Origin of the sequence: Micropruina sp. (genome assembly GCF_047602385.1) — a bacterium.
Classification (GTDB): domain Bacteria; phylum Actinomycetota; class Actinomycetes; order Propionibacteriales; family Propionibacteriaceae; genus Micropruina.
In genome coordinates this window covers 286524-401866 of record NZ_JASGHL010000001.1, presented here as the reverse complement: position 1 = coordinate 401866, position 115343 = coordinate 286524, and the positions used below count along the sequence as shown (strand labels likewise).

Genomic DNA, 115343 nt, shown 5'->3' with positions numbered 1-115343 from the left:
CCTGATCGCGTACCGCCGGTTGGTACCGATAAAGCCCGGCACCGAGCAACTGCAGCCGGGTCAGCCACAGCTCGCGCCGGCTCTGCCTACGTCCACCCGGGATGCGCAACTCGGGGGCAGATTCGCCGTCGAGCCGGGCCAGCCGTCCGGGCAGCAGGGTGTCGAGCAGCACAGTGAGCGCCACGTCGTAGCCGCGTTCGCGCAACAGCTGCGCGGTTTCGACCGCGAACAGGCCACCCAGCGAGTGCCCGATCAGCACCACCCGTCCCGGCTGCTGGCCCCGCCCGATCAACCCCGCGTAGCGCTGTGCCGCCCGCCGCACCGACCAGTCCGGAATCGCCCGGCGCTCCAGCCCGCGCACCTGAAAGGCGTGCACGGGGTGGCTCGGGTCGAGCTTGCGGGCCAGATCGGCGAACAGGTAGGCCGGGCCACCGGCGCCGGAGAAGCAGTACACCGGCACCCCGTCGCCTTCGCGCAGGGTGACCATCACGCCGTCGTCGAGGGTGGGCTGCCGCACCGACTTCTGCCGGACGCGGGCGGCGAACGCGGCCAACGTGGGAGCCGCCGCCAGGTCGGAGCCACGCAGGTCGATGCCGTCCTCGGCGAGCACCGCCAGCATCTCCTCCACCGCCAGCGAGTCGCCGCCCAGTTCGGCGAAGCTCTCGTCGCGTCCCACCGTCTCCAGCTTCAGCACGTCGCACCAGACCGCCGAGACCAGGGCCTCCCATTGATCGGTCGGCACGGTCAGATTCGACCGGACGGCGGGCGCCGGCAGCGCGGACCGGTCGACCTTGCCGCGTTCGGTGCGAGGCAACGCGTCCAGCAGCACGATCGCCTGCGGCACCATCCAGTCCGGCAGTCGCTGCGCCAAGCCCGCCCTGAGCTGGGCGAGCGACGGCGGACGCCGGGCCGGGTCGGGCACCACGTAGCCGATCAGCCGGCCCGCGGCGGCGTCGGCGATCACCACGGCGTCCAGTACCTCGTCGATGGTGCGCAGTGCCGCCTCGACCTCGGCCGGTTCCACCAGGTAGCCGCGGATCTTGACCGCGTCGTCCTTGCGGCCGGCGAGCCGCAACTGACCGTCGACGACGCTGCCCCGGTCGCCGGTGCGGAACACCCGCGTCCCATCCCGGTCGGCGAAGGCCGCCGCGGTGCGGTCCGGCTCGCCCCAGTAGCCCGACGACAGGAACGGCGAACTGACCTCGAGGACTCCGGTCTCACCCGCCGGCAACGGACGCCCGTCGTCCGCGACCGCCACGATGGACTTGTTCAGCGCCACCCGGCCGGCCGGAATCTGCCCTTCAGGCAATGGGCCGCCGGCGCTGACGGTGAAGAAGCTGAGGTGTCCGGTCTCCGACGAGCCGACGTAATTGGCGTAGTCAGCATGGGTTAGGTAGTTTCGCGCCGCCGAGACATCTCTGCTGTGCACGGGCTCGCCGCAGGTGGTCAGCAGCCGGATCGCCGGGAAGCGCTCCAGGCTGAGACTGCCGTTGAGGTGCCGCAGCATGGACGGGGTGCAGTGCAGGGTGGTGATCCCGCGTCCGGTCAGCCAGTCGGCGACCTCGCGCACCGGACGTTCCCTCGGGTCGAAGCTCTCCACCAGGCAACCGTTGAGCACCGCCATGAACAGCACTTCCTGACCGGCGGCGTAGGCCGGGGGCAGCAGCATCGCGCAGACATCGCCGGGAGCCAGGGCGAACTCCTCGCGGCTGGTTGCCGCGCCGTTGACCACCGCGGCGTGACTGAGCACCACACCCTTGGGCGCCCCGGTCGAACCGGACGTGTACACCAGCGTCGCCGGGTGATCGCGGTCGGGTCGGGTCGGTCGCCCGGTAGCAGGGAGACCGTCCAGCCAGGCGCGCTCGGCGTCCACGATCCCGGACGCGCCGGCCTGGTCGGCCAGTCCCCGCAGATCGTTGTCGACGAGCGCGCACTCGGCCCCCGAGCTGGCCAGGATGTGCCGGAGCCGGGCGACCGGCAGCTGCGGATCGAGCAGCACCAGCGGGGTTCCGGCATAGACCACGGCAACGGCCAGGGCCAGCGCACGGGCCGATCCGCCGAACACGGCAATCGGCGTCGGGCTGGCGCCACGGGCCGCGGAGTCACCGCAGAGCCGTCCGAGCTCGCCGTAGCTGACCATGCCACCGGAGGCGTCCCTGATCGCCGCCGAGGCCGGATCGACGGCCGCCACCACCGCGTCCAACTGGTCGCGGAAGGGCCTCTCCGAGAACGGATCCGGCGTAGTCAGAACCGCTTTGGACGGCTCGTCTCGAGCCAACATGAACACCTGAAGTCACCACACTCTGAGAACGATCGGATGATGGTTAGGTAATGCTAACCTAAGCCGCCTCGGCGTCCGCGGGAGGTTCGGACGGCGGACGAAGCCAACCAGCAGGAGGAGAAGCAGTGCGCACGGAAATCCAACGAACACCCGGGGACGGCCAGCGCCAGACCCTCGGCGTCCTGGGAGGTGTGGTCGCGCTCGGGCTGCTGATCGGCACCTTCGCCGCGGCCCCGCTCGCCCAGGCCGCCCCGGTCAGCGTCGGCAACCGGACGTTCGAGGTGCAGAGCGCCACGGTCGGCCAGGACCACTACCAGGCCGCCTACTCAGCCCGGAACAACGTCGTCTGGGTCACCGCCACCACCCACAACTGGGACGGTGGCTCGCCCCGCGCCGCGGTGTCCACGATCAGCAAGCTGAACCCGGCCACCATGCAGGTACTGAGCACGATCACTCCGCGCACCCTGAGCGCCGGCACGGCGACGGCGCGTCCGGAGGCCGCCTACGGGATCGCCGTGGACGACGAGAACAACCGGATCTGGACCAGCGCCACCCGTGAGGACGCCGTGGTCGTCTACGACCAGACCACCGGCGCCCGGGTCGCCACCATCGGCAACACCGGCCACAGCCGTGACATCGCCATCGACCCCTACCGCGACATCGCCTACGTGAGCGATCCCAACGGCGGGGCGATCACCAAGATCGACACCAACACGCTGCAGGTTGTTGAGACGATCAAAGGTCTGGGTACGGGTTTCTCGCCGATGTCGCTGGAGTTGGTGGCGGACGCGAACACCGCGCTGCTCTACACGGTCAATCTGAACAACGGCGCACTGCTCGAACTCGACTCGCTCAAGAAGAGCTTCCGCGTCGTCGCGAACACCGGCGGCGGCCGGGCGTCCGGGGTCGCGGTCGATCGCGCCCGGGGTCTGGCCTACGTGTCCAGCCAGGACACCGCCGACGTCCGCACGGTGAGCCTGACCACCGGTGCGATCGTCAACACGGTGAAGGGCTCGGCCGGACTGCTGAACTCGGCCGTCGACGCGACAGCCGGACTGGTCTACTCGACCGTGTTCTACGGCTCCAGCGTGCTGGTCACCGACGCCACCACCGGCGCGTCGATCGGCGAGATCCCGGTCGGCAGTTCGCCCAACCACGTGATCGTGGCCGGCGGCTCCGCTTGGGCCGTTGACCGCGGCGCCGGCGGCTCGAAGGTGTGGAAGATCACCCCGAACGGCACCGGTGAACCCAACCCGACACCCACCCCGACGCCGACTACCACCACGCCGGCCGGTGCCACCGCGACGATCGAGGGCAACCCGACCGTGGGCGGCACCGTCACTCTGCGCGGCACGGGCTGGAAGACCCAGGACGGCAGCAGCGGCTCGCGGATCGCCGTCAAGCTCGATGACGGCCAGATCAAGAAGACTGACGGCACCGACGTCTGGCAGGTGATCGACGCCAACGCCGACGGCACCTTCACCGCGCAGGTCACCCTGCCGGACGGCAAGACGACCGGTGCCGGCGGATCGACTCCCGCCTACACCACCGGCGCGCATTGGCTGCGTCTGCTGACCGGCTCGCTGAAGACCGGTGACCAACCGCGTAGCCAGAAGGTCGAGTTCACCGTCGGCACGCCGTCCACCCCGACACCAACCCCCACCACCCCGACACCAACCCCCACCACCCCGACACCAACCCCCACCACCCCGACACCAACCCCCACCACCCCGACGCCGACGCCAACCACCCCGACACCAACCCCCACCACCCCGACGCCCACGCCGACACCCACCACTCCGACGCCCACACCGACCATCCCGGGCGGAGCATCGGTGAGCGTGAAGGGCGATCCGACCGTGGGCGGGAAGATCACCCTCGTCGGCAAGGGCTGGACGACCGAGGACGGCAAGAGCGGCTCGATCATCGGGATCAAGCTCGATGACGGCGCGACCACGAAGACCGACGGCACCGATGTCTGGCAGGTCATCGAGGCGAAGGCGGACGGCACGTTCTCAGCCACCGTCGTCCTGCCGAACGGCAGCACCACCGGCAGCTACGGGTCGAAACCGGCCTACCAGCCGGGCGCGCATTCGTTGCGGCTGCTCACCGGGGTGCTGAAGACCGGTGATGTCCGGCGCAGCGTGAAGGTCGATCTCACCGTGGGCAAGGCACTGCCCAAACCCAAGGCGAAGACGGCGCCAAGCATCTCCGGCAAGGCCAAGGGCACCGAGGTGCTCACCGCGAAGCCGGGCAGCTGGAAGAACGCCGGCAAGGCGACCTTCGCCTACCAGTGGTACCGCGACGGCAAGCGGGTTCCGGGTGCGACCGCCCGGACCTACCGGCTGAGCGGCGCGGACGCCGGGGCGGCACTCCGGGTACGGGTCGAGGCAACCACCTCCAAGGGTGCCTGGGGAGTCGCGTACTCGCGGACGAAGCAGGTCGACCGGGCGCACACCCGGCTGACGGTGGTCTCGGTGCGGCCTCAGGGCGACAAGCCGGCCCGGATCCGGGTGGAGATCGGCACCAAGGCATGGATCCAGCCCGACGGCGGCCGGTTGACGATCAGCGCCAGTGGCAAGTCGACCACGGTGAAGGCGTCCGGCTTCTACGTCTCGGCAGATCTGCCGTGGCTGCGTCCGGGGACGGCCCACAAGGTCACGATCCGGTTCAGCGGGGACAGCGCACTACAGGGTTCGACGACCAGCTTCACCATCAAGGTGGGCTGACCGCCGTAGTAGTCGAATCAACGGGGTGGCGGCGTCATTGACGCCGCCACCCTTTGCGTTTGCTTCTCGATGGTTGAGCGTGTCGAAACCCGTTGTCAGAGAGGTCTCGACAAGCTCGACCAACGAGGATGTCCGCTCAAGGACGGCGACCCGTCGGGACCGCGGGCGTCGCGTAGCCCTCGGTCGACCGCCGCCCGGTGCTGCCCGTCGAACGCGTCCAGTAGCGGACGTAGTCCACCTGCATGGTGGCCGGCAGCTGCGCCGAGCCGTCCGGCGTCCCCGGATAGGCCCCGCCCATCGCCATATTGAGGATCAGGTAGTAGCGCCGGTCGGGGACGTCGAACGGCCAGCGTCCGCCGGCCGGCATCCCCTTCGGAGTGACCGTGTGGACCAGGACGCCGTCGTGGTAGAAGTCCAGGCGTTGCGGGCCGATCAGGACGCCGAAACGGTGCCACTCGCCGTCGTTCACCGCACCGGTCGAGTGCCACTTGTACTGCTGCCAATGCACCGGTCCGCCGTGGATATTGCTGGAGTAGCCCCAGGTGCCGTTGACGGTCTCCATCACGTCGATCTCACCGCCGTCCGGCCAGGGCTCGCCCTGGGAACGCAGCCAGAAGGCCGGCCACAGCCCGGACGCCGGCCGGACCGGCAACTTCAGCCGCGCCTCGACGTACCCGTAGCCCACCGTCACCCGGTCTCGGCTGACCAGTCGCGCCGAGGTGTAGCCGGCGCCCGAACCGGTCCGGCTACGTGCGACGATCCGCAGGATTCCGTCACTGCCGATGGCCGAGTTGGCTCGCGAGTCGGTGTACTCCTGCAGTTCCCTATTTCCCCAGCCCGTCGCGCCCAGGTCGAAACCCCAGTGCGTCGGGTTGGGTGCACCAGCCGAGCTCGGTTCGAACTCGTCGCGCCAGGTCAGCGTCCCGCACTCGGGTCCGATCGGGCATTCGCTGCCTGCCGGGATCAGCCGCCCACTCGCCGAAGGCGCCTTGGCGGCGTCGGCCACGTTGCAGAGCAACACCGATCCGACGGCGGTCGCCACCGCAGCCGCGACTATCCGTCGTCGGCGAGACTTCTTCGCAGCCCTTGTCAACGCGCAGTTTCCGGATCGAGAGGGGCAGTTCGACAAGAACCGGATCGAGACGATTGATCGATCTGGGCGAGGTCGATGAGACCGGTCACCAGGGCGTGCATGGATGCCTCCAGGAAGGACGTTCGGGGGGTGGTCGAGCGTTGGCAATCAGCATACTTAGGTTAGTCTTACCTAAATGAATCAGCCCATTCGGGAGCGGTCAGCCATCGCTGTCGTGATCTGTGCCTACGACGAAGGCCGATGGCCGAGCCTCGAGCAGGCGGCCTCCGCCACTCTCGGGCAGTTCGAGGCTGACGACGAGCTGGTGGTGGTGATCGATCACAATCCCGACCTGCTCGCGAAGGCCCGAGATTCCTGGGCGGCCCTCCGGCAGGTGCAGGTGGTGCCGAACGCCGGCGGCCGCGGACTATCGGGGGGACGCAACACCGGCATCGAAGTGAGTTCGGCACCGGTGATCGCCTTCCTCGACGACGATGCCGTGCCCCGCGCCGGCTGGCTGGACGCGCTGGGCGCCCGCTTCGCCGATGGTCGAGTGGCCGCGGTGGGCGGTGCCGTCGAGCCGCGCTGGGCGGCAGGCGGTCCCCCGGTCTGGCTACCGGACGAGTTCGGCTGGGTGGTGGGCTGCGATTATCGCGGCCTGCCCGGCGACGGCGCGCCGATCCGCAACCCGATCGGTGCCAGCATGGCGGTCACCCGCGACGCCTTCGACGCCGTCGGTGGCTTCTCCGAACGGCTGGGCCGCACCGGCGAACTGCCCACCGGCTGCGAGGAGACCGAGTTGGGCATCCGGATCCGGACCGGCCTGCCCGGACGCCTCATCCTTCGGGACACCACCGCGATCGTCGACCACCTGGTCCCGGCCGCGCGGGGCACACTGCGGTACTTCGTCCGGCGGTGCTGGAACGAGGGCCGCTCCAAGGCGGCACTCAGCGCTCTGGTGGGTAGCGGTCCAGCGCTGGCCAGCGAGCGGGGGCACGCGCTGCGGCTGCTCACCGAAGCGCCCGCGCGCTACCTGCGGCAGGCCGTCGCCGGTGATCGAGGAGGGCTGGCCCGGGCATTGTGCTGCGCGCTCGGCCTGGCTGTCACGGCCGCCGGGTACGCGTCCAGCCGGCTACAAGGAGTCGCCAGGGTGACCGGTGAGGACGCCGCGGACAGCGATACACAGGACTCGGTGGCGTCCGAATTCGAGGCGATACCTGTTGTCGATGTCGAACTGACTAGCCCTGATGGGTTGATGTCTCAACCTGCAGTTGAGGTTCAGGCCCTGGTCCTCAACCGTGGTTGGCCACTCGGTCAGGTGCGGCTGCGCGTCGATTCGTCTCTTTGGTCGGGTGCCGACTGGCGCACAGCGCTCGCGACCGCCGACCCGACCCTGATCACGTCCGCTGATGAGTGTTCGGCTTCGCTCGCTCCCCCATCGGCTCCTGCCGAGACGGTGAGTGTCATTGTCTGCACGCTGGGCCGGAACCCGTTGCTCACCGACACGGTGCGGGCGGTGCTCGGCCAACGCGGCGCGATGGACGAACTGCTGGTGGTCGACAACGATCCCGGATCGGGCCGGGTCGCCAGCCTGCTCTCCGGAACCGACGACGCCCGGCTGCGGGTCGTGGACGAGCCGCGGCGTGGCGCGTCCAACGCTCGGAACACCGGCGCTCGCCACGCGACCGGGGCACTGCTGGCCTTCACCGACGACGATGCGGTTCCCGATCCAGGCTGGACGCTGCAACTGACCGCAGCCCTGACCGCTCATCCGGGAATCGGCTGCGCCACCGGACTGGTGGTGCCGGCCGGCTTCGAGTCAGCCGAGCAACTCCGGTTCGAGGAGTACGGCGGGTTCGCCAAGGGCTACACCACCACGCATTGGGACCCCGCCGACGATCCCGCCCTGGCTGACGCGCTTACCGCGCTCGCCCGGTCTTCCGGTTCGCCCACCGACGCGACAGCCGGACGCCGTGGCGCCGCCTTTCCCTACACCGCCGGCGAGTTCGGCTCAGGGGTGGTGGCACTGCGCGCCAGCACGTTCGCGCAGCTGTACGGCTTCGACCCCGCACTCGGCCCGGGCACGCTCACCCATGCCGGTGAGGACCTCGACCTGTGCCGCCGCGTCTACCTGTCCGGCGCGGCCGTCGTCTATCACCCGGCCGCGATCGTCCGGCACCATCACCGAGCCGGTGATGCCCAGCTGCGTGAACAGATCTTCGGGTACGGGGTCGGGTTGACAGCCGCACTGGCCAAGCTGCTGCTCACCCAACCACGGCACCTGGCCGGCTTCGCCGCCCGTATTCCGGCGGCTGCTCGCATGCTGTTCGCGTCCGACTCGAAGAAGAACGCCGCGCTGCCGCCCGATTTCCCGGCCGACCTGCTGCGGGCTGAGCGGGTCGGCATGCTGCTCGGGCCGCTGCGCTATCTCCGGTCGCGATGGACGAGCCGATGAGCGTCACCATCGGCGTCGTCGTCCCGGTCTACCGCGTCGAACGCTACGTCGCCGGCTGCATCGCGTCGATCGGCGCGCAGACGCTCGCCCCCGACCGGGTGATCCTGGTCGACGACCGCGGCGGGGACGCCTCGATGCAGCGCGCCCTGGCCGCCGCCAAGGCTGCCGGGCTGCCGGTCGAGACACTCACCCAGCCGGAGAACCGAGGCCTCTCGGCGGCTCGCAATGCCGGCCTGGCCAGGCTGGACACCGACCTGGTCTGGTTCTGCGACTCCGACGACACGGTCGAGCCGGAGTTCCTGCAGGCGATGCGGGACGCACTGCTGGCCGCCGATGCGCAGCTGGCGATGTGCCGGACGGCCCGCGTCGATGAAGCGGGAGCGACCCTCAGCATCGACGAGGACGCCTTCGACCGAGCCACGATGAGCGGTGCCGAACTGGCCCGACGACTGCTGCTCAGCGAAGCTCGAGGGTATGCCTGCAACAAGCTGTTCCGCCGCGAATTGCTCGGCGACGCACCGTTCCCCGAGGGCCACGTCTACGAGGACGTAGCACCGATGCTACGGATCGCCCTCGCTACCGAGCGGGTGGCGCTGGTGGACGCCCCGCTGTACCGCTACCTGATCAACGAGAACGTCCATCTCCCGATGCTTCGGTCCGCACACCCGCGACCTCTTCGTTCAGGACGGCCATGTCGAGCGGCTGCTGGCGGATGCCGGCGTCTTCGAGGGCGCCGAGGCGGAGGCTTGGCGCTGGGCGCACCTCCGCTTCCGCTACGACGGGGTGATCTTCCCGGCGGCCAACATGGCGCTGCGGGCCAGGCTGGCCGGCGACAAGGCACCGGACGTGGCGGATGTCGTATCCGCGGCGCGTGCCCTGATCCAATGGTCGGCACTCCCCCGGCTGTGGCGAGGCGGCGCGCGTCGGCAGGCGATCGCCGCCGCCGTCCTGACCGTCAATCCGTGGCTGTACGCCCAGATCCTGCGTTGGCGCTGACCGTGCCAGACACACCTGACGGCTGACCCAATCGGCCGCCTACCAGATGCCGGCTCTCAGCCGCGCACCAGAGCCCGCAGACGTTCGCGCCCGACAATCAGCGCCTGAGCTACACCCGCGAGACGATCACCGCGCCAGCCCAGCAGCAGCAGTTCCGGAAGCCGGCCGACGGCGTAACCAAGCGTCGCCCGCCACCCACCAGGGGTTGGGTACAGCAGCCGTCCCAGTCGCTCAGTCGACATCACCAGACCCAGGCCGGCAAGGTTCTCGGCGCAGATGCGCAGGTGCGTCTCCCGCTGCGGACCGGCCTCGACGTGACTGACCTGGCCGGGATGGACCCGGTACCTCAAACCCGGCTCGGCCAGGTTCTCCAGGGTCCCCACCGCCGCCAGTTCGCTGAAGAGTTTGAAGTCCTCCGCATGCGGGTAATCCGTTCGATACCGGACGCCGCAGGCACGCAAGGCGCTCGCCCGCAGCATTGCCGCGGGGTGGGCGATCGGCGAGCCGAACACCAGATGGGCGCGACAGTCCTGATCGCGGCGCGGCGTCCGGACCAGGCCTTCGGACGCGCCGAAGAGTTCGTAGTCGGTGCCGCAGGCCACCAGTCGCGAATCGCGCCGGAACCGCGCCACCTGGCGGGTCAGCCGTCCCGGCAGCATCTCGTCGTCGGAGTCCAGCCGCGCGATCAGGTCTCCGCGGGCCTCGTCCAGGCCGCGGTTGAGCGCACCGATCAGGCCGGTGCGCTCCAGCCGCAGCACCCGTAGCCGCGGATCGTCACAGTTCGCCAGCACCGCCGGGGTGGCGTCGGTTGACCCGTCGTCGACCACCAGCACCTCGAAGTCGTCGAAGTCCTGCGCGAACACGCTGGCCAGGGCGTCGCCGAGATGCTCGGCCCCGTTGTGCACGGGGATCAGCACGGTGACAGCCGGGGAGCTCACGTCAGTTTCCGGATCAGCCGCCAGGCCGGAACCAGCAGGATCACCGTGGTCACCGCCTCGATCACCAGGTAGCTGTAGCCGATCGCGTCCAGGCCGAACCTGTCGATGGTCAGCGCCGTTCCAGTCACGGCCACCACCGCGGTGAGCACCTGCATCGCCATCGCCAGCCGCAGTCGGCGCGCCACTCGGGCGACTCCGGCGTACAGCATGCCGACCAGCGACAGCGGCAGGCTCAGCGCCATCAGCCGCACCAGCGACTCGGTCTCGACGGCGTACCGCTCCCCCAGCAGGCCGAGCAGCAGCGGGGCGCCGAACCACAGGAACACCGCCCCGGCCACCGCCAGCGCAACCAGGATGGCCGCGAACCGGGCGGTCAGGCGGCGCACATCGGCGCCGGGCGTGGAGGCCTGCGCGATGTACGGGCCGACCACCGTGCCGAGCAGCAGCGCCAGCGCCGAGAACAGCGTCCAGGCCATCGTGAAGCAGGCGTTCAGTTCTGGCCCCAGCCGGTCCACCACGATCAGCGGAATGACCAGCGGCGCGAGTGCGGCGACCACCATGATCCCGACGCTGCTGCCGAAGAACGACCAGAGTTCGCGCCGGGGCGGCAGCACCGGCTCAAGCGTCTGCACCGGCTCGCTGCCGCACACCCGACGGACGAACGGCAGATAGAGAAGCACCAGAACAGCGGCCGGCACCGCCCAGGCCAGCACCAGCGACTCGCCGCCGACCATCGCCAGCACCACCGCCGCGGCGACCAAGGCAAGCTTGACCACGGCGTGGACGATGTTCTTGCCGGCCGCCCAGCGCGCCCGGCGCAGCCCGACCAGGGTGTTGTCGAGCAGCGCGAACTGGGCGAGGGTGAGCACCAGGAACGGGAAGCCGACCCACTCCCAGTCGTGCACGAACAGCCGCCGGGACGGCCCCAACAGCAGAAATACCGAACCCAGCAGCAGTGCCAGCCCGGCCGTCGCCAGCCCTCCGCGCACCAGGTAGTGCCGGGTGTCGCGTCCGGTCACCGGCAGGAACCGCTCGTACATGCCGCCCAGGCTCAGGTTCGACACGGTGGCCAGTGCGGTGGCCGCCGAGACGATCGCGGACGCCCGGCCGACCTCAGCGATCGGGAAGCCGCGGGCGGCGATCGTCCAGTAAGCCAGCCCGAGCAGTGCGGTGATCGCGGTGGACGCCGTCAGCGCCAGTGCGTCCAGCTCGAGAGTGGCGCGACTCAGCAGCACCCGCCAGGCCGGCGGCGCCGCGGTGGTCGGCGCGCTCATCCTGCGGCCTTCGCGATCGCCGGCCCGGCAACCCCGGCGATGAAGGCATGCCCGGCATCGGTCAGGTGAATCCGGTCGGTCGCGTACAGCTGCGGGGCGGCGGACGCCCCCGGCATCAGGTCGGCCAGGTCGCTGACCGGCACCCCCAGTTCGGCGGCGTAGTCGCGGGTGACCTGCTGGAAGCGCAGCCATTCCCGCGCCGGGCTGCTGTCCGGGACCGGCTGGGTGCCCAGCACCCAGCTGGCGGACGGCACCGCCGCGGCGACCTGGTCGTGCAGCCGGCGCAGGTGGGCGCCGAACCGATCCCGGTCCCCGCTTTGCCAGAAGTCGTTGCCGCCCAGCGACAGCACGATCACGTCCGGGCGGATCTGACTCAGCAGCGGCAACAACCCCGGCCGCTCCAGCCAGCCCAACCAGTCGCCGGTGGTGCTGCCCGACCAGGACAGGTTGTAGATGTCGGTGCCGCCGCTGCCGGTCCGGGCGAGCACGCCGACCACCACCCCGTCGCCGCGCACGGTCAGGGTCTCGGCCAGGCCGTCCACCTCGAAGCTGTGCAGTCCGCCGTCCGGGCTGGTGAAGCCGACCTGTCGCTCGCCGGTGGACGCCGTGAACAACTCACCGGCACGCTCGGCGAACACCTGGACGACGGCTCGATCGAACCCGTCGACCGGCCAGCTGACCGCACCGCTGGCCACCGCCCCGGGAATGCCGACCTTCTCGGTCGCCGCCCAACTGCCGGGAGCCAGCTGGGCGGGGGCGAAGCCGAACATCTGTCCATGCACCGAGGCCGGCAGCCAGGTGCCGCCGTCGGACGGGCCCTCGCCGCGGGCGGTGCGCCGGTCAGCCCCGACCAGGTGTGGCCAGGTCTTGGTCACTCCGGTGACCTGCCCCATCCCTTCCGCCAGCGAATCGGAGAGCACCACGATCTTCAGCGGTCGGGGCTGGCCCGGACGCGTCCAGGCCAGCAGAGCGGCGACCAGTGCCACGCCGAGCACGAGCGCCAGTACCAGTCGCGGCCGCCTGAGGGCGGTCATCGCGCCGCCCCGGCTCGGCGCAGCCCGCGCCGTGCTCGCAGGTAGGCGGCCGGGCCGATCAGGTACCCGCGCCGCTCGGCGCGGGTGGCGTCAGCCGGGAACTGCGCCGATTTGCCCTCGTTCTTGGCCGAGCGGGCGTCCAGCAGCAGCCGCAGGCCGCCGGGCAGCCGGCGCAGCACGCCCGCCGCGGTCGCCGGCGAACTGAAGAATCGCTTGGTGACCACTGCCGCCATGCCCACACCGTAGCCATGCAGTTGATCGACCAGGCCGTCGTGGTCGGACCGGTGATGGTGCCGGACCAGCGCCGCCGGCCAGTAGACCAGCGTGCCACCGGCGAGGTAGACGGACTGGAAGGCGTCCAGATCCTCACCGCCACGGGTCGGCGAGCCGGCGCCGAGCGCCTCGTCGAAGCCACCCCGGGCGCGCAGCCCCGCGACCCGGAAAGCCATGTTGTTGCCCGAACCGAAGCCGCCGTCGAACGGGAACGCCAGTCCTTCGAGGCCGGGCGCGGTGCCCAGGAGCGTGCCCGCGCCGTCGCGATGCCAATGCACCGCGGACAGACCCTTGTCAAAGCCGCCGGCCTCTTCGAAGAACAACTGCGCCCTGGTCGCCACTTCGGTCGGCAGCACCAGTCCGGTGACGCATTCCACGGCGGGATCGGCGTCGAAGACGCTCGCCAGGGCCGCGACCCAGTCGGCCGCCGGGACGGCGTCGTCGTCGGTGAACGCGACCACCTGGTGCCGGACGGCGGCGAGCCCAGCGTTGCGGGCCGCGGACAGTCCGCGCCTCGGCTCGTCGATCACCCGCAGCCGCGGATCGTCCAACCCGGCCAGCAGTGCCGGGACCCGCCCGGACGCCGGGTCGTTGTCGACCACGACCAGTTCGAGTTCGGCGTGAGTCTGCCCGAGCAGCGCCGCGACGGTGTCGACCAGCCGAGGTTCACGGCCCAGGGTGCACACCACCACGCTCACCGGCGTCCGAGCGGCACCCCCGGCGACGAAGCCGGACGGCGGCCGCACCGTGCTCGCCGTCACCGCGGCACGGACCAGTTCCTCGGCCTGCTCGGCGGAACCGGCCCGGACGTCGACCACCGCCCGCGGCCAGCCGTCGGCGGTGGCCAGCACGAGCAGCCGCCCCTCGGCGTTGGGGCGCAGGACCTCGGTGTCGACCGATTCGACCGCCCAGGTCCGGCAGCGGATCGGAACGAACGCGTCGCCGCCGGGCTCGGTCAGGGTCGCCATCTGGCCGCCTCCTGACCACGGGTCTGCACCGGCACGTAGCGGAACACGGTCACCCCGTCGGCATCCAGGACGACATCCCAGCCCGGCCGGTTGCGCAGGGTGTCGCGCAGGGCGTCCAGGGTGCCGAGCGGGGCGATGCCGCGATACGCCGCGTAGGCGTCCATCCGAGGGCCGTAGAGCGCGAACGTCGGAGCGCTGCGGTTCTCCAGGTGCGCCTCCAACGCCAGCAGGTAGTCGCCGGAGCGCAGTCCGTCGCCCTCGTTCTGCAGCGGACGGTCGTACTCCCAGTCGTCGGTGAGCCGCCAGGCGTACGCCTCGCTGGCCCGTACCGGCCAGAACGCCGACCCCGGACTCAGGTAGGCCCGTCCCGGCACCTGCCGTTCGAGCAGCGCCTGCGCCTGGTACTCGGCCCTGGTCACCGCGTAGTGGTAGAAGGTGGCGAAGTAGGCCTGCGCCGCCCCGCCGGCCAGGATCAGCAGCACCGCGCCTCCGGTCAGCCGGGCGCGCAGATCGCCGCCGACCGCGCGGGCCAGCCACGGCCCGATCAGCAGCGCACAGCCGGGGATCGAGTAGAGCATCACCCGCAGCAGCGCCTCGCCGCCGTAGCTCTGCGCAAACAGGATCGCGAACGGCGAGAAGGCGAGCACAGCGGTCACCAGGCCGGGCCCGCGACGCCACCGCGCCCAGCGCTGCCGACGCAGCCCGGTGACTGCCAGCACGGCCGCGAGCGCCCACAGGCCGAGGGTGGCGATCCGGTTGCTGATCCCGTGCACGGTCAGTGCCAGGCTGCCGAGGTCGGCGGCGGCGCCGGTCTGGGCATTGCGCAACACGTCCACGCCGGTGAACAGGCCGTAAGCCGCGGCGATCTGGAAGTTCGCCGCCAACTGACCCAGCGCGACCGCCGCCAAGATGGCCGCCAGCCGCCAGGACACCCGGCCGAACACCATCAGCACCGCGATCGCGCCGAGCAGCCAGAACGGGGTCAGCTGGTGGCTGACCACCAGCGCAGCAAACACCAGCACTGCCAGGGCGGCGGCGGACCGGCTGGTCCGCGCCCTGATCACCAGTGCCGCAGTGACGATGGCCAGCACGAAGCCGAGGGCCTGCGGTGAGAAGTAGTCCTGGGCAACCCAGTTCACCACCAGCGCCACCATGGACGCCGCCAGCGCGGCCGGAACCGGCAGCCGCAGCGCCCGGGCCAGCGCGTACATGGCGAACACCCCGGCGAACGTCACCGCCAGGGTGAACCAGGACGCGATCGCGAACGGTGACACGCCGCTGGCCACGCTGACCCAGCCGATCGCGGCGAAGAAGCCTGGCCAACCCTGATAGATGTCCAGGCCGCGGTGCAACGCGCCGGTGCTGGTGATCAGGTCGATCACGCCAAGGTGCTTGTAGGCCCAGTCCACGGACGGGGCGTCCAGGGTGAGCGGCGCGGTGCCGCGCTGGATCACAGCGGTGAGCATCAGCATCGTCCACAGCAGTCCGGTGTGCCGCAGCCGCAGGGCGCACAGGAACCCGATGACGGCGAGCAGCAGCGCGGCGGCGAAGACCGGGCTGCCGGCCAGCGGCCCGAAGGTGGCCGAGCGGCCGGCGGCGACGCCGGGCAGCGAGACCAGCCACAGCACCAGCGCGGCCGCGCCGATACCGAGAGTGATCCGCGGCCAGCGTCCGGACGGCAGTGCGAGCCTCGGCAGGGACGGCCGGGTGAGCGCCATCGCGGCATAACCGGTGGCCAGTCCGGCGGCGATCGCCGTCACCAGGCGAGGCGGCCAGAGTCCGATCCAGAGCGAGACCGTGGCCAGCAGTACCGTCACCGAGGCGCTCAGCGCCGGCACCAGTCCGGCCCGCGGCAATCGGGTGGACGGCACCAGCCGGACCAACAACAGGCCGGGCACGAGCGCCCAGAACGCGATCGCCGCCCCGCCCAGGGTGGGGATCGCCTGTCCGGCCAGCGTCGCGGCGGAGATCAGCAGCGTGGTCCAACTGCTCCACGCGCCTGACCGCGGCGGCACCGAAGTGCCGCCGCGGGCAGGGCGCAGCGCAAGAGAGGTCAAAGTCATGGGAACCTTTACTTAGGTGAGGCTAACCTACCTCGGATGATTGCAACGGTTGGCATCGGTCCAGCGCCCGGACTGCCGGCCAAACCCTCCCTAACTACCTGCCCTCCCACATGAGGGAGGGCACAGGTAGTTAGGCAGGGGGCTGCGGGTCGGCGCGCGGCGCAGCAGGACCCTCAGTCGGACCAGGCAACCGCACCGGTCTGGACGGCCCACAGCGCGGCGTAGTTGCCGCCGGCGGCGACCAGTTCGTCGTGGGTCCCCGACTCGACCACGCGTCCCGCGTCCAGCACCCAGATCCGGTGTGCGTGCCGGACGGTCGAGAGCCGGTGGGCCACCACGAGTGCCGTCCGGTTCCTGGTGGCTTCGCCCAGCGAGCGCTGGATGGCCGCCTCTGTCTCGTTGTCCACCGCACTGGTCGCCTCGTCGAGGACTAGGACGGCCGGGTCGCGCAGCAGCGCCCGAGCCAGCGCCAGCCGCTGCCGTTGTCCCCCCGACAAGGTGATTCCTCGCTCCCCCACCCAGCTGTCCAGGCCGTCCGGCAGCGCATCGATGAAGTCGACCGCGGCGGCTGCCTCGGCGGCGGCGCGGATCGCGTCGCGGCCGGCGTCCGGACGTCCATAGGCGATGTTGTCGGCGATCGTGCCCGAGAACAGGTAGACGTCCTGGGCGACGTAGCCCATCGACCCGCGCAGCGAATCCCAGTCGAGATCGCGGACGTCGGTGCCGTCCAGTAGCACGGCACCGGACCGCGGGTCGTCGAAGCGCAGCACCAGCCGCAGCAGCGACGACTTGCCGGCGCCGGTGGAACCGACGATGGCGTGGGTCTCCCCGGCCGGCACCACCAGGTCGATGCCGTGCAGCACGTCCGGACCGTCGGCGTAGCCGGCCCGGACGCCGGACAGCTCGATCCGGCCGCGGACCGGCTGCGGCAACGAACCGCGTCCGGCCGGCACGGTGATCGGGACGTCGAGCAGCGCCAGGATGCGGCTCGCCGAGGCGCGGCCGCGCTGGTACAGGTCGAGCACCTCGGCCACTTCGGTCAGCGGCCACAGCAGCCGCTGGGTCATGAACACCAGCACCGAATAGACGCCCACCTCGAGCTGGCCGTTCAGCGTCGCCCAGCCGCCGAGCAGCAGGGTGCAGGTGAAGCCGGCCAGGATGGCCATCCGGACCAGCGGGACGAACGCCGCCGACGAGCGGATCGCCGCCACGTTCGCCTGCCGGTAGGCGCTGGAGACCTCGGCAACCCGGTTCCGCTCGCGGTCCTCGGCGGTGAACGCCTTGATCGTGGTGATCCCGGCCAGGTTGGCGGCCAGCACTCCGGACAGGTCGGCGACCGCCGTCCGGACCCGGTCGTACAGCGGCTCGAGGCGGCGCTGGAACAGCAGCGAGCCCACCACGATCACCGGGATCGGCAGGAAGGCGAGCAGCAGCAGCTGCCAGGACGCCGCGGCGAAGACGGCGCCGACCAGCACCACGTTGAGCGCGGTCTGCAGCATCGCCGGCGCCCCGACGTCGAGGAACCGTTCCAGCTGATTGACGTCGTCGTTGAGGGTGGCCAGCGTCGCGCCCTGCGGCCGTGACTCATGCCACCCGACATCGAGATGCTGGACGTGGTCGTAGGCTTCGACCCGGAGTTCGTGCTCGACGCCCTGGGCTAGTCCGCGCCACAGCACATTCGCGATGTACTCCGAGACGGATTCGATCACCCAGACCACCGCGTTGATCACCGCCAGCCAGGCGAGCTGCTCGACCCTGGATTCGACCCCGAGCACGGCGCCGACGAAGGACGCCTGGCCGCGCACCACGACGTCCACCGCCGCACCGATCAGCAGCTCGGGAAAGACGTCGGCGACCTTGTTGACCGTGGACGCGATCACCGCCCCGACGAAACGCGGCCGGAACCGGCGTTGACGGTCCCACAACGCCCTCAGTGGCGTGTCAGCGGTGCGATTCATCGGCGTCCCCTCGGTCGAGCAGCCCACCAACTTACCGACCCACCCGAACCCGCCGGCCGGCCGTCCGCCGCTCCGCCCGGCCGGCAAGGGCCCTCCCTAACTACCTGCGCCCTCCCGCAGGTGGGAGGGCACAGGTAGTTAGGGAGGGGTTTGCCAGCGGGCCGAGCCTCAGCGACCCATCAGCTTCAACGCTTCGGCCAGTGCCGCCTTCGCCTCGTTCACCTTCGCCTGGTAGGTCGCCAGATCGCCCTTGCGCAGCGCGGCGTCCGCGGCGACGAAGGCCTGCTGGGCCTTCTCCAGTTGAGCGGCCGCGGCCGGGTTGTTCGGCTGGGCCGTCCCGGATGGAGTGGCGGACGGGGAGGCTGTCCCGGACGGGGTCGGCGACGGCGTGCCGGTGGGCCTCTCACCGGTGTCGGCGCCGGCACTCCCGGCGAACACCTCGTCCAGCGCCTGCTGGAGGGTGTTGCCGATCCCGACGTGGGCACCGAACCGGACCACCACGAACGCCAGCGCCGGATACGACCCGGTGTTGCCCTGGCGCATGGTGTAGATCGGTGCCACGTACAGCAGCCCGTTGCCCATCGGCAGCGTCAGCAGGTTGCCGTAGGTAGCCGAGGCCGCACCCTGGTTGAGGAACGGCCGCAGCCTCTCGGCCACCTTCGGGTCGGTGTTGATCGCGTTGAAGGTCTGCCCCGGGCCGTCGATCTGGTGGGTGTCGGACATCCGCAGCACCCGCAGCTTGCCGTAGTCGGGGCTGGTCGCCTCGGCGACCACCGACAGGTAGCTGGCCAGGTTCGAGCGCCCCTTCGGGACGAACACCGTGGTCTGGCTGAACACCGGACTCTTGTCCTTCGGCCACTTGATGCTCAGGTAGTACGGCGGTTCCTTGGCGTCGGTGTTGGCCTTGACCGGATCGTTGGGCACCTGCCACAGGTCGGACTGGGCGTACCAGGTGTACGGATTGGTCATGTGGTAGCGGCCGAGGATCTCGCGCTGCACCTTGAACAGGTCCTCCGGGTAGCGCAGATGGTTGAGCAGGTCGGGGGTGATCGCGCTCTTCGGCTGCACGGTTCCGGGGAACGCCCGGGCATAGGCCTGCAGGATCGGGTCGGCCTCGTCCCAGGCGTACAGCGTCACCGAGCCGTCGTAGGCGTCCACCACGGCCTTGACCGAGTTGCGGATGTAGTTGATGTTCGCGTCCACCTGGGCGCCGACCGCGCGGGACTGGGTGTCCGCCGCCGAGTTGCGCAGGTTAACCAACTGGCTGTTGGGGTAGCTGCTCGAGGTGGTGTAGGCGTCGACGATCCACACCGTCCGGCCGTCGACCACGGCCGGGTAGATGTTGGAATCGACGGTCAGCCAGGGGGCGACCTCCTGCACCCGCTCCTTGGGCGTCCGGTTGTACAGGATTCGGGACTGACTGTTCACCCGGTCCGACAACAACAGGTTGACGTCCATGAACTTGGACGCGTACAGCGCCCGGGTGAACGGGTCGCCGATCGGCACCCCACCCTTGCCGGCGTACACGTTCGAGCGGCCGTTCGGGGTGTCCAACTCGATCGGGTCCTGGCCTTGCTCGCGACCGACGATCGCGTACTGGGTGGACTGTTCGCCGAAGTAGATCCGCGATTCGTGGTCGGGCAGCTTGCCCACCGGGGGAATATCGCGGACGATCCACTCCGGCTGGCCATCGGTCTGGCGACGGTTGCCGTAGGCGATCACCAGGCCGTAGCCGTGGGTGTACACGGTGTGGATGTTGTTCCAGTTCTGGTCGGGCAGGCCGCTGAGGTTCATCTCCCGGGCCGCCACCACGACGTCGGTTTCCTTGCCGTCGATCATGTAGCGGTCGACGTCCAGCGCCTCGGGGAAGGTGTAGTAGCCGCGCACCTGCTGCAGCTGCTCGTAGGTCGGCCCGATCACCGCCGGGTCCATCAGCCGGATGCCGGGCAGCGCTTCGGCGTCGGCCTTCAGCTGGCCGGCCTGGACCTGGGTGACCGCCTCGTAGTCGGTCAACTCGGTGTCGTCGATCCCGAAGGCCTGCCGGGTCATGTCGATGTGCCGTTGCATGTACGGGTTCTCTTTGTCCGGCTGGTTCGGCGCGACGACGAACGACTGCACCACCGCCGGGTAGATCAGGGTGAGGATCAGCCCCGAGACCACCATCAGCACCAGTGCGGCCGCCGGGTAGATGCCCCGCTTGAGGATCGGGTTGGCGAAGAACAGGCCGGCCACCAGGAACGAGATCACCGCCATCACCAGCTTGGCGCCGATCCGGGAGTGGTCGTCGGTGTAGTGGATGCCGGTGAACAGGGTGCCCTGGCTGAGCAGCATCGCGTACCGGTCGAGCAAGCTCTGCAATCCGTACAGCACCAGCAGGACGCCGGCCAGGATGGACAGGTGGACGCGGGCCGCCTGGCTCAGCTGGGGGCGTCCGGTGGCCCGCACCGCCCGCAGTCCACCGGTGGCGAAATGCACCACGACCGCGCCAATCAGGCTGAACACCAGCGAGGTCATCAGGAAGGAAAGGAAGCTCTGCCAGATCGGCAGCTCGAAGACATAGAACTTGTAGTCGAGGCCGAAGGTCGGGTCGACCTGCCCGAACGGGACGGCGTTGATCCAGGCCAGCACCGGCAGCGTCTCACCGACCGCCGACATGCCGGCCAGCACGCCGAGCGCCAGGGCCGGGATCGCCACGGCGAATTTGCCGTTGTGCTCCAGCATCCGCCGGTAGGCCTCCAGGACGGCGCTCTCGCCGCCACTGCGGGCCGGCGGGGCCAGCCGGATCGCCAGCCACATATTGCCGCCGACCAGCACCGCCATCAGCGCCCCGATGCCGGCGAACAGGACCAGCCGGGTGAGGAGTTCGGTGGAGAACACCTGCCCGAACCCGATCGAGTCGAACCAGAGCTTGTCGGTCCAGACCTGAGTGAAGACGGCGAACACGATCAGCAGCACGGCGGCGATGCCGAAGGTCAGCAGCAGCGGGGATCGTCGGTGGACACTTGCAGGCAGGCTCACGCGGGGTCTCCTTGTTCGGTGTCAGTCCAATGTACGTGCCAGCGCGGACGCCAGCCCGGGCACCAGGTCGGTGCCCGACAACAGTTCGTCCGGATGACTGCGGATCCGGGCGACGCCGTAGGAATCTCCCGCTCGGCTCGCGCCGACGACCACCCGGATCTCTTCGCGTCCGGGATGGCTCCGGACGTGGTCGGACGCCGCCGCCCCGCCGGGCAGGTCGTCGCCTGCGTCACCGGGCAGGAAGAATCGTTCGAGGCTCAGCGCCACGCCGGCCACGGTCGCCGGCCAGGCGATCCTGGCCAGCGCCTCACCGAGGTCGGCACCGGCCGCGAAGCCCTCCTGCTCGATGGCCGACAGCTGGTCCGGCTGCGGTTCGGTGCCGCCGCTGAGGTGCGCGGCCAGGTGCGGCTCGGCGGCGATCAGGTCGGCGGTGGGCACCAGGGCGAACAGCCGCGCCGGTTGGTCCCAGCCGACTCCACCGACGTGCCGCTCGATCTCCAGCAGGGCCGCGACCAGCGCATCGGAGGCCATCAGCCGCAGCCCTGGACGCGGCCGGCCCGGGCCGGGTCCTTCAGGTCTTCCAGGGTCGCGATCGCCTCCGAAAGCGTCCCCACCCGGACCAGCCGGACCGGTGTGTTCAGCCCCCGCACGTCCGGGCAGTTCGCGGTGGGCACCAGGAAGATGGACGCCCCGGCCGCCTCCGCACCGGCGATCTTCTCCTGGATGCCGCCGATCCCGCCGACCACGCCGTCCCCGGTGATCGTCCCGGTGCCGGCCACCGACCGGCCGGCGATCAGGTCGTCGGGCGAGATCAGGTCGTAGACGGCCAGCGCGAAGATCAGGCCGGCGCTGGGGCCGCCGATGTCGGGGCTGATCCGGAACGTCACCTCAGGCGCGTAGGAGTAGCCGACGGCCAGGTTGATGCCGACCACCGGCTGCGATGCGTTGGCGTTCGAGCCCACCGACCGCACCGTCGGGCTCAACTGCTGACGGTCGCGCAGGATGGTGAACAGGATCGGATCGCCCACGTTGTGCTTGTTGATCGCGGCGCGAACATCGGCGACGCTGCCGACCGGCCGATTGTCGATCTTGAGGATGAAGTCCCCCGGCCTGAGGTTGCCGTCCGCCGGGCTGCCGTTGGACACCCCGATCACCATCGGGTACTCGACCACCTTCTGGCCGGCCGCGCGCAGCGCCGCGGCCACCGCCGACGACTGCGAGTTGTCCATCATCTGAACCTCGCGGGCACGAATCTCGTCCACGCTGACGCCCGCGGGGTAGACCACGTCCCTGGGCAGCACCTCGCGGGCCGAGAGCCAATAGGAGAGCAGCGCCTCGGGCAGCGTCAGCTGACTGTCCGCCCTGGTCACCGAGACCGTGGTGAGCCGCAACTGACCGGTGGTCGGATGGGTCACCGCACCCTGGACGTCCACCCGGGCCTGACCGTCGACGGGTTCGAAGAGATTGACCGTCGAGCCGGCGGACCAGCTCACGTACGGCACCGGCGTCAGCGAAACGACCGCCGCGAGAGCCACGAACAGCAGCGCCGAGACGGCGGCCGTCCAGGTCTGCTTGGTCACCCCACGACCCTAGCGGACTCACCCGGACCGGCCGCTGCGCATCCCTTGGCGGGTGCGGGACAATGGCGGGGTGTGCCGGCGCCACCGGCCCGACGATCAACCCTCGACCACAGGAGCCCGCCATGGCTACCGAACCGGAACTCCCCGACGACGCCGATCGGCCGAACGAGGAGAACCCGCTCGCCCAGTTCCTCGCCCAGTTCGGCATCACGCCCGGCCCGGACGGCGAGTTCGACATGGCGGCCCTGACCCAGCGCCTCCAGTCGGTGATGGCCCAGTTCCAGACCCAGATGGCCGGCTTCGGGCCGACCGACTCCAGCAGCGGGATGAACTGGACGTTCACCAAGGACATCGCCCGCCGGGTGACCTCTTCGCTGGGTGCGGATCCGACGCCTTCGGCGTCCCAGGCCGGGCAGGTCCGGGACGCGTCCGGGCTGGCCGACCTCTGGCTGGACGAGGCGATCGCCTTCCCGCGGGTGACCGCGCCAGTGGCGGCCTGGAGCCGGGCGGACTGGGTGGAGGGCACCTTCGAGACCTGGCAGAAGCTCGGCAACCCGATCGTCACCAGCCTGTCGACGGCACTCGGCGCCCTGATGGCCCGCGAGGCGGGACCGGGCGAGGAGTTCATGAAGCCGATGGTGCGCGCCGCGGCGTCCGGCATGTTCGCCGCCCAGGTCGGCCAGTCGCTGGGCAGCCTATCCGCCGAGGTGCTGAGCGTCAGCGACATCGGGCTCCCGCTCGGCGCGCGTCCGCAGGTCGCGCTGCTGCCGGCCAATATCGAGGCGTTCGGGGCCGAACTGGAGTCGGTCACCCCCGCCGACGTCCTGCTCTTCCTGGCTCTGCGCGAGACGGCCCGGCAGCGACTTTTCGCGGCGGTCGGCTGGCTCGGCCCGCAGCTGCATGCGCTGGTCGAGCACTACGCCCGCGACATCACCATCGACACCGCCGCCCTGGAGCAGGCGATCGAACAGCACCTGAGCGCAGCGATGAGCGCCGACGACCTGGAGCGGGCCGGGCAGACCCTGGCCGGCAAGCTGTTCGAGCCGGCGGTCACCCCCGAGCAGGCGGAGGTGCTGGAGCGCCTGGAGACCCTGCTCGCCCTGGTCGAGGGCTGGGTGGACGAGGTGGTCGGCCACACCATGGCCAAATGGATGCCGAACGGAGCCGCCCTGACCGAGATCGTCCGACGCCGGCGGGCGGCGGGCGGGCCGGCCGAGACGGCGCTGAAGTCCCTGGTCGGGCTGGAGTTGCGGCCGCGGCGGACCCGCGACGCCGCGAATCTGTGGGCCGCCGTCCGAGCGACCCGTGGTGCCGAGGCCCGGGATGCCGCCTGGGACCACCCCGACCTGATTCCGACCGCGGCCGATCTGGACGATCCGCTCGGCTACGCCGAGCACGGTCACGTCAGTGCCCCCGACGACCTGGACGCCGAACTGCAGAAGCTGCTGGACCAGGAGGGCGGGCGGTAACCGCTGGTCGAGTTGCCCGCCGTCCGGGGCGTTGATCGAGCGGTGTCGAAATCCCTGCCAGTCCCGGGTTCGACGCGCTCGACCAGCGGCGAATCAGCTCCCTTCGAACGGCCGGCCCTGCGCGCTGCTCCAGCCCTCCAGGAAACCCTTGGCTCGCTCGGCCTCGGGGTAGCGGGCGACGAGCGCGTGGAACCGGGCCGAATGGGTCCGCTCCAGCAGATGGGCCAGTTCGTGGATCAGCACATAGTCGGCCACCCAGTCCGGCATCTGCTGCAACCGGTCCGAAGCCGGATCTCGCCGGTCGCCGTGGTACAGGACCCCCAGCGCTGGCGTTGGCGCGCCGACCAGGTGACGGTCAGCTGCGGCACCGTGGCGCCGGGTTCGGCGAGATAGCGGGTGAACAACTCGGTCGCGCGAGCGGTGAGCGCGGCGTCCGCCGCCGGCGGCCGCCGGTTGGACTCCTGCTCGAGGAACCGGGACACGAAGCCCGGAATCAGCTCCCGCTCCTGCCGGGCAGTCAGTCGATCGGGCACCAGCACGACGAGCCGGCCCGCCTCTCGGACGATCCCCATCGTCGTCCGGCGGCGTCCGCTGCGCCGGATCTCGTACTTCTCCGATGACATGGCCGGAAGCCTAATCGGATGCTCGGACAGTTTGATCCGCCCCCGCCGGGCGTCGTGTTGACCTGCCACCCAGCCCCCTACTACGGTCTGTCCAGACGGGGCTCACCGGTCGGTCCGCTCGCAGGGGAAGGCAAGCGGATACGGCAGTGGGCCTCGTCTTCGCCTGTGGGCATGTCCGCCGCGGGTGCCGTATGCTGAACCGGCAAAGCGCGCTGTGAGCATTGCCAGCGCACACATCTATAGGAGGAATGACGTGGCCGACGACACCTACAGCGGTTCGTTCTACTGCGTGAAGTGCAAGGACCACCGCGACGCCACCGGCGACGTGACGGTCAACGCAAAGGGAACGCGAATCGCCAAGGCCAAGTGCCCCGTTTGCGGGACCAACCTCACCCGGTTCCTGCCCAAGGCTTGACGTACCCGCGAAGGCGCCGCACCTGGTGTGCGGCGCCTTTGCACGTCCGGACCCGGTTTCCGGCTGTCCTCCCCCGCGGCGGCGCTCAGCGGGAGTCGAGGTAGGCCAGCACGGCGAGCACCCGGCGGTTCGTGCCTTCGTCGGGCAGGCCGAGCTTGAGGAACACCGACCGGATATGCGCCTCCACGGTCCGTTCCGACACCACCAGCCGGTCGGCGACCGCGGTGTTGGACAGCCCCTCGGCCACCAGCCGCAGGACGACCAGCTCACGCTCGGACAACTCGCCCAGTCCAGAGCCGGCGTGCGTCTTGACCAGCGCCCGGACGACAGTGGGGTCCAGTGCGCTGCCGCCGTCGGCGACCCGCTCCGCAGCGGCGACGAACTCGGCGACGTCCAGCACCCGGTCCTTCAGCAGGTAGCCGAAGCCGGGCGAGCCGATCAGTCGCACGGTGTGCCGCAGGTCGATGTGCTGGCTGAGCAGCAACAGCCCCAGGTCGGGATGCGATTGGCGCAGCGCTGCCGCGGCCTCCGCTCCGTCGGACTCCATCCGCGGCGGCATCCGCACGTCGACGACTGCCAGCGCGGGCGTCAACTCGCCGACGGCCGCGACCAGCGCGGGAGCGTCCCCCACGGCGGCGACGACCTCGTGGCCCTTTTCCGCGAGCAGCCGGACGAGGCCCTCGCGGAACAGGACGGAATCCTCGGCGACCACGATCCGCATCACAGCACCGCGCGGATCGTCGTGCCGCCGCCGGGCGTCGCCGAGACACTCACGGTGCCGCCGACGGAGTGAACTCGGTCACGCAGCGAGGTCAATGGGGCCGCGTCGTCCAGGCCACCCACGCCGTCGTCGCGCACTTCGATCGAGAGCCGGTCTGTCAGCGCGGTGACCGATACGGCGATGCTCGATGCCCGCGCGTGCTTGAGCGCGTTGGTGACGGCCTCGCTGACGAACAGGTAGGCGGTCAGCGCCCGGGTGTCGCCCACGTCCGGAAGATCGTCCACGTGCAGGGCGAGCGGCAGCGGAGTGGCCTCCCGGACCGCCACCAGCGCGGCGGCGAGTCCTTCGTCCAGGAGGCTCGGCCGGACGCCCTGGGCGATGCGTCGGAGCTCTTCGACGGTGCCGGCCAGTTCGGCCACGGCAATGTCCACCTCGGCTGCCTGGTCGGCCGGCACCGCTCCTGGAGCAGGCGCAGCCGCATACCCGTCGCCACGATCCGCTGCTGAGCGCCGTCATGCAGGTTGCGCTCCAGCCGTCGGCGTTCGGCGGCCGACGCCTCGACGAGCCGGCGACGGCTCGCCTGAGTCTCGGCCAGCATCTCCTTGAGCCCCAGCCGCAGCCGGCTCATCTCGATCGGGACCCAGGCCAGCCGGGCGAGATCGGTGAGCCGTCGACGCGCCCGCACCGAATCGGTGCCGAGAGTGACCCGTGCGATCGTGTCGCCACCCGCTTCGATGGCGAGCCCCGAAGGCTCGGCGACGGGGGCACCGGCCACCGCAGCCCATCCCCCGGTGGGCCGGGCGACGTGCACCACCAGCCCCGGGTCGTCCATCGCGACGCGCAGGACCGCCTCCACGTCCTCGGGTGGCCGGCGGCCGGCGCGCACGTCGGACGCGAACCGCTCGACCGCGGCCAGGGCGAGGAACCGGTCGCGGTCCACGACGCTGCCCACCCACCGGGCCAGCTGCCGCTGGACGGGAAGCAGCACCAGTGCGGTGACGAACGCGGCGACACCCGTGGTCAGCCCGGTCCCGAGCGAGACGGCATGGCTCACGCCGTAGACCACCACACCGAACACGGCCGCCGAGAACAGCAGGGTCAACAGCCACGCGGTGGTCTGGCTGATCACCCGATCCACGTCGAGCAGGTCGTAGCGGACGATCGCGACGCCCACGGCGGCCGGCACCAGGACCACGATCGCGAGCAGGAAGGGCGTGTAGGCGGCGCCGAGAGATGCGCCGAGCAGCTCGGCCACCCAACCGCCCACGAGCAGCACCAACACGAGGATCCCGGTCAGCAGCAGCCAGCGGATCTGCCCCCGAGTACGCCGGTCGCCGCGACGGTACCGGGTGCCGAGCGAGGCTGCCGCCAGCAGAATCGAGGCGGCGATCGCGACGAACGAGGTCAGGCCGACCGGCGGCACCCACGGGCCTTCGGGTCCCCCGACCACGTCGCCGGCGGCCTGCCGGGCACCCCACTGGGCGGCCACGCTCGCGACCGTCGCCACCGCGAAGAGCGCCACGGCTGCGCGCGGCACCGGGCCGCGGGTGCTTCCGGCCGGGAACACCAGCATCAGCGCGAGCAGTCCGGCGAGGTTGAGCGGCCAGATGCCGCTCGACCACGGCAGCGCCGCCAGCGGGCCCACGTGAGCCGCCACCAGCGCGATCGAGGCGGTGCTCCAGGCCAGCGCGGGCCCCACCGGCGAGGTGCGGTCGTGACGCACCACGACCCAGGCCACGGCAACGGCGAACCCGCAGGCCAGGCAGGCGACGAACCCCTCCCAGTCCGAGATCGCCACGGCATAGCCACCGGCAACCACGACAGTTGCCGTCGCGAGGCCGGTGAGCAGCCTGGGGACGCGCACCATGCCCTCATCGTGCCAGCGTTCCGCCTCCCCTTCCTCAGTGCTGGCACTGCCTGGCAATGCCGTGCTCGCCCGCATGTGCCCGACGGGCGCGGTGGTGAGACTTGATCTCATCACCGGCAATCAACAGGAGCAGTCATGAACCTCATCTTCACGATTCTTTTCGCCTTCGGCATCGGGTACGCCGTCAAGCAGCGCTGGACCGCAGTCGTCCTCTATCTCGCCCTCGACGCGATCCTGTTCAGCTACCAGACCGTCGGGGTCCTGCTCAGCTGGATGGCCGACCGGCCGCCGATCGCCTTCGGTCCCGCCCCGTCCCGCTTTCCGATCGAGTACGACCAAAGTGAGGTGTGGGGCTACGGCGTGGTCAATCTGATCATCATCGTGGCGGGAGTCGGCCTCGTCGTCCTCGGCAACCGGGTGGCCGCCCGCCGCGCGAGCCGACGCGCGTCGGTCGCCGTCTCCTGAATCACCGCCGGGTCGCGCGCTGGAACAGCACCGGTCCGGCGCGCGGCCCGGGTGTTGTCCGTGGGCGACCAGGTGTTGTCAGGAGCCGTCTCGGTGTTGTCCGTTCGCTCGGCGCGGGTGACTCAGGACCCGGATCCGGACACGATGGCGAGGTGACCTCGCGGCCGTTCGAATGGCAGCTCACCGCTGCACTGCCCGTCCTGCACAGGCCCGACGGCGGCCTGCAACTCGGTCTCGAAGCCCCGGCCGGTCTCGTCCTGGCGTCGCTGCCCGCTGCCGCGTCCAGGGTGCTCGAAGCCCTGAGCCGACCGTGCACCAGCGAGCGGCTCGAACAGATCGCCGGGTCGTCGTCCGGTCGCTGGCTACCGGGTTTGCTGGCGGCCCTGGCGGAAGCCGGGCTGGTCGCCGAACCCGCGCCGGCGTCCCAACCGATCACGGTGGTGGGCTCCGGGCGGTTGACCGAGCTGGTCACCCAACTACTCCTGGACGCGGTTCCGGCACCGATCCGGGTGCTTGGTCTGGGAGCACTCGGCGTACCGAGGGCGATCGAGCGGCTGCGGCACCGCCATCCCGACCGGCTCAGTTTCGCGGCGGCGCCCGACACCCACGACCAGACCGGGCTGGTGCTGTGCTGCGCTGCGTCCATGGAGGCCGATCGGGTGCTGCTCAGCGAACTCGGCGGACGGCCGCAGCTGGTGGTCAGCGGCAGCGATCTGGGGGTCAGCGTCGGACCGTTGATCGTTCCCGGCCGGACGCCGTGCCTGCACTGCGAGGACCTGCACCGCACCCAATGCGACCCGGCCTGGCCGGAACTGCTGGCGCAGCTGTGCCGGCAGCGGCCGGCGCCCGTCCGCGCGGCAGAGCTGCACTGGGCGGCCAGCACGGCCGTGCTGCATGCCCGCTCCTGGTTGGCCGGACGGCTGCCGGACTCGGTGGCCGCCACCGTGATCCTGGACGCCGACGGCTCGCTGCGCGTCCGCCGGCTGCGGGCCCACCCCGGCTGCGGCTGCGGGGCGGCGAGGTAGCTCGGCAGCCTTTCCCGCGTTGGCACAATGGCGCCATGACCAGCCCCGACCGGCCCGGCGACGAGCGGGAACTGCCGACCTCGTCGCTGGCCCGGGCCTCGAAGATGCTCTCGCTGCCGCTCGGGGCGGCGGGTCGTCAGGCGGTCGGCCTGGGCAGGCGGCTGCTCGGCGCGGACGCCGACAGGGTGGACGCCGAACTGCGGGCGGCGGCGGCGGAGCAGCTGTTCGCCGTCCTGGGTGAGCTCAAGGGCGGGGCGATGAAGTTCGGCCAGGCGTTGAGCATGTTCGAAGCCTTCCTGCCCGAGGAGGTGGCCAAGCCCTACCGGCAGCACCTGGCCAAGCTGCAGGACAGCGCTCCCCCACTGCCGTCGTCCCGGGTGCAGGCGGTGCTGCGCCACGAGTTGGGGCCGCGCTGGCGGGAGCGGTTCGCCAGTTTCGATCTGCGGCCGGCCGCGGCGGCGTCCATCGGACAGGTGCACCGGGCGGTGCTCACCGACGGAACCCCGGTGGCGGTGAAGCTTCAGTACCCGGGGGCCGACCAGGCGCTGCGCTCCGATCTGCGGCAGATCGAGCGGCTCGCCGGCGTCGTCGCACCGCTGGCCGGTGGGGTCGACGTGGTGACGATCAGTCGCGAACTCGCCGAGCGGATCTCCGAAGAGATCGACTACACCCTGGAGGCGGAGAACCAGTCCCGCGCCGCGGCCGCCTTCGCCGGCGATCCCGAGTTCGCGGTGCCGCGGGTGTGGGAGGCGACCCCGCGGCTGCTGGTCAGCGACTGGCTGGAGGGCCGCCGGCTGTCCAGCGTGGCGGAGGCGCCGGCGTCCGAACGGAACCGGGTCGGGCTGGCCTACGTCCGGTTCCTGTTCGCCGGGCCGGCGCGGGCCGGCCTGTTGCACGCCGATCCGCACCCCGGGAACTACCTGGTGCTGCCCGACGGACGGCTCGGTGTCGTCGACTTCGGGCTGGTCGCCCGGCTGCCGGACGGGTTGCCGTCCGCGATGGGACGGCTGATCCGGCTGGCCATCGCCGACGACGCCGCCGCGATGACCAGGGGGCTGGCCGACGAGGGATTCATCGCCCGCGACGTGGACGCCGGGGAGCTGCTCGGCTATCTGGGACCGTTCGTCGAACCGGCCCGGGTCGAGGAGTTCCACTTCGACCGGGAATGGATGCGCGAGCAGTTCCTGCACGTGCGCGGCAGTTCGGCCCGCCACGGGGTCGCCATGCGACTCACCATTCCGCCGGTCTACGCGCTGATCCACCGGGTCTGGTTAGGCGGAATCGCCGTCCTGGCGCAGCTGGACGTCACCGCCGGTTTCCGTGGGGTGCTCGCCGAGCTGCTGCCCGGCTGGCACGACTGAACCGGCCCGCAGGATCGAGAACACTGCGTCCGCGTACTTGTCCGCCTTCGAGCGGCCCACCCCGGCGATGGCCAGCAGCCCGTGCTCGTCGGCCGGACGCGACTCGGCGATCGCCATCAAGGTGGCGTCGGTGAACACGCAGAAGGCGGGCAGTCCGGCCTCCGCCGCCTCTTGACGGCGCCACTCGCGCAGCAGTTCCCAGGTGCGTTCGTCGTAGTTGGAGGGGCAGCCGGCGTGCCGGCCGAGCTTCAGCTCGGCCCCGGCGGCGAGGGTGCCGCCGCAGACCCGGCAGACCAGGCTGTGTTTGCTGCGGCTCTTGCGTCCGGCGCCGCCGCGCTCCGGCCGGGCAGGTTCGGTCTCGGGGCGGATGCCGTCCAGGAACCGGGACGGCTTGCGGCGCGCCCCGCCGCCGTTGCGGGAGCTCGCCCACGAGATCCACAGGTGCCGCTTGGCGCGGGTGATGCCGACATAGAGCAGCCGGCGTTCCTCGGCCACCTGTTCGGGTGACTGGGCCAGGGCGAACGGCAGCGTGCCCTCCTGGACGCCGACCAGCGCCACCCCCTCCCATTCCAGGCCCTTCGCCGCGTGCAGGGTGGAGAGCGTCACCCCGGCTCCGGCCGGGGCGTGCTCGGCCCGGGCCCGCTCGTCCAGCTCGCCGAGCAGTTCGGCCAGCGTGGCGGCGGGCGCCTCGGCGACGTGGTCGACGGCGAGTTGGAAGAGCGCGGCCCAGGACTCCCAGCGCTCCCGGGCCTGGCCCTGACCGGACGGCGGTTCGGTTGTCCAGCCCTGGCCAGCGAGCACCCCGCGGACCGTCTCCAGCACGTCGCCGGGTGCACCGAGTTGGCCGCGCAGCGCGATCAGCGCGGCCCGCACTTCGGGGCGCTGGAAGAACCCCTCGGACGCGCGCAGGCTGAACGGCACCCCCGCCTTCGACAGTGCGGCCTCGTAGGCCGGCGACTGGGCGTGAATGCGGTAGAGCACGGCCAGTTCGGACGGCGGGACGCCGTCGGCGATCAGGCCGGACAGCCAGCGCGCCACCTCGGCGGCTTCATCGGGTTCGGTGGCGGCCTGGGTGAACCGCGGCTGCGGCCCGCTGCCGCCCTGGGCGATCAGCCGGACGCCCTCGCCCGGACCCCGGGCGTGCAGTACCCGGTTCGCCAGGTCGACCACCTGGGTGGTGGAGCGGTAGTCGCGGACCAGCCGGATGATCTCGGCACCCGGGTGCCGGACGCCGAAGCGGGTCAGGTAGCTGGAGCGGGCGCCGGCGAAGGAATGGATGGTCTGGGCGGCGTCGCCGACCACGCACAGGTCGGGCCGTTCGGCCAGCCACAGTTCCAGCAGCTTCTGCTGCAGCGGGCTGACGTCCTGGTACTCGTCGACCACCAGGTGCCGGTAGGTGCGGCGCACCTGGGTGCGGACGTCGTCGTGGTCGGAGAGCAGTGCCACCGCGCAGAGCAGGACGTCGTCGAAGTCGATCACGCCGCGGTCGCTCTTGATCTGTTCGTAGCGGCCGTAGATCCGGCCGACGGCGGTGGCGTCCACGCCGGACACCTCGCGGCCCTGGTCGGCGGCGAGTTCGGCGTAGTCGGCCGGGGGCACGTTGCTCACCTTGGCCCAGCTGATCTCGGTGAGCAGGTCGCGCAGGGTGCCGGATTCGGCGCGGTGGCCGAGCAGCCGTCCGGCCGCCTCGGCCATCATGCCGGCCCGGTGATCGCTGACCCGCGGCAACTCGTGGCCCATCGCGTTCGGCCAGAAGTACTGGGCCTGCCGCAACGCCGCGGAATGGAAGGTGCGCGCCTGAACCCGAGGGAAACCGAGGCTGCGCAGGCGTCCGCGGAGCTCGCCGGCGGCCCGGGTGGTGAAGGTCACCGCCAGTACCGCTACCGGGTCGTACGCGCCGGTCGCGCAGCCGTAGGCGATCCGGTGCGTGATGGCCCTGGTCTTGCCGGTGCCCGCACCCGCGATCACCGCCACCGGGGCGCCGAAGCTGGTCGCCACGGCCCGCTGTTCGGGGTCGAGAGCGGCCAGCAGCGCATCGGGATCGGGCACGTCAGACACTGTAGAACGATCGTCCGACACTTCCTCGTCGGCGGTGGTCGGGCACACCTGTCCCGTCACCCGTGGTACGCGGGGACGGTTCCTTCGTTCCACCCGACGCCACCTGCGGCACGCGGGGACGGTTCTTTCGTTCCACCCGACGCCACCTGCGGTACGCGGGGACGGTTCTTTTCGTTCCACTTTGGAACGAAAGAACCGTCCCCGGCGGTCCACGAGAGGCCCAGATCGGGGCGGCGCGAGAAGTGTCGGCGGCGCACCCTAGGGTGTTGCCCACGATGACCGGACTGTTCTTGCACCAAGCCGACGACGCCTCCGCGCTGGCCGCCGAGTTGGCGTCCAGGTTCGGCGGGGTGCGTGCCGATCCGTTCGCGCTCGACCTGGTGGTGACGCCGCACGCGCATCTGCGGCGCTGGCTCACCAACGAACTGGCGCACCGGCTCGGACGCCCCGGCGAGGGCATCTGCGCCGGCGTCCGGTTCGTCACCCCGGCGCGGCTGCTGCATGAACTCGGCGACCCGGGACGGTTCTGGCGGCCCCGGCAGCTCGCCTGGCGGCTGCTGCAGGTGATCGCCGACAACCCCGACGAGCCGCGATTGGCGCAACTGCGGCGCCACCTGGCCGGATCCCGCACCAGCTATCCGGTCGCCCATCGGATCGCCGGACTCTTCTCCCGGTACCTGCACTGGCGTCCCGCGATGGTGTCGGCGTGGGAAGCCGGCGAGAACGCTGACGAACACGGCGCCGACCTCGGCTTCGACTCCTGGCAGCCGGTGTTGTGGCGGCTGGCCGCCTTGGAGACCAGCCCGCTGGCGGCCGCCGGCGGCTTCCTGGCCGGCCTCCGTCGCGACCCGGGCGCGCTTCCGCTGCCCGAGTCGCTGTCGTTCGTCCAGCCCGATCCGCTGTCGCCGTGGTGGCTGGACGTCCTCGACGCGCTCGCCGAACATCGCAGTATCCACGTCTCGGTCACCCAGGTGACCACCCGCAGTGACACCGAACCCGAGCCGGGGCCGGCCACCCGGCTGACGACCTTCGCCCGCGGCGCCCAGGCCGGGCTGACCACGCGGGCGACCGTTCGCACGCTGCCGGCCACGGCGTCCGGACGCCCAGGGACGCTGCGCTGGCTGCAACGCCGGCTACGCGGCGAGCGCCCCGAGCCTCCCCCACCCGACGGCACTGTGCAGGTGCACGGCGGCCACGGCCTGGAGCGCCAGGTGGAGATCCTCCGCGACGCGATCACCGGCCTGCTCGCCGCCGATCCGACCCTGGAGCCGCGCCACATCGTGGTCGGCTGCGCCAATCTGACCGCGGCGGCCCCGCTGATCCAGGCCGCTTTCCGGCTGCCCGCCGGGGTGTCCGGACGGCACCCGGCCAACGACTTCCGGGTCCAGCTGGCCGACCGCAGCTCGGCCGAGGTGAATCCGCTGATCGGCGTGCTGGTGGAGGTGCTGACCCTGATCTCCTCCCGCGCCACCGCTGCCGACGTGATCGACTTCTGCGCCCGTCCGGCGGTCGCCGCCCGGTTCGGTCTCGACCCGGACGCGATCGAGCGGCTGACTCGACTGACCGAGGAGTCGGGCATCCGCTGGGGACTGTCCGCCCAGCACCGCGGCCGCTACGACCTCGCGAGAGTGCCGCAGAACACCTGGGCCGCGGGACTGCAGCGAATGCTGCTCGGAGTCGCGCTCAGCGAAGCGGAACTGCCGGTGATCGGCACCGTGCTGCCGCTGGATGACGTCGAGGACGGCGACCTGCCGGCCCTCGGCGGGGTCTCCGAACTGATCAGCCGGCTGTCCCGGTTGTCGACCGAGTGCGAGTCGCCGGTTCCGCTGGCCGAGTGGGTGACCAGGCTGCAGTGGGCGCTCGACGCGTTTGCGCTGGTCGCCGGCGACGCGGTCTGGCAGCGCACCGACGCGCTGCTGCGGGTCGCCGACCTGGCCGAGCGCGGTGCCGGCGACGCTCCGCTGTCCCTGACCGAGATCACCGACCTGGTCAGCGACGAGTTCCAGCGCGGTGAGGCCCGCTCGACCTTCGGCAACGGCGCGCTCGCGGTGTGCTCGCTGCGGTCGCTGCGCGGGGTGCCCTACCGGGTGGTCTGCCTGCTCGGCCTCGACGACGGGGTGTTCCCGCGTTCGCCGGAGCGCGACGGCGACAACCTGATGCTGCGGGATCCGCGGCCCGGCGAACCGGACCCGGCCGCCGAGGACCGGCAGGCGCTCGCCGACGCGATCGGCGCCGCTCGCGACGCGCTGGTGATCGTGCACCAGGCGCGCTCCGCCCAGACCAACGAAGAGATTCCGCCGCCCGCGGCGGTGGCCGACCTGCTGGAACTGCTGGCCGAGGCCGGGGTGACCGAGCGGCAGCACCCGCTGCAGCCGTTCAGCCCCACCCTGTTCGTCGCCGACGCGCCCCGCAGCTACGACCCGGCCGGGCTGCGGGGAGCGTTGGCGGTGAGCGGTCCGCGCTCGGTACCGGTGGCCTCCGCGCCGATCCCGCCGGCTGCGCCGCTGACCGAGGTGGGCCTGGACGACCTGACCGCCTTCGTCCGCGACCCGGTGAAGCACTTCCTGCGCGAGCGCTGCGGGCTGAGCTACTGGCAGTCCGAACCGCTGCCCGACGAGATCCCGATCGAGCTGGACGGGCTCAGCCGCTGGGCGGTCGGCGATCGGCTGCTCGCGCTGGCCCGCTCGGGCCATTCGGTCGACGACGCCGTCCGGGCCGAGTGGTTGCGCGGCCAGGTCCCGCCCGGGGCGCTCGGCACTCGGCTGCTCGACGGCCTGGCCGGCCAGCTGCGACCCATCGTCGAGTCGCTGCCGGTGCCGTCCGACGAACCGGTCCAGCACCATGACATCGCGCTCGACTGCGGCCCGGTCAGGCTCACCGGACGGGTCGCGACGCAGCGCGATCTGGTGCTGCAGGCGACGTTCTCCAAGCCGTCCGAATCCCGCTCGGTGGGCGTCTGGCTGCAGTTGCTGGCGCTCTCCGCGACTGCCCAGGGGCAATGGCGGGCCGCCCTGGTCGGACGTGGCGGGCGCCGCCTCTGGCGTGGCCCCGATCCCGCGACAGCGCACGCCCTGCTGTGCCGCTGGGTCCGGCTGTACCGGCTAGGGCTGGACGCACCGCTGCCGTTGCCGCTGCGGTTCGGTGCTCGGTTGGGTGGGCTGCTGGCCGACGACAAGGACCCGTTCGCCGAGCGGCGCACCCTCCGCTACGCCTACAGCGACGACCGTTCCGCGCAGTGGAGCCAGTTCTATCCGGAACTGGAGGACCTGTTGGCCGTCCCGGTCGGCGACGACGATCTCGACCAGCCCGGCGAGTCCGTGCTGGCCTGCGCGGCGGCGCGGCTGATCTGGCATCCGATCGATCAGTACGAGGTGCGGCGATGACCAGCTCCACCGAGTTCGATCCCACCGTGCCACTGCCGGCGGGCACGACTGTGCTCGAGGCGTCCGCCGGCACCGGAAAGACCCACGCCGTGGCGGCGTTAGCCGTCCGGCTGATCGCCGACGGCGACACCACCCTTGATCGCCTGCTGATGGTGACCTTCGGACGCAACGCCACCCGGGAGCTGCGGGCCAGGGTCCGCCGGCACCTGCTGGACGCCTTGGCCGCGGCCGGGCCCGGGCCGGCGCGCGACCGGCTGACCGCCGCGGTGGCCGGCTTCGACGCCGCCCTGGTGATGACCATCCACGAGTTCTGCGCCGCCATGTACGCCCAGCTGGGGATCCTGGCCGGCGCGGACCCTTCAGGTGGCGTGATCGCCGATCTGCGGCCGCTGGTTCGCGAGGTCGCGCATGACCTGTATCTCAACCGGTACGCCTTCGACGCGCGACAGCCGCCGTTTCCGCTGAGTGACGACCGGCGCAACGGCGTCACCGGCGCGGTCAGTCTGGCCGAGGCCGCGGTCGACCATGCGCTGCGCCCGATCGTGCCGACCGATGCCGACGGCGCCATCGGCCAGCGGATCGGCTTCGCCGAGAGCGTCCGCCGGGTGGCGGCCGAGCGGCGGCGGCAACTCGGCGTGCTCACCTTCGACGACCAATTGGTCCGCTTGCGCGACACCCTGGCCGACCCGAGCAGCGGCGAGGCCAGTTGTGCGCGGCTGCGCGACCGGTTCGATGCGGTGCTGGTCGACGAGTTCCAGGACACCGACCCGGTGCAGTGGGAGATCCTCTCCCGGCTGTTCGACGGGCACCGCCGGATGGTGCTGATCGGCGATCCCAAGCAGGCCATCTACACCTTCCGCGGTGCCGACATCGCCGCCTACACCCATGCGGTGACTACGGCGAATGCCCATTTCTCGCTGAGCGTGAACCACCGCAGCGACGAAGCTCTGGTGCGCGGGCTGGGTGAGCTGTTCACCGGCTTGCAGCTGGGCGAGGCGATCGAGGTGCACCCGGTCGCCGCCCACCGGGATGGCTGCGGCGTCCGGGCGGTCGGCGGCTGGCCGATCGCCCCGGTGACGCTGCGCACCCTGGACGACGAGGTACGGCACTGGGAGGCGCTGGAGCGGATCCGGGGCGACCTGGTCCGCCGGGTACGGGCCATCCTCGACGGCCAGCAGCTCGCCGACGCCGACGGCTGGCGCGCGGTCCGACCGAGCGACCTCGCGGTGCTGGTGCGCTCCAATCACGGCGCATCCCGGGTTGCCGAAGCGCTGCGCGCGGCTGGCATTCCGGTGGCGTTGAGCGGCTCCGACAGCATCTACGCCTCACCCGCCGCCGACGACTGGCTGGTGCTGCTGCTGGCACTGGCCTCGCAGCGCCGGTCCGAACTCCGGCAGGCACTGATCGGCTCGTTCTTCGGACTGTCCCTGGCCGACCTCGCCACCGCCGACGACGGCCGCCTCGCCGACTGGACGGCCACCATCCGGCAGTGGGACCGGATCCTGGCCCGGGCCGGGGTGGCGGCCCTGTTCGCGTCCATCTGCGCCGAGACCAGCTTCATCGACCGGGTGCTGGCCCGGCCCGACGGGGAACGGACGATGACCGACTTCCGGCATCTCGCCGAGGTGCTGCACGAGGCCTCCGGACACACCCGGCCCAGCGCCACCTGGCTGGCCGAGTGGTTGCAGGCCGAGCAGCGCAAGGTCGCCGACGACGAACGCACCCGCCGGTTGGAGACCGACGCCGAGGCCGTCCAGGTGAAGACCGTGCACGGGGCGAAGGGGCTGCAGTTCCCGATCGTGCTGCTGCCCGACCTGTGGCTGAAGACCGCGGGCGACGACGACGGCCGCAAGCTGCTGCTGCATGACGACGACAATCGGGCCGTGCTCGATCTCGGTGGCCTGGACGCCGCCGGCCGGGCTCAGCGCCGGCGACGCGCCGACAACGAAGAGGCCGAGGAGGACCTGCGGCTGCTCTACGTGGCGTTCACCCGGGCCCGCTCCCAGGTGATCGCCTGGTGGGCAAGAACCCAGCGGACGCCGCGCTCGGCGCTGCAACGCCTGCTCTACCGCGACCGGACACGGCTGCCGGCGGCACCGGCCGCCGGCTTCCCGCTCGACCGCGACCCGGGCGCGCTTCCACCCGGCGACCTGCCATGGCTGCGGAGCGCCGAGGCGGTCGCCGTCGAAGCGGTCAGCGTGGACACCTCGGTTCCCCCCAACCCGAGCCGACCGGTGGCGGTCACCGAACTCCGCGCGCTGAGCTTCGAGCGCACCATCGACGCCGACTGGCGCCGGACGTCCTACTCGGGGCTGACCGCCGGAGTGCACGAACAGGCGCCGTTGCTGGCCGACGAACCCGAGCAGGCCACTTCGATCGTGACTCCGGCGTCCGCCACCGCGCCGTCCCCGATGCGCGACCTGCCCGGCGGCACCCAGTTCGGCACCCTGGTCCATGCCCTGTTCGAGCAGGTCGATCCCGGCCCGGACGAAGCCACCCTGCGGGCCCGGCTGCGGGCCGCGGCGTCCGAATGGCTGCCCCGATTCCCACTGCCCGGAGTCACCGCCGACCTGCTCGCCGACGCGCTGATGCCCGCCTTCGCGACGCCGCTGGGCCCGCTCGCCGACGGCCGCAGCCTGGCCCAGCTGCCGATCGGCGATCGGCTGGCCGAACTCACCTTCGACCTCCCGATGGCGCCGGCGACCGCCTTCACTCTCGGCGATCTGGCCGAGGTGCTGCGGTCGCACCTGTCCCCCGACGACCCGCTGATCGGCTACCCGGCCCTACTGGCCGACCCGGCGTTGGCCGATCAGCCGCTGAAAGGTTTCCTGACCGGCAGCATCGACGCCGTGCTCCGGGTCGGCTCGGTGGAACAGCCCAGGTTCGTGGTGGTCGACTACAAGACCAATCGGCTGGGCGGTGACGAGCTGACCCTGGGCCACTACGCGCAGGGACCGATGGGGGCCGCCATGTGCGCCTCGCACTACCCGCTGCAGGCGCTGCTCTACTGCGTCGCGTTGCACCGCTTCCTGGCCGGACGGCTGGCCGGCTATGACCCCGAGCAGCACCTCGGTGGGGTGCTGTACCTGTTCGTCCGCGGGATGGGCGGCCCGGAGGCCGGCTCGGAGACCGGGGTGTTCGCCTGGCGCCCGCCGGCCGGGCTGGTCGAACGACTGTCACAGATCCTGGGAGGTGGGCGACGATGACCGATCCGGCGCTGTCGGTCGCCGCCACCGGGCTGGCCGGCGAATTCCACGCCCTCGGCGTCCTGGACTGGCCCGACCTGCACCCGGCTCGCCAGTTCACCCGGTTGTACCGCGAACCCGACGAGCGGGTGCAGCTGGCCGCGGCGTTCGCCGTTCGTGCGCTGCGGGCCGGATCGGTCTGCCTCGAACTCGACCGGGTGCGCACCGGGGTGACCGGACGCGACGACGAACTGGTCGAGGTGCCCGAAGGCCTGTGGCCCGACCCCGATGAGTGGCTCGCGGCACTGCGGGGCAGCCCAGCGGTGGCCCACGGCGACGCCGGAGACCTGACCCGGCCGCTGCGGCTGGTCGACCACAAGCTCTACCTGACCCGCTACTGGGAGCAGGAGGAGCAGGTCCGGCTGAGCCTGCAGCAGCGCACACTATTGCATCCCGTCGCGGCGCAGCCCGCACAGTTGCAGGGCTGGCTCGATGAACTGTTCCCCGCGCCGGACGCCGACCCGGATCAGCGCCGGGCCGCCGCCCAGGTGGCCAGCTCCGGCGTGACCGTGCTGGCCGGCGGGCCCGGCACCGGGAAGACCAGCACCATCGCCCGGATCCTGGCCCTGCTGTTCCGCCAGGGGGTGCAGCGGGTGGCGTTGGCGGCACCGACCGGCAAGGCGGCCGCCCGGATGGACGAGGCGCTCCGGCAGGCGTCCGCTGATCTTCCGGCCGATCTCGCCGGACGGGTCGCGGCGCTTTCGGCGAGCACCTTGCACCGGCTGCTGGGTGCGCAGCCGCACCGGCGTCCGGCCTTCCGGCACAACCGGGACAACCCGCTGCCACACGACGCCGTGATCGTCGACGAGTTGTCGATGGTGTCGCTGACCATGATGGCCCGGCTCACCGAGGCGCTCGGTGCGCGCACCCGGCTGGTCCTGGTCGGTGACCCGGACCAGCTCAGCTCGGTGGGTGCCGGTGCGGTGCTCGGTGACCTCACCCAGGCGTCCTGGCGGGGCACCGGCGGCCGGACCCCGGTGGTGCGACTGCGGCACAACTACCGGTTCACCGGCGTGCTCGGCGAGCTGGCAGAGGCGGTCCGGGCCGGCGACGCACCGCGGGTGCTCGAGCTGGCGACATCCGGGCATCCGCGGCTCACCCTGACCGCGCCGGGCGGGCCACAGGAGGAAATCCGGGCCAGGGTCGTGCACATCGGTCGCGGCATCCACACCGCCGCGACCCGCGGGGACGCCGCAAGCGCCCTGGACCTGCTCGACCAGCACCGGCTGCTCTGCGCGCACCGGCACGGCCCGCACGGTGCGACCACCTGGGCTCGGCAGGCGGAGTTCTGGCTGCGCGCGTCCGTGGCCGGGTTCGGCGCCGAGGGCGACTGGTACGCGGGACGTCCCGTGCTGGTCACCACCAACCAACCCGACTGGGGCCTCTACAACGGCGACACCGGGGTGGTGCTGACCAATACCGGGCGGCCGCTGGTGCATTTCGCCGGCGGGGTGAGCCGTCCGCTCGGTCCCGATCTCCTCGGCCCCATCCAGTCGGTCGACGCGCTCACTGTGCACAAATCGCAGGGCAGCCAGTTCGCCGCGGTCACCCTGGTGCTGCCCGACGTCGACTCGCCGCTGCTCACCCGTGAGCTGCTCTACACCGCGGTCACCCGGGCTCGCGAGGCCGTCCACCTGATCGGGACGCCCGAGGCGTTGGCCGCAGCGGTGCAGCGGACGGCGCGGCGCGCGTCCGGGTTACGCGAGCGGCTGTGAGCCACGGCGACCCTCGGCCACTCAGGTCCAGAGTCCGCCCGGCTGGAACACCTCGTCCACCAGTTCGTCGAACCAGCCGAGTTCCCGGGCCAGGTCGAGGACGCTGTACCGCGACCGGTAGTAGGCCGCGCTCAGGAAGGTGTCCTTGACCTGGATCGGCGTAAGCCCGATGTCGGCAGGCACGCTCGGAGCACCCGCGGCCTTCAGCATCGCCTGCAACTCGCCGGCCGGCAGCAACTGCGCCTCGATCCTGGGCTTGAGTTCGCTCCAGCTGTCGAGGACGTGACTCAGCCGCTCGCGCAGCGCCGGCGCCTCAATGTACTTGGCCCGGGTCTCCCGCGCGCAATGGTCGGCGAGCACGCCGGACAGCCGGGAGCGGATGTCGGCCTCGATCACCTCCCACTCCGGCCAGGCCGCCACCGCCTGCTCGACCGCTTCCGCGGTCACGTCGCGAGCCAGGAAACGTTCATAGAAGGCGCACATCGCCAGCGTGCCGATGGCCACCTTGAAGCCGTGCGACAAGGGCGGGTCCCAGTCCTGGCCGAGGTGGTGGAGTTCCCACAGGTGGCTGAAGTAGTGCTCGGCTCCCGAGGCCGGACGGGTGCCGCCGTAGACCTGCATCGACAGTCCGGACAGGATCAGCCCGTTGACCAGGCCCGCGTAGGCCTCGGCGTCGCCGGCGGCCAGGTCGGCCGGGCGGGCCAGCGCTTCGGCCACCCCGCCCTGCACCAGTTCCCAGGCGAGCGGATGCAGCGGCTCCCAACCCACGGCATTCGAGAGCAGCCAGTCCGCTCCCCCGGGGATCTTGGCCGAGAGGTCTCCGTACCCCGAGCCGACCATGTTCGGCGGGGCCGCGGCGGCGACGTCCAGGTCGAAGATCACCACCCGGGGCGCCGGGCACGGCAGCGTGACCTTCACCCCGTCCCGGATCATCGGGGCACCGAAACCGGTGTAGCCGTCCATCGACGCTGCCGTGCCGACCACCGTGTACGGCCGTCCAAGTTCACCCGAGGCAAGCTTCACCAGGTCGTTCAGTGTTCCGGCGCCGACCGCGACCGCGAGTGCACCGGTGTGCCGCAGCCGCTCCCGGATGGTCTCGCAGTGCTTATAGGCCGCGTACAGCGCCGGCGCGCCGGGGAACACGAGAGCTTCAACCACCCGCAGGCCTGCGTCACGCAACGACTCTTCGACCGCCGCACCCGCCGCCGCCCAGGTGCGCTCGTCGGCGACCACCATGACTGCGTTGCCGACGTCCAGAGCCCTGGCGACGATCTCGCCGGTGCCTGCCAGCACCCCCCGGCCGACCGTCACGACCTCGGTCTGGTCGGCGTGTGCCAGTCCCTTCGCAATCGCGGCATTCAACGCTGCTTCTCCGTTCGTCGCGCACTTCCGCCTGGGTGTCCACCAGGTCAGTGAGCTGCCGACGCCCCCTGCACGTCCGGCAAGAACCGGCCGTCCAGCCGTCCGCAACGAAAGGGAATCGGGCTTCGGGATGGACGTGGGCAGCAACCTAGCCGGACTGTCCGACGGCCACCAACGCCAGTTCTGCGTCGTGGGACCGGCCGGCACATTCTGCGTCGTCCGGCGTGCGCGGGCTGGGACCGTGCGCCAGCGCCCGGGTGCGAAGACATCAGCCGAAGTCTGCGGTCGCCGGCCTCTTGACCGCTCACTTGTTTTTTGCAAGTCTTGTCGTCACCCCAGTCCACACCCGTCCACAAAGGAGACCCCGATGATTTCGATGTTCGTCAACCTGCCGGTGACCGACCTGGAGCGCGCCAAGGCGTTCTACACGGGAATCGGTTTCACCATCAATCCGCTCTTCAGCGACCACAACGCGGCCTGCGTGGTCGTCGAGGAAGGTCACAGCTACTTCATGATCCTGGTCCGCGAGTTCTTCCAAACCTTCACCGAGCTCCCGATCGGCGATCCGGCGAAGAACCCCACCGTGTCCACCGCGATCTTCCTCGACAGCCGGGACGCCGTCGACGCCGCCGTCGCCAACGGACTGGCCGCCGGCGGGACCGAACCCCAATCGCCGTCCGACTACGGGTTCATGTACCAGCGACAGCTCACTGATCCGGACGGCAACATCATCGAGTTCGGCTGGATGGACCCGGTCGCCTCCGAGCAGGGCCCCCAGGCCGTCGCCAGCCAGCAGGGCTGAGGTCGATGGCCGCACGCGACTACGGCCAGTACTGCGGCGTCACTCGTGCCCTCGAACTCGTCGGCGAACGCTGGGCGATGCTGATCGTCCGCGACCTGCTGGTCGGGCCGCGCCGCTACGGCGAACTCGCCGCGGGACTGCCCCGCATCCCGAGCAACATCCTGGCCGCCCGGCTCAAGGAACTGCAGGCGGCGGGGGTGATCCGGCGGGCGCCTCGCTCACGGGTGATCGTCTACGAGCTGACGCCGTACGGGCGTGAGCTCGAGCCGGTCGTGCTGGCTCTCGGCGCCTGGGGCTTCAAGGCCATGGGCGACCCGCGCGACGAGCAGATCATCACCCCCGACGCGCTGACCATGGCCCTGCGGACCGCCTTCTGCGCCCCGGTCGCGGCCGGTCTGCCCGCAACCGCGTACGCGGCGCAGGTCGGTGCGGCCGAGCTCCTGGTCCGGGTTGACGGTGCCCGACTGGCGGTCGACCGAGGCTCGGGCGTGGCCGATCTGGCGTTCGCCACCGGCCCGGGCATCCACCGGCTGATCTCCGGCGAGCTGGCACCACAGCGTGCCATCGAGACCGGGGTGGTCGAGGTGCTGCACGGACGCGTCGAGTTGCTCGACCGGTTCGCCAGCACCTTCCATCTGGCCGCCTAACGCTGGTTGAGCTTGTCGAGACCCCTGTCAGGGAGCGTGTACAGGCCTAGACAAGCTCGACCGACGAAGACCACCGGATCCCGCACTTGCCTTGCGGGGAAGAATCGGAGGCACCGGCCAGGCGGCACTGGCCACACCGTTCGGGAGTGGAGAGATGGCGGAGAAGGGCAGCACCGAAGAGTTCGAGGTGACCGTCGGCAACGTGGTCGGCAAGATCATGGAGCTGATCCGCGAGGGCAATGTCCGCCGGATCACGCTGAAGCGGGGCGGCAAGACCCTGCTCGAGGTTCCGCTGAACGCGGGTCTCACCGTGGGCGCGATCACCGCGCTGGTGGCGCCGCTGCTGCTCGGCGCCGGGGCGATCGCCGCGGTGGTGGCCAAGGTGACCATCGTGGTGGAGCGTCCCGCCGGGCCCGAACGTCCTTCGAGCGGTCAGAGCGCCGGCGGCGCGTAGCGCGTCCACAGCTCGTCGATCGCGTACTGATCCGAGACCAGGTTCCACAACTCGACGATCAGTCCGTCCCGCACCCGGACCAGGGTGACCACCAGGAAGACCGGCCGGCTGCCGTCGGGCTGTTGGATCCAGTTCCGCTGGACGACGGCCGCGTGGTCAGCGCCCGCGAGCAGGCTCACCAGCTCGGCCGGCTGATCGGACGCGGTGGCCGACCGCATCCGCTGAAAGCGAGCGACCACCGGGTCGACACCGACCAGGTCACCGGCTAAGGGGCTGCGGCCGGGCACATGCCACACGACATCGGGGTGACAGCAGGCCCGCAGCGCCGGCCAGTCCGCTGTGGCCAGCGCCCTCATCGCCACCTGCAGGAGCGCGACGGCAATCCCGGGCTCAGCAGGGGCGGGATTCACGTCGTCCATGAGGACACGGTAATCCGGCGAGTCTCTGACGATGCGTGGGTGGCCCTACTCGTCGGGGAGCTGTACCGCTTGCCGGACGTCGACGCCGCGTCCGAGCACACCGGGTGGAATCTGCCGATATGGACGTCACAAGCGGTGATGCATGCCTGATAGAGCCGGAAAGCGGAGTCGCCCCGAAAGGTCTCGGGATCCGGGGAGCCAAGGAGCGAGCAGACCCGCTCCAGGTCGTCCGGCGCGACCTCGGCGGCGGTGGCGGCGAGGAAGACGCCCTCGCCCTGAAAGTCTTCGGCGTGCGAGTCGAAGATCACGATGCGAATCTCGGGTCTGGCGGCGATGGTCAGGCTGTGCCGCGCCGATGGCATCGACCCCCAACACAACCGCCGGTGTCCGATCCGGCCGTAGCGGACCGGGCTCAGTCGCGGCGTGCCATCGGGGTCGACTGTGCCGATAGTCAGGTAGTGGTTGGCGCCGATGACCCGCATCGCGGCGTTCACCAGGGCATCGTCTGCACCCATCGGCGTCCACCGTCCTTGTATCGCGTCCCGCCGGAGAATCTACTCCCGATCGCCACCCGGTCCGGATCCACGGCGTCCCGGGTCCAGGCACGCTCGACCGGCGTTGATCAGCGCGTCGCTAGCATCGAGGAAAGCGCCGACCACTCCCCCAGCCGCGCATCGCTACACCCGATCCCAACCGTCTGCCGATCAGAAGGGCCAGACCGTGAGCCTCCCGCTGGAGCTGACCGGCATCCTCGGCTGGGCCGAGTCCGTGCTCGATGCGGTCGGCGCCTGGGGTGTGGGTCTGCTGGTGGCGCTTGAGACCGTGTTCCCGCCGATCCCGAGTGAGGCGATCCTGCCGCTCGCCGGTTTCCTGTCCGCCCAGGGTCGGCTGAGCCTGCCGCTGGTGGTCATCGCGGCCACCGTGGGCTCGTATCTCGGCGCGATGGCGCTGTATGGGCTCGGCTCGATGCTGGGTCTGGAACGATCCATCGCGGCGCTGTCGAAGCTCCCGCTGGTGGACCGCGAGGACTTCGAGAAGGCCGCGGACTGGTTCGAACGGCACGGCAAGGCCTCGGTCTTCTTCGGCCGGCTGATCCCCGGCGTCCGCAGCCTGATCTCACTGCCCGCCGGAGCGAAACGGATGAGTCTCGGCAGCTTCAGCCTGCTTACCATCGCCGGCAGCGGGATCTGGAACGGCCTGCTGATCGGGTTCGGTGCACTGCTCGGCACCCAGTACCAGCTGGTCGACCGGTACTCCGGCTACCTCAACTACGTACTGTGGGCGGCACTGCTGGCGTTCGTCGGGTGGCTGGTGCTGCGCCGCGTGCGTCAGCGGCGCCAACCGGGGTAAGTCCCCAGCATGCGAACCGGGTGCGCGGCCCCGCTGGTACCGAGCGGACCAAGCATGCCTGACAGGAGGCGATAGCCATCACCGCCGAACACTCCCGCTCCGGCCGGCTGGTCGAACGCGTCACCGAATCGGTGCTGCCGACCCGGCACGGCACCTTCCGGATCGTCGGCTACCGCGCCGACGACGGCACCGAACTGGTCAGTCTGTCCCAGGGCATCGAGGACGGCGTGGCCCATTCCGGCGCTCCCCTGGTCCGGCTGCACTCGGAGTGCCTGACCGGCGACGCGCTGGGCTCGCGACGCTGCGACTGCGGAGAACAACTGGACGCCGCGCTCGCGCTGATCGCCCAGGCCGGCGAGGGCGTCCTGGTGTACATCCGGGGTCATGAGGGACGCGGCATCGGCCTGGTCGAGAAGCTGCGGGCCTACCGGCTGCAGGATCAGGGGCTGGACACCGTCGACGCCAACCTGCGATTGGGGCACCCGGCCGATTCCCGCGACTACGGCCAGGCCGCGGAGATCCTGCGCGACCTGGGCGTCGAGCGGATCCGGCTGTTGTCGTCGAACCCCGCCAAAGAGGAGGCGCTGTGCCTGCTCAGGGTGACGGTGGTCGAGCGGCTCGGCGCCGCGGTGCCGGTCCGCCCCGAGAACGCCCGGTACCTGCGCACCAAACGGCAACGGATGCGGCACGACGATCGTGCCACGACCGCACTGCGACCGATGGTGGTGGCGGCCGTGGTGCCCACCGACGCGACCGCCGAGCTGCCGGACGCGCCGGACGAAGGCCGCTACGACTGGCTCAACGCCCAGGACGAATGGGTGATCGCACAAAGCGCGCAGAGCATCGACGGCTTCCTGGCCACCCGCAGTGGTGACGGCACCGGGCTGTCCGGCGACGCCGACCACCGGCACCTGCATCAGCTGCGCGGGCTGGCCGACGCGGTGCTGGTCGGCGCTCAGACCGTGGTCAACGACGACCCACTGCTGACCGTGCGGCTCGCCTCCGGGAGCAACCCGGCCCGGGTGATCCTCGATCCGCGCGGCCGCATCCCGGTGTCCGCCCGGGTGCTGGCCCACCCCGACGCACCGACGCTGTGGCTGACCGGGCCCGGTGGGGCGGACGCGCCGAGGCTGCCGTCCCATGTCACGCGGGTCCGGCTCGGCGCCGGCCCATGGTCAGCCGAGGTCGTACTACGCGAACTGCGGACGCGGGGGCTTCGCCGGGTGCTGGTCGAGGGCGGCGGCCGCACGGTCTCGTCCTTCCTGGCTGCTGGCGCGCTGGACCGGCTGTTCCTGACCACCGTGCCGGTGATGCTCGGCGACGGCGTGCCCGGCGTCCGGGTGCCCGCGGTCGAGCGGATCGCGGACGCCCCGCGCTGGCCGTCGCGCCGGTTCGCGCTCGGCGACGACAGCTGCGTGGAGTTGGTCCTGCGCTAGGACGCCCCGCCGAGCTCACCGCCGCTGGTCGAGATCACCACCCGCTGGTCGAGCTTGTCGAGACCCGATCGAGCCCTCGAGTGCGTAGAACACCATCCTCCGCTGGTCGAGCTTGTCGAGACCCATCGATGGCGCACTGACCAGGGGTTTCGTCGGCTCAGCCAGCACCGATCAGCAGATCGACGTGGCCGATCCGGAGGCGAAGGTCGGCGGCGTCCAGGCTGGCCAGCCGAGCGGTCAACCAGCCGGCGGCAACCTCCGCGAGCTCCGGTTGCGCCTCCACCGCGGCGGCCGAACGCTCGGTCATGAATCGGGCCACCAGCGGCGCGGAGCCGGCGTCCAGCAGCCACGGCGTGTCCGCGCGGCGGACACTCAGGCCGGCCGCCGCGCAGCGAGCGGTCAGGTGGTCGACGGCGTTCGGACCGGGACGTCCGTCTCTGGCCTGATGCGCGTTGAAGGCGCTCGCCACGACACCATCGTCGGGGTGTGCCGGGTCGAGCCGGCTGGTGCCGTCGACGGTGAGGCTGAACAGCGCCGGCGTCCGGTGCCGGGCCAGCACCTCGGCGAGTTCGTCGAGTTCGGCCGCCGTGAGCAGGTCGAGCAGGGCCGAGCAGGTGACCAGGTCGGCGCCGGCGGCGATCAGCGCGTCGAGCGCGTCGATGCCGCCGACCACCCGCTGCGCACGGCCGTGCTGCGGTGCCGCCAGCAGGTCGGCGTCGTGATCCAGCAGCACCCAGTGCGCCGGACGTCCCAGTCGCGGCGCCAGATACGCGCGGTTGGCTCCGGTCCCGGCCCCGATGTCGACGATGGCCGGTTCCACCGCGTCCGTCGCGGCCACCCAGTCGGCGACGAATCCGGTGGCCCGGTCACGGGCGGCAGTGTCGGCGGCGACGCGCAGGGCCAGCCAGTCCGCGGCGATCGGACGCGTGGGCCGGCTCATTGCTTCGCCGCCGCACGGGCGAGTTCCGCCGCCGCTTCCGGCCAGCCGCGCAGCGCGGTCCGAGCCCGCTGGGCACGCTGCCGCCACTCGTCGCGCAACGCCGGGTCGGCGAGCCAACGCCGCAGCTGTTCGGCGAGCGCGCCCGGGTCGTCGGACGGCACCGCCGCACCGGGCAGCACGTCGGGCGATCCGCTGCCGAGCGCCTCGACCGCACCGGTACCGGCGCCGACGATGGCCGGGACGCCTCGGGCCAGCGCCTCGGTGACCACCATGCCCCAGGTCTCGGCGTGCGCCGGGTGCAGCAGCAGGTCCGCCTCGGCGTACGCGGTGGCGAGCTCCGCACCCTGCAGTGGCCCCGCCCACCCCGACCGGGCGCCACCCAACCCGGCCCGGAACCGTTCGGCGTAGTCAGGATCGGCAACGGGCCCGACGAAGGTGGCGGTCCAGGGCAGGTCCAGGCAGGCGGTGAGCGCTACCAAGGTGGTCAGCTGATTCTTGCGCGGGCCGATCGAGCCGACCTGCAGCAGCCGTGGCGGATCGTGCGGCTCAGCTGCCGGCGCGGGTTCGACGCCCGGCGGGACGGCGACGATGTCACTGCGGCCGGTGCTGCGGGCGAGGTCGGACGCCGCCGTCCGGCTGGTCGCCAGCACCCGCCACGCCGCCCGAACGCTGCGCCGCTCCAGCGCGGCCAACTCGCGGCGGTCCGCGTCCGACAACCCGCCTTCGGCGGCCAGCGGCAGGTGCACCAGCAGCACGATCCGGGCGCCGCGGGCGGCCTCCTCTTCGATCAGCTCGGGGGCCGCGGCACCGACCAGCCCGTCCAGCAGCACCGCATCCGAGTTCTGCAGCGCCGCGCTCAGGGCACGGCGCGAGGAGTCGTCACCCCGCGGCCAGGGGCCGTCCAACTGCACCGTGGCCGGTGGCGGACCCGGCCAGTGCGCGACCATCGCCTGGTTGTAGGCGTGGCCGCCGGACGGCACCGACGGCCGCGGCATCACGAAGGTGAGCGCCATCTACAGCTCGACCCGGTAGGTGGCCCAGGCGTCCGGGTGCTCCCGCAGCCGCACCGACAGGGCGGCGAAACCGGTGAGGTCCATGCTGGCGCGCAGCCGGTCGCCGATGTGCCCGGCGACCACCTCGGTGGTGCTGAACCTGCCGGTGAAGGCCGGGTGCTCGTCCAGGTTGCGGTAGTCGAGGTCGGCCAGGATCTCCTTCAGCCGAGCAGACGCCGCCCCGATGTCGATCACCACGCCGTGCTCGTCGAGGTCGGGCCTGCTCCAGGTGACCTCGACCACGAAGGTCGCGCCGTGCAGGCCGGCGGCCGGGCCGAAGAACTCGTCGGGCAGGCTGTGCGCGATCATCACATGGTCGCGGACGGTCAGTTCGTACATGCGTCCTCCTGTGGGTAGCCGATCACCTGGCACAGCGTGGTGCCGCGTCCGGCGTCCATCTGGCGCAGCGTCTCGGGCAGGTCGGCGAACGGCACCGCCCGCGCCAGCAGCGCGTCGAAGGCGTTGTCGCGCAGCAGTTCGAGGGCCAGCCTCAGCCGGTCGGCGGTGGTCCGCCGGGACGCCCGGGCCGGGCTGACCCGGCCGACCTGGCTGGCTCGCAGCGTCAGCCGCCTGGCGTGGAACTCCGCCCCCAGCGGCAGGCTCGGCCGGGTCTCGCCGAACCACGACAGTTCGATCACCTCGCCCTCGTCACCGCACAGCCGCAGCGCGGTGGCCACGCCGTCGGCGTTCGCGGACGCCTCGAAGATCAGGTCGCAGTCACCGGCCGCGCTCTCCGGGGCGACCAGCGGGACGCCGATCGCCGCCGCGACGTCCGCTTTCCCGGGGTCGATGTCGATCAGCTCCAGCCGTCCGAGCGGGAATCGCCGCAGCAGCGCGGCCACGCTCAGCCCGACCATGCCGGCGCCGATCACCGCGACCCGGTCACCGATCCGGGGGCCGCCGTCCCACAGCGCGTTGACGGCGGTCTCGACGGTTCCGGCCAGCACCGCCCGCTCGGCCGGGACGCCGTCCGGGACCTCGGTGACCGCGGCTGCCGGCACGACGTAGAAGTCCTGGTGCGGATGCAGGCAGAACACCCGCTTGCCGAGCAGGTGCGCCGCACCGGCCTCGACGACACCGACGCTGAGGTAGCCGTACTTGACCGGGCCGGGCAGGTCGCCGGATTGGAACGGGCAGCGCATCAAGGTCCGGACGGACTCCGGGACGGCATGCCGGTGGACGAGCAGTTCGGTGCCCCGGCTCAGTCCGGACGCCAACGTCCGGACCCGCACCTGGTCAGGCCCGGGTTCTGCGATGCTCTCGCGGCGCAATTCGCCCTCGCCCGGCGCCACCGTCCAGTACGCGGTCGCCTCCATGACGCCACGCTACCGGTGCCGGCCCGAGCCCCCACCAGGCCCGAAAGGTTGAGAGGCGCTGCTTCAGCGGGTCGCCCCCTCACGCGTCCCCGGTCTCGACGAGCTCGACCAGCGGGCGGCCGTCAGCGCCGCGTCGGCAACGCCTCGATGCACCGCGGCAACTCGCGCAGGCCGCAGATCCGGGCCACGCCGTCCCGGTGCGTCGACCCGCCGGCACCGGACCGGTCCAGCCACACCGGTGTGATCCCCGCGGCGATCGCGCCCTGGACGTCCGACTCCCAGGAATCGCCGACGTGAACCACGTCCGCCGCCGCGACCCCACTCAGTTGCAGAGCGGCGCGGAACACCGCCGGATCGGGCTTGTAGCCGCGGGTGTCCTCACTGGTCACCACGGCGGCGACCGGCGGCAGGGTGGGTAGCACCTGGTCCAGATCCGCACGATCGATATTCGACACGATGAGCAGCGGACAGCCCTGCCAGCCCTCAAGCAGCGCAACCGCATCGGGGAACGGCGCGGCGCTGCGCCAGTACCGGAACAGTGGCCGGATCAGCTCGCCGAGCGGGCCGGCGCCGAGTACGGCACCCTGGGCGCGGACGGCGTCCCCCATCGCCTCGATCTCGAGGTCGTGCTGGGTGCCGAACGCGGGCCCGGAACGCTCGGCACACAACGCCCGGAAGCGCGCGTACCAGTCGCGGTCGAGACGCTCGGCGTCCGCCCCGACTCGGCGCGCGGTGGCGCTGACCACGGCTTCGATCGCCGGCCGGTCGTCGGCGACGAGCGTGCCGTAGCAGTCCAGGAACACCGCGCTCGGTCGCATCGTCCTACCCGCGACAGCTGGCCAGCACCGTGCCGCGGCTGTCGAGGATCTCGCCCTCGACCGCCGGCGGATGGTCCCAGTCGAGCGGGATCGCAGCCTTCGGCTCAACCGACGCATGCACGATCGCGATCCCGTCCACGACCGGGTGAGTGGTGGTGACCGTGTCGCCGGCCAGGCCGACCCGCAGCGTCGCCGCCTGCGTCAGCACCCGTCCGTCGTCTCCGCGGACCGCACCCGCTCCGCGCAACTCGTAGGTCTCTACCGTGCCGCCGCTGGCACGGGCCAGGTTGCGCGCCGTGACCGGACAGGCGGGACTCCCGGTCGTGTGTGCCGCGGCTACTCCGACCGACAACTCCACGTCGGCGCCAATGCCGTGGTCAACCAGGTCGTACCCCACCAGGCAGCCCACCACCGTGCCGTGCTGATCGATGAAGGCCGCGGTGGAGACCTCGCCTTGCTGGTCGTCCCTGCGGCCCATCCGGTTGTGGCCGAGGTAGCGCCAAGCGTCGTCCAGCCGCAGGCCGCTGGCGGAGCAGATCCGCCGTAGCCCGGCCTCGGTCCGGCGCTCCGCGGGCGCTACCCGCACCTGGCTCGGGGCATGCGTCCAGCCGATGTCGCAGTGGTAGTCGTCGGTCCAGAACGAGTAGTTGACGTCGCTTCCGGGAGGCAGCGCCGTCACCCGGGAGAGGTCGGGCTCCGACCACCAGCCGGGTCGCGGCGGACACCGTTGCAGCACCACGGCACGCGGGATCAGCGGTTGAGTCCACCACTCGCCCGCCTGATGAACATTGAGCTGCCAGCCGTCCGGCGCCCGCTCCTGCGGGATCGCCGGGGCACACCCGCTCGCCAGTAGCGCCGCGGCAACGATGCCGCCGACGATCTGCGGTAAGCGCTGGTTCACGAGGCCCTCCGTTGCCCAGCATGGTTCACGTCCTGGTCAGCCTAGGCCCCGGGCCGCCGTGCCGGTACTCGGTCCGGGGCCACGGTGGCAGACTCACCCCATGGCTCTCGTCGGACGGGACCGGTCGCTGCAGCAACTGGCCGACTGCGCGGCCGCGGCGGCGTCCGGGTTCGGACGCCTGGTCGTGGTCGCCGGCGAGGCCGGCGTCGGCAAGTCGACCCTGGTCGAAGCGCTCCGCGCCGAACTGGACGGCGTGCGCTGGCTGACCGGCGCCTGCGAGGCCCACTTCACCCCGCGTCCGCTCGGGCCGCTGCTGGACGTCGCGGCGGGCTTGGACGCCGAACTGACCGGGCTGCTCCGCACCGACGCCCCGCGGGTGGAAGTCTTCGCGGCGGTCGCCGGCGCGCTCGCGGGTCCGCGTCCGACCGTGCTGGTGTTCGAGGATCTGCACTGGGCCGACGAGGCGACGCTGGACCTGCTGCGTTTCCTGGCGCGCCGGGTGGGGCGGCTGAGGACGCTGATCATCGTCACCTACCGCACCGACGCCCCCGAGGGCGACGACGCCTGGCGGCCGGCCCTCGGCGAGCTGGCCCGCGAGCGGGGCACCCGGCAGATCCACCTCGATCCGCTCGATCTGGACGCCGTCCGCGAGTTGGCGACGGCGTCCGGGCTGGACCCGGTGCAGCTCTTCGAACTGACCGGTGGCAACGCCTTCTTCCTCACCGAGCTGCTCGCCGCCGGGTCGGCGGAGCTGCCGCACTCGGCACGCGACGCCGTCCTCGGCCGGGCGATGAGTTTGCCCGGGCCGTCCCGGACCGGGCTGGAGACGCTGGCCCTGATCGGCGGCCGGATCGGACCCGAGGTGGCGTTGGCGGCCGGGGTCTCCGCCGACCAGCTGGACGACGCCGTCCGGTCGGGACTGGTGCAGGCCGACGGCGCGTCCCTGCGCTTCCGGCACGAGCTGGCCCGGCTGGCAATCGACTCGGCGATCAGCCCGCACCGCCGGCTGGAACTTCACGGGCGGATCCTGGACGGGCTGCTGGCCGGCGAGTGCGAGGACACCGCCCGGCTCGCCTTCCACGCCGATCAGGCCGGACGCCGCGCCGAGGGTGCCCGGTTCGCCGCCGCGGCAGGTAGGCGGGCCGCCGGCCTGGGCGCGCACCGGGAGGCGACCGTGCAGTACCGGCGCGCGCTGCGGCTGCTGCGGGCTGAGCAGGTGGTCGAGCGGGCCGGCCTGCTGGACGCGCTGGCCACGGAGCTGACTTTCCTGGATCGCTGGGAGGAGTCTGCGGTCGAGCGACTGGCCGCGATCGAGCTCTGGCGGACGCTGGACGAGCCGCTCCGGATCGGTGAGGACCTGCGCCGGCTCGGCATCGTGATGTGGCGGCTCTGCCGCGGTGAGGAGTCCGTGCGGTACTCCGATGCGGCGGTCCGGGTGCTGGAGCCCCTCGGCGCCACCCCCGAACTCGGCTGGGCGTACGCCAACCGCTGCCCCGACGCCCGCAGTCTCGATGCCCTGGTCGAGGACGCCGATCGCGCCCGCGAGATCGCCGAATCGCTGGGCATGCTCGATCTACGCGCACAGTTGCTGCTGATCGAGTCCGAGGCCGCCTTCCGGTCGAGCGGCGATTGGGAGACGCCGTTGCGCCGAGCCCTCGAACTCACGGTCGGCGAGGGGCTCGATCACCTGGCCGGGGCCACGTACAGCACGCTCCACGAGTTCCTGGTCACCTCATTCCGGATCGTCGAAGCAGAGGCCGACTACCGGCGCGGCGTGGCATTTTGCGACGACCGTGAGCTGGCCACCTACGCCTCCTGCCTGCGCGGGCGGCGAGCGCTGGCGCTGGCCGAGCTGGGCCGCTGGGACGACGCCGTCCGACTTGCCGAGGAGGTGCTGGCCACCAATTCGTCCCCGGTCAACCAGCTGACCTCCCGGGTCGCCCTCGCGCAGGTGCGGATGCGGCGCGGGGATGAGTCCGCTGAAACGGTGCTCGACCCCGCGGTCGGCTGGGCCGACTCCCTCCGGGAGGCACCCTGGATCGTGCTGACCCGGCTGGCCAGGGTCGAACTGCTCTGGCTGGCCGGAGACGAGGCTGCCGCGTGGGCCGAGTTGGCTGTCGCAGCGGCGACCGTGGCGCCGACGTACCCGGCGGCCGGCGCCGAGGTGGAGCGCTGGCGGCGACGGCTCGACGGCAGCACCGGAACCGAGTCCGCGGCCGACTGGGACGCCCGCGGCTGCGCCTACCGGGCGGCCCTGGCACTGATCGACCAGGGCGACCCGGCGTCCCTGGGCGAGGCGCTGGCCCGGCTGGAAACGCTCGGCGCCGACGGTGCCGCGCGGCTGGCCCGGTCCCGGCTGCGCGGCCTCGGCGAGCGGGCTGCCGCGACCGGACGCCGGCCGTCCACCCGGCGGAACCCGCTCGGCCTGACCCAGCGCCAGCAGCAGATCCTGGAACTGCTCCACGCCGGCCTGACCAACAAAGAGATCGCGGGCCGGCTGTTCATCTCGGCCAAGACCGTCGACCACCATGTGTCGGCGGTGCTGGCCGCGCTCGGGGTGGCCAGTCGCCGCGAGGCCGCGTCCGTGGCCACCCCGATCGAGGCCCCCACCCGTTGAACTCCCCGGCGCCTTGGGATGGCGCTGATTGATGCGGGTTTCGCCGGTTGAGCGTGTCGAAACCCGTTGCCAGAGGGGTCTCGACACGCTCGACCGGCGATGAGCAGCACCTCCTCAACGCCCGGACGGGCTGGCGCTCGGCGAACTGCTGGCCGAGGTCGAAGGCTGCGGCTTCGGCAGATCACGACCGAACACCGGCACCCCGTCCGGACACAGCCGGACCGCCGGATTGAAGTCGGCGAACAGGCCGTTGGCGTTGTCCTTCCAGATCCACAGGTGCAGGACCCACAGCGGCAACGTCGAATGCCGGTGGTACTGCATCCCGAACAGCGTCGGCGGCTCGGTGGCGTGCCAGGCATCGATCGGCACGATGTACTCCAACGCCACCAGGCCCGCGATCTTGCCCCGGGCGTCCAGCTCGTAGACCATCGCCTCCGGATTCAGGCCGTCCACCCGATCGTCGAGCAGCTTCTGGTTGATGTAGTGCAGACCCATGCCGCCCTGCTGCGGATCCTGGAAGCAGCCCAGGGTGGTCAACGAACTCTCGTAGCCCTTGGCCCTCGCGATGCTGACGTCCTGGGCGCCCGCGGTGGCTCGTAGGACGCCCGCACGATCGGTCGCCGGCAACTCCCCCGTCGCCGGCCCGGACGGGTGATGACCGGTCCCGCTGGCGCTGGGCGTCGATGCCGGGCCGGCTGCCGAGCACCCGGCGAACAGCATCAGAGCGGCCGCCAACCCGCTCAGCAGCGGCCCGGCCCTCATCCCTGCTCCACCTGGAAGATGGTGTCGGCGACCAGGCCGTGCGCTTCCCGGTGAACTTGCGCCGCCGCCTCCGCCGACGGTGCGTCGACCAGGCAGAACACCTTGCCGGCGGCCGGATCGACCCAGTAGTTCAAGTAGTCGACGCCGTGCCGCTGCTGAACCTCGAGGTCTTTGCGATGGGCCTCGGCGACCGCGTCTGCGGTCACCCCGGGCAGGTCGTGGGTGTCCATGAAGAGTGCCATTTCCGTCTCCTTCGTTTCGTCGCTCAATGGCATCTCCGACGCTAGGCAGAACCCACGTCACGGAAATCGGGAAAGGTTCCCTATCCGGCGTCGGCGACTTCCCTATCCGGTGTACACGCAATCGAGCCGAATCTCCGCAGGTGTCCCGTGCGTAGACTCCGACCATGCGGATTCGGTACACCCCCTCATCGACCGCCCTGCGCACCACCGCCAACCCGTCCGGGACGAACCGATGAACCGGTCGACGCCGGCGCAGATCTTCCACCGGCTTAGTACCTCCGCTCCCCCGATCCCCTCCGGACGGCTGGGTGGACGCGCGGTCGTCCTCGGCGGCAGCATCGCCGGGTTGCTGGCGGCCCGGGTCCTGACCGACCACTTCGACGATGTCGTGATCGTCGAACCCGACTCGCTGACCGACGACGCGGCACCCCGGCACGGTGTTCCGCAGGCCCGCCAGGTGCACTCGCTGCTGCCGGCCGGACGCGTCCAACTGGACCGCTGGTACGCAGGCTTCTCCGAAGAACTGCTCGCCGGCGGCGCCGGCCTGGCCACCGCGCAGAACACCCGCGTCTACTACAACGACCGGCTCAAGGTCGCCGTGCCCGGCGCCGAGATGGTGATGAGCACCCGGCCGTTCCTGGAGTCCGTGCTGCGCCGCCGCGCCCTCGCGTTGCCGGACGTGAGCGTCGTCCGCAGCCGCGCGACCGCCCTCGAGATCACCGGCCAGGCGGTTACCGGCGTCCGGCTCGACGGCGACGACCGGTTGGCGGCCGACCTGGTCGTCGACGCCACCGGACGCTCCAGCCGGATCGGTCGCTGGCTCGAAGAGGCCGGCTGGCCGGCACCGCCGCTGGAGCGGATGCGGGTCGACATCAACTACACCACCGCCCTGTTCCACCGGGACGTGGCCGATCCCGAAGTCGCCTTCTGCTTCGCGACCTGGGGAGTCGGCCGGACGCCGCCCGGTGTGGCGCCGTCGGTCATCGACGCCGTGGAAGGCGACCGTTGGATCGTCATGATGGGCGGATTCGGCGCCGACAAGCCCGGACGCACCCCGGAGGATCTGCGGACGATCTGCGCCAAGCTGCCACCGCCGTTCCCGCAGGCGTCGGCCGGTGAGTTGCTCGAGCCCATTGTCGGCTACACCCAGGCGGACAGCCGGCGCCGCGACTTCCGTGCGGTCAGCCGTTTTCCCGCCCGGCTCGTCGTGGTCGGGGACGCCGTCGCGTCCTTCAACCCGATCTACGGTCAAGGGATGAGTTCAGCGGCGCTGCACGCCTCCTGCCTGTCGGAGTACCTGACCTCCAGGCCCGACCTCGACCGGCCGGCGCGAACCTTCTTCGACCTGCAACGCGTCATTGTGGACGCCGCGTGGCAGACCTCAGCCGGCCCGGACCTCGCCCTTCCTCATGTGGAGTCTCGGGACACCCTGATGTCACGAATCGGCGGCGCCTACGCGTCGATGCTGATCGACGGGACCATCACTGACGTGAAGCTGGCTCGCAGATTCTCCGACGTGACTTTCATGCAGGCCCATCCGAGCACGCTGCTGGATCCAGCAGTCGCGGCCAGAACCCTGGCCCTCGCCGCCAAGCGGCTGATACGACCGCACCGGCAGGGTCTAGGGGTGCGCTGATCAGTGCCTGGGTTTCGCCGATCGAGCGCGCCGAAACCATTAGCCGGAGAGGTCTCGACAAGCTCGACCAACGATGATCAGCACTTCCTTTAGCCCAGGTCGAGCGCTGTGCTCAACACGGCCAGATGGCGCTGACCCGCACAGAGTGTCAGAGCGGCCGCGTACTGTCTCAGCGTGCCGATCGCTCCGTCCCCCCATGCAGGCATGGGTGCCGTCCCGCATCACGGCGGAGTTACCTTCCGGGTCTGGGCGCCGAACGCCCGCACGGTGCACGTGGCGGGCGACTTCAGTGGCTGGGACGCCGCCGGCCGCGTCCCGCTGGCTCCCGACCATGCCCGGTCGGGCACCTGGTCGGCCTTCGTGCCGCAGGCCCGGAGCGGCTCGCAGTACAAATTCCTGATCCGCCGCGGTGGACCGTACCGGTGGCGAATCGACCCGTTCGCCCGTGAAGTCACCCACAGCCGCGGCAACGCGGTGGTGTTCGACCCCGCCGCCATCGACTGGGGCGAAAAGCCCTTCACCATGCCGGGTTGGGACGAACTCGTCCTCTACGAGCTCCATGTGGGTACCTTCGCCGCCGACGGGGACCGGCCCGGCACCTTCGACACCGCGATCGGCCGGCTCGACCACCTGGCGTGGCTCGGCGTCAACGCCGTGGAGGTGATGCCGCCGTTCAGCTTCGCCGGGCCGCGCAGCTGGGGATACAACCCGTCCCACCTGTTCACCATCGACACCAGCTACGGCGGTCCGCTGGCGTTCGCCCGCTTCGTCCGGGCCGCCCATGAGCGCGGTATCGCGGTCATCCTGGACGTGGTGCAGAACCATCTCGGCCCGACCGACCTCGACCTGTGGCGCTTCGACGGCAGCTACCGCCGCGGCTACGGCGGGCAGTACTTCTACAACGACCGTCGGGCACTCACCCCCTGGGGGGCCACCCGTCCCAACTACGACCGCAAGCAGGTCCGCAACTTCCTGCGCGACTCGGCGGTGATGTGGCTGGAGCAGTTCCGGGTCGACGGCCTGCGCTTCGACGGCACCAACTACATCCGGTCCCGCTGGGGCAACATCCATCACCCCCGGGAGCGGATCGGCGGCGGCCACCGCCACCTGGCCGCGATGACCGCCGACCTCCGCGTGCGGCAGCCCTGGAAACTGCTCATCGCCGAGGACATGCAACGCGATCCGCTGGTCACCACGCCACCCGAGCACGGTGGGCTCGGCTTCCACTCCCAATGGGACGCCGACTTCGTGCACCCCGTCCGGCGTGCCCTGGAAACGCCCTGGGACGCCGACCGGGACACCACGGCAGTGGCCCGCGCGGTCACCGGTCACTACCTGCGCGCCGCACACGAGCGGGTCATCTTCACCGAATCCCACGACGAGGTAGCCAACGGCCGATCGCGACTCCCCGAGACGATCAACCCGGGCGCCGCCGACTCCTGGCCGGCCCGGAAGCGCGCGGCGCTCGGTCTCGCGCTGGTGCTCACCTCGGCCGGCATGCCGCTGCTCTTCCAGGGCCAGGAGTTCTGCGAAGACCGATGGTTCGACGACCGTGTCCCGCTGTCCTGGGACAAGACCCATCGGCATTCGGGCTTCCTGCACCTGGCCAGGCAGTTCATCCGCCTGCGCCGAGACCTCGACGGCACCACCGCCGGGCTGCGTGGACCGCACACTGCACTGCTGCGGGTCGACGATCAGCGCAAAGTGCTGGTCTATCACCGCTGGTGGCAAGGCGGTCCCGGCGACGACGTCATCGTCGCTGTCAACCTTTCGACGCAGGTGATCGACGGCTACCGCGTCGGCTTGCCGCGAGCCGGCACCTGGCAGTTGCGATGCAACAGCGACGCCCCGGTGTTCGGCCACGACTTCGGTGCAACCCACGCCACCGACCTGGACGCCGCACCCATCCCGTGGGACCACCAACAAGCCTCGGCCGAGCTCAGCATCGGTCCCTACACCGCGCTGGTCTACTCCCAGGACGATTAGGGACCGAATCAAGGCGACCCCCCGCGGGTTGAGCTTGTCGAAACCCCTCACCGGGACGCACAGGTTCCGGCCTCGACAAGCTCGACCACGATGGGCACTTCCGCCGGGCCGCGCCCGATCAATTGTGCTTGCGAGCGAGCCCGCGCAGGCGATCTGAGCGATGGCACGACGATGCATCCGATTTCATTGCGGAGAAGAAATACCGATTTCCGCGCTGGATACCAACTCAATCGTTTCAGTTCGCCCTTTTCGCGCATCGAGCGCGGAAATCGGTACTCAGGGAGGCTGACAGTGCTCCGGGGCTCCGCCGCCAATGGGTGGGTCCCATAGCGGCCGCTCGACGCCTACTCTGGGAGCGAGTCTGCCGTCCGAGACATCGATCGCACGAGGGAGGGCGCGCCATGGCGGGAGCCCAGCACGCTTCAGTGACGGGGATGGACGAGCGTACGCTCGGCCGGATCGACCTGATCCTGTTCGACGCCGACTACCGGGACGCGAAAGCTGCGGTTGAGGACTCATGGCGGGTCGCCGTGATGGCATCCGACCCTCGGGTCCGGGTAGCCCACGAACGCGCCCGTGCCGCTGCTGTGGGAGCGGCGAACGAACGCCGCGACCCCGGTGGCCCACGCGTGGCCACCTCGACGACGCTGCATCGCGTAGCACTCGGAGTCGCCCTCTTCGCCGGAGTGATGGCGGTAGCTCTACTGACCACGCCGCGCACCAGCACGCTCGCCCTGCACGATGCGATCCTGCCGGCCGGACTGCTCGCCGTCGTCGCGGTGGCGCTGCTGTGCTGGCTCGAACCGCGCCGCGCCAACGGATCGCTCTGGGGATCCCGCGTGCCGGCCGTGATCCACCTCGGCTTCAGTGTCATCTGGATGCTGGGCGCCGCGGCAGTCGTCGCATTCCGATGGGGTGAGATCGGCACGTTTGCCGCGTTTCCGGCCATTTCCGGGCTCACCCTGCTCGGAGGCGCCGGCCTGGCCGCGCTCATCCTGTCCGGGTTCGCGCACCACGCCGACCGCTCCGGCCATCAGAGCGGCATCGCCCGGGTCACCGGCGGCCTTATCGACCCTCGGGACACCCCTGAGGTCTTCGATGCGCTCGACCAGTGGTGGTCGACGGTTGGGCCAGCCGCCATCCAGCACGCCCCGACCCGCGTCCGGGCTGTGCGGCGCGAGGTGCTCGCCCGGCTACGAGCGGGGATGCTGATCACCGAAGGCGAGGAGCGCGTGGCCTGCCGAGCTCTCGAACCCGAGGAGTGGACCGAGCGCCGCCGATAGCTGATGGCCATGCGCACCGTTCCAACGCTGAAGCCGGTTACCGACGCCCGGAAGCCCCTTGGTCGCGATCGGTGGCCAACTGAGGACGCCTGCTGCTCCCTCGCAGCGACCACCGTTCAGTCCGGGCGGAGAAGCGCATCTAGTCGCCTGGCGAACTCCGGTGCGCCCGCGGTGGCGATCTTGTCTGCCAACTGCAGTGCGGTGACCGGAGGATTCCTCTTCCTGGCCGCGGCACGGGTGAACGATTCGATGACGCTGCCACGCCGGTGCTTGATCAGGTCAACCAGGAACTCATCCGAGGTCATCACCTGGACGCCGGCCGCGACCACCCGCTCAGCGCGCAGGTGCTTCAGGTTGCGCGTGAGCAGGACGTCCACGTCGCCATAGATCGCTGCAGCCGCGTGGACTCTGTCGTCAGGGTCCTTCGACAGGTCATCGGTGACCTTGCCACGGTAGAGGGTCGGGTCGATGCGGTATCGCCCGAAGTAGTGGCGCACGGCGGCACTGACTGATGCAGCCGAGGCGGGGGTGCGCCGGCCTTGACGGACGATGACCGTCTCCCATTCGGCAAGAATCTCGTCGGTCCATACCCAGGTGAACAGTAGGTCCTCGGCGAGCGTGAGCAACACGTCCATGACCGTAAAGGGGAATAGCTCGCTGGTGTCAATGAAAACCCGCGGGATACGGGCCACCTGACTATTCCGCAAGAGCGGCGCGGATCGCCTCCACGCCGGCCCGTCGGCGGTCGCGTTCTGCGGCGATATCGACGGCATCCTGCACGCGGATCCGGCGGTGGCGGCTGCCGGGCAGCCGGCGGAAGGCGAGCACGCCGTCTTCGCAGAGCCGATCGACGAACTGGCGCGTCACCCCGAGAATCTCAGCAGCCTCTGCAGGGGTGACCTCGTCTTCAGCACGCAGCACCAGAACCCGCGCGCCATGGGCAACATCGTCGAGCATCGCGCGCACGGCGGCCTCGACCGGACTGGTACCCACAAGCCGGTCGGCCAGGTTCCTTGCATCGGCCCGTACTGCGGGATCGAGGGGATCGAGCGTCGTTTCGAGAGCATGTGCCGCCATGCCTCCATGCTACGCAAATCTGCAATAACAGCAACACGATCCCGCGAACTCCTGGCGGTCCACGGGTGACCGGGCATCGGTGACTATTGGCCTGCACCCGGGACGCGCAGAGTCCCCCACCGCCAGTCCGCGACCAGCCGGTGAGCGATGGACGCCTCACTGGGCAGTCCGACTTCGCCGGCATCGACCGCCGCGGTGAGTTCGTCCCGGGTGAACCAGCGGGCAGATTCGATCTCGACGCCGTCCACCTGGATCTCGGTGTCGACCGCCCAGGCGACGAAGCCGAGCATCAACGAGCGCGGGAACGGCCACGGTTGGCTCGCGACATACCGCACCGCGGACAGCCGCAGCCCGGTCTCCTCGCCGACCTCGCGGTGCACCGCCTGTTCCAGCGACTCCCCCGCGGACACAAAGCCGGCCAGCACCGACATCCGTCCCGCGGGCCACACCGCTTGATGACCGAGCAGCAGCCGGTCGTCGGCGTCCAGGACGGCGACGATGATCGCCGGATCGCTGCGCGGGAAGCGGTCCCGTCCGCAGGAGGGGCAGTGCCGGACCATGCCGCCGGCCGTCACCAGCGTCAACGCTCCGCACAGCCCGCAGTGCGGCGACGTCCGGTGCCATTGGACGAGCGCCACGGCGGCGACCACCAACTCACGGTCGGCGTCGGCGAGCACCGGCATCAGCTCGCGCAGGCCGGCGCCGTTCTCCACTTCCGCGGACTCCACGAACACCGGACGTCCCGCCGACAGGCCGAGCAGATAGTGCCGCTGCGGGTCGTATTTACCGTCGGGACGCACCTCGGCGATCGCCAGGTCGGCGCCGACGCCCACTCGGCCCGAGACGTCCACGCTGAGCAGCAGAGCCGAGGGATCCGCCCAACTGGCAGTGATCCAGTCCGCGTCCAGCCGCTTGCTCTCGCATCGATCCAGGTGTCCGGGCCCGCTCCATGCATCCACGGAGTCAACCTACGACCTCGAGCCGGCCAGGCCTCGACAAGCTCGACCAACGGCACCCGGCCGGGTCTCGACAAGCTCGACCAACGGCAGGCCACCAGTATCGGCAGGCTCCGTCAACGGCGAGCAACCCGATTCGACCGACTCGCCCGCCGGCGGACGTCAGCCGAACCGGCGCACCGCGTCCGCCCAGGCCGACTCCGGCGGCAGGGTCGGGGTCACCAGCCGGTCGCGCAGGATGTCGAAGAAGCCGACCTGGACCCGCTCGACCGGAACGCCGACGAGGTCCGCCCAGGCCTGCCGGTAGATCGCCAGCTGCACCGGGTCGGCCCGCTCCACGTCCCCGGTCTTCCAGTCGACGACCAGGTATCCGTCGCCGGCGGCGAAGACGGCATCGATCCGGCCGCGGACGATGGTGCCGCCGACCAGCATGCTGAACGGCACCTCCACCGCCAGCGGACGCCGCGCCGCGAACTGCCCGCGCTCGAACGCGGCACTCAACTTCGCGAAGTACGGGTCATCGGGCGGCTCGTGGCCGGGATCCACGTCGAAGACCGGCGTCAGTGAGAACCGGTCCTCGAGCCAGCGGTGGAACCTCGTGCCCAGCCGCTGCGCGGCCACCGGGCGCTGCGGCATCGGACGGCTCGCGTCGGTGACGAACTCGTCCGGGTCGCGGGCCAGCTGCACCAGCCCAGTCACCGACAGATACTCCGGACGGCCCGGCGCCACCTCTTCGACCGCTGCCAGCGCCAGGGCGGCCAGATCGGCGTCCCACTGATCGACCTCGGCCTGCTCTTCGGCGGTCAGCCCGACCGGCTCCAGCGGCACCAGCACAGCGGACGCCGCCTCGACGTCGGCGGCCAGCCGCTGCCGCCGCTGCCGTGCCTCCGGGTCTCCGATCACCGGCCACTCCAACGCAGCGCCGGAACCGGCCAGCGGATTGTCCCCGACTGCCGGCGGCGCCTCGCGCAGCACCACCCCATGCTGTTCGATGGCGCGCAGATAGGGCGAGGGACGCCGCGGCTTGATCAGCTCGCCCTCCCAGGAGTGGGTGGTCGCCACCAGCAACTGCTTCGCCCGGGTGACCGCCACATAGGCGAGCCGATCCTCGGCATGCCGCGCCTGCGTCTTCAACGCCGCGGCATACTCCTTGAACGCGGCATCGGAGGCGTCCGCCAACTGCGGGATCGCCGACGCGTCTCCCCGCAGCTCAGCAGGCAGGACGGCGGCATTGGTCACCCAGTTCTCGGTCACCCGGTCGTTGGGGAACACCCCCTCCGCCATGCCCGGCAGGAACACCACTTCCCACTCCAGGCCTTTCGCCTTGTGCACGGTGAGCAGCTTCACCGAGTCTGCATCGCTGGCCACCGCCTGGTCGAGCCCGACGCCGTGGTTGCGTTCGGCGTCCAGGTAGGCGAGCAGCCCGCCCAGGGACGCCTCGCCGTCCACATCGCAGTAGGCGGCGACCGCATCGCTGAAGGCACCCAGCTGGGCGTTGGACGTTCCGGACGCCGCCAGCTCACCCTCCACCCCGAGGGTGTGGATCACCCGGCGCACCAGGTCGAGCACCGGCTCGCCGGCATGTTGCCGCAACCCCGCCAACTCGGCGCCGATCACGGCGAACCGGCGCCGGGCCTGCGGGCTGTAATGCAACTCGCCCGGATCGTGCAACGCCTCCAACAGACTCGGCACGGTGACCCCTTCGGTGCGCGCCAGCGCCCGGCCGAGGTCGTCCACCAGATCGCCGTCCCGCGGGCCCTCCACCGCCGCCAGTTCGGTCGCCCGGCGTCCGAGCAGGGCCAGATCGGCGATGCCGATCGCCCATCGCGCCGACGTCAGCAGCCGGATCGCCGCCGGATTGGCGCTGACGTCGTCGAGCAGTGCGAGCACCGAGCAGACCTCGACGATCTCGGGCAACTCCAACAGTCCACCGAGCCCGACGATCTCGACCGGAACATCGCGCGCCAGCAGGTCGGCGTAGAGCGCGGGAATCTGCGCGTTGCGGCGGACCAGCACCGCCAGATCCGACCACAGCGCCACCCGCCCGGTGCCGTGCAGCGCGGCGATCCGCTCGCCGATGAAGCCGACCTCCTCGGGCCAGGTGTCGAAGCCGGCCACCTCTACCCGGCCCGGCGGGGTGCCCTCCGGCGCGGTCAGCTCCAGGGCCGCGGCACCACCCCCCATCGCCGGATCGTGATGCAGCCCGGACGCCAACACGTTCGCCACCGCCAGGATCGTCGGGCCGGATCGCCGGTTCACGGTCAACGCGAACGACGGCGCCGCGGTTCCGCGCGCGGTCGGGAAATCGTCGGCGAACTGCAGAATGTTGCTGGCCGCCGCCCCGCGCCAGCCGTAGATCGCCTGATGCGGATCGCCGACCGCGGTCACCGGGTGACCTCGCCCGGACGCCTCATCGTCGCCGGAGAACAGGGCGCGCAGCATCGCCGCCTGCGCCGAGGAGGTGTCCTGGTACTCGTCGAGCAGCACCACCCGGAACTGGCGGCGCAACAGCTCGGACACCGCCGGCACCCGGCGGGCCAGTTCGGCGGCCACCGCCATCTGGTCGGCGAACTCGACGTAGCCGAGGCTTCGTTTCAGGTCGGCGTAGGCGGTGGTCAGGCCGAGCAGTTCGAGGCGTTGCTCGGTGATCGCCCGGGCCGTCCGCACCGAGGCGTACTCGCGCCGGTACCGGTTCAGCGGCGCCTCGGCCAGCGCCGTGCGGAACTCACGAGCGTGCGCACCGACCTCGGCGGCAGTCACCAGATGCGAGGTCAGGTCGGAGTCGAGCTTCAGCAGGCGCTCGGTCAGCGTCACCGGGGCGTAGGCGGCAAGCTGCTCGAACGGGCCGGCGGCGTTGGTCACCACCCGGGCAGCCAGCCGGTAGCGGGACGCGCCGGTGATCATCACCGGATCGCTCTCCACCCCGATCCGCAACCCGTGTTCGGCGACCAGCCGGGCGGCGAACGCGTCGTAGGTGAGCACCAGTTGCTCGCCGGCCTCGTCCACTCCGCTGTCGTCGATCACGCCGGCCCGCTGCAGAGCCGTCCGGACCCGCGCCGACAGCTCCGCCGCCGCCTTGCGGGTGAAGGTCAGGCCCAGCACCTGCTCGGGCGCCAGCTGGCCGCTGCCGACCAGCCACACCACCCGGGCCGCCATCACCGTGGTCTTTCCCGAGCCGGCGCCGGCGATGATCACCCCCGGCTCGAGCGGCGCGGTGATCGCCGCCAGCTGCTGCTCGGAGAACGGCAGGCCCAACACCTCGCACAGCTGCTCGGGCGTCCGCAGCGCCCCCGTCATGCCACCACCTGCCGGCCGGCCGGCTTGGCGGGGCAACTGGCCGCGAACGGACACCACGTGCATCCCGGCCCGGGAGTCGCCGGATAGCGACCCTCGCGAACCAGGGTCACGGCGCGGGACAGCCGCTGATGCACCCAGGTGGGGTGCTCGGCGTCGTCGTCGGCCAGGTGCGGACGCTCGGACAGCGCGGCCTGGTGCAGTTCCTTCGGATAGTCGTCCAGATCGCTGCCGCCGGGCACCCGCAGGTACACCAGGCTGCCGCCGGCGCTGGTCGCGCCGGGGCCGGCCAGCCGCTCGAAGCCGCCGGCCTCGATCGCCAGCTGGTACACCCCCAGCTGCTCGTGGGACGCGGTGGCGTCGACGGTCGGCGCCCGCTTCCCGGTCTTGAAGTCGACCACCCGCAGCCGTCCGTCACCGGCTCGCTCCAGCCGGTCGACGGTGCCGATCAGCCGCACGTGATCGCCGGCCACATTGATCTCGACGTCGAAGTCGACCTCGACGCCGAGCACCTCGGTGCCCGCATTGGCGTCGGACCAGTTCAGGAACCGGGTCAGGGCGGCTTCGGCCTGGTCGCGTTCGGTGACCGACAACCAGGCGGTGGCGAACGGCAACTCGTCCCAGACCTCGTCGAGCCTGGCGGTCAGTTCGTCGAAGCCCAGCCCGGAGTTGCGGGCGTGTTCGGCCAGCACGTGGATGACCGAGCCCAGACTGGTGGCGGCGGTGCGTGGCGGGTCGGCTTTCACCTGGCGGGTCAGGTAGTGCTGCCGCGGACAGGTGAGCAGCCCGGTCAGCATCGACGGGCTGATCCGCAGCGGCCCGCTCGACTGCAGCGGGCGTCCGCTGGGCTCCAGCACCCCCCACCAGCTCGACGGACGCGCCTGCGGGGCGAGCGGACGGCCACGGCCGTCGGTGAGCGCGGCCAGCCGGGCCAGCCGACCGGCGGCCGCCTCACGCAGGGCGGCGGAAGACGCCGGGTCTGCGGCCCGCTGACGCAGCCCGGCGACCAGCGCCGGCAGGGTCAGCGGCCGGGCGCTGGGCCGGAACTCCTCAGCCGGGACGCCCAACTCGGCCAGGAACCGGGACGGCTGGTTCGCTTCGCCGTCGGATCCCTGGACGGCGGTGACGATCAGCCGCCGGCTGGCCCGGCTACAGGCCACGTGGAACAGCCGGCGCTCGTCGGCCACCCCTTCGCGCAGATCGGGACGCCCGACCAGCCCGTCGCTGACCAGTTCGGACGGCTCCAGGATCGCCGCACCCTGCCCCGGCGCCGGCCACAGGCCCTCCTGGACGCCGGCAACCACTACCAGCGGCCACTCCAGGCCCTTCGCCCGGTGCGCCGTCAGCAACCGGACGCCGCGGCCTCGGACCTCGGCCTCGCGGGTGGTGTCGGCCGGGATCTCCTGCGCCGCCACCTCGGCCAGGAAGCCGCGAACCCCGCCCGGCCCGGACGGCTGCTCACTCGCTTCGGCGGACGCGAACAGCGCGATCACGGCATCCAGGTCACGGTCGGCCCGGCGTCCGCCCTCGCCGCCGGCCAGGCTGACCGCGCGCAGCCGCTGCGGCCACTCGGTGCCCGACCACAACGTCCACAGCACCTCGGCTGCCCCGCTGCCCGGCCTGGCGAGCACCTCGCGAGCGTGGGTCAAGAGCTCGGCGAGGCGGCCCACGGCCCCTACCTCAGCCGTCTCCGGGAGCGCCGTCAGCCGCGTCGGATCGGCCAGTGCGTCAGCGATGAGCTGCCCGGGACTGCGGGCGATCAGCGCCGACCCGGTCTCATTCCGTTCCGCCTCGAGCAGCACCCGGCCCAGGGTGCGCAAGCCGACCGCGTCCAGGCCGGCCAGCGGCGAGGTGAGCAGCCGCTTGGCCTCGTCGGCGTCCAGCTGGCCACCGCGCAGCATCACCTCCACGGCCAGCAGCAACGGCCGGACGGCCTGCTCCGAGGACAGCGGGATCTCGTCGCCGGCCACCTCGACCGGGATGCCGGCCGCCACCAGCGCCCGCGCGATCGGGGCGATCTGACGACGCCCCGAACGGACCACCACCGCGATGTCGGCGTGCCGGAAGCCCTCGTCGAGATGTGCTCGCCTCAGTTCCTCGGCGATCAGCTGCGCCTGCTCGGACTCCGACGCGCACACGAACGTGCGCACCTCGGCTCCAGGTGCCGGCCCGCGCTCGGCCTCTGGCCGCAGCACCGCCGCCGCGGCGTCACTCAGCACCGGCAACGGCAGCCGGCGCGCCACCCGTCGCCAGGCGGCCGCGACCGCCGGGCCACCCCGGTACACCGTGTCGAGCGCGATCACCGGCGCCGGCCCGTCGGGGGCCGACCCGAACGTCTCGGCGAAGTCCGCCAGCCCGCGCGGGTGCGCGCCGCGGAACCGGAACACCACCTGGTCGGGGTCGCCGACCGCGAGGATTGGTCCGCCGGCGCCGACCAGGGCGCGCAGCAGCCCGATCTGGGCGGGGTCGAGTTCGCCGTACTCGTCGACGATCACCCGGGAGATCTCGCCCCGCACCGATGCCGCCAGTTGCTCGTCGGTGAGCACGATCCGCGCCCGGTGCACCAACTCTGCATAGTCGAGGCTGCCCTCGTGATCGAGGACGTCGAGGTATTCGGCGAAGAACCGGCCTGCGCTCACCCACTCGGGGCGGCCCGCTTCCCGCCCGGCGGCCACCACGTCGTCGGGATCGAGCCCGAGTTGCCGGACCCGGGCGATCACCGCACGCACCTGCCGGGCGAAGGCCCGGGTGCCCACCGCCTGGTGGATCTCGGACGGCCAGGCGGCCACGCCGCGTCCGGCCAGCAGCTCGCGCACCCGGAACTCCTGCTCGGGGGCGGTGAGCAACCGGGGTTCCGCCGCTCCCGGGACCGCCGCCCGGCGCAGCAACCACAGGCAGAAGGCGTGCACGGTGGTCACCCAGGGCGGGCTGACCGTCCGGTTCATCGCCCGCGCGACCTGGTTGCGCAGCTGGCTCGCGGCGCGCCGTCCGAAGGTCAACACCAGCGGCTGCGGTTCCCCGGGACCCCGACCGGCGAGATCGAGCGCGGCAGCCGCGGCGACCACCGTGGACTTACCCGACCCGGGCGGACCGACCACCAGCACCGGCGACCGCCGATGCGCTTCGACGGCTGCCCGCTGCGCCGCGCTCAACGCCACCGGCATGGCTGCTCCGACCGACTCCATGCGAGCAATCGAATCACTTGCCACCGACATTTCCCGGACGGCGACACGCGCCGGCAGCCGTCCACTCGCGAGTGACACGCGCGGGCGGATGTGAGAGTGTTGCTGGCGCTGCCGCGAGGGCGACCGCACTGGTCGTCTGGGACAGCTCGTTCGGCAGTGGCCGTCGGCAACGACGGTCGTAACAACTGAAGGAGAAGTACATGGCGCAGGGGACCGTCAAGTGGTTCAGTGCCGAGAAGGGCTACGGCTTCATCGAGGTCGAGGGTGGCACCCAGGACGTCTTCGTCCACCACACCGCAATCGACATCCAGGGTTTCCGTACTCTCAACGAAGGCCAGAAGGTGGAGTTCGAGATCACCTCCGGTCCGAAGGGTCCGCAGGCAGATCGGGTTCGGCCGCTCTGACCTCGTACTCGGATCCATCGCGATTCCGCGGGCCTCACTCCTTGGAGTGAGGCCCGCTTCACTATCCGGGGGCAGGCTCGTGCCACACGTTCCAGGGTTGTCCCGGACACCGTCCCGACTGCCGTTGTCGCCGCCGCCCGCTAGATTGGGCGGGAAGCAAACCCGCCCGTTTCGAGAGGCATCCATGAGTTCCAGTTCCCCCGCCGGCGGCGCCGCCGCGATGCCGCTGCAGCCTCCGGCGACGCTGACCCTGACCGTCCCCGAGACCCCGGCGGTGGTCACCCAGACCCAGGCCCCCGCGATGGCGCCCCAGGTCGAGACCAGCCAGGTCCCGGTCCTGGACGCGAAGGTGGACGAGTTCCTCCGGGCGCTCGGTTCCGCGGAGGAGAAGTCCCCCACCTTCTCGGCTCAGGCCGACGCGGTCCGCAGCATGGGCGACGCCGACATCCGCAAGGCCGCCGAGACGTCCAACCGGCTGCTCAACGCGCCGGTGCGCGCGCTGAAGGAGGGCGGCCTCTCCGAGGGTTCCAAGGTCGGCCAGACCCTGCTCCAGCTGCGCCGCACCGTCGAGGACCTCGACCCGGGCAAGGCCCGCGGGCCGAAGAAGTTTCTCGGCATGATCCCGTTCGGCGACCAGGTCACCGACTACTTCCGGCGCTACCAGAGCTCGCAGCAGCAGCTCAACGGCATCCTGCACGCGCTGCGCAGCGGCCAGGACGAGCTGACCAAGGACAACGTCGCGCTCAACATGGAGAAGCAGAACCTGTGGACGGTGATGGGACGGCTGAACCAGTACGTCTACATCGCCGAGCGGCTGGACGCCCGGCTGTCCGCCCAGGTCGCCGAACTGCAGATGTCCGACCCCGACAAGGCCAAGGCGCTGAGCCAGGACGTGCTGTTCTACGTGCGGCAGAAGCATCAGGACCTGCTCACCCAGCTCGCGGTGTCGATCCAGAGCTACCTGGCGATCGACATCATCATCAAGAACAACATCGAGCTGATCAAGGGCGTCGACCGGGCGTCCACCACGACCATCTCGGCGCTCCGGACGGCGGTGATCGTCGCGCAGGCGCTGGGCAACCAGAAGCTGGTGCTCGACCAGATCACGGCGCTCAACACGACCACCTCGCAGATGATCCAGCGCACCTCCGAGATGCTCAAAGAGAACTCCGCCCGGATCCAAGAGCAGGCGGCGTCCTCGACCATCGGCCTGGAGCAGTTGCAGGCCGCCTTCGCGAACATCTACTCCACGATGGACTCGATCGACGAGTTCAAGGCCCGCGCGCTCGACACCATGGCACAGACCATCGGTGTGCTCGAGGGCGAGGTGATCAAGTCCAAGGAGTACTTGGAGCGGGTCGCCCACCAGGACTCGCGGTCCCAGTCGATGCCGCAGATCAACCTCTGATCCGCGAGCCGTAGCCGAACAATGGGTTTCTGGGATTGGCTGAGCGGTCGGGACGCCACACCGCCGGCACCCGCCGTACCCGAGGTCGACCCGGCACCCACCGAGGTCGACATCCTGGCCTCCCTGGACGGCGTGGAGCAGCTGATCGCGTCCGGGACGCTGCCGGCGGTCGTCCGCTCGCGGGCGTCCCGGGTGACCAAGCTGGTGCGCCAGACCCTGCCCCGGCTGGACTCGCTGGGGCTCGGCAGCTACGACAGCTATTCGGTGGTTGCCACCGCGACCGACTACCTGCCCGAAGCGATCGGGGCCTACCTGCGGCTGCCCCGGGACTGGGCCGACAGCCGTCCGGTGGAGAACGGCAAGACCCCGCTGCTGCTGCTGATCGACCAGCTCGACCTGCTGGGGGCGACGATGGAGAAGATCTACGACGCCGCCAACTCCACCGACGCGGCTGCCCTGATCACCCACGGCCGCTTCCTGCGGGAACGGTTCGGCCACTCCCCCAGCACCGAGCTGGGCGTCCCGCCGCCGGCACCGTCGGCCCCGCCGGCGTCCTCCGCGCCGCCCACCCAGTCCCGCGACCCCTTCGACCTGGAGCGCCCGTGAGCACACCCGACCTGGCCAGCACCCTGGACGCCCTCGCCGCGGTCGCGGCGAGCGCCGGGCTGGACGCCGACGCCGCCCGCACCGAGGGCGAGCAGCTCGCGGCGACCGTCGCCGAATCCGCGGTGGGCTCGTTCGTGGACTGGTGCACCGGCACCAATCGCGCGATCAGCGCCCAGGTGTTCATGGACGCCGCGCTGAAGGGACGGCGCTACCGTGCCTCGGCGACGCCGCTCGTCGCGCAGCTGCACAACGCGCGTTCGGGGCAGGCGATGCCGTACGCGAAGGCGCTGGCCGAGGTGGCGTCCGCGGCGGCGCTGCTGGGTACGCCGACCCCGTCGAGCATCGGCGCGGCCCAGGGCGCGGCGAGCATCCAGCTGAACGCGGCCCAGGGCCTGGGCTCCCAGCTGCCCGCTGTGACGCCGAGGAGTGGCTCGGACGCCGAGTTCGTCCGGCAGGCACCGCAGATCCTGTCCAGCGTGCTCGAACGGATGCAGGCCAGCCAGTCCCGGCTGCTCGACCTGCGGCAGCTCGATCCGTTCGGGGCCGGCGCGTTTCCAGGTTTGGGGAACACGGCGCCGGGTTCGGGTCAGCCGGGTCTCGGCACGGTCGACCCGCGGGCCGGCGATCAGCAGGGTCTCGGCACGATCGACCAACCGGGTCTCGACAAGCTCGACCAACTCCAGGCCGCGCCCGCGCCTGAGCCAGAACCCGAAGAGCCGGCCGAGCCGGAACGGTCGCTGGAAGAGCTGCTCGCCGAGCTGGACTCGCTGGTCGGGCTGACCACGGTGAAGGCCGAGATCCACCGGCAGACCGCCGTGCTCAAGGTGGACGCCCTGCGCGCCAAGGCCGGCCTGAAGAGCCCGACCATCACCCGGCACCTGGTCTTCGTCGGCAACCCCGGCACCGGGAAGACCACGGTGGCCCGGCTGGTGGCCGGCATCTACCGCGCGGTCGGCCTGCTGTCGAAGGGCCAACTGGTCGAGGTGGACCGCTCCGAACTGGTGGCCGGCTATCTCGGCCAGACCGCGATGAAGACCGCCGAGGTGGTCGCCAAGGCCGAGGGTGGGGTGCTGTTCATCGACGAGGCGTACAGCCTGAACGGCGACCAGTACGGCGAAGAGGCGATCAACACCCTGGTCAAAGAGATGGAGGACAAGCGCAACGACCTGGTGGTGATCGTTGCCGGCTACCCGCTGCCGATGCAGGTCTTCATCGCCCAGAACCCGGGCCTGGCCAGCCGGTTCCGGACCACCATCGGGTTCGACGACTACACCGACGGCGAACTGGAACAGATCTTCACCGGCATGGTCGACCGGGCCGACTACGACCTCGGCGAGGGTCTGCCTGGAGGCGTTCCGGAAGCTCCTGGCCGGCCAGGTCCGCGACGACACCTTCGGCAACGGACGGTTCGCCCGCAACGTCCTCGAAGCGGCGGTCGGCAAGCACGCCTGGCGGCTGCGGGACGCCACCGAGCCGACCCTGGACCAGCTGCGCAGCCTGCTGCCCGAAGATCTCACCCCGGACGCCGCGGTGGACTGGCCGGCGCCGGCGGCCGGGGGGCTGGAACCGCCGTCCGACCCGGCCGTTCAGGCGACGACGTGACCACCGTTCCCGTCGCCTCCCCGCCGACGACCAGCTCTGGCGCGTCGGCGTCCGTGCCGGCGACCAGCTCGTCGCGGACGCCGCGCCGGCGAGCCTCGACCCCGCGGTCAGTGCGCCGGCTACGGCGCCTGCAGGTCACCGCGGTGTTGCTGCTGCTCGCCTTCGGGGCGCTGGTGGTGACTGCGCTGGCGGTCTCGTTCGGCGCCTCCTCGCGGGCCGCCGAGAGCCTGGAGCAGTACGAGCGGCTCACCGATGCCCGGATCCAGGCGCTCAAGGTGCAGCAGGCGGCCAACACCTGGGCACTGACCCCGACCGATGCGGTCCGGGCGGACGTCACCAACCAGCTCACCTACCTGGCCACCCGGCTGGCGGACGCGTCCGCGGTCGACGCCGACCGGAGCCGGATCGTCCCGCTGACCGGTGCCCTGGTGCGCTACTCGATGACCCTGCAGGACGCGCTGAACGCCCGCGGCACAGCCTCGGCGGCACTGCTGGCCAAGGCCGACAGCCAGCTCGGCGACGAACTGCTCACCCCGCTCACCGCCGGCGCCACCGCCGCGGCCGACCGGGTGCCGACCGAGCTGACCGCCGGCCTGCTGCCCTGGGTGTTCGGCGGCGCCGTGGTCACCCTCGGCGGGCTGGCCGCCGTCTCGGTGGCGCTGGCACGGGCGTCCCACCGCTACCTCAATCCGGGGATCGCGCTGGCCACGCTCGCCGCGCTGGCCTGCGTCGGGATCCTGCTCGGCACCTCGAGCGCCGGTTCTTCGGCGGCGTCCGGGTTCACCCAGGGGTCCCGTGCCGGCCTGGATTCGATGGCCACCACGCACCACCAGCTGCATCAGATGCGGTCCGACGAACTGCTGTCGGTGGCCTCGCAGGGCTCCGGGACCAGCTATCAGCAGCGCTGGGCGACCAACTACGCCGCGGTCCGCAAAGCGCTCAAGGCCCAGGCGCCGTCCAGCACCGCGGAGGCGGTGCTCGCGGAGTACAACGCGGCCCATGACCAGGTGGTGACGGCCCTGGCCAAGTCCCAATGGGACACCGCCTCCGGGGTGGTCACCGGCTCGTCCGCGAAGGCTTTCCAGGGTCTCGACACGTCGCTGAACACCATCGAGGCGAACCTGCGTGGCCCGGTGGAGAGCAACCTGCGTTCCACCACCGATTGGGTGGCCGCGGGGATCGCCGGGGTGGTCGTGCTGACCCTCGCCGGCTGCTGGCTCGTGGTTTGGGGCGTCGCCCGACGGATCGAGGAGTACCGATGAGTCCGGTCAGCGCGCCCGCCGCGCCAGGCAAGCTCAATGAGCCGGTCCAGCCGGCCGCGATGGTCGGCTACCTCGGCGAACTGGACGCCTGGGTGGCCGCCCGGCGCGCCGAACTCGCCGCCCTGGACGCCGAGATCCTGGGCCGCCGGTTGACCGCGCTCACCCCCGACATGCAACTGTCGCTGGCCTTGTGGCAGGCGGTGAAGAGCCGCTACGACCTGCTGCTGATCACCTGGGACTCCGGACGGGTCGGCCCGGCCGAATGTGCCCGGCTCTCGTCGCTGATCTGGGGACGCCTCGACACCGGCGCCGCGCCGTCGGCCCAGCTGGCCGGGATGGCGGTGTCGCTGCCGGAGGCGTGCCGGCTCTCCGACGCCCTAGTCGCGCAGCTGCGGCAGAAGCTGAATCTCGACCCGAACGCCGAACAGCTGGCTCGCCGGTTGCGCGACCTGCGTGCCCAGCTGGAGCGGATCCGGGAGCAGATCCGGACCGAGCCGCCCGCCTCCGCGGAGGCCGCCCAGGTCCAGGTCGGGCAGCTGGCGGCCCGGACGGCCGACCTGGAGGCCAAGCGGGAGCGCGGCGGTGACATCGGCGGGCTGCTCGGCCCGCTCGAAATCGACGCCGCCCGCTACGAGCGCGACCTGATCGTCGGCGGTGCCCAGCGCCGCGAGAACCGGGACGCCCTGGCCCGCGCCCGGGAACAGGCTGAGGAGCTGACCGCCCGCGAGCAGGCGTTGCGCCAGTTGGTCGGCAACACCGTGGCCGCGGTCGCCCCGGCCCCCAAGTACGCCGTCCCGGACGTCGCGGCGCTCGGCCCTGTGCCGAACACCCGGACGGCGATCGACGCCTACCTGACCCGGCTCAGCCAGGTCAGCCGCGCCATGCAGGTGGTCCAGGACGCCTACTCGGCGGCGCTGACCGAACGGGACGCCCTGGCCGCCCTGGTCCCCGCACTGCGGATCAAGGCCGAGGCGCTCGGGCATGCCGCCGATCCCGACTTCGTCGCGCTGACCGAGACCGCCGAGCGGCTGCTGGCCCGGCGTCCGGCACCGATGGCGGTGGTCCGGCAGGTGCTGCCGGCCGCCCAGGCACTGCTCGACGCCCTGGCCGAGGGGGGTCCGCGATGAGGTGCCGCCAGCCGGGCTGCACCGGCACCATCGTGGACGGCTATTGCGACGTCTGCGGCATGCCCGGCAATGCCGCAACCATGCCGGTCGGCCGCGGCACCCCCGGCCGTCGGCCGTCCGCCACCGCCAGCGGGCCCTGCCGGCAACCCGGCTGCCCCGGCTCGATCGTGGACGGCTACTGCGACACCTGCGGGATGCCGCCGGAATCTGCGGTCACCCCGGCCGCCTCGACGGTGACCCGGGCGTCGGTCCAGCTCGGTTCGACCGCGCTCGGCTCGGCGCGGGCCACCTCGTTCGGGGTCCGGCCGATGCGGCGTCCGGCCGCGACCGCGCGGCTGCGGATGGGCCGGATCGGCCAGGGTCTCACCGTCGTCCCGCCCGCCCCTGCGGTCGACCCGGCCAAGGCCGTGATGGCGAACGCCGAACTGCCCGAGGACAAGCGGATCTGCCCGAACTGCGGGGCGCACGTCGGACGCTCCCGCTCCGACAGCGCCGGACGCTCGGACGGCTTCTGCCCCCAATGCGGCGCCGCCTACTCGTTCAGCCCCAAACTCAAGCAGGGCGATCTGGTCGCGAACCAGTACGAGGTCGCCGGGCTGCTCTCCTACGGCGGGATGGGCTGGATCTACCTGGCCCGCGACAAGAACGTCTCGGACCGCTGGGTGGTGCTCAAGGGACTGCTGAACACCGGCGACGCCGACACGCTCAAGGCCACCATCTCCGAGCAGCAGTTCCTGGCCCAGGTCGAGCATCCGCTGATCGTCGAGATCTACAACTTCGTCACCCACGACGACAACGGCTACATCGTGATGGAGTACGTCGGCGGCCGGTCGCTGAAGCAGCTGCTCAAGCAGCGGATGGAGGCCCGGGGCGGCAGCTACGACCCGCTGCCGGTGGATCAGGCGCTGGCTTTCCTGATCGAGATCCTGCCGGCCTTCAGCTACCTGCACGATCTCGGCCTGCTGTACTGCGATTTCAAGCCCGACAACGTCATTCAGGTCGGCGATTCGTTGAAGCTGATCGACCTGGGCGGGGTCCGCCGGGCCAACGACGACGACTCGGCGATCTACGGCACGGTCGGCTACCAGGCACCTGAGGTGGCCCAGGCGGGCGCGACCGTGGCGTCCGACATCTTCACCATCGGCCGCACCCTGATGGTGCTCTGCGCCGAGGTGCCCGGCTACCAGAGCGAGTTCGAGTTCAGCATTCCGCCGGCCGATCAGCTGCCCGCGTTCGCCCGCTACGACTCGTTGTACCGGCTGCTGCTGAAGTGTTGCGCGCGCGATCCGGGCGACCGGTTCAACACCGCCGAGGAGTTGCGCCAGCAGATGCTCGGCGTGCTCCGCGAGGTGGTGGCGACGGCGTCCGGGACGACCGCGTCCACCTCGGTGAGCTCTCCGTCCTTCGAGGCGCCGACGGTGTCGGGGAACCGGTTCGACTGGCGGCAGCTGCCGCAGTTGCGGCGCGACCCGACCGACCCGCAGGCGGCCTGGCTGGACACTCTCGACCTGAACGATCCGGTTGACCGGCTGGCCACCCTGACCCGTCCACCGGCGTTGTCCACCGAGGTGCTGCTGGCCCGCTGCCTGGCCGCGCTGGAGACCGGCAACCAGCGGGTGCTGGACGCCTCGGTGCACACCCTGCTGACCGAGGACCCGTGGGAATGGCGTGCGGTCTGGATGGCCGGGCTTGGCGCCCTGGTCCGCGGCGACCACAACACGGCCCTGTCGTCGTTCAACGCGGTCTACGGCCAGCTGCCCGGCGAGCTGGCGCCCAAACTGGCTCTCGCGGTCGCCTGCGAGGTGGGCGGCCAACCGGACGTCGCCGAGAGCCTGTACCGGATCTGCGCGGTCACTGACGCCAACTACGTCACCCCGGCCGGCTTCGGGCTGGCCCGGATCCGGGCGGCCCGCAGCGATCTGGCCGGCGCGCTGACCGCGCTGGAGCTGATCCCGCAGACCTCCCGCGGCTACCAGGAGTCGCAAAAGCTGACCACCGAACACCTGATCGCGCTGGGCCGCGACGCCGCCCACCTGGCCGAGGCGCTGAAGGTGCTGCAGCACGCCCGGCTCGACCCGCCCAGCCAGTTGGCCTACGAGGCGTCCATCCACGAGCGGGCGCTGGCGCTGGCCGCCGGCAAGCCGATCAAGCTGGGCGGCACCACCTACACCGAGGGCGACCTGCGGGACAAGCTCGAGAGCTGCTACCGGCGGCTGGCGCATCTCAGCGCGGACGCCGACGAACGTGCCGACCTGGTCGACAAGGCCAACGCGATCCGAGGGTGGAGCCTGCTGTGACCGACGAATCCCCCGCCTGGCCGCTGTGGGCCAGCGAACACGACGCCGCCTCGATGACCGCCGCCCAGGAGTACGGCACGCTGGCGCTGACCGCGCCCTGCCCGGCCTGCGGCGTCGGAGTCCGTCCCGACGAGCGGTACTGCGAGAACTGCGGCGCCGACGTCCATCCCGAGGTGACCGTCGCGCCGGCACCGGCTCGTGGCGTCGAAGAGACGGTGAAGCTGAACCGGCCGCGGCCGGCCGCCGCACCCTGCCTGGAGTGCGGCGGCGAGGTGGACGCCGACGGCTACTGCCAGACCTGTGGTGCCAAGGCGCCGTCCGCCCGGGACCACTTCGAGGTCGCTCCCGCCTCCTGGGTGGGCGGAGTCTGCGACCGTGGCGTCGTGCACACCCGCAACGAGGACGCGATGGCGCTGTGGGCCGCCCCGGAGCCGGAGCCCGTCGCCGTCCTGGTGGTCTGCGACGGGGTGTCGAGTTCCCGGGACTCCGACGTGGCCTCGGTGGCCGCCGCGGAACGCGCCCGGGACGTCCTGGTCGAGCGCTGGTCGAGCCTGCCTCCCGATCACCGGTCGAGCGTGTCGGGACCCGATCAGCCCACCGAAGGCCCGCTCACCGCCGCACTGATCGAGGCCGCGGCGCAGGCTCAGCAGGCGGTCCTCGACCTGACCGCTGAGGCCGAGGACAACGCCGGCTCATGCACGTTCGCCGCCGCCGTCGTCTCCGACGGCCTGGTGCACTGGGCAGGCCTCGGCGACTCACGGGTCTACTTCCTCTCCGACGAGGCCCGCGTCCAACTCAGCACCGACCACTCGGTCGCCGAGGAACTCATCCGGGTCGGGGCGTCCCGGACGGAGGCGGAGAACAGCGCGCAGGCGCACGCGATCACCCGCTGGCTCGGCCGGGACGCCGAGAGCGTCGTGCCCGACACCGGCGTCTTCCCGGTGACCGTGGACGGCTGGCTGCTGGTCTGCAGTGACGGGTTGTGGAACTACGCCTCCGAGCCCGGGGCGCTGGCCGAGCAGCTGCAGGCGGCATCCCACGGTGAGGCGTCCCCGGTGCAGATCGCCGGACGGCTGGTGAAATGGGCCAACAGCCAGGGCGGCCGGGACAACGTCACGGTGGCGCTGGCACGGCTGACGGCTACCCTGAACGGTACGCCACAAGCACCTTCGGACGCCCAGCGCGCCGCCGGGCCGACGGCGCGCACGACTGTCGAAGAGAAGGACTGAGCATGGCCCTGTTCACCTCCGCGGTGTACCAGAACGAGTTCCTGCCCGACGGCGGCACCGACGTCAACGCGATCGTCACGGTCGCCTGCAGCGGCGCCGGAGCGGCCGGCCAGACCGGCAGCGGGGACGCCGGCGAGATCATCATCGTCGACACCTCGGGTTCGATGGGCGACGCCAACATGGCTGCGGCCAAGCAGGCCGCCATGGTCGCCCTCGACCACATTCTCGACGGCACCTATTTCGCCGTGGTGGCCGGCAACCACAAGGCCTATCTGGCCTACCCGATGGTGCAGTCCGGGGCCGGCATGGTCCGGATGGACGCCCGGACCCGGGCCGAAGCCCGCCGCGCGATCAGCTTCTTCCGGGCCGACGGCGGCACTGCGATGGGCAACTGGCTGAATCTGGCCAAGGCGCTGTTCGACTCGATCGGGCACCTGGCGCAGAAGCACGCCATCCTGCTCACCGACGGCGAGAACCACAACGAGACCCAGCAGCAGCTCGACATGGCGATCCGGAACTGCCTGGGCCAGTTCCAGGTGGACTGCCGCGGCGTCGGGGTCGACTGGAAGGTGTCCGAGATCCGGATGATCGCCCAGGCCCTGCTCGGCACCGTCGACATCATTCCGAACCCGTCCGCGCTCGGCCAGGCCTTCGCCGAGCTGATGCGGACCTCGATGGCTCGCGGTGTCGCCAAGGCCGATCTGCGGGTCTGGATCCCGCAGGGTGCCCAGGTGCTGTTCATCCGGCAGGTCTCCCCCACCGTCGAGGACCTCACCGTGCGTGGCGTCGGAGTCAACCCGCTCACCCAGGCCTACCCGACCGGCTCCTGGGGGGACGAGGAGCGCGACTATCACATCCAGATCAGGCTGCCGGCCAAGTCGGTCGGCCAGGAACAGTTGGCGGCCCGCGTCCAGTTGGCGGTCGGCACCGAGGTGCTGACCCAGGGCCTGGTGAAGGCGAAGTGGTCTTCGGACACCAACCTGACCGCCCAGATCAACCCCGAGGTGGCGCACTACACCGGCCAGACCGAACTTGCCGAGGCGATTCAGGAAGGGCTGCAGGCCAAGGCGTCCGGCGACGAGCGGACGGCCACCACCAAGCTCGGCCGGGCCGCCCAGCTGGCCGCCGAGACCGGCAACGCGGAGGCGACCGCGAAACTGCGCAAGGTGGTCGACATCGACAACGCCGAGACCGGTACGGTGCGGTTGAAGCGCGGCGTCGCGAAGGCCGACGAGATGGCGCTCGACACGGCGTCCACCAAGACCACGCGAATCAGGGGCTGACATGGCGATCTGTCCGGCCGGACACACCTCGACTGCCGAGGACTACTGCGACGTCTGCGGTCTGCCGGTGGAGTCGGGGGCCAGGACGGCGCCGTCCGCCGCGCCGGTGGTGCCGTTGCCCGGGGCGGTCTGCCCGCACTGCGGCACCAACAACGCCCCGGACGCCCTGTTCTGCGAGGCCTGCGGCTACGACTTCACCACAGGCACCATGCCGCGCTCGGCGACCGAGACGCCCGACCCGAGCCCGGCGGCATCGCCGGTCAGCGTAGCCGACGCCTCGTGGTCGAGTCCGCCGGAAGTCTCGTCGCCGGCCGTTCCGGTCAGCACTGAATCAGGTGTGGCGGATGTGGGAATGCCCTCTGCGGTCGACTCCCCGCCGCAGCCGTCCGGCGTCCCTGCCCCGGCCACGGACCTGCCGAACGGGCCGCCCGTAGAGCTGGCCGACCCCGTCGCACCGCCGGCACCGACCCCGCCGTCCCGCCGACCGCTCCAGGCACGTCCGAGCGCGGTCGAGTGGGTGGCCGAGATCTGGATCGACCCCGACTGGTACGCCACCCAGGGTGCGACCGACGCGCTGCCCTCGCCCGGCCTGCCCGACGTGGTCGGGCTCCGGGCCAGCTCGGCGCTGATCGGCCGGACGTCCCGCAGCCGCAACATCCATCCCGACATCGACTGCGGACTGGATTCGGGCGTCAGCCGGCGGCACGCCCAGGTCTCCAGCGACGGCAGCCGCTGGTGGATCGAGGATCTCGAATCCGCGAACGGCACCTTCGTCGGGGCGTCCGCCGGTCCACTGCCCAGTACACCGATCGGACGCGGTCGCGTCGAATTCGCCCCCGACCAGCGGATCTACCTCGGTGGTTGGACCCGGATCGTGATCCGGGCCGCCACCGATGACGAGAAGCAGGCCTTCAACGCCTGACCGTTAAAGCCCTGCCTAACTACCTGTGCCCTCCCGCATGTGGGAGGGCACAGGTAGTTAGGCAGGGCTTGGGGCGGCCGAACCCGCGGACCGGGCGAGCTACCCGAACACCACCCCACCCTCGTCGTCGATACGCCAGCCGGGGTTGTGCGCGATCTCCCAGATGACGCCGTTCGGGTCGGCCGCGTGACCGTGGAAGACTCCGCCGAAGGCGCCCTCCTGCGCCGGCTTCAGGACCGTCCCGCCGGCTGCTTCGAAGGCCGCAAGAGTCGTCGCCACACTCTCGCGGTCGGGCACGTTGTGCGCGAGGGTGACGCCGCTGACCCCACTCGTCGAATGGTCGCGGAGCAGATCCTGATCGAACTTGGCCGCGTCGAACAGGCCCAGCAGCAAGCCCGGTGCGATCTGGAAGAAGACGATCTCTCCCGGCACGTCGTAGAACACCGTCCAGCCCAGGCCGTCACGGTAGAACCGGCGTGCCGCGTCCAGGTCGGGGGTCGCCAGAGTGAGGAAGTGCAGGCGTTGTTCCATGCGTCTCAGTCTGACGACTCGCCCCGCCCCCAGCCACCGGTTCGTGGAGTCAGAGCATCAGCGGGACGTACTTGACCACCACCATGGCGGTGATGCCGACCAGCCAGAGCGCCACCAGCAGCAGGTCCAGATCATGTGCGATCAGCGCGCGAGCGGCGCGGCTCGCCGTCGCGGGCAGGTACAGGTTCCCGTCCCGGATGTTCACGTGGGTCAGCGAAGTGAACACCAGCGTGGTCGACAGGGTCACCAGCAGGCACCACGGGCAGAGCGCGCCGATCACGAAGAACGCCTGGAAGAACAACCAGTAGGCGAACACCAACCCGAGGGTGTAGACGATCTGGGCGGCGAACATGAACCAGCGCGGGAACCGGACGCCGCCCAGGCTGGCCACCGCGATGGTGATCACCACCGGTTCGGCGACCAACCCGAGGAAGGCGTTCGGGAAGCCGAACAGGCTCGCCTGCCACGACGCCCCGACCGTCCCGCAGCTGAGCACGGCGTTGATGTTGCAGGCCAGCGCCGCCTGCGGATCGGCTGCCAGCACCACCGCGTCCACGGCGAGGACGAACGACGCGGTCAGGCTGAGCAGCGCCGAGATCAGCATCGTGACGAAGATCCAGGTGTTCGACTGCCGGAGCCGGCGCAACCGCCGCAGGATGACGGACGTCCCGGACAACGCGCCGGCGACCCGAGTACCGAGTTCAGGCACCGGACGCCTGCCGGATCGCAGCGTCAAGCGCTCCCGGGGTGTACAGGTCTCCGGTGAAGACCTGGCCGTTGATCTTGACCGTCGGCGTGCCCGTGACCCCGGCATCGAAGGCCTTCTGGGTCAACTGCGCGACCCAGGGGGCATAGGCCTGCCGGCCGAAGGAGGCGACTACCTCCTGCGCTGCGCCGGCCTGTCCAGCCAGTGCGGCGAGCTGCTGGTCGGTCAGTCCGCTGGTGCCTTCGGTCGGCTGATTGGCGAAGAGCAGCTGGTTGAACCGCAACGCGGCCGCCGGGTCGGTGTTCGCAATCGTCACGAAAGCGTTCGCGGCACGGGTCGAGTACTTGCTGCCGGCGGACTGGGAATCCAGGAACGCCATGGGATGGATCTCGAGGCGCACCGTGCCGGCGGCGACCAGACGCTGCAACGACTCGCCGTTGGCGCGTTCGAACCGGCCGCAGAACGGGCACATGTAGTCGGCGTAGACGCTGACAGTGGTTTTCGCGTCCGTCTTTCCGAACTGGATGGCGCCGGCCGGCGTGGCGAACGCCGGAACGGCCGGCTCACCGGAAGCCGGGAGCGCCGTACTGCTGGACCTGGCACCGGCCACCGCCCACACCATCACCCCGACGATCAGCGCGATCACGGTGATGCCGGCGATCCAGGCCGTTCGGACGATGGTTCGGAGCCGCTTCTGGGCGGCGGCCTGCTGTTGTTGGCGACGGCGGAGAGCTTCCCGGGCCTGCCCGCGGGGAGCACTCGGGGTGGTGGTGTTCTTGGACATGGTGTGGTTCCTGATCCGGCCGGATGCGCGGCCTGCTGAGGGTTCGATCGGACGCGGCGACAACTCGCCGGCGGGAACGCGCGAAGACGCGCGGGGTTGCGAACTCAGCCGACCCGCATCACGCCGGATGGACGGCGCGGGCCGGGTTCAGGAACGTGGTGGTCCGCGGTGCGGGTGGACCCGGCTCCAGCCGGGGCCGGTGGCGCGGACCGGCACCGGGACCGGGGCCGGTTGCGGCCACGCCGGAACGATGGTGTCCAGCTGTGCCAGGGCGGCGGCCAGCACTCCGCGACCGATGCCGATCAGTCGGCGCGCCCCGGCGAGCAGTACGGCGGCGACCAGCAATGCGGCCGGCGCCAGCACCAGCTGCACGACCAGTGCGGCAGCCACCATCACGGTCCAGGTCACAACCGGTTCTGGCGCGGTCACGCAATGGACGCCGTCCGGGCTGGCCGGAACCAAGCTGTAGAGCGGGTGGCCGGCGTCGAAACAGGCCACCACGGCGACCCGCGGCAACCGGTCGAGCAACGGCAACAGGGCCGCCGTCATCAGCGCGGCCACGATCACATGCGGCCCCCACGTGGGGAGCCGCAGTCGTTGCCACGGGATGCTCACGACATGAGACTACCAACGGCCCGCGTCGGTGGAGGCTGAACGATCCGAGGCCCCCCGAACGGCGTCCTGACCCTCCCACGCTGATAGAGCTACCAAGGAATTCCCTACGCTGTCGCAGGTGCGCGCGTTCTGGGAACTGGCAGCCAGCAGCTTCCGGCGCTATCTGCGCTACCGGACGGCCATCGTCGCCACCATGATCACCAACTGCGTCTTCGGGTTGGTGCGGGCGTCGCTGCTGATGACCGCGGTCGACGGGGCCGGCGGGGAGATCGCCGGCTACGACGCGCTGCGTGCCTCCAGCTACGTCTGGCTCGGCCAATGCCTGGTCGGTGTGGTGTCGCTGTGGGGGGTGGGCGAGATCGCCCAGCGGATCAAGGCCGGCGACGTCGCTGTCGATCTGCTCCGACCGTTGCCGCCGGTGCTCGGTTGGCTGGCCGCTGAGTACGGACGCGCCGGCGGTGCCCTGCTGGTCCGGGTGCTGCCGATGCTGACGCTCGGCGCATTGACCACCGGGCTTGCGCTGCCGACCGATCCCGGGCTGTGGGGGTTGAGTCTGGTCTCGCTGCTGCTCGCGGTGACCATCGCTTTTCAAGGACTGCTGCTGGTCAACCTCGCCGCGTTGTGGGTGCTGGAGGTCCGCGGCTACATCAATCTCTACGTGATCGTGATGAACCTGTTCTGCGGGCTGGTCGTGCCGGTCTCTTGGTTCCCCGACTGGCTGCTGGCGATCGGCCTCGCCACACCTTTCCCCAGCATGTTCCAAGCCCCGATCGACCTGGCGATGGGCGTCGGCTCGGCACCGGCGACGCTGGCCATTCAACTGTTGTGGGTCCTGGTGCTGGGCGGTCTCGCCCAGGTGGTGCTACGGCGCGGCCTGACCAGGGTGGTGATTCAGGGTGGCTGAGCAGGTGAGCACGTCACGGATGGTCTGGACGATGCTGGCCGCCCGGCTGCGGTCGCAGACCGTCTATCGGGGCAGCTTCGCCGGCGATCTGGCGTCCCAGGCGCTGCTCGGCCTCACTGAACTGGCCGAGATCTACGTGCTGCTGCACAACGCGCCGGTCTTCGGCGGGATGACCCTGTCGCAGGCCTGCGTGGTCTACGGAATGGCGGCGATCGCGTTCGGGCTGGCCGACATGGTCTTCGGGCAGCTGGACACGGTCAACGTGGCGATCCGGACGGGCCAACTGGAGACCCTGCTGGTGCGTCCGGTGCCGTTGCTGCTGCAGCTGATCACCGCCGACATCCAGTTGCGGCGGCTGGGCCGGGTGGCCCTCGGGCTGGCCGTCTACCTCTGGGCTCTCGCCGTCGCCGGGGTGGAGCTGGCGCCGGCGTCCGCGCTGCTCGCGGTGGTCGCGCCGCTGGCCGGCGCGCTCATCTTCGGGGCGTTGTTCCTGGCCTCCGGCAGCCTGCAGTTCTGGCTGATCGACGGCGCCCAGGCCGGCAACTCGATCACCTACGGCGGACGGTATGTGGCCAGCGTTCCGGCCGGTGCGCTGCCGCTGCCGGTGCGGGTGTTCTTCACCTTCGTGGTACCGGCGACGCTGATCGCGTTCGTCCCGGCGGCGGTGCTGACCGCTGCTCCGCTGCCCTGGCCGTTCGAAGCCTGGATGGCCTGGCTGGGGTTGCCGGTCGCGGTGCTGATCTGGGGCGTGGTGGGATTGCTGTGGCGGGCCGCCGTCCGTCACTACACCGGGGCAGGAGGCTGAGTCGTGGCGATCATCGAGGCGCACGGACTGAGCCGCGACTACCGCCGACGCACCGGAGTGTTGCGCGCTCTGGACGCACTCGACCTGACCGTGGAGCCCGGCGCGTCGATCGGGTACCTGGGTGCCAATGGCTCGGGGAAGTCGACCACCATCAAGATGCTCTGCGGCATCCTCACCCCAACCGCCGGAACGATCCGCACCTGCGGTCTCGATCCGGTGCCGAACCGACGTCGGCTGGCTCGTCGGATCGGTGTGGTGTTCGGCCAGCGCAGCGTGCTGTGGTGGGACTTGCCGCTGGCCGACAGCTTCCAGATCCTGGCCGCCATGCATCGGTTGCCGTCGTCGGCCTGGCGTCCGCGGTTCGCCGAACTGGTGGACGAGCTGGCGCTGGCCGACTTCCTCGACCAGCCGGTCCGCGAGTTGTCGCTGGGGCAGCGGATGCGCGGCGAGGTGGCGGCGGCGCTGCTGCACTCGCCCGAGCTGCTCGTATTGGACGAGCCGACGATCGGCCTCGACGTGCTCAGCAAAGGTGCGCTGCGTGACTTCCTGCAGCGCGAGCGGGCCGAGCGCGGCACCACACTGTTCCTGACCACGCATGACCTCGGCGACGTCCAGCGGCTGTGCGATCGCATGGTGATCATCGACCACGGCGCGCTGACCTTCGACGGCACGGCGTCCGATCTGGCCCGAGTGACCGGCGCGGAGCGCGTCCTGGTCGCCGACCTCGCCGAACCGGTGGCCGGTCTGGCGCTTCCGCCCAGTGCCCGGCTGGACGGCGTCCAAGCGGACGGGCGCCGGGTGCGGATCTCCTTCCGCCCCGGCGAGCTCAGCGCCGCAGAGCTGTTCGCCAGCCTCGCGAGCCAGGCCCGGGTCGACGACCTGACCCTGACCGAGCCCGCCATCGAGGACCTGGTCGCGCGGATCTACACCTACCCCAGCACGTCGAAGCCTCGCTGAGGACGCGCTGATCGTCGTGGTCGCCAGGACTCGCCGGTGGCGGCCGGTTGCGCTGCCAGCGGACGCCGCCCACGGCTGGCCGGTGGCCGACTAGGGTCTGTTCCAGACAGTCTGAAGGCAGGTTGAGGAGAACCAATGGAGATCAAGGTCGGCATCGTCCACGGCCCGCGGGAGATCGTGCTCGAGTCGGAGGAGTCCGCAGCCGACGTGGAGGCCGCGTTCGGTAAGGCCGTCACGGACAGTGCCGTGCTGGCCCTCACCGACGATCGCGGCCGCAAGGTGCTGATCCCGGCGTCCCGGATCGCCTATCTGGAGCTGGGCCAGGAGGCGGCACGCCGGGTGGGCTTCGGGTCGCTCTGAGCGCTCCGCGGCGCTGAGGGCTAGACTGGCCGGCGAACGCACACCCGAGTGCGTCCCCAGCTTCAGCGTGCTGACGCCCACGCCGCCGAAGCGGGTGTCATCCTTCCGGCCTTGCGGCCGGTGCACGTGAGGCCAGCACACTGAGCGACATCGCTTTCGAGGAGCCGCAGGACGCGGCCCCCGCCACCACTTTCACCGACCTCGGGGTCGTGCCCGAGATCGTCCAGGCCCTGCAGGCCGTCGGCATCGAGCATCCCTTCCCGATCCAGGCCTTGGCCATTCCGATCGCCGTCAACGGCACCGACATGATCGGTCAGGCCCGCACCGGGACCGGGAAGACGCTGGCATTCGGTGTCAGCCTGCTCCAGCGAATCACCCTCAAATCCGATGTCGGCTACGCCGAACACTCCCCCAAGGGCAAACCCCAGGCGCTCGTGATGTGCCCGACCCGCGAGCTCGCGTTGCAGGTCGCCGAAGACCTCGAGGTGGCCTCCGCCGTCCGGCCCGCCCGGGTCCTGACCGTCTACGGCGGGGTCGGCTACGACCTTCAGGTCGGCTCGCTGACCAGCGGCGTGGATGTCGTCGTCGGCACGCCCGGCCGGCTGCTCGATCTGGTCACCCGTCGCTCGCTCGATCTGTCGGCCGTCAAGGTGCTGGTGCTCGATGAGGCGGACGAGATGCTCGACATGGGCTTCCTGCCCGATGTGGAGCGGCTGATCTCGAAGACGCCGCCGACCCGGCAGACGCTGCTGTTCAGCGCGACCATGCCGTCCGCGGTGATCGGACTCGCCCGGATGTACCTCAACCAGCCGGTCAACGTCCGCGCTGAGACCCAGGACGCGTCGGTCACCGTCCCCGAGGTGGACCAGTTCGTCTACCAGGCGCATGACCTGGACAAGCCCGAGATCATCGGGCGCCTGCTGCAGGCCGAGGGCTGCACCAAAACGATCATCTTCACTCGCACCAAGCGCTCGGCGCAGCGGCTGGCCGACGAACTCACCGACCGTGGGTTCAGCGTCGGATCGCTGCACGGCGACCTCAACCAGGTGCTGCGCGAGAAGTCGCTGAAGCGATTCCACCAGGGCAAGGTGGACGTCCTGGTGGCCACCGACGTCGCCGCTCGCGGTATTGACGTCACCGGGGTGTCGCACGTGGTCAACTACGAATGTCCCGACGACGACAAGACCTACGTGCACCGGATCGGCCGGACCGGACGGGCCGGCGCGAAGGGCGTCGCCATCACCTTGGTCGACTGGGCCGACCTGACCCGGTGGAAGGTGATCAACAAGACCCTCGACCTGAGCTTCTCCGAACCGGCCGAGACCTACTCCACCTCGCACCACCTGTTCACCGATCTTGGCATCGCCCCCGGCACCAAGGGCCGAATCGCCCCGCCCAAGGAGGCCGAGCCGCGCGAGCCGCGCGAGCGTGGCCCGAGGGCCGAACGGGTGGATGCCGGCGATGGACGCGTCCGCCGCCAGCGTCGCCGCCGGTCTGCCGAGAAGCCCGTCCAGCCCGATCCCGTGGACGCCGCTACACCCCCGGACTCGGCCGCCGATACGCCTGCTGACAAGCCGCGACGCCGCCGGCGCCGACGTCCCGCCAGCACCAGGGCGCAACAGCCCGCAGCCGCGGAGTAGTTCCGCCCGAACCGCCTGAGAGCCGTCCCCGAATCATCGGGGACGGTTCTTTCGATTCGAAACCCGCACTCCGGGGACGGTTCTTTCGATTCGAAACCCGCACCCCGGGGGACGGTTCTTTCGATTCGAAACTCGCACCCCGAGGGACGGTTCTTTCAAAACTCGCACCCCGAGGGACGGTTCTTTCGGTGCGAAATTGGAACGAAAAGAACCGTCCCCCGGAGTGCGAAGTTCAGAACCGTCCTCGGGTGCGAGGTTCAGCTGGGTGCGGTGCCGCGCTCCAGGGCCCGCATCGCCATCCGGTCGGACGCCTCGGCGTCCGGCACCCCGATCGCGCTGCAATACAGCGGGACCTCCCGTTCCACGTCGATGCCGGCCAGGGTGGCCAGTTCGTCGTCGTAGAAGCCGCCCAGGTTCACGCACCCCAGACCGAGCCCAGCCGCGGCCAGGTTCAGGTTCTGCATCAGGTGCCCGGCCTCCAGCAGGGCGTAGCGGTAGCCCCGGTCACCGTACTTGGTCAGGCTGCGTTCGCCGACGAAGCTGAGCACGGCGATCACCCCTGCCTCGGCGACCCACGGCTGGCCCATGAACAGGTAGGTGAGGAAGGCCCGCGGCAACTCGACCGCCCGGAGCAGTTCGAGCCCGTGAGCGGCCGGCACGTAGTGATGGACGCCGGGCGCGAGCCCCGTAGCCGCCCGCACCAGCAGGGTGACCTCCAACGGGTACAGGCCGCCCCCGGAGGACACCGGCCGGTCCTGCATCACCGCTGCGCCTCCGTCCACGCCGTAGCCGAGGGCGAGCAGCGTCGACAGTGCCTCCAGCGGAATCGGATCGGTCCGGAATCTGCGGCAGGACACCCGTCCCCGCACCGCTTGCCCCAAGGTCGCATCGAGCGTGGCGGGAGCGGGCAGCGGCGTCCAGGGCAGCGCGCCGTCCTCGCGGCCGGGCACGACCGGCGGCGATTCGCCGCCCGATGAGGCGTTGAACAGCCAGCGGGCGGTGGCCCGGTGGTAGGTCCAGGCGGCCAGGGTGTCGGCGGCGAAGGTGAAGTCACGCATGGTCAGGCCAACGGGTGCGGGTCGGGGTTGAGGTCGTCGCGGGTGGCCGGACGGCTCCGCCAGCCCCACCGGTGCGGCGCGGTGAACAGGCGGGGGTGGCCGAGCCGCGCCTGGTCGGCACCGAAGTGGATCGGCTGGAACCCGGGCACGATCGCCCGCACCACCCGGACGCCCAGCGCGGCCACGTCGGACGGGGTCACGTCGACGATCAGCACGTCGCCGGCCACCGCGGCCAGCGAGGTGACCAGGTCGTCGAGGCTGCGGCCCTGCGCCGGTGGCGTCGCCCAGGGTTGCGGCGCCGAGGTGCGCAGATGCGCCATCCGGCTGGATGCCGCCACCGGGTCGGAATAGAGCAGGTCGTGGTCCTCCAACTCGACCACCCGGGACGGGTCGGCCACCAGGATTGCCCGCTGTTCGCGAACCGCCGGATCCTGCAGCCGAGCCCGCAACGCCGGCCGCACCTGCCCCACTTCCAGGACGGCCGAACGCGCCGCCCGCAGCGGATCCTGCGACGCGCCGAGGCCGACCACCGCGGCCGGGTCGTCGCCCCAACCGACGGCCATCGCAACGAACGCGGTGCCGTCGGTGGGCAGCAGGTGCACATCGATCCGGACGCCGCGACGCCGGTACAGCTCGGCCACCGCGACGGCGTCCGCGTCCGGCAGGCTGCTTGCGTCGTATGGCGTGGTGGCGAGCCGGTGCGCCCAGGCGATGCAGAAGGCGTCCCGCTCGATCACCTCCAGGAGTGCCTGCTCGGCGGCGAACTCGACGCTCGGACCGGCCGCGAATCCGTTGGACGTGGGCGCGAACAGCAACTCGTGCCGCGGCCAGCGGCTGCCGTGCAGGGTGACCGCCTGGAACGGCAGCCACACCTCGGCACCGCTCACCAGCGAGCGTGCCGGCACCCAGTCGAGCGCCAGTCCGTCGTGGTAGCGGGCGTGGCCGAGCCGTTCGGCGTCCTCCGGTGCGAACAGCACCAGGTCGTGCGGGTCCAGGCTCGGCCCTGGCAGCGCCCCGCGGTGGCAGCGCAGCAGGCGATCCGGCGTCCAGGTCAGCGACGCGTAGCGTTCCAGCGCCTCGCCGATCGCGCCGTCACGGGCAGCGGTGGGGGTCATGCCCTTGCCCGAGCAGGTGACGAACGCGTCCTCGCCTTGGCCGAACAGCACATTGGCCAGCTGGGCACGGACGATGAACGGCTGCCGTGGCTCGGCGATCGGCTTCGGCACGCCGTCCAGGTAGCGGATCAGCCCGCACACCTCGCTGACCGCGCGATCGGCGATCGTGTCGAAGTCGGTGTGGTGGTCACCCGGTTCCGCCGGGGCGACCGGCGGCGGGTCTTTTTTTGCACATGCCGGACAGTCCGGACGCGGAATCACCGGATGCCGCGACGTGGTGGCCTTCAACTGGTCGACGACCAGCACGGTCGCGGGCAGTTCGGTGGACAGCGCCGAGGTGGTCAACGCCAGCGTTTCGCGGACGACCACCGCCCACGCCGCCTCGCGCAGTCCCGGCAGCAGCGGCCGACCGGATTCGGCCCGGGCTCGATCCCGGGCCTCCTCGCGGGACATCGCCAACTCGAAATCGTCGGCGCAGGCCAACGCCCGCATCCGCCAGCACAGGTAGCACGGACCCTCGCCCGGCAGCACCAGCGGCCCCAGGTAACCGTGCTGTCCCTCGAGCGCCACGAACAGCGCAGGTGTTCCCGCCTCCAGGCAGGCCCGATTGACCCAGGAGCGCACCGCAGTCCAGCCCGGCCCGACCGCGCAGATCACTAGGTCGCGGCCAGTGACCTGCCCCGGCAACTCCTCCGCCGACACCTCGCCGGGCGGTAGCCGATCCACGGCGCCGACACCGGCGTCCAGCGCCATCCCCCGCAGCCCGCACGCGTCGTCGTCCGACCCAATCACCAGCATCCGGACGCCGGCCAGCCGGCGGGCGAGCGCCTCACGGGTGGCGGCGTCCGTGCTCAGCAGGCTCAGCCACGGCGGCAGTGGGTCCGGGCTCTGCTCGCTGACCATGCCGGCCTCGATCAGCCGGTCGAGCAGACGCGAGACCTCGGACGCCGGCAGGTCACCCAGCACCGCCAGCACACCGGTCCGGTCCGGGCGGTCGGCGAGCGCTGGGAGCAGCCGGTCCCGGACGGCGGAGGCGACCCCGCCGTCCAGCCGGAGCATGCCGGCCGGGCTGGCCAGGATCAGGTCGGCGCCGTCGGCGAAGACCTCAAGCCCGGCGGCCGGTGCCAGCCGTCGGGCCGGAGTGTCGGTCTCCACGCCCGATCAGCCGCCCAGTCCGCCGAAGCGCTGCAGCCCGCCACCGACGATCGGGCCCTGGTTGCACGGCCCGCAGGTGCACTCGAAGATGCACGGCACCCAGCAGGTGCGACAGACCGAGCAGACGCTGGTGCTGCACAGCCGCGGCCGGAAGCAGTCGTTGATGCCGCAGAAGTCACCGAAGTCCGCGGCCGCCGACACCTTCCGGAACGCGGCCAGCTCTTCGTCGGTGAACTTCGGCGCGGCTCCGCCGGCGACCTGCTGCTCCAGACTCTCCAAGCGGCCCTTGAGTTCATCGAACTCTTCCTGACTCGGCATGATGCCTCCAATCGTGTGGCGGGGCCGCTGCCCGGCCGCCGCCGTGTGGGCGCGAGCTTCGCGCTGACCAGCCTGCGCTCGCCGGGATCGGGCGGCAAGGTGTCAGAACTGCGTACCGGTCGAGGCCGACCCGGCGCGTGCCGGTTGACCGGTCGGCGTCCGCCCTACAGGATCGTGAACAGGTCACACCGACGACGGGAGTCAGGACAGACATGCAACAGGTGAAGGGCGTCATCGCCCGGGGCAAAGGCGCACCGGTCGAACTGGTCACGGTGAACGTGCCGGACCCGGGTCCGGGTGAAGCCGTGGTCGCGATCCAGGCGTGCGGCGTGTGCCACACCGACCTGCACTACCGCGAGGGCGGGATCGGGAACGACTACCCCTACCTGCTCGGTCACGAGGCCGCGGGCATCGTCGAATCCGTCGGCGCCGAGGTGCACGATCTGGCCCCGGGCGACTACGTGATCCTGAACTGGCGTGCGGTCTGTGGCGCCTGCCGGGCCTGCCTGCGCGGGCGTCCCTGGTACTGCTTCGCCACCCACAACGCGAAGCAGAGGATGACCTTGGAGGACGGCACCGAGCTCTCCCCCGCGCTCGGCATCGGTGCCTTCATCGACAAGACCCTGGTCGCCGCCGGTCAGTGCACCAAGGTCGACCCGGCCGCGCGTCCGGCGGCTGCCGGGCTACTCGGCTGCGGTGTGATGGCCGGCCTGGGTGCCGCGTTGAACACCGGCAACGTGGGCCGCGGCGATTCGGTCGCGGTGATCGGCTGCGGCGGTGTGGGCGCGGCCGCGATCGCCGGCGCCCGGCTGGCCGGCGCGTCCCGGATCATCGCCGTCGACATCGACGACCGCAAACTGGCCACCGCGTCCGAACTCGGCGCGACGCACACCGTGAACAGTTCCGCGAACGACGCGGTGGCGGCGATCCAGGAGTTGACCGGTGGCTTCGGCGCCGACGTGGTGATCGACGCGGTCGGGCGTCCGGAGACCTGGAAGCAGGCGTTCTACGGACGCGACCTGGCCGGCACGGTGGTACTGGTCGGCGTCCCCACCCCCGAGATGCAGCTCGAGTTGCCGCTGCTCGACGTGTTCGGACGCGGCGGGTCGCTGAAGTCGTCCTGGTACGGCGACTGCCTGCCCAGCCGGGACTTCCCGATGCTGATCGACCTGTACCTGCAGGGCCGGCTGCCGCTGGACGCCTTCGTCACCGAGGAGATCGGCATCGACGGTGTCGAGGCCGCGTTCGAGAAGATGCATGGCGGCAACGTGCTGCGCTCGGTGGTGGTGCTCTGATGCCGGTCCGGATCGACCACGCCGTCACGTCCGGCACCTTCTCGCTCGACGGCGAGACCTTCGACGTCGACAACAATGTCTGGGTGGTCGGCGACGACACCGAGTGCATCGTCATCGACGCCCCGCACGATCCACTGGCGATCGTGAAGCTGATCGACGGACGCCGGGTCAAGGCCGTCGTCTGCACCCACGCCCACGACGACCACGTCCGCTGGGCGCCGGCGCTGGGACGGGTCACCCAGGCGCCGGTGCTGCTCCACCCCGACGACGCCGTGCTGTGGCAACTCACCCACGACACCCCGCCGGACGGACCGCTCAGCGACGGCCAGACCATCACCATCGGTGGCGAGTCGGCCCGGGTGCTGCACACCCCGGGGCATGCGCCCGGCGCGGTCTGCCTCTACCTGCCGTCGCTGGCTACGGTGTTCACCGGCGACACCCTGTTCCAGGGTGGCCCCGGCGCGACCGGGCGAAGCTACAGCGACCGGGACACCCTGGTGGCGTCGATCCGGGCGAAACTGTTCGCGTTGCCGGACGAGACGGTGGTCAAGACCGGGCACGGCGACGACACCACCATCGGCGCGGAGCAGGCGAACCTGAGCTGAGCCTTTCAACGTTGCCGGGAGCCGGGCCCGATCTGCCGGTGGCCGAGACGTCCGCCTGCCGGCATGCTCACCGGCGCTCCACCGGCGACGTCGGGGCGGCGCCGGGACGGGCCGGCTCGGGTAGCTCGGACAAACCTGGAATGCGCGAGAGCAACACGATGACGCCGGTTCCGAGGAAGCCGGCGACCGCCACCCACAGCGCGAATCGCAGTCCCAGCAGATCCCCCGCCAGACCGCCGACCAAGGCCCCGGTGGTACCGATCCCCCACGAGATCGTCCGCATTCCCGCGGTCATCCGGCCCATCATCTCCGGCGGGGTGACCGCCTGTCGCAAGCTCGTCCCGGCGACGTTGCTGACTGCGAGCCCGGCCCGCATCAGGAACAGGCCGCCGACGACGACCGCCGTACCGCCGGGCGTCCCCGCGGCGACCGCCGGGATCAGTGCCGGGCCGGCGTAGCCGATGACGACGGCCCAGGCGAATACCCGGCCGAACCGGAACCGGTGCAGCAGCGTCCCCGCGCAGGCCGCGCCAGCCAGCCCGCCAAGCGCGCCGAGTGCGATCACCAGGCCCACCACTCCCGGCGAGAAGCCGAGCTGCTGTACCAAGTAGAGGATCAGCAGCGCTTCCACGAACATGTAGCAGAAGTTGTACGCGGCACCGGTCACCGTCAGCAGCCGCAGGAAGGGTTCGCCAGCGATGAAGCGAAGGCCGCCCGCTATCTCGCTGGCGATCCTTCGCTTGACCGCCGTCCGCGGTAGCTCTCGACTCCTGATCGACAGCAGGGACGCGACCGACAGCAGATAGGTCAGCCCGTTGGCCAGCAACGCGAACGGGGCAGTGAGCCATTGGGTCAGCGCGCCGCCGAGGCCGGGCCCGGCGAACTCGGCCGCCGAGGCGCTGGCGGAAACCCGGCCATTGGCCCGGATCAAGTCTTCGCGAGCGACGATGTCGGGAACGTACGCCAGCCAGCACACCTCGAACAGCACGGTGCACACCCCGATGGCCAGCACGATGACGGCCAGCACTGGCAGGTTCAGCAGGCCGGTGGCGACCAGCACCGGCACCAGCATCACCAGCGGCGCGCGGATCAGGTTGGCGGCGATCATCAGCGGACGCCGGGCGTGCCGGTCGGCGAGCGCCCCGAAAGGCAGGGCGACAACCAGGAAGGGCAGGAACGCCAGTGCCCGCAGGATTCCCATCTCGGTGGCGCCTACGTTCAGCACCAGCAATGCGGTCAGTGGCAGCGCGAGCCCGCTGATCTGGGTGCCGAAGAGCGACACGGTCTCACCCGCCCAGAAGCGGGCGAAGTCCGGGTTGCGGCGGAACAGGCCGATGGAGCGCACGCGGGGGGCCTCTCTGCAGGGCCGACCGATCCGAACGGCCGGCGACATGACACGCCAACCGAGCCTATGTGAGAATGACTCTCATGCTCAACATAGCCTTCCTATCGACCGTTCGCCGCGCCCGGGTACCGGCCGCCGCCGCCCTGGCCGTGGCCACCTTGCTGGTGGGCTGCAGTCAGCCGGCGGCAGCGCCGACCGCCCCGACCAGCCCGCCGGCCGCAGCCGATCGACCGCTGACCGATCGCAACCCGCAGCCGCGCGACGCCCTTCGCGAGGGTGGCGACCTGCGCATCCCGATCGACGCGCTGCCCGGCAACTTCAATCCGCTGCAGATCGACGGCGCCCGCTCGGTGACCTACCAGTTCGCCGACGCGATCCTGCCGACCGCCTTCAAGGACCAGGCGGACGGTGGCTCGACACCGCACCCGGCCTATTTCACCGCGATCGAGGTGATCTCCGACTCCCCGCAGGTGGTTCGCTACCGGATCAACGCCAAGGCGACCTGGAGCAATGGGCGGGCGCTGGACTGGCGAGATCTGCGCGATCAGTGGCGGGCGCTCAGTGGTTCCGACGCCCGGTACCAGGTCAGCAATACCGTCGGTTACGCCAACGTGGCGAAGGTCGAGCGGGGAGCGAACGACCAGGAGGCGTTGCTCACCTATCGCTCCACCTTCGCCGATTGGAAGGCGCTCTTCCGCCCCTTGGCGCCGCACGAACTGACCGCGGACCCGGCGCAGTTCAACACCGCCTGGAAGGACGGGCCGACGATTACGTCCGGGCCGTTCGACGTCGAGCGGGTCGATCTGACCGCCAAGACCTTCACGGTGAAGCGATCCACGCGTTGGTGGCAGGACCAGCCCAAGCTCGACCGGGTCGTCTTCCGCACCCTCGATTCGGCGGCCCGAGCTGACGAACTGGCCAACGGAGGGCTGGACTGGACGCCGATCAACGCCGACGTCGACCTGTTCAAGCGGACCTCGGCGATGACCGGGGTGCAGATCCGGTCGGGTAGCGAACGACTGGCCGGGCAGCTCACTTTCAACGGCGCCGAGGGAGCGTTGCTGAACAACCTGACGCTGCGCCAGGCGATCAGCCAGGCGATCAACCCCCAGCAGATCACCGACGTGGTGGTCGGGCCGATCACGCCCGGCGTACGGGCCGTCGGCCATCACGTGGTGCCGCCGAGCCACGCCGACTACCGCGACAACAGCGCGGAGCTACCCTACGATCCCGCCGCTGCCGCCAAGGCTCTGGACGAGCAGGGGTGGATCCGGACCGGAAGCGACCTGCGGCGGAAGGGCGGTGCCGAGTTGACGCTTCGGCTGGTCGCTCAGCAGACCCCGGCAGGCGAGACCACCGCCTCGCTGGTCGCCGAGCAGCTGAAGCAGGTCGGGGTCGGCACCAAGGTGCAGATCGTCCCGATCGACCGTTTCGCCTCGGACTATCTGCGGGCCGGCCAGTTCGACCTGATCACCTTCGAATGGACGAAGTCCCCCTATCCGGTCTCCCACGATCGCTCCGTCTTCCAGACCCCGAAGGCCGACGTGATCGGCAACAACTTCGGCCGGGTGGCGGTGCCACAGATCGAGCAGCTCTACGACCGCGCGGTGGCCGAGCTCGACCCGGCCAAGGCGAGCACACTGGTTCAGCAGATCGATCGGGAAGCCTGGCGGAGCGCCCACCACCTGCCGCTCTATCCGGGCACCGGGGCCTATGCCGTTCGCACCGGCCTGGCCAACTTCGGCGCCCGCGGCCTCGGGGCGTGGAACTTCGTTGAGGCCGGCTTCGTGAAGTGAGATCGACGCTCGCCAGGGTTGTCGGACGGGTCTGGCTGTGCATATTGGCCACCTCGCTGGTCTATCTGCTGGCCGGCCTGTCCTTCGATCCACTCGCGGAGTTGCGTCAGGTGCACCCACCGGTGCCCCCCGAGGTGCTGGCGGCCCGGGCCGAGCAGTTGGGCCTGGGTCTGCCGCTGGCGATGCGGCTGCTGCACTGGTGGCAGGTGGTGGCTACCGGCGATCTCGGCATCACCGTGGACGGACAGCCGGTGAGCGACGAGCTCGGACGCCGGCTGGGCACCACGCTGCGGCTCTTCCTGCCCGGCGGAATCCTGGCCGTGACGCTCGGCGTCGGACTCGGCGTCTGGTCCGCCGCCCGCAACCGCAGTGTCGGCGATGCCGCCCTGACCGGCTTCTCGCTGCTACTGCTGGCGCTGCCGGTGTTCGTGCTGGGCACCGTGCTGAAGATCCTCTGGCTGCCGGTCAACCTGGCGGCCGGCGTCCAGTTGTTGCCGTTCTCCGGCGAGTCGACGCCGGGGGTGGCACTGACCGGCTGGCCGGCGGTCCTCGACCAGGCCCGGCACCTGGTGCTCCCCACGCTGGCCATCATGCTGCCGCAACTCGCCTTCTACAGCCGCTACCAGCGCGCCGCGATGCTGGACGTCCTGGACAGCGAGTTCCTACGGACTGCCCGAGCCAAGGGACACACCCGGTGGGGCGCCATCGGCCGGCACGGCGTCCGGATGGCACTCATCCCGATGACCGCCCTGATCGCGTTCAGCTTCGGCCTGCACCTGGCCGGCGGCGTCTTCACCGAGCGGATCTTCGGCTGGCACGGACTGGGCGACTGGCTGCTGCTCGGCATCTCCGCCCAGGACGCCAACGTGGTCGCCGCCTCGGCGCTGCTGTTGTCGGCGATGGTGGCGGTGGCCGGAGTAGCGGCCGACCTGCTGCTCGCCGGGTTGGACCCACGGACCAGGCGGCTACGGTGAATCGTCCCAGCGCGTCCACAGTGTTGATCGGCACCGGCATCGGGGTGCTTACGCTAATCACGGCCACCGCCCTGCTCGGTCCCGCCCTGCTCGACGGCGATCAGGCCGGGCAGCGCCTGGACCGGATCCACCGGCCACCCGACGCAACCAATCCGCTCGGCACGGCCCGGCTCGGCGAGGACGTGCTGCTGCTGTGCCTGCAGGGGCTGCAGAAGTCGCTGCTGATCGGCTGTGTCGCCGCCGTGGTGACCACGGCACTGGCCGCCTTGGTCGGCACGGTCGCGGGCTATCTCGGCGGGGTCCTCGACCGTCTGCTGATGACCGTCGTCGACGTGCTGCTGGTGCTGCCGCCGGTGCTGCTGCTGGCGGTCGTGCTCGGCCCGGCCGAGCAGATCAACTGGTTGATCATGGTCGCGGTGTTGGCATTGCAGGGCTGGATGCTGACCGGACGAGTGGTCCGCGCGCGGACGCTGAGCCTGCGGACGGCAGACGTCGTCCGCTCCGCCGAGTACAGCGGCGCCTCTCCTGCCCGGATCATCTGGTGGCACCTGCTGCCGCAGATGCTGCCACTGCTCACCATCGACCTGGTGCTGAACGTCACCGGCGCGGTCCTGTCCGAGGCCGGGCTCAGCTACTTCGGCTTCGGCATTCTTCCCCCCGAGGTTTCGCTGGGCACCCTGATCGCCACCGGGACGGCCTCGGCACTCACCTACCCCTGGGTCTTCCTGGCGCCGGTGGGTTGCTTGATGACCCTCGTCCTCGGCACCGCGGTGCTCGGCGAGGGACTGCGGCTGCGCACCGAGGGCGCGGCCACCGCATGAGCGCCGAAGCGTTGCTAACCCTGGCCGGGCTCAGCGTCAGCTATCCCACCGGCAGGGACGCCCCGGTGCCGGCCCTGACCGGCCTCGACCTACGGCTCGATGCGGGCGAACGGCTGGGGCTGATCGGCCCCTCGGGTTCCGGGAAGTCCGCCGCCGGCCTGGCGATCATGGGCCTGCTCCCCGACCGGGCCCTGGCCACCGGATCGGTCCGCTTCGCCGGCGAGGAGTTGCTCGGCGGCTCCGATCGCCGACTGTCCCGGCTGCGCGGACGGCGGCTGGCCTGGATGGGACAGGACGCCCTGGCGGCGTTCACCCCGGTGTACCGGATCGGCGTCCAGATCGCCGAGGCGTTTCGCCTCCATCAGCCGGCGCTGACCCGGGCCGCCGCCCAGCGGCTGACTGTCGAGCGGTTAGCCGAGGTAGGGCTGAACGAACCGGAGCGTGTTGCGCGAGCCCTGCCGGACGAGCTTTCGGGCGGTATGCGGCAGCGAGCCGCACTGGCCATGGCGCTGGCCAACGAACCGCAGCTGCTGATCGCCGACGAGCCCACCAGTGCGCTGGACTCGATCCGCCAGGCCGAGATCGTCCAGCTGATCCGAGAGCGTTGCCAGCACCATCGGATCGCCCTGCTCTTCATCAGCCATGAGCTGCGCGTCGTCGCCCAACTCTGCGACCGGATCGCCGTGCTGGACGCGGGCCGGCTGGTCGAGACCGGCGCCACCTCGGCACTGCTGGACAGCCCGACCAGCCCCACCCTGCGCGGACTGGTGGCGGCCCGCGAACCGGCCCGGCTGAGGCCGCGCGTACCGCGGGACGCCTCGCGCGACACCACCACTTCACCGATCCTGCGGGTGCGCGACCTGGTCCGCCACTTCGAGGCCGGCGCCGGGGTCGGGCGGAGGTTGGTGAAGGCCGTCGATGGGGTCAGTCTCGAGGTGGACCCCGGGCAGGCTCTGGCCCTGGTCGGCGAGTCTGGAAGCGGGAAGAGCACGGTGATCCACGTGATCGCCGCACTGCGCCGGCCGGCGTCCGGGCAGATCGAACTCGCTGGGCAGCAGATCGGAGCTCTCGTCCGCGCCGAGACCCGGGCCCTGCGCCGCGCGGTGCAGGTCGTCCTGCAGGATCCCGGCTCATCGCTCAACCCGCGGCTGACCATCGAACAGATCGTCTCGGAACCGCTGAGAATCGATCGCACGCCGCGCCCGGAGCGGATCGCCCGGGTGCGCGAGGTGCTCGCCGCGGTGGAGTTGCCGGTCGGCTATCTCGACCGCCGTCCCGGCCAACTCTCCGGCGGGCAGCGGCAGCGGGTGGCCATCGCACGGGCACTGTCGGTGGCGCCCCGGCTGCTGCTGCTCGACGAGCCGGTCTCGGCGCTGGACGCCCAGCTGCGGGTCGAGATGATGAAACTGCTGGACCGGTTGCGCCGCGAGCTCGGCCTGGCCTACCTGATGACCGCCCATGACCTGCCGCTGGCGCTCGCGTTCGCCGACCGGGCCGCGGTGATGTCGGCGGGACGGATCGTCGACAGCGGCTCCCCCGCCGAGTTGATGGCCTCCGGTCACCCCGACACCCGGCGGCTGCTGGCCGCCGGAGGGCTGGCCGAGTCTCAGCCGGCCAGCCGGTAGAAGCCGTGACCGTCGAGGTAGTTCACCGCCCGGAGGTCCGCCGCGAGCACCTCGGGATCCTCGTGCACCAGCCCGATCATCAGCGGCTCGGTGGCGTCGTCCACCGTCTTGGGCAGGTCTTCGCCCGGTTGGACGCCGATGTGCACGCGATGGAAGCTGGCCAGTTCGCGGACCTGGTCGAGCAGCGGGTACCCCACCAGCCGTCCGGCTGACGGTGCGGTCAGGAAGGCCATCGCGGCATGCCCGCGGGGCCGGCGCCGGCCGCGCTCACGAAGGAAACCCTCCGGATTGAGGTAGGCGGCGACGGTCCGGGTCAGCTGGTTCGCCGCGCCGATCTGCTCGGCGTAGTAGGCGGCACTGGCGCCGCAGATCCGGGCACCCAGTTCGACCAGCCGCGGACCGTCGGCGGTGACCACCACTTCGGCGTGGGTCGGGCCGTAGCCGATGCCCAGGGCGTCCAGCACCGCGAACACGTAGTCCGCCAACGGGCCGCTCTGGATGGCCGGGACCGAGCTGGCGGCGCAGTGTCGGTCGACCACCCCGTTGACGGACATCTTGGCGTAGCGCCAGCTGTCGGTGACCTCGTGCAGCCCACGCGAGCTGACCGTGTTGACCGCGAACTCGGGTCCGGCCAGGTAGTCCTGAACCAGAGCCGCGTCGTTGGCAACTCCGAAGATGTTGCGGCGTCCGATGATCGCCCGGTAGGCGGCCACCGCCTCGTCCGCCGTCCGGCAGACCGCCACGCCGTCGTTCCCGGCGCTGCGGATCGGCTTCACCACGACCCGTCCGGAACGGCCCCGGCACCAGGCCAGCAACTCAGCCTCACCGGTGATGACCAGCTGCTCGACGACCGGTAGACCCGCCGCCCGGACCGCCGCCTGCTGAACCGCCTTGTCCCGCCGGGCCGCGCTCAGCGCGGTTCCGTTGCCGGGCAGCCCGAGCGCCTCGGCGAGCGCATCGGCCAGTTCGACACCGGTTTCGCCGCCGGGCAGCACGTAGTCGACGCCGAGTTCGGCGAGACGCCCGCTGGACCGGCCCAGATCGCCATCGTGGACGATGTTGGCCGCGAAGAGCTCCAGCTCGGGTGGCCGCCGGTACACGGTCGGCACCTCCGGCGTGCTCTGCACCCTGACCAGGGTGGCGCCGGCAGCGGCGAACGCTTCGGCGATGCTGAAGGACATCGGATAGACGTCGACCAGTGCGACGGTGGGGGTCATCTAGGTCTCCTTCGCTTACTCATCCGGCTCTGATCCGCGTGGCGGGTCAGGCCTGGCCGACGATGTCGAGCAGCCGGTGGATCTCCTCCGGCGAGGTGTAGGCGTGCACACTCACCCGGACGGCGTGGTCCTGGCTGTCCCGGCCGGCCTGGCACTGCGCGTCGTACCGGGTCAGCAGGCCGGCCGCGGTGAGCACGAACCCGAGGTCGTCGGAGCGCACCCGCCGGTGCCGGAAGGTCACCAGGGATTCCCGGCGCTGCATCGTGGAGCTGGCCGCGAGGCTGTCCTGGCAACCGAGCACGGTCACCTCGGGGATCCGGGCCAGGCCGTCGGTGAGCAGTGCACACAGCGCGGTGCACCAGCGTTGGATGGAGGTCACGCCGGTGTCCGCGAGCCACTGCGCGGCGGCGGTCAGGCTGATCGCTCCGACCGTGTTCGGCGTCCCCGGCCAGCCGTCGAGGGTGAACTGCGGACCGCGACGGTTGCCGGCCCAGACCGCTCCGGTGCCGGGGAGCGCCATCATCTTGTGGCCGGAGAAGACGATGAAGTCCACGTCCAAGTCGTCGACCAGCACCGGCCGGTGACCGACGCTCTGCGCCGCGTCCAGGCAGATCGGGACGCCGGGGCCGACCGCGGCGCGGATCCGCTGGACGTTCAGGTCGGCGCCATAGACGTGGTGGACGCCGGTCGCCGCAACGAACCGGGTGGACGGACCGAACACGGCCGGGAACTCGCGATGGGCGTAGTCACCCGACGCTGGGTCGACCGGCAGCGGAACCACCTCGATCCGGACGCCGGAAGCCGCCAGGTCCGCCGCCAGGTCGAGCCATGGCCGCAGATTGGCCGCATGGTCGTGGAACGGGACCACGATTCGATCGCCGTCCCGCAGCGTGGGCCTGAGCCAGTCCGCGACCCGCCGCAGGCCTTCGCTGGCGCCCGAGACCAACTCGACCGACGAGGTGGTTCCGGAGTCGCCGAGCAGGGCGTGGACCGACCGCTTGGCCTCCTCGATCGCTGCCGTAGTGGTGGTGGCCCACGGGTATGCGCCCCGCCCGGCGTTGGCGTTCGCCGTTGTCAGGTAGGCCATCATGCGATCGAGCACGGCCTGCGGCTTCTGCGCGGTGGCGGCGCTGTCCAGGTACCCGAGGCCGGGGTTCGCGATCAGGATCGGGAACTGCGCCCGCACCCGCTGGTGCCAGTCGGCCAGGTCTGTGAGGGCGTCGAGGGTGCTGGAGACCGCCGTCGTCATGCGCTCACCAGCTGCTGTCCGGCGTCCCGCCAGGCCACCACGCCACCCGCGAGGCTACGAGCGTCGCGGTGACCGAGACGGGTCAGCAGCGCGGCGTAGCGCAATGACTGCTCACCGATCGGACAGACCAGCAGAACCGGCTGCCGCGGGCTGACCGGAGTGCCGTCCTGGGCCAGTTCTTCGAAGACCTCGTCGACGATATTGATCGAGCCGGCCAGGTGTAGAGCGCGGAAGGCGAAGGAACCCCGCAGGTCGATCACCACCGGATGTTCCCGCTCGATCCACTCGGCGGCCTCGGCAACCGACAGCGAGCGAACCCGGGATACCTCGTCCTCGCTCACGGTGCGGACGTCGTTGACCCGCGCCGGACGCTGCAACAACTCCGGACGACGCTGCCGGACGTAGCTCATGTAGCTCTCCGCCCGGTCGCAGACGATGAAGACCGCCGTCTTCCGTTCGCCCGGCGCGACCTTCACCTCGCGCAGCGCCCGGACGGCGGCGAAGTACGCGGCACCTGCCGTCGGGCCACCGAGAATCCCGCAGCGGCGGTTCAGCACCAGCATTCCGTCGATCGCCTGCTGCGAGGTGACCGAGTCGATGCGGTCGAAGGCGCCGGGATCGAACAGGCCCACCTCGGTGAGCTCGTCGGCCGTCCGGATTCCCGGGATGAAGTCCGACCGGTCGGCAACCACGCCCCACACCGCCACCTCGCCACGGGCCCGGAACGCACTCGCCACTCCGGTGGACGAGCCCGCGGTCCCGACGCAGGCGATGAAGTAGTCGGGTACCCGCCCGTCCAGGTCGGCGACGATCTCCGGGCCGGTGGCGTCCTGGTGTGCCTGCCGGTTCAGCGGGTTGAAGTACTGGTCGGTGTGCAGGAACTGCGACCGCTCTTCGGTGAGCCGCCGGTACATCCGGGTGAGCGGCTCCTCGGTGTCGGTGGGGTCGAGGCATTCGGTCTGGCCGGGCAGCTCCTCGATCTGGGCGCCGAGCAGCAGCAGCAGGTCCTTGATCTCCGGCACTCTCATCCGGTTGGTGACGCTGCGGAACGGCAGCCCGTGCATTCCGGCGATCACCGCCAGCGCCTTGGCCGTATTGCCGCTGGACAGCTCGACCACCGCCGCGTCGTCGCGGCGGGCGTCGTCCAGCCGCTCCCGGGCCATATTCCAGGCGGCGCGGTCCTTGACCGAGCCGAAAGGATTGAGCATCTCCAGCTTCGCGTACAGGTCGATACCTGCCAGCCCGTGGACCTCCGCGGGGATCGCGACCAGCGGCGTGCCGCCGATGGCGTCGGTGATGGACTCGTATCTCACTGTTCTCCTTCGGTGGGCCAGTACTCGGCGTCCAGGCACCAACGCCAGCCTTGCCCCGCAGGCCGCACCGCCACCGTGGCGGCGCGGCGCTGCATCAAGGCGTCGGTGGCCGCGAAGTCCATGAAGTAACCACCGGTGTTGGCGAATGCCAGCAGGTCGCCGGGTCGGGGTGTGGCGGGTAGGTGAACAGCGCGTCGGCTGATCAGGTCGTTCTCCAGGCAGAGGTTGCCGAGCAGGTACGCGCGCACCGGCTCGTCCGGCGGGACGCCGTCGGCGCGAAGCAGCAGCGGGTCGACCAGAACGCCGTGCTCCTCGGCACTGACATCGTGGCGGTTGGCGTCGAGGCCCACCAGCAGGCTCCCGTCGGGGCCGTCGCGCACCTCACGCACCGCGACGAGGGTCAGGCCCACCTGATCGAGCAGGGCGCGACCGGGCTCGACGTCCAGCTCGACCAGACTCTCCAGCAGCATCGTCGACAGCGGCCGGCGCAGCCGCGGCCCCTCGCACGCCAGCAGTGCCTCAAGATAGGCCGGCCCGGCCTTATCGCGATGGCTGGGATAGACGCCCAGGGTGCCTCGGACGGCGCCCCGCTCGGCCTTGAGCCCGTAGCCGTAGCCGGCCCAGGTGATCGGAGCGTGCCGCCCGAGGACGCTGTCGTTGAGCACGCGGGCATAGCTGTGCCACTGCTCGGGATCATCGAGGTAGGCGATTCCGAAACCACCGCCGATGTCGATCGCCCGCGGGGTGTGGCCCTTCGACTGGCATCGGGCCAGCGCCATCAGGCAGCCTTCGACGGCGAGCGCCTTCTCATCGAGACCGGTGGTGTCGAGATGGAACGCCGTGCCGTGCAGGACCAGTTCCTCGCGGTAGCGGTCGAGAGTGTCCAGCACCATGTCCAGCTGGTCCGCGCCGACCCCGAACCGGCTCGGCCGAGAGAGCACCGAGACCCCCACCGCGGCGAACCGGGACAGCCGGATCATCACCCGAACGGGCGGCAGCCGATGCCGCCGGATCAGCGTGCCGAGCCGTTCGAGTTCGGCCACGCTGTCCGCGTTCACGATGGCACCCGCGGTGCCGCTCAGCCACAGGAAATCATCGCCTTTCGGCCCGGTCGCCATGATCCGGGCACCGGGCACACCCGCGGCGAGCGTGTGCTGCAGCTCACCGACGGACGCCACGTCGACACCGAATCCGCTGGCGGCGATCCGCCGCACCAGCGCAGTCGACCGATTCGCCTTGTGCGCGAAATACAGCGAGCCGCGCAGCCGCAGGCGTCGATAGACGCCCGTGAACGCCTCCGCGTTACGGAGCAGCCGATCGGGCATGACCAGGTTCAGCGGAGAGCCCAGGCCACTGACCAGCGCGGCCGGGAGCTGCCGGTCAGCCAGGAAGTCCCGCCAGCACGAACTCAGCCGCGGGGTGAGCGGCGGAGCGGTCGACGACAGTGGAGAGATGGACACATACGCAGGTTAATCATATTGATACTCATTATCAATATGCCGCAGGTGTGTCGCTCGTAGACCATGCCGTCACCACCGCTTCAGCCCGCCACCGCCGATCGCCACCGGATCACCGGCGGTACACAGTGCGGCCAGCATCACCAGGTTGGACACCTCCGGCCGGTTCGCCGGGTCGCAGCTGATCCGCCGCCTCGAGTCGGTGACGGCCTTGCGGATCAGCCGATTTGGCGGGGGTAGCAGGTCGGCCCGGGACGGCGATCGAAGACGGCGCACGCCCGCTGCGCTGCCTTCTTGGAGTTGTACGGCTTGGCTCCCACCACGACCCAGTACCCGTTTTTCAACCCCTCGTAGTCGGTGGAGTCGATGACCGTGGCTTCAGGCTTCATCCCGGCGGCAGTCGCCGCGGCGTCCGATCGGGACTTGGTGTTCTTCGGCAGCGACGCGAGGACCACCAGCCAGTCCCCGGACTTGAAGGCGGGTGCGCTGGCCTCAGCCGAACGCCCACTCGTGGTGGGCGACGCGTAGCCGAGCCATGCCTGTTGACCGACCAGCCCAAGCACAACCACCGCGGCCATGGCGATCAGGCTCTTGCTCAGGGTGCTCGAACCGAGCTTCACGGAGTCAATGATGGACCCCACGGCGTGACCCACCAGGCCACCGACAGCGGGCAGAACCGCCCCCCACTCGTCGATCCAGCCAGCCAGGCCGAAGCCGATCAGGGCGATCGTACCGACCACGAGCCCGACCATCCCGAACTGCGAGTCCCTGTCGCCGTTCTTGGTGAACAAGATCTGGCTGACGACCGCGCCCAAGACGACTGCGGCCGCCCAGACCACCGGCAGGAGGACGCCGAACATTGTGCGGTACGTGAACGCGTCGTTGAGGTGAGTCACCCGAGGCACCGAACGCAGTATGTAGAGCAGCACGGACAGTCCGAGGAGTACCACGACGTTTACGACCACCCCGGCAATCAGCAGGAAGAGGTGTTGCAGCACCAACCCCCAGCGGGTCCGTGGCGTCGGAACCGAAGATGTGTACCCGCCGCCGTAAGAGGGCAGCGAGTCGATATGCCAGTCACTGTAGGACCCGGCGGAACTCGAACCGCCGAGCAATTCGTCAGTACTGCTCGTGCCGCCATACCAGGACCCGCTGTGGTTGATCTGGTCACCCCACAGGCTGTCGCGGGACTCCCCAACCTTGCGACCCGCCGAATCGAAATGGTTGGTGTGATCCCCCCACAGACTGTCGCGGGACTCCCCAACCTTGCGACCCGCCGAATCGAAATGGTTGGTGTGATCCCCCCACAGACTGTCGCGCGACTCCCCAACCTTGCGACCTGCCGAATCGTATTGGTTGGTGTGATCGCCCCATAGGCTCTTGCGGGATTCCCCGATCTTCTTTCCCGTGGAGTCGTAGTGGTTGGTGTGATCCCCCCACATACTCTCCCGTGAGTATCCGCCATCCGGCATATTCTCCACCCCCTGGATCCCTCAAAGCGCGGCACAATCTTGCGCGCCGGCACCGGCTCGGCCGAACGCCGGAATTCTAGTGAGAGCTGGGCACTTGCGCTGGGATGAGACGTGCAGAACGGTCTCAGTAGACCATGCCCATCGCTTGGCGCACCTCGTCCAAGGTGGCGTCGCCGATCGCGTTCGCCCGGGCGTTGCCCTCTCGGAGCACCGACAACAAGTAGCCGGGGTCCGCGGCCAGTTCGGCGCGGCGAGCCCGGATCGGGGCGAAGAAGGAATTCACCGCCTCGGTCACCACCCGCTTCAGTCCGCCGCCGCCGCCGTCGCCGATCTCGTCGGCGATCGCCACCGGATCACCGCCGGTACACAGTGCGGCCAGCATCACCAGGTTGGACACCTCCGGCCGGTTCGCCGGGTCGTAGCTGATCCGCCGGTCCGAATCGGTGACGGCCTTCTTGATCAGCCGGGCGGTCGTGTCGGCGTCCATCCCGATCTCGATCACATTGCCCTTGCTCTTGCTCATCTTGGTGCCGTCCAGGCCCAGCACCGTGGGCGCCTTGCTGAGCAGCGCCTCGGCCTGCGGGAAGATCGGCTCGGCCGGGTTGGCGCGTCCGTAGCGTTCGTCGAAGCGGCGGGCGACCACCCGGGTCTGCTCCAGGTGCGGCAACTGGTCCTTGCCGACCGGCACCAGATTCGCCTTGCAGAACAGGATGTCGGCGGCCTGGTGCACCGGGTAGGTGAGCAGCAGGCCGGACATCGGCCGGTCGCCGGTGGCGTCCAGTTCGGCCTTCACGGTCGGGTTGCGGCGCAGTTCGGCGTCCGTGACCAGGGAGAGGAAGGGCAGCAGCAACTGGTTGAGCGCCGGTACCGCCGAGTGGGCGTAAATGGTGCTGCGGCTCGGGTCGATGCCGATCGCCAGGTAGTCGGCGACCATGCCGAGCGCCCGCTCGCGGATCGGCCCGGTGCCGTCCCGGTCGGTGATCACCTGGTAGTCGGCGATCAGCACGATCGTCTCGACCCCGGCGTCCTGCAGCCGGACGCGGTTGGCCAGCGAGCCGAAGTAGTGGCCGATGTGCAGTGCTCCGGTCGGGCGGTCACCGGTCATCACCCGGAATTTGGACGGGTCCGCGGCGATCTCGCGTTCGATCGCGGCGCTGCGGGCCTCGGTCCGGCGCAGCGAGGCGTCGGAGGTGGACGCGGCGAGCTCGTCGCCCGCGTCGTCGGACAGTGCGTCAGTCATCGTCACTCATTCGTTCGTCGTCCGGACATGCGAAAGGCCGCCACAATAGTGACGGCCGCGAGCAGAGTCGATCCGTCAGCGGTGGCGCCATCCGGCGGTTCGAGGCATGACCGGACACTATCACCGACGGTGCCCAGCGGTCGCCGGCGGCGTGCCCACAGCCCGCAAGGCCCTCCCTAACTACCTGTGCCCTCCCGCAGGTGGGAGGGCACAGGTAGTTAGGGAGGGGGTTGGGGAGCGGCGAATCAGCTGCCGGACGCCGTTACAGCCGGCCTCCGCGGGACCGGACGCGGCGCACCAGCTCGGTGTAGACGTCGGGGTCGGTGGTCTCACAGGCCAGCGCGTGCCCGCGCTTGCCCAGACCGTGGTGGTCGGACGAGCCCAGCATCAACAACCCGAGCCCGGACGCCAGCGTCCGCAGCCGCGCGCGGGTGTCGGCGTCGTGGTCGGGGTGATCCACCTCGACGCCTTCGAGCCGGTACTCCATGGTGAGCTCGGACAGCATCCGCGGGCTGAGTTCCTTGTCGCGGCCACGTCCCCACGGATGGGCGATCACCGGCACACCGCCGGACCGGCGGATCAGCTCGATGCCGCGGCGCAGATCGCAGGAGTACCGGTTGGCATAGGCCGGCCCGCCCTCGTGCAGGAACCTGTCGAAGGCCTCCTGCCGGTCGCGCACATAGCCCTTGGCCACCATCGCATCGGCGACGTGCGGACGGCCCAGCGACGGGCTCGGCCCGACCTGCTCGGCAATCTCGGATTCGGTCAACGGCAGGCCGAGCGCCGCGAGCTTGGCCAGCATGTCCGGCAGTCGCCCGGTCCGCCCGACCCGGACCTTGGTCAACTCGTCGAGCAGCGGCTCGAAGTGCGGGTCACAGCCGTAACCGAGCAGATGCACGCTGGCGCCGTCCAGCTGGCAGGACATCTCAATCCCGGGCAGCACCACGACGCCGGCCGCCTCGGCCGCCAGCCGCGCCTCACGCAGCCCGTCGAAGGTGTCGTGGTCGGTCAACCCGAGCACGTCGACGCCGGACGCCGCCGCCTTGCGTACCAGCTGGGTCGGGGTGTCGGTGCCGTCGGAGACGCTGGAGTGGGTGTGCAGGTCGATCCGCATGCGGATCATCCTGCCGCAACCGGCGCCGTCGTCCGGACGCCGACCCTCAGGCGGGCAGCAGCGACCGCACCAGCCGGACGCCGACGCTCACCCGGGCCACGTCCGGCTCCTCGCAGACCAGCGCCAGGGTGGCCACCTTCTCGGAGACTCCGGGGGTATCGGCCAGCCACTCCTCGACCTGCTCAGCCGCCGACCGGGACGGGTCCACCAGGACGGCCGAGGTGAGCTGCCCGTGCACGCCGAGCAGATCGTCGCGCAGCGCGGCGCGTGCCATCGTCTCCCAGCGGTCCTGCTGAGGCAGGGCGACAATCGTGTCGTGCAGCTGGTCCAGCCGCAGCCGCTCCGCCAGCCGGAACGCGATCTCGGCCACAGTCAGCACCGGAGCCTGCCGCGCCTGCGCGATCTCGACGATGGTCAGCGCGAAGTGCGAGTAGGCGTCCTGAGCCACCTCTTCGGCCAGCGGCCGCGGCACCCCTTGGGCGGTCATCCGCTCGACGTGCCGGTCGGCGTTGGCGGCCTGCCGCGGGGTCAGCAGCCCGCCGAGCGCCGCCCGCACCTGGCGGACGCCGTCGGTGAACTGAGCGGTCGCCGCGACGATGTCCAGTGGTGCCCGGCGGCTGGCCAGCAGCCACCGGGTGGCGCGCTCGACCATCCGGCGCAGCGCCACCCGCAGTTCGGTGACCACCTGGGCGCTCAGCTCGGTCGCTCCGCCCAATTCAACCTCGGCCTTGCCGACCTGATAGATCGAGCGGGCCGCCAGTTGCGCCCGGATCACCTCGGTGACGGCCGCGTTGGTCTCGTTGTGCAACCGGAAGTACGCGGTGATCCCCTGGGAGTCGACGAAGCGGTTCACCGCGACGCTGGTGATGATCTCGCGGGCCAGCCGGTGCCGCGGCATGTCGGCGGCGTAGCGCTGCTGCAACTCCTTCGGGAAGTACTGGATCAGCCGGTCCGCCAGATACGGGTCGTCGGGCAGGTCGGAGGCCAGCACCTGGTCGGTCAGGTAGATCTTGGTCCAGGCCAGCAGGGTGGCCAACTCGGGCCGGGTCAGGCCGTGACCGGCCTCTCGGCGCTGCTCGAGCTGGCGTGCGGTCGGCAGGAACTCCAGCTTCCGCTGGAGGTAGCCGGCCTTCTCCAGGGCCTGTGTCCAGCCTTCGTAGGCACTGGTCAGCTCGGCCGCCCGGTACATCGAGTTCGACAGCGCGAGGTTCTGGCCGACGTTGTGCGCCAGCACCAGAGCGGCCACCTCGTCGGTCATCGAGGCCAGCAGTGCGTTGCGCTGCTCGGTGTCGAGGTTCCCGGCGGCCACGTCGGGGGTCAGCAGGATCTTGATGTTCACCTCGTGGTCGGAGGTGTCGACGCCCGCCGAGTTGTCGATGAAGTCGGTGTTGATCCGGCCTCCGGCCAGGGCGTATTCGATCCGGCCCAGCTGCGTCCAGCCGAGATTGCCGCCCTCGCCGGCGCACAGTGCCCGCACCTCGCCGCCGTCCACCCGGACGGCGTCGTTGGCCTTGTCGCCGACCTCGGCGTTGGTCTCGGTGGACGCCTTGACGTAGGTGCCGATGCCGCCGTTCCAGAGCAGGTCGACCGGCGCCTTCAGGATCGCGTTGATCAACTCGGCCGGGGTGAGCGCGGTCACCCCGTCGCCCAGCCCGAGCGAGTCGCGGACCTCGGGCGTGATCGGGATCGACTTCAGCGTCCGCGGGTGCACCCCGCCGCCGGCCGAGATCAGGCCGGCGTCGTAGTCCGCCCACGACGACCTGGGCAGCCGGAACAGCCGTTCGCGCTCGGTGAAGCTGCGCTCGGCGTCCGGGTTCGGGTCGAGGAAGATGTGCAGGTGGTTGAAGGCGGCCACCAGCCGGGTGTGCCGGCTGCGCAGCATGCCGTTGCCGAACACGTCGCCGGCCATGTCGCCGATGCCCACGCAGGTGAAGTCCTCGGCCTGGCAGTCGCGTCCCAACTCGATGAAGTGCCGCTTGACCGACTCCCACGCGCCGCGGGCGGTGATGCCCATCGCCTTATGGTCGTAGCCGGCCGAGCCGCCGGACGCGAACGCGTCGCCCAGCCAGAAACCGCGGTCCAGAGAGATCTCGTTCGCGGTGTCGGAGAAGGTGGCGGTGCCCTTGTCGGCCGCCACCACCAGGTAGGGATCGTCGTCGTCCCAGCGGACGACCGAGGGTGGTGGGACGACCGCGCCGTCCACGATGTTGTCGGTGAGGGTCAGCAGCGAAGCGATGAAGACCTGGTAGCAGGCCACCCCCTCAGCCAGCCAGGCCGCTCGGTCGACGCCCGGGTCGGGCAGCGACTGCGGCACGAAGCCGCCCTTGGCGCCGGACGGCACGATCACGCTGTTCTTCACCATCTGGGCCTTGACCAGGCCCAGCACCTCGGTGCGGAAGTCCTCGCGACGATCCGACCAGCGCAGCCCGCCGCGAGCCACCCGGCCGAACCGCAGATGCACACCCTGCACCCGCGGCGAGTAGACGAAGATCTCGTACATCGGACGCGGTTCGGGCAGCAGCGGAAGCTCCCGAGGGTGCAGTTTGAACGCGTGGGCCGGTGCGCCGGGCTGGAACGCGTTGGTGCGAATCATTGCCCGCAGCACCGCCAGGAACATCCGCAGGATCCGGTCGGCGTCCAGGCTGGCCACCTCGGCGAGGGCCGACTCGATGCCGGCGAACGAGTCGGTCACCGCGGCGGTGCGTGCCTCGATGTCGGCGAAGTCGGCGGCCGGGTCGAATTTGGTCCGGAAGGCGCCGACCAAGGCGGCCGCGATCACCGGATTGTCGTTCAGCGTTGCAGCCACGTACGGCTGGCTGTACGGGATCCCGGCCTGGACGAGGTAGCGCGAGATGGCCCGCAGCCAGGCGATCTCCTGCCAGGTCAGCCCGGCGGTCATCACCAGCCGGTTGAATTTGCCGGACTCCGCGTAGCCCCGGTAGCTGGCGTCGAAGGTGTCGATGAAGCGCTGCTGGAGTGCCGGCGTCCAGTCGCCGGCGGTCCCGCCCGGGACTCGCAGGCCGAAGTCGTAGAGGTACACCTTGTGGCCACGCAAGGTGAACTCGAACGGACGCTCGTCGAGCACCTCGACCCCGAGCACCGATAGATGCGGCATCGCCTCGGCCAGTGACATCTGCCGGTAGCCGAGCACCTTGAACCGGACGTCGGCGCCGTCGCCGGGCCAGGCCGGGCGGTAGACGTCGTAGCCGAGGTCGTCGTCGCCGGCCAGGCCGTTCGCCAGCCGCAGGTCCTGCACAGCGGCACCGGCCCGGTACTCCTCCTTATAGGCGTCGCTGAACTCGACGCCGCGGGACTCGCTGGCCAGGTCGCGGGCCGCGTCCTCGAAGTCGTCGTCCCAGCTGCGGACGGCGGCCTCGATCGCGGCGAGCAGTGCCGCCTCGTCGACATCACCCAGCAGCGGATCGTCGTCGGGCCGCTTGACCACGAAGAACAGCCTGGCCAGCACCGACTCCGTGACCCGGGCCTGGTGCTCGAGCGACTCTCCGCCGAGCGCCTCGACCAGGATCCGCTGGATCGCCTCACGGACGTCGGTGGTGTAGCGATCGCGGGGCAGGAAGACCAGTACCGAGATGAACCGGCCGTAGGTGCCGCGCCGGACGAACAGCCGCACCACCCGGCGATCCTTGAACTGAGCCTCCTGAGCGATCACCGGGAAGAGCTCCTCGGCGGTGGCCTGGAACAACTCGTCGCGAGGGTAGCTGTCGATCACCTGGCGGATCGCCGAGCCGCCGTGGCTGTGCGGATCGAAACCGGACAGGTCGAGCAGCTTTTGCGCCTTGCGGGCCAGCACCGGGATCTCCCAGACGCTCGCCCCGTATGCGGTGGCGGCGAACAGGCCGAGGAAGCGCCGCTCACCGGTCAGCCGGCCGGCCCCGTCATAGCGCCGGACGCCGATGTAGTCCAGGTAGGCGCCGCGGTGCACAGGCGAGCGCCGGGAGTCCTTGGTGAGCACCAGCAGCCCGCGATCACCGGAGGTCGGTGCGGCCTGGAATTCGGTGTCGCCGTCCGCGCCGCGGAGGATGCCGAGACCGGTGCCGGGCACCGCGCGGAAGCCGTCGGCCTTGGTGTAGTGCGACTCCCGGTAGCCCAGCAGCACGAAGTTGCCCTCGGTCAGCCACTGCAGCAGGTCGGTGACCTCGCGGACGCCGTGCGGGCTGACCGGCTGCGGATTGTCGTTGATCCAGTCGATGGTCTCGGTCAGACGCCGCTTCATCGCCGCCCAGTCGTCCACCGCCGCCCGGACAGCCGCCAGCCCGGTCGCGATCGCCTTGGTGAGCGCATCGGCACGATCGGCCGCGGCCTGGCCCAGCGGGGGGAACACCTCGACGCAGATCCACGACTCCGCATCACCTCGGCCGTCCCCGATTCCGGTCAGCCGGCCGTCAGGGTCCCGGACGATTTCGTACTGAGGGTGGAACAGCGTCCGGATGCTCCAACCGGTGCGGGTGATGTCGAGGCTCACGGTGTCGACCAGGAACGGCTGATCGTCGGTCACGATCAACAGCACCGCGGACGCCCCCGGCTGCTCGGGCAGCCGCAGCCGGACCAAGGACTCCCCCGGCCGCCGCTGCTGCCCCAGCCGCAGGTGCTCGGCGATCAGCGTGGCGACGTGGCCCGGGTCGAGATCGACGAGTTCGCCCTCGGGAAGATGCCGCACGTACTGCTCGGCGAAGCCGTCCGGCACGTCAACATTCCGGAAATCCTGAAGGAACTTCCGCAACTCGCCGATCAATCTACGACTCCAGTCCGAACGGGACGGATGTATTGCGGTCACATCGCCTCCTCGCGAGCGCACGTCATCGTGGTTGACACACTGTAACGCCCGGTCCTGACATTGTCCCGGCCCGGTCGGCGCGTCGGGCTCGGGCGGCGCGTCTGGCCCGGCGGCGCGTCGGGCTCGGGCGGGTGCGGCAGAATGACCCGCATGCAGATCCAGGCCCGCAACGACTTTGCCGCGGACACCGTCGCCACCCATGCCATGCTCACCGACCCGGCCTTCCTCGCCGAGGTCTGCGCGGCGTCCGGTGACCTCGACTACCGAGTGGACGGCGTCGCCGCGCACACCGCGGTGGAACGGCGGATGGAATCGCCTTCCGCGGTCCGCGGGCTGCTCGGCGAGAGTCTGACCCTGTTGCAGGAGATTCGCTGGAACCCACCGGCCGCGGACGGTGCTCGCACCGGAGAGCTCGA

Annotated in this window: 90 protein-coding genes and 1 pseudogene (2 of these 91 cut by a window edge); 42 read left to right on the top strand and 49 right to left on the bottom strand. The window is 70.9% G+C overall.

The window, feature by feature from the left end; translation table 11 throughout:
• Positions 1-2281: the 5' portion of an alpha/beta fold hydrolase gene (locus QM711_RS01810; RefSeq protein ID WP_415096856.1), read on the bottom strand. It extends 239 nt beyond the left edge of the window; only the first 2281 of its 2520 coding nucleotides appear in the window; it begins with the start codon at positions 2279-2281; its stop codon lies off the left edge, out of view.
• Positions 2282-2406: 125 nt separating this feature from the next.
• On the opposite strand from QM711_RS01810, the gene QM711_RS01805 reads away from it, so the two are divergent.
• Complete coding sequence (locus QM711_RS01805) at positions 2407-5010, top strand: YncE family protein (protein ID WP_415096006.1); 2604 nt, start codon at positions 2407-2409, stop codon at positions 5008-5010.
• A gap of 136 nt (positions 5011-5146) precedes the next feature.
• Here QM711_RS01805 and QM711_RS01800 read toward each other — a convergent pair whose 3' ends face one another.
• Complete coding sequence (locus QM711_RS01800; RefSeq protein ID WP_415096005.1) at positions 5147-6052, bottom strand: family 16 glycosylhydrolase; 906 nt, start codon at positions 6050-6052, stop codon at positions 5147-5149.
• A gap of 226 nt (positions 6053-6278) precedes the next feature.
• Here QM711_RS01800 and QM711_RS01795 point away from each other — a divergent pair, with 226 nt between their 5' ends.
• Positions 6279-8537 (top strand): glycosyltransferase family 2 protein, encoded by a 2259-nt coding sequence (locus tag QM711_RS01795; RefSeq protein ID WP_415096004.1) that lies wholly within the window; start codon positions 6279-6281, stop codon positions 8535-8537.
• Positions 8534-9559, top strand: coding sequence for a glycosyltransferase family 2 protein (locus tag QM711_RS01790; RefSeq protein ID WP_415096003.1), 1026 nt, complete (start codon positions 8534-8536; stop codon positions 9557-9559). Before QM711_RS01795 ends, QM711_RS01790 begins: the two co-directional genes overlap by 4 nt.
• 30 nt (positions 9560-9589) lie before the next feature.
• Here QM711_RS01790 and QM711_RS01785 read toward each other — a convergent pair whose 3' ends face one another.
• The 9 genes from QM711_RS01785 to QM711_RS01745 all read right to left on the bottom strand — a co-directional run bounded on the left by QM711_RS01785 (position 9590) and on the right by QM711_RS01745 (position 22639).
• Entirely contained in the window at positions 9590-10471 is an 882-nt protein-coding gene (locus QM711_RS01785) for a glycosyltransferase family 2 protein (RefSeq protein WP_415096002.1), read from the bottom strand.
• Complete coding sequence (locus QM711_RS01780) at positions 10468-11745, bottom strand: lipopolysaccharide biosynthesis protein (RefSeq protein ID WP_415096001.1); 1278 nt, start codon at positions 11743-11745, stop codon at positions 10468-10470. The genes QM711_RS01785 and QM711_RS01780 overlap by 4 nt, the downstream gene beginning before the upstream one ends.
• A complete protein-coding gene (locus QM711_RS01775; protein ID WP_415096000.1) occupies positions 11742-12779 on the bottom strand; it encodes an SGNH/GDSL hydrolase family protein in 1038 nt (345 codons plus the stop codon). The genes QM711_RS01780 and QM711_RS01775 overlap by 4 nt, the downstream gene beginning before the upstream one ends.
• Complete coding sequence (locus QM711_RS01770; RefSeq protein ID WP_415095999.1) at positions 12776-14020, bottom strand: glycosyltransferase family 2 protein; 1245 nt, start codon at positions 14018-14020, stop codon at positions 12776-12778. Before QM711_RS01770 ends, QM711_RS01775 begins: the two co-directional genes overlap by 4 nt.
• The gene (locus QM711_RS01765; protein WP_415095998.1) at positions 14008-16083 is read right to left on the bottom strand and encodes a hypothetical protein; all 2076 of its coding nucleotides are present in this window, start codon (positions 16081-16083) and stop codon (positions 14008-14010) included. The genes QM711_RS01770 and QM711_RS01765 overlap by 13 nt, the downstream gene beginning before the upstream one ends.
• A 173-nt stretch (positions 16084-16256) precedes the next feature.
• Positions 16257-18041, bottom strand: a complete 1785-nt coding sequence (locus QM711_RS01760; protein ID WP_415095997.1) for an ABC transporter ATP-binding protein — start codon at positions 18039-18041, stop codon at positions 16257-16259.
• A gap of 168 nt (positions 18042-18209) precedes the next feature.
• Positions 18210-21059: a UPF0182 family protein gene (locus QM711_RS01755; protein WP_415095996.1), complete on the bottom strand. Its 2850-nt coding sequence runs from the start codon at positions 21057-21059 to the stop codon at positions 18210-18212.
• 21 nt (positions 21060-21080) lie between these two features.
• Positions 21081-21590, bottom strand: coding sequence for a PPA1309 family protein (locus QM711_RS01750; RefSeq protein WP_415095995.1), 510 nt, complete (start codon positions 21588-21590; stop codon positions 21081-21083).
• Complete coding sequence (locus tag QM711_RS01745; RefSeq protein WP_415095994.1) at positions 21590-22639, bottom strand: PDZ domain-containing protein; 1050 nt, start codon at positions 22637-22639, stop codon at positions 21590-21592. Before QM711_RS01745 ends, QM711_RS01750 begins: the two co-directional genes overlap by 1 nt.
• Positions 22640-22761: 122 nt before the next feature.
• Here QM711_RS01745 and QM711_RS01740 point away from each other — a divergent pair, with 122 nt between their 5' ends.
• Positions 22762-24108, top strand: a complete 1347-nt coding sequence (locus QM711_RS01740) for a zinc-dependent metalloprotease (RefSeq protein ID WP_415095993.1) — start codon at positions 22762-22764, stop codon at positions 24106-24108.
• A gap of 93 nt (positions 24109-24201) precedes the next feature.
• Here the strand turns inward: QM711_RS01740 and QM711_RS01735 are convergent, their stop codons facing one another.
• On the bottom strand, positions 24202-24375 hold the full coding sequence (locus tag QM711_RS01735) for a M48 family metallopeptidase (protein ID WP_415095992.1): 174 nt from the start codon (positions 24373-24375) through the stop codon (positions 24202-24204).
• Complete coding sequence (locus QM711_RS01730) at positions 24345-24731, bottom strand: hypothetical protein (RefSeq protein WP_415095991.1); 387 nt, start codon at positions 24729-24731, stop codon at positions 24345-24347. Before QM711_RS01730 ends, QM711_RS01735 begins: the two co-directional genes overlap by 31 nt.
• Positions 24732-24984: 253 nt before the next feature.
• On the opposite strand from QM711_RS01730, the gene QM711_RS01725 reads away from it, so the two are divergent.
• Entirely contained in the window at positions 24985-25146 is a 162-nt protein-coding gene (locus QM711_RS01725) for a DUF5679 domain-containing protein (RefSeq protein ID WP_264700852.1), read from the top strand.
• An 85-nt stretch (positions 25147-25231) separates the two neighbouring features.
• On the opposite strand, the gene QM711_RS01720 is transcribed toward QM711_RS01725, so the two are convergent.
• From QM711_RS01720 to QM711_RS01710, 3 genes are read right to left on the bottom strand one after another with little or no spacing between them, the layout of a single operon-like run.
• Positions 25232-25867 (bottom strand): response regulator transcription factor, encoded by a 636-nt coding sequence (locus QM711_RS01720; protein WP_415095990.1) that lies wholly within the window; start codon positions 25865-25867, stop codon positions 25232-25234.
• Entirely contained in the window at positions 25867-26133 is a 267-nt protein-coding gene (locus QM711_RS01715) for a sensor histidine kinase (RefSeq protein ID WP_415095989.1), read from the bottom strand. The genes QM711_RS01720 and QM711_RS01715 overlap by 1 nt, the downstream gene beginning before the upstream one ends.
• Positions 26112-27734 carry a hypothetical protein gene (locus QM711_RS01710; protein WP_415095988.1) on the bottom strand — a complete coding sequence of 541 codons (1623 nt, stop codon included), beginning with the start codon at positions 27732-27734 and terminating at the stop codon, positions 26112-26114. Before QM711_RS01710 ends, QM711_RS01715 begins: the two co-directional genes overlap by 22 nt.
• A 135-nt stretch (positions 27735-27869) precedes the next feature.
• Here QM711_RS01710 and QM711_RS01705 point away from each other — a divergent pair, with 135 nt between their 5' ends.
• The 3 genes from QM711_RS01705 (at position 27870) to QM711_RS01695 (ending at position 30585) form a co-directional block, all read left to right on the top strand.
• On the top strand, positions 27870-28199 hold the full coding sequence (locus QM711_RS01705; protein WP_415095987.1) for a hypothetical protein: 330 nt from the start codon (positions 27870-27872) through the stop codon (positions 28197-28199).
• A gap of 152 nt (positions 28200-28351) precedes the next feature.
• On the top strand, positions 28352-29224 hold the full coding sequence (locus QM711_RS01700; protein WP_415095986.1) for a hypothetical protein: 873 nt from the start codon (positions 28352-28354) through the stop codon (positions 29222-29224).
• Between the two features lie 35 nt (positions 29225-29259).
• The gene (locus QM711_RS01695; protein WP_415095985.1) at positions 29260-30585 is read left to right on the top strand and encodes an ABC1 kinase family protein; all 1326 of its coding nucleotides are present in this window, start codon (positions 29260-29262) and stop codon (positions 30583-30585) included.
• Here QM711_RS01695 and QM711_RS01690 read toward each other — a convergent pair.
• Positions 30496-32634: an ATP-dependent DNA helicase UvrD2 gene (locus QM711_RS01690; RefSeq protein WP_415095984.1), complete on the bottom strand. Its 2139-nt coding sequence runs from the start codon at positions 32632-32634 to the stop codon at positions 30496-30498. The genes QM711_RS01695 and QM711_RS01690 overlap by 90 nt on opposite strands.
• 284 nt (positions 32635-32918) lie before the next feature.
• Between QM711_RS01690 and QM711_RS01685 the strand changes: the two genes are divergently transcribed.
• The 3 genes from QM711_RS01685 to recD are packed head-to-tail and all read left to right on the top strand — an operon-like array spanning position 32919 to position 40986.
• Entirely contained in the window at positions 32919-36026 is a 3108-nt protein-coding gene (locus QM711_RS01685; protein WP_415095983.1) for an exodeoxyribonuclease V subunit gamma, read from the top strand.
• Positions 36023-39232, top strand: a complete 3210-nt coding sequence (locus QM711_RS01680) for a UvrD-helicase domain-containing protein (protein WP_415095982.1) — start codon at positions 36023-36025, stop codon at positions 39230-39232. Before QM711_RS01685 ends, QM711_RS01680 begins: the two co-directional genes overlap by 4 nt.
• On the top strand, positions 39229-40986 hold the full coding sequence (gene recD / locus QM711_RS01675; protein WP_415095981.1) for an exodeoxyribonuclease V subunit alpha: 1758 nt from the start codon (positions 39229-39231) through the stop codon (positions 40984-40986). The genes QM711_RS01680 and recD overlap by 4 nt, the downstream gene beginning before the upstream one ends.
• 21 nt (positions 40987-41007) lie before the next feature.
• Here the strand turns inward: recD and QM711_RS01670 are convergent, their stop codons facing one another.
• Complete coding sequence (locus QM711_RS01670; protein WP_415095980.1) at positions 41008-42348, bottom strand: sn-glycerol-1-phosphate dehydrogenase; 1341 nt, start codon at positions 42346-42348, stop codon at positions 41008-41010.
• Between the two features lie 367 nt (positions 42349-42715).
• Here QM711_RS01670 and QM711_RS01665 point away from each other — a divergent pair, with 367 nt between their 5' ends.
• The 3 genes from QM711_RS01665 (at position 42716) to QM711_RS01655 (ending at position 44251) form a co-directional block, all read left to right on the top strand.
• Positions 42716-43150 carry a VOC family protein gene (locus QM711_RS01665; RefSeq protein ID WP_415095979.1) on the top strand — a complete coding sequence of 145 codons (435 nt, stop codon included), beginning with the start codon at positions 42716-42718 and terminating at the stop codon, positions 43148-43150.
• A 5-nt stretch (positions 43151-43155) separates the two neighbouring features.
• Entirely contained in the window at positions 43156-43797 is a 642-nt protein-coding gene (locus tag QM711_RS01660; protein WP_415095978.1) for a winged helix-turn-helix transcriptional regulator, read from the top strand.
• A gap of 154 nt (positions 43798-43951) precedes the next feature.
• On the top strand, positions 43952-44251 hold the full coding sequence (locus QM711_RS01655) for a DUF4342 domain-containing protein (protein ID WP_415095977.1): 300 nt from the start codon (positions 43952-43954) through the stop codon (positions 44249-44251).
• Here the strand turns inward: QM711_RS01655 and QM711_RS01650 are convergent.
• Both QM711_RS01650 and QM711_RS01645 read right to left on the bottom strand, forming a co-directional pair.
• Complete coding sequence (locus QM711_RS01650) at positions 44230-44670, bottom strand: nuclear transport factor 2 family protein (RefSeq protein ID WP_415095976.1); 441 nt, start codon at positions 44668-44670, stop codon at positions 44230-44232. The two genes, QM711_RS01655 and QM711_RS01650, sit on opposite strands and share 22 nt — an antisense overlap.
• Complete coding sequence (locus QM711_RS01645; RefSeq protein WP_415095975.1) at positions 44658-45185, bottom strand: pyridoxamine 5'-phosphate oxidase family protein; 528 nt, start codon at positions 45183-45185, stop codon at positions 44658-44660. The genes QM711_RS01650 and QM711_RS01645 overlap by 13 nt, the downstream gene beginning before the upstream one ends.
• A 205-nt stretch (positions 45186-45390) precedes the next feature.
• Between QM711_RS01645 and QM711_RS01640 the strand changes: the two genes are divergently transcribed.
• Positions 45391-46020, top strand: coding sequence for a DedA family protein (locus QM711_RS01640; protein ID WP_415095974.1), 630 nt, complete (start codon positions 45391-45393; stop codon positions 46018-46020).
• Between the two features lie 71 nt (positions 46021-46091).
• Entirely contained in the window at positions 46092-47456 is a 1365-nt protein-coding gene (ribA, locus tag QM711_RS01635) for a GTP cyclohydrolase II (protein WP_415096854.1), read from the top strand.
• Between the two features lie 157 nt (positions 47457-47613).
• Here the strand turns inward: ribA and QM711_RS01630 are convergent, their stop codons facing one another.
• From QM711_RS01630 to QM711_RS01605, 6 genes are all read right to left on the bottom strand, one after another.
• Positions 47614-48396, bottom strand: coding sequence for a class I SAM-dependent methyltransferase (locus tag QM711_RS01630; protein WP_415095973.1), 783 nt, complete (start codon positions 48394-48396; stop codon positions 47614-47616).
• Positions 48393-49409: a glycosyltransferase family 4 protein gene (locus QM711_RS01625; protein WP_415095972.1), complete on the bottom strand. Its 1017-nt coding sequence runs from the start codon at positions 49407-49409 to the stop codon at positions 48393-48395. The genes QM711_RS01630 and QM711_RS01625 overlap by 4 nt, the downstream gene beginning before the upstream one ends.
• Positions 49410-49787, bottom strand: a complete 378-nt coding sequence (locus QM711_RS01620) for a 6-pyruvoyl trahydropterin synthase family protein (protein WP_415095971.1) — start codon at positions 49785-49787, stop codon at positions 49410-49412.
• Positions 49775-50764 (bottom strand): zinc-dependent alcohol dehydrogenase, encoded by a 990-nt coding sequence (locus tag QM711_RS01615; protein WP_415095970.1) that lies wholly within the window; start codon positions 50762-50764, stop codon positions 49775-49777. The genes QM711_RS01620 and QM711_RS01615 overlap by 13 nt, the downstream gene beginning before the upstream one ends.
• Before the next feature lie 122 nt (positions 50765-50886).
• The gene (locus tag QM711_RS01610) at positions 50887-51582 is read right to left on the bottom strand and encodes an HAD family hydrolase (protein WP_415095969.1); all 696 of its coding nucleotides are present in this window, start codon (positions 51580-51582) and stop codon (positions 50887-50889) included.
• 4 nt (positions 51583-51586) lie between these two features.
• Positions 51587-52483, bottom strand: coding sequence for a hypothetical protein (locus tag QM711_RS01605; protein WP_415095968.1), 897 nt, complete (start codon positions 52481-52483; stop codon positions 51587-51589).
• 100 nt (positions 52484-52583) lie between these two features.
• Between QM711_RS01605 and QM711_RS01600 the strand changes: the two genes are divergently transcribed.
• Positions 52584-55100, top strand: coding sequence for an ATP-binding protein (locus QM711_RS01600; RefSeq protein ID WP_415095967.1), 2517 nt, complete (start codon positions 52584-52586; stop codon positions 55098-55100).
• Between the two features lie 114 nt (positions 55101-55214).
• Here the strand turns inward: QM711_RS01600 and QM711_RS01595 are convergent, their stop codons facing one another.
• On the bottom strand, positions 55215-55862 hold the full coding sequence (locus tag QM711_RS01595) for a hypothetical protein (protein ID WP_415095966.1): 648 nt from the start codon (positions 55860-55862) through the stop codon (positions 55215-55217).
• Positions 55859-56104 carry a DUF4242 domain-containing protein gene (locus QM711_RS01590; protein WP_415095965.1) on the bottom strand — a complete coding sequence of 82 codons (246 nt, stop codon included), beginning with the start codon at positions 56102-56104 and terminating at the stop codon, positions 55859-55861. Before QM711_RS01590 ends, QM711_RS01595 begins: the two co-directional genes overlap by 4 nt.
• Before the next feature lie 232 nt (positions 56105-56336).
• On the opposite strand from QM711_RS01590, the gene QM711_RS01585 reads away from it, so the two are divergent.
• From QM711_RS01585 to QM711_RS01575, 3 genes are all read left to right on the top strand, one after another.
• Positions 56337-57740: an FAD-dependent oxidoreductase gene (locus QM711_RS01585; protein WP_415095964.1), complete on the top strand. Its 1404-nt coding sequence runs from the start codon at positions 56337-56339 to the stop codon at positions 57738-57740.
• Positions 57741-57914: 174 nt separating this feature from the next.
• On the top strand, positions 57915-59726 hold the full coding sequence (locus QM711_RS01580) for an alpha-amylase family glycosyl hydrolase (protein ID WP_415095963.1): 1812 nt from the start codon (positions 57915-57917) through the stop codon (positions 59724-59726).
• 434 nt (positions 59727-60160) lie between these two features.
• Positions 60161-61009 carry a hypothetical protein gene (locus QM711_RS01575; protein ID WP_415095962.1) on the top strand — a complete coding sequence of 283 codons (849 nt, stop codon included), beginning with the start codon at positions 60161-60163 and terminating at the stop codon, positions 61007-61009.
• Between the two features lie 116 nt (positions 61010-61125).
• Here the strand turns inward: QM711_RS01575 and QM711_RS01570 are convergent, their stop codons facing one another.
• The 5 genes from QM711_RS01570 to QM711_RS01550 all read right to left on the bottom strand — a co-directional run bounded on the left by QM711_RS01570 (position 61126) and on the right by QM711_RS01550 (position 69521).
• On the bottom strand, positions 61126-61782 hold the full coding sequence (locus QM711_RS01570; RefSeq protein ID WP_415095961.1) for a PIN domain-containing protein: 657 nt from the start codon (positions 61780-61782) through the stop codon (positions 61126-61128).
• The gene (locus tag QM711_RS01565) at positions 61706-62086 is read right to left on the bottom strand and encodes a helix-turn-helix domain-containing protein (protein ID WP_415095960.1); all 381 of its coding nucleotides are present in this window, start codon (positions 62084-62086) and stop codon (positions 61706-61708) included. The genes QM711_RS01570 and QM711_RS01565 overlap by 77 nt, the downstream gene beginning before the upstream one ends.
• An 83-nt stretch (positions 62087-62169) precedes the next feature.
• A complete protein-coding gene (gene nudC / locus QM711_RS01560; RefSeq protein WP_415095959.1) occupies positions 62170-63045 on the bottom strand; it encodes an NAD(+) diphosphatase in 876 nt (291 codons plus the stop codon).
• Between the two features lie 159 nt (positions 63046-63204).
• A complete protein-coding gene (locus QM711_RS01555) occupies positions 63205-66339 on the bottom strand; it encodes a UvrD-helicase domain-containing protein (RefSeq protein WP_415095958.1) in 3135 nt (1044 codons plus the stop codon).
• Positions 66336-69521: an ATP-dependent helicase gene (locus QM711_RS01550; RefSeq protein ID WP_415095957.1), complete on the bottom strand. Its 3186-nt coding sequence runs from the start codon at positions 69519-69521 to the stop codon at positions 66336-66338. The genes QM711_RS01555 and QM711_RS01550 overlap by 4 nt, the downstream gene beginning before the upstream one ends.
• A gap of 200 nt (positions 69522-69721) precedes the next feature.
• On the opposite strand from QM711_RS01550, the gene QM711_RS01545 reads away from it, so the two are divergent.
• From QM711_RS01545 to QM711_RS01500, 10 genes and pseudogenes are all read left to right on the top strand, one after another.
• Positions 69722-69925, top strand: coding sequence for a cold-shock protein (locus QM711_RS01545; RefSeq protein WP_298130889.1), 204 nt, complete (start codon positions 69722-69724; stop codon positions 69923-69925).
• 184 nt (positions 69926-70109) lie between these two features.
• The gene (locus tag QM711_RS01540; RefSeq protein WP_415095956.1) at positions 70110-71333 is read left to right on the top strand and encodes a toxic anion resistance protein; all 1224 of its coding nucleotides are present in this window, start codon (positions 70110-70112) and stop codon (positions 71331-71333) included.
• 21 nt (positions 71334-71354) lie between these two features.
• The gene (locus QM711_RS01535; RefSeq protein ID WP_415095955.1) at positions 71355-71939 is read left to right on the top strand and encodes a hypothetical protein; all 585 of its coding nucleotides are present in this window, start codon (positions 71355-71357) and stop codon (positions 71937-71939) included.
• A gap of 182 nt (positions 71940-72121) precedes the next feature.
• Positions 72122-73096, top strand: a pseudogene (locus QM711_RS01530) (ATP-binding protein); the annotation flags it as partial.
• 22 nt (positions 73097-73118) lie between these two features.
• Positions 73119-73541 carry a hypothetical protein gene (locus QM711_RS01525; protein ID WP_415096852.1) on the top strand — a complete coding sequence of 141 codons (423 nt, stop codon included), beginning with the start codon at positions 73119-73121 and terminating at the stop codon, positions 73539-73541.
• 1258 nt (positions 73542-74799) lie between these two features.
• Complete coding sequence (locus QM711_RS01520) at positions 74800-75930, top strand: hypothetical protein (protein WP_415095954.1); 1131 nt, start codon at positions 74800-74802, stop codon at positions 75928-75930.
• A complete protein-coding gene (locus tag QM711_RS01515; protein ID WP_415095953.1) occupies positions 75927-78227 on the top strand; it encodes a tetratricopeptide repeat protein in 2301 nt (766 codons plus the stop codon). Before QM711_RS01520 ends, QM711_RS01515 begins: the two co-directional genes overlap by 4 nt.
• Entirely contained in the window at positions 78224-79456 is a 1233-nt protein-coding gene (locus QM711_RS01510) for a protein phosphatase 2C domain-containing protein (protein ID WP_415095952.1), read from the top strand. The genes QM711_RS01515 and QM711_RS01510 overlap by 4 nt, the downstream gene beginning before the upstream one ends.
• Before the next feature lie 2 nt (positions 79457-79458).
• Positions 79459-80739, top strand: coding sequence for a VWA domain-containing protein (locus tag QM711_RS01505; RefSeq protein WP_415095951.1), 1281 nt, complete (start codon positions 79459-79461; stop codon positions 80737-80739).
• A 1-nt stretch (position 80740) separates the two neighbouring features.
• Positions 80741-81661 (top strand): FHA domain-containing protein, encoded by a 921-nt coding sequence (locus QM711_RS01500; protein ID WP_415095950.1) that lies wholly within the window; start codon positions 80741-80743, stop codon positions 81659-81661.
• A gap of 99 nt (positions 81662-81760) precedes the next feature.
• Here QM711_RS01500 and QM711_RS01495 read toward each other — a convergent pair whose 3' ends face one another.
• The 4 genes from QM711_RS01495 to QM711_RS01480 form a co-directional block, all read right to left on the bottom strand.
• A complete protein-coding gene (locus tag QM711_RS01495; protein WP_415095949.1) occupies positions 81761-82192 on the bottom strand; it encodes a VOC family protein in 432 nt (143 codons plus the stop codon).
• A gap of 49 nt (positions 82193-82241) precedes the next feature.
• Positions 82242-82901, bottom strand: a complete 660-nt coding sequence (locus QM711_RS01490; RefSeq protein WP_415095948.1) for a vitamin K epoxide reductase family protein — start codon at positions 82899-82901, stop codon at positions 82242-82244.
• Positions 82894-83682: a thioredoxin domain-containing protein gene (locus tag QM711_RS01485; RefSeq protein ID WP_415095947.1), complete on the bottom strand. Its 789-nt coding sequence runs from the start codon at positions 83680-83682 to the stop codon at positions 82894-82896. The genes QM711_RS01490 and QM711_RS01485 overlap by 8 nt, the downstream gene beginning before the upstream one ends.
• Before the next feature lie 147 nt (positions 83683-83829).
• Positions 83830-84297, bottom strand: a complete 468-nt coding sequence (locus tag QM711_RS01480) for a hypothetical protein (protein WP_415095946.1) — start codon at positions 84295-84297, stop codon at positions 83830-83832.
• Positions 84298-84415: 118 nt separating this feature from the next.
• Here QM711_RS01480 and QM711_RS01475 point away from each other — a divergent pair, with 118 nt between their 5' ends.
• The 5 genes from QM711_RS01475 (at position 84416) to QM711_RS01455 (ending at position 88963) form a co-directional block, all read left to right on the top strand.
• Positions 84416-85201, top strand: coding sequence for an ABC transporter permease (locus QM711_RS01475; protein ID WP_415095945.1), 786 nt, complete (start codon positions 84416-84418; stop codon positions 85199-85201).
• A 4-nt stretch (positions 85202-85205) separates the two neighbouring features.
• Positions 85206-86006, top strand: a complete 801-nt coding sequence (locus QM711_RS01470) for an ABC transporter permease (RefSeq protein ID WP_415095944.1) — start codon at positions 85206-85208, stop codon at positions 86004-86006.
• 3 nt (positions 86007-86009) lie between these two features.
• Entirely contained in the window at positions 86010-86963 is a 954-nt protein-coding gene (locus tag QM711_RS01465; protein ID WP_415095943.1) for an ABC transporter ATP-binding protein, read from the top strand.
• Positions 86964-87098: 135 nt separating this feature from the next.
• Positions 87099-87323 carry a DUF3107 domain-containing protein gene (locus QM711_RS01460; RefSeq protein ID WP_415095942.1) on the top strand — a complete coding sequence of 75 codons (225 nt, stop codon included), beginning with the start codon at positions 87099-87101 and terminating at the stop codon, positions 87321-87323.
• A 140-nt stretch (positions 87324-87463) separates the two neighbouring features.
• Positions 87464-88963, top strand: coding sequence for a DEAD/DEAH box helicase (locus QM711_RS01455; protein ID WP_415096849.1), 1500 nt, complete (start codon positions 87464-87466; stop codon positions 88961-88963).
• A 257-nt stretch (positions 88964-89220) separates the two neighbouring features.
• Here QM711_RS01455 and QM711_RS01450 read toward each other — a convergent pair whose 3' ends face one another.
• Genes QM711_RS01450 through QM711_RS01440 form a run of 3 tightly spaced genes read right to left on the bottom strand, consistent with a single transcriptional unit; the run spans position 89221 to position 92609 of the window.
• Positions 89221-90021 (bottom strand): SagB/ThcOx family dehydrogenase, encoded by an 801-nt coding sequence (locus QM711_RS01450; protein ID WP_415095941.1) that lies wholly within the window; start codon positions 90019-90021, stop codon positions 89221-89223.
• 2 nt (positions 90022-90023) lie between these two features.
• Positions 90024-92291, bottom strand: a complete 2268-nt coding sequence (locus tag QM711_RS01445) for a TOMM precursor leader peptide-binding protein (protein WP_415095940.1) — start codon at positions 92289-92291, stop codon at positions 90024-90026.
• Positions 92292-92297: 6 nt separating this feature from the next.
• Positions 92298-92609, bottom strand: a complete 312-nt coding sequence (locus QM711_RS01440) for a hypothetical protein (RefSeq protein WP_415095939.1) — start codon at positions 92607-92609, stop codon at positions 92298-92300.
• A gap of 212 nt (positions 92610-92821) precedes the next feature.
• Here QM711_RS01440 and QM711_RS01435 point away from each other — a divergent pair, with 212 nt between their 5' ends.
• Together QM711_RS01435 and QM711_RS01430 are read left to right on the top strand one after the other, a co-directional pair.
• Positions 92822-93904, top strand: coding sequence for an S-(hydroxymethyl)mycothiol dehydrogenase (locus tag QM711_RS01435; protein WP_415095938.1), 1083 nt, complete (start codon positions 92822-92824; stop codon positions 93902-93904).
• The gene (locus QM711_RS01430) at positions 93904-94509 is read left to right on the top strand and encodes an MBL fold metallo-hydrolase (protein WP_415095937.1); all 606 of its coding nucleotides are present in this window, start codon (positions 93904-93906) and stop codon (positions 94507-94509) included. Before QM711_RS01435 ends, QM711_RS01430 begins: the two co-directional genes overlap by 1 nt.
• Positions 94510-94576: 67 nt before the next feature.
• Here the strand turns inward: QM711_RS01430 and QM711_RS01425 are convergent, their stop codons facing one another.
• A complete protein-coding gene (locus tag QM711_RS01425) occupies positions 94577-95854 on the bottom strand; it encodes an MFS transporter (RefSeq protein ID WP_415095936.1) in 1278 nt (425 codons plus the stop codon).
• A gap of 83 nt (positions 95855-95937) precedes the next feature.
• Between QM711_RS01425 and QM711_RS01420 the strand changes: the two genes are divergently transcribed.
• From QM711_RS01420 to nikE, 4 genes are read left to right on the top strand one after another with little or no spacing between them, the layout of a single operon-like run.
• Positions 95938-97650 (top strand): ABC transporter family substrate-binding protein, encoded by a 1713-nt coding sequence (locus QM711_RS01420; protein WP_415095935.1) that lies wholly within the window; start codon positions 95938-95940, stop codon positions 97648-97650.
• Positions 97647-98624 carry an ABC transporter permease gene (locus QM711_RS01415; RefSeq protein WP_415095934.1) on the top strand — a complete coding sequence of 326 codons (978 nt, stop codon included), beginning with the start codon at positions 97647-97649 and terminating at the stop codon, positions 98622-98624. Before QM711_RS01420 ends, QM711_RS01415 begins: the two co-directional genes overlap by 4 nt.
• Positions 98621-99445 carry an ABC transporter permease gene (locus tag QM711_RS01410; RefSeq protein ID WP_415095933.1) on the top strand — a complete coding sequence of 275 codons (825 nt, stop codon included), beginning with the start codon at positions 98621-98623 and terminating at the stop codon, positions 99443-99445. The genes QM711_RS01415 and QM711_RS01410 overlap by 4 nt, the downstream gene beginning before the upstream one ends.
• Positions 99442-101070, top strand: a complete 1629-nt coding sequence (nikE, locus tag QM711_RS01405) for a nickel ABC transporter ATP-binding protein NikE (RefSeq protein ID WP_415095932.1) — start codon at positions 99442-99444, stop codon at positions 101068-101070. The genes QM711_RS01410 and nikE overlap by 4 nt, the downstream gene beginning before the upstream one ends.
• Here the strand turns inward: nikE and QM711_RS01400 are convergent.
• The 8 genes from QM711_RS01400 to QM711_RS01365 form a co-directional block, all read right to left on the bottom strand.
• The gene (locus tag QM711_RS01400; RefSeq protein ID WP_415095931.1) at positions 101052-102287 is read right to left on the bottom strand and encodes an ATP-grasp domain-containing protein; all 1236 of its coding nucleotides are present in this window, start codon (positions 102285-102287) and stop codon (positions 101052-101054) included. The genes nikE and QM711_RS01400 overlap by 19 nt on opposite strands.
• Positions 102288-102333: 46 nt before the next feature.
• Positions 102334-103536: an aminotransferase class V-fold PLP-dependent enzyme gene (locus QM711_RS01395; protein ID WP_415095930.1), complete on the bottom strand. Its 1203-nt coding sequence runs from the start codon at positions 103534-103536 to the stop codon at positions 102334-102336.
• On the bottom strand, positions 103533-104849 hold the full coding sequence (locus QM711_RS01390; RefSeq protein WP_415095929.1) for a pyridoxal-phosphate dependent enzyme: 1317 nt from the start codon (positions 104847-104849) through the stop codon (positions 103533-103535). The genes QM711_RS01395 and QM711_RS01390 overlap by 4 nt, the downstream gene beginning before the upstream one ends.
• Complete coding sequence (locus QM711_RS01385; RefSeq protein ID WP_415095928.1) at positions 104846-106309, bottom strand: hypothetical protein; 1464 nt, start codon at positions 106307-106309, stop codon at positions 104846-104848. Before QM711_RS01385 ends, QM711_RS01390 begins: the two co-directional genes overlap by 4 nt.
• 215 nt (positions 106310-106524) lie before the next feature.
• Positions 106525-107787 (bottom strand): SPOR domain-containing protein, encoded by a 1263-nt coding sequence (locus QM711_RS01380; RefSeq protein ID WP_415095927.1) that lies wholly within the window; start codon positions 107785-107787, stop codon positions 106525-106527.
• Positions 107788-107902: 115 nt separating this feature from the next.
• Entirely contained in the window at positions 107903-109018 is a 1116-nt protein-coding gene (gene trpS, locus QM711_RS01375) for a tryptophan--tRNA ligase (protein WP_415095926.1), read from the bottom strand.
• Positions 109019-109280: 262 nt separating this feature from the next.
• Positions 109281-110132: a PHP domain-containing protein gene (locus QM711_RS01370; RefSeq protein ID WP_415095925.1), complete on the bottom strand. Its 852-nt coding sequence runs from the start codon at positions 110130-110132 to the stop codon at positions 109281-109283.
• Between the two features lie 46 nt (positions 110133-110178).
• Complete coding sequence (locus QM711_RS01365) at positions 110179-114927, bottom strand: NAD-glutamate dehydrogenase (protein WP_415095924.1); 4749 nt, start codon at positions 114925-114927, stop codon at positions 110179-110181.
• 150 nt (positions 114928-115077) lie between these two features.
• Between QM711_RS01365 and QM711_RS01360 the strand changes: the two genes are divergently transcribed.
• Positions 115078-115343 carry the 5' portion of a DUF2505 domain-containing protein gene (locus QM711_RS01360; RefSeq protein WP_415095923.1) on the top strand. Its footprint extends 211 nt past the window's final position, so only the first 266 of its 477 coding nucleotides appear in the window; its start codon is at positions 115078-115080; the stop codon falls past the right edge of the window.

Excerpts from the sequence above, each read along its gene's own strand:
- QM711_RS01795 (WP_415096004.1), top strand. The coding sequence starts at position 6,279 with ATGAATCAGCCCATTCGGGAGCGGTCAGCCATCGCTGTCGTGATCTGT.
- QM711_RS01790 (WP_415096003.1), top strand. The coding sequence starts at position 8,534 with ATGAGCGTCACCATCGGCGTCGTCGTCCCGGTCTACCGCGTCGAACGC.
- QM711_RS01780 (WP_415096001.1), bottom strand. The coding sequence starts at position 11,745 with ATGAGCGCGCCGACCACCGCGGCGCCGCCGGCCTGGCGGGTGCTGCTG.
- QM711_RS01775 (WP_415096000.1), bottom strand. The coding sequence starts at position 12,779 with ATGACCGCCCTCAGGCGGCCGCGACTGGTACTGGCGCTCGTGCTCGGC.
- QM711_RS01770 (WP_415095999.1), bottom strand. The coding sequence starts at position 14,020 with ATGGCGACCCTGACCGAGCCCGGCGGCGACGCGTTCGTTCCGATCCGC.
- QM711_RS01765 (WP_415095998.1), bottom strand. The coding sequence starts at position 16,083 with ATGACTTTGACCTCTCTTGCGCTGCGCCCTGCCCGCGGCGGCACTTCG.
- QM711_RS01760 (WP_415095997.1), bottom strand. The coding sequence starts at position 18,041 with ATGAATCGCACCGCTGACACGCCACTGAGGGCGTTGTGGGACCGTCAA.
- QM711_RS01750 (WP_415095995.1), bottom strand. The coding sequence starts at position 21,590 with ATGGCCTCCGATGCGCTGGTCGCGGCCCTGCTGGAGATCGAGCGGCAC.
- QM711_RS01740 (WP_415095993.1), top strand. The coding sequence starts at position 22,762 with ATGGCTACCGAACCGGAACTCCCCGACGACGCCGATCGGCCGAACGAG.
- QM711_RS01735 (WP_415095992.1), bottom strand. The coding sequence starts at position 24,375 with ATGCCGGACTGGGTGGCCGACTATGTGCTGATCCACGAACTGGCCCAT.
- QM711_RS01730 (WP_415095991.1), bottom strand. The coding sequence starts at position 24,731 with ATGTCATCGGAGAAGTACGAGATCCGGCGCAGCGGACGCCGCCGGACG.
- QM711_RS01720 (WP_415095990.1), bottom strand. The coding sequence starts at position 25,867 with ATGCGGATCGTGGTCGCCGAGGATTCCGTCCTGTTCCGCGAGGGCCTC.
- QM711_RS01710 (WP_415095988.1), bottom strand. The coding sequence starts at position 27,734 with ATGGTGCGCGTCCCCAGGCTGCTCACCGGCCTCGCGACGGCAACTGTC.
- QM711_RS01705 (WP_415095987.1), top strand. The coding sequence starts at position 27,870 with ATGAACCTCATCTTCACGATTCTTTTCGCCTTCGGCATCGGGTACGCC.
- QM711_RS01695 (WP_415095985.1), top strand. The coding sequence starts at position 29,260 with ATGACCAGCCCCGACCGGCCCGGCGACGAGCGGGAACTGCCGACCTCG.
- QM711_RS01685 (WP_415095983.1), top strand. The coding sequence starts at position 32,919 with ATGACCGGACTGTTCTTGCACCAAGCCGACGACGCCTCCGCGCTGGCC.
- QM711_RS01680 (WP_415095982.1), top strand. The coding sequence starts at position 36,023 with ATGACCAGCTCCACCGAGTTCGATCCCACCGTGCCACTGCCGGCGGGC.
- recD (WP_415095981.1), top strand. The coding sequence starts at position 39,229 with ATGACCGATCCGGCGCTGTCGGTCGCCGCCACCGGGCTGGCCGGCGAA.
- QM711_RS01665 (WP_415095979.1), top strand. The coding sequence starts at position 42,716 with ATGATTTCGATGTTCGTCAACCTGCCGGTGACCGACCTGGAGCGCGCC.
- QM711_RS01660 (WP_415095978.1), top strand. The coding sequence starts at position 43,156 with ATGGCCGCACGCGACTACGGCCAGTACTGCGGCGTCACTCGTGCCCTC.
- QM711_RS01655 (WP_415095977.1), top strand. The coding sequence starts at position 43,952 with ATGGCGGAGAAGGGCAGCACCGAAGAGTTCGAGGTGACCGTCGGCAAC.
- QM711_RS01650 (WP_415095976.1), bottom strand. The coding sequence starts at position 44,670 with ATGGACGACGTGAATCCCGCCCCTGCTGAGCCCGGGATTGCCGTCGCG.
- QM711_RS01645 (WP_415095975.1), bottom strand. The coding sequence starts at position 45,185 with ATGGGTGCAGACGATGCCCTGGTGAACGCCGCGATGCGGGTCATCGGC.
- QM711_RS01630 (WP_415095973.1), bottom strand. The coding sequence starts at position 48,396 with ATGAGCCGGCCCACGCGTCCGATCGCCGCGGACTGGCTGGCCCTGCGC.
- QM711_RS01625 (WP_415095972.1), bottom strand. The coding sequence starts at position 49,409 with ATGGCGCTCACCTTCGTGATGCCGCGGCCGTCGGTGCCGTCCGGCGGC.
- QM711_RS01620 (WP_415095971.1), bottom strand. The coding sequence starts at position 49,787 with ATGTACGAACTGACCGTCCGCGACCATGTGATGATCGCGCACAGCCTG.
- QM711_RS01615 (WP_415095970.1), bottom strand. The coding sequence starts at position 50,764 with ATGGAGGCGACCGCGTACTGGACGGTGGCGCCGGGCGAGGGCGAATTG.
- QM711_RS01610 (WP_415095969.1), bottom strand. The coding sequence starts at position 51,582 with ATGCGACCGAGCGCGGTGTTCCTGGACTGCTACGGCACGCTCGTCGCC.
- QM711_RS01600 (WP_415095967.1), top strand. The coding sequence starts at position 52,584 with ATGGCTCTCGTCGGACGGGACCGGTCGCTGCAGCAACTGGCCGACTGC.
- QM711_RS01595 (WP_415095966.1), bottom strand. The coding sequence starts at position 55,862 with ATGAGGGCCGGGCCGCTGCTGAGCGGGTTGGCGGCCGCTCTGATGCTG.
- QM711_RS01590 (WP_415095965.1), bottom strand. The coding sequence starts at position 56,104 with ATGGCACTCTTCATGGACACCCACGACCTGCCCGGGGTGACCGCAGAC.
- QM711_RS01585 (WP_415095964.1), top strand. The coding sequence starts at position 56,337 with ATGAACCGGTCGACGCCGGCGCAGATCTTCCACCGGCTTAGTACCTCC.
- QM711_RS01575 (WP_415095962.1), top strand. The coding sequence starts at position 60,161 with ATGGACGAGCGTACGCTCGGCCGGATCGACCTGATCCTGTTCGACGCC.
- QM711_RS01570 (WP_415095961.1), bottom strand. The coding sequence starts at position 61,782 with ATGCCGTCGATATCGCCGCAGAACGCGACCGCCGACGGGCCGGCGTGG.
- QM711_RS01565 (WP_415095960.1), bottom strand. The coding sequence starts at position 62,086 with ATGGCGGCACATGCTCTCGAAACGACGCTCGATCCCCTCGATCCCGCA.
- QM711_RS01555 (WP_415095958.1), bottom strand. The coding sequence starts at position 66,339 with ATGACGGGGGCGCTGCGGACGCCCGAGCAGCTGTGCGAGGTGTTGGGC.
- QM711_RS01550 (WP_415095957.1), bottom strand. The coding sequence starts at position 69,521 with ATGGAGTCGGTCGGAGCAGCCATGCCGGTGGCGTTGAGCGCGGCGCAG.
- QM711_RS01545 (WP_298130889.1), top strand. The coding sequence starts at position 69,722 with ATGGCGCAGGGGACCGTCAAGTGGTTCAGTGCCGAGAAGGGCTACGGC.
- QM711_RS01540 (WP_415095956.1), top strand. The coding sequence starts at position 70,110 with ATGAGTTCCAGTTCCCCCGCCGGCGGCGCCGCCGCGATGCCGCTGCAG.
- QM711_RS01535 (WP_415095955.1), top strand. The coding sequence starts at position 71,355 with ATGGGTTTCTGGGATTGGCTGAGCGGTCGGGACGCCACACCGCCGGCA.
- QM711_RS01520 (WP_415095954.1), top strand. The coding sequence starts at position 74,800 with ATGAGTCCGGTCAGCGCGCCCGCCGCGCCAGGCAAGCTCAATGAGCCG.
- QM711_RS01515 (WP_415095953.1), top strand. The coding sequence starts at position 75,927 with ATGAGGTGCCGCCAGCCGGGCTGCACCGGCACCATCGTGGACGGCTAT.
- QM711_RS01505 (WP_415095951.1), top strand. The coding sequence starts at position 79,459 with ATGGCCCTGTTCACCTCCGCGGTGTACCAGAACGAGTTCCTGCCCGAC.
- QM711_RS01500 (WP_415095950.1), top strand. The coding sequence starts at position 80,741 with ATGGCGATCTGTCCGGCCGGACACACCTCGACTGCCGAGGACTACTGC.
- QM711_RS01495 (WP_415095949.1), bottom strand. The coding sequence starts at position 82,192 with ATGGAACAACGCCTGCACTTCCTCACTCTGGCGACCCCCGACCTGGAC.
- QM711_RS01485 (WP_415095947.1), bottom strand. The coding sequence starts at position 83,682 with ATGTCCAAGAACACCACCACCCCGAGTGCTCCCCGCGGGCAGGCCCGG.
- QM711_RS01460 (WP_415095942.1), top strand. The coding sequence starts at position 87,099 with ATGGAGATCAAGGTCGGCATCGTCCACGGCCCGCGGGAGATCGTGCTC.
- QM711_RS01450 (WP_415095941.1), bottom strand. The coding sequence starts at position 90,021 with ATGCGTGACTTCACCTTCGCCGCCGACACCCTGGCCGCCTGGACCTAC.
- QM711_RS01440 (WP_415095939.1), bottom strand. The coding sequence starts at position 92,609 with ATGCCGAGTCAGGAAGAGTTCGATGAACTCAAGGGCCGCTTGGAGAGT.
- QM711_RS01435 (WP_415095938.1), top strand. The coding sequence starts at position 92,822 with ATGCAACAGGTGAAGGGCGTCATCGCCCGGGGCAAAGGCGCACCGGTC.
- QM711_RS01430 (WP_415095937.1), top strand. The coding sequence starts at position 93,904 with ATGCCGGTCCGGATCGACCACGCCGTCACGTCCGGCACCTTCTCGCTC.
- QM711_RS01420 (WP_415095935.1), top strand. The coding sequence starts at position 95,938 with ATGCTCAACATAGCCTTCCTATCGACCGTTCGCCGCGCCCGGGTACCG.
- nikE (WP_415095932.1), top strand. The coding sequence starts at position 99,442 with ATGAGCGCCGAAGCGTTGCTAACCCTGGCCGGGCTCAGCGTCAGCTAT.
- QM711_RS01400 (WP_415095931.1), bottom strand. The coding sequence starts at position 102,287 with ATGACCCCCACCGTCGCACTGGTCGACGTCTATCCGATGTCCTTCAGC.
- QM711_RS01395 (WP_415095930.1), bottom strand. The coding sequence starts at position 103,536 with ATGACGACGGCGGTCTCCAGCACCCTCGACGCCCTCACAGACCTGGCC.
- trpS (WP_415095926.1), bottom strand. The coding sequence starts at position 109,018 with ATGACTGACGCACTGTCCGACGACGCGGGCGACGAGCTCGCCGCGTCC.
- QM711_RS01370 (WP_415095925.1), bottom strand. The coding sequence starts at position 110,132 with ATGCGGATCGACCTGCACACCCACTCCAGCGTCTCCGACGGCACCGAC.